Raw genomic sequence first — 112,529 nt, 5'->3', positions numbered from 1 at the left:
CCCGCGGGCAGGCCCCAGAGAAAGCCGATCTTCAGGTCGGAACCGAGCAGCGCCGCCACATAGGCGCCGATGCCGTAGAAGGCGGCATGACCGAGATGGAGCAGGCCGGCGACGCCGGTGACCAGATGCAGCGATACGGCGAGCAGGGCGAAGATCAGCACCAGGTTGGCGATCTGAAAGAAATAACCCTTGCCGAACTGCACCAGCCCGAACGGTATGGCGAGAAACAGGACGACGAGAAGGAGGACCGGAACGAACCAGCCCTTGCTGGAGAGCTCAGACACGTTCCCTCCCCGCTCCGAAGAGCCCCTGCGGAAAGAAGATCAGGGTGACGATCAGGAAGCCGTAGGCGACCATGTCGGCCCAGTTCGACGAGATGAAGGTGGTCGCCAGCCCCTCGGAGAGACCGAGCAGCAGGGCACAGATCACCGCGCCGGGGATGGATGAGAGCCCGCCCATGACCATGGCGACGAAGGCCTTGATGCCGGGGACGAAGCCCATGGCCGGGAAGATCGCGCCGTAATAGAGACCGACGAGGATGCCGGCTCCGGCGCCCATCATCGAACCGATGACGAAGGTGGTGATGATGGTGCGGTCGGTGTCGATGCCGACATATTTCGCCCCGAGCGGATTGGCCGAGACGGCGCGGATCGACAGGCCGATGCGGGTGCGCGTGAGCAGGAACTGCAAGCCGCCCAGCATGATCGCCGCCACCACGAAGATGATGACGTCGCCGGTGACGATGGTCACCGGGCCGAGTTCGATCGGCTTGTTGATGAGATACTCGAAGGGCAGCGTCTGCATCTGCGAGCCGAAAGCCAGTTCCAGCCCTTCGCGGGCGACGATGGAAACGGCGAGCGACGACATCAGCGTCGATTCGCGCATGGCCCGCGACTTCAGCGAGGCCTCGTCGGAGAACCGGCGAAACGGCTTGAAGGCGATGCGCTCCAGGCCGTAACCCATCGCCGCGCCGATCGCCAGCACCACGAAGAGTACGACCAGGAAGGCCGGCGCGAAGGCGGTGATCAGCACGAGGCCGGCGAAGGCGCCGACCGTATAAACCTCGCCATGGGCGAAGTTGACGACGTTCAGCACGCCGAAGATCAGCGTGAAGCCAATGGCCATCAGGGCGTAGGTCACGCCCTGCGACAGCCCGATGGCCAGTTGCTGCAGATAATATGGATCGAACACGGCTACCCCTTTCGTCGTGTCGCGGGCTCGCCCCGCCATGACGGGCGGCAAGGCGAGCATGGGTGGTGGCGGCTGAGCCCCCTCAGCCGCGCCGGGTCAGTCGGTAACGGGTGTGAAGGTGCCGTTGACGATGCGCACCTTGGTCAGTTGCTTGACCGGCTCGCGATCGGGCCCGAAGGTGGTCAGGCCGGTGACACCGGGGAAGTCCTTGGTGGCCGCGAGTGCGTCGCGGACCGATGCGCGCGTGGTTTTCGGATAGGTCTTCACGACCGCGTCGAGCATGATGTTGACGGCATCGAAGGCCTGGGCCGGGAACTGGCCTGGCTCGCCGCCGCGCACCTTGACCCAGGCTTCGACGAAGCTGCGGACTTCCGGTTGCGGGCTGTTGGGCAGGAAGTTCGTGGCCAGGCTCACCCCTTCGGTCGCGGCGCCGGCCAGTTCAATGAGCTTCTGGTTGTGCGCCGCCGAGGTGGAATAGACCGGCACGGTCACGCCGAGCTGCTTCATCTGCTTGAGGAAATTGGCGCCGTCCTCGTAGAAGAAGCCGGTATAGATGGCATCGGGCCGGGCGCGCTGGATCTTGGTGATCACCGAACGGAAGTCCGGCAGCCCGCGATTGAAGAATTCCGAGAAGACGACCGAGCCGCCCTTGGCGACCAGCCGATCGGCGAAATATTTCGAGACGGTCTGGCCCCAGTCGGTCTGCTCGACGATCACCGCGACCTTCTTGGCACCCTTCGAGGCCATCCAGTCGGCGTTGAACGGGCCTTCGCCCGCCTGCGTGGTGATGTTGCGGAACTGCCATTCGGAGATCTTGGAATAGTCGGGATGCGAGGCCGTCTGGGACAGCTGCGGCATGCCGGCTTCCTTGTAGACCTGGGCCGCCGCCATGGAGACGCCCGAGGTGAAGTCGCCGAGAACGCCGACGATGCGGGCGTCGTCGACGAACTTGCGGGCGATGGCGACGCCTTCCTTGGCATCCGACCGGCTGTCCTCGTAGACGATCTCCACCTTCACCGGCAGCTTGCCCGACGCATTGAAGCGCTCGAGCGCGATCTCCGCGGCGGTCTTGAAGTCCTGGCCGTATTGCGCGGTATTGCCGGTCAGCGGCAACTGGTAGCCGAGGCGGACCGGATCGGCCGCCTGGGCGGTGCGGGTCAGGACGAAAGGCGTCGCCACCGCGAGGCCGACAATCGTCCGGCGTGAATAGGTCATGCTTCTCTCCTCATCGCGGGGCCGCGCACGGCCGCAGACACCAGGTGTTTTGTGCGGGACGGGAACCCGGCGCCCAATCAGGCGGCCTCGCCCGGCTCGACGATCAGGCGGCAGCAGCCGGTTTCGCCGGGGACCCAGGTCTCGCCCTTGAAAACGAAGCCCGCCGCCTTGAACAGGCCGCCGTCGATGGCGCCGCCGGCCTTGCAGAGAAGCTCGACATCCTCGTCCGAGCGGCCCATGGCGACCCAGGCGTCCTTGAGCGGGCAGCGATGGAACTTGATCTCCAGCCGGTCGTTGTCGCACTGGCGGACTTCCGGCTGGAACAACACGTCGCCGGCCGGAATGCCGCCGAGGAAGCGATCCTTCAGGCCGGGGAGATCGGCCGGGCCGAGGTCGGCGAATTTGGCGCCCATGGTGACGCCCATGCGGCGGGTGCCCTCGCCGACCAGCTCGACCGCGCGCTCGGCACCGAAGGCCTCGCGCAGCACGTCGAACATGTTGGCATAGGCCGCGGCGCGCATGGTGAAGGCGGCCTGCAGCCATTCGATGGGAACCATGCGGCCGGTTTCGGTTGTCGTGCTCATGGAATGGAGGTCCTCTGTCTTGAAGGGGCTTGAGGGTGAGGTCAGGACGGTTCGCGGCCGTCCTTGAAGCGGTACCAGGCGAGCATCGCCGGAGCGGCGAGCGTCGCCAGCGCGTGCAAGGGCAGCGGCCGGACGTCGGTCAGCGGCACAGGCAGCGCCTTCGGCTCGGCACCGTCGAGCGCTTCCGAGAAGACGCGGCCGAGCGCCACGGAGAGCGCGACGCCACGGCCGTTGCAGGCCAGCCAGGTCCACAGGCCGGGGGCCAGGCGATGGAAGCGCGGCATGCGGTCGGCGGTCATGCCGATGCGGCCGCTCCAGACGAAATCGAAGCGCGGCGCGCCCATCACGGGGAAGATCCTGGCCAGCCGCTCGCCCACCAGGCTGCGCAGGCGATTCTCGCCGTTGTGGGGAAACACCAGCGCACCGCCGGTGACCAGCCGTCCGCGCGCATCCCAGCGGAAGAAGCGCAGATCGCCATGAGTGTCCGACAAGGCCTGCCGGCCGGGCAGCAGCCGGGCGCGAACCGCCTCCGGCTGCGGCTCCGTCGCCATCTGCCAGGAGCGGACCGGGACGAGCGAGCGCGCGACATCGGGTGCCAGCGACGGATGGAACCAATCGCTGTAGCCGTTGGAGGCAAGCATGACCTGATCGGCGAGGACACGGCCTTGCGGGGTGGTGACGACCCATCCGGAAGGACCGCGCTCGATGCGTTCGGCCGGGGTCGATTCGTGGATCTGCCCGCCCTTGGCGGTCACCACGTCGGCGAGGCCGCGCGCCAATGCCAGCGGATTGATATGGCCACCGGAGCTGTTGAGCATGCCGCCATGCCAGTCGTTCGAGCCGATGAGCGCGGCGGCTTCGGCACGATCAAGGAGGCGGACCGGCGCGCCGCGCCGCGCCCATGCCTCGACCCGCGCGGCGGAAAGCTTCATCCGGCCGGGCGAATGAGCGGGCTGGAACCAGCCGGTCTGCTCGGCCTCGCAGGAAATGCCTTCCCGACGGACCAGGTCGAACAGGCCGCCGGCGCTGTCGGCGACCAGCTGGGCGAAACGTTCGCCGGTTTCGCCATGGCTCTTCGCCATGGCATCCGGCTCGGCCCCGGTCATGGTCGGAATGACCTGGCCATTGTTGCGTCCCGAAGCGCCCCAGCCGACCGCGGCCGCCTCGATCAGCACCACCGAACGACCACGTGCGAGGAGATGCAAGGCCGTCGACAGGCCGGTGAAGCCGCCGCCGATCACCGCCACGTCCGCGCGCGCCTCGCCCGCCAGGGCGGGGCGCGGCGCGCGGCTTGGCGTCACGGACGCCCAGAGAGAGGGTGGGAAGGCCGGCGGCATCGAGGCGTCCATCGGTGCGGGCTTGACGAATGACGGACCGGTGCGGGTCGCGGGGGCCGGTCAGGCGGCTTCCAGATGGAGCCGGCCGTCGGAGAAATCGACCGCGGCCTGAGCGTGCAGCTTGGTCGAGTCGAACACCGGCAGATCCGTGTCGGTGGCGCTGATCAGCAGGCCGATCTCGGTGCATCCCAGGATGACCGCGTCGGCGCCGCGCCGGCGGCCCGCCTCGATGATGCGGACATAGCTTTGCCGCGACGTTTCCTCGACCACACCGCAGCAGAGCTCGTCGAAAATGATGTCGTGAACGGCCGCACGGTCCTGCTCTTCGGGCACGATCGCGTCCAGGCCGAAGCGCTCCTGCAGGCGCTCGAGATAGAAGCCCTGCTCCATGGTGTAGCGGGTGGCGAGCAGCAGCGGCCGCTTCACGCCGGCCTCCTTGAGCGCGCGGCCGGTGACGTCGACGATGTGAATCAGCGGCACGCCGGAGTTCCGCGCCACCTCGTCGGCGACAAGATGCATCGTGTTGGTGCAGATCAGGATGCAGCCCGCGCCGGCATTGGCCAGATTGCGGCCGATCGCGGAAAGTCTCTGCTCCGCAAGATCCCAACGCCCGTCCTTCTGCATTCGCACGATTTCTTCGAAATTTACCGAATGCATCAGGATATCCGCAGACACAAGGCCGCCACGGCGAAGGCGCACTATTTCGTTTATCTCTCGATAATAGGTCGCAGTGCTTTCCCAGCTCATACCGCCGATCAGGCCTATGGTTCGAGACACTTCGATACTCCACCGTTCAATTGCGGAGTGCAGCGTATTAGGCGGCTCATGAAATGTACGAGCGTTCTTTGCGGATAGCGCTGGCAATGGCGCGCGAATTTTGCGATCTCTGCCCGATTGGCGCGACTGATTTGATATTCAAGGACATCGCGTGCATCAGGAGTGCAACGTGATGGATGCCCGCGACCGTCGGATCCTGGAGGTCCTGCAGGAGGATGCCTCCGTTCCGGTGACGGAGCTCGCCGATACCGTCGGCCTGTCGGCTTCCGCCTGCTGGCGGCGCATCAAGGGCATGGAAGACGAAGGCCTGATCGCCAAACGGGTCGCGCTGATCGACCGGCGCAAGAGCAATGTCGCCATGACGATCTTCGTCGGCGTCCGCACGTCACGCCATTCGATCGAGTGGCTGGAAGCCTTCCGCAAGGCGATCTCCGACATCCCGGAAATCGTCGAGGCCTATCGACTGACCGGCGAGATGGACTATCTGCTCCGGCTCGTGACGCCGAGCGTCGAGGTCTACGACGCCGTCTACAAGCAGTTGATCACCCGCCTCGACTTCACCGATGTCAGCTCCTTCATCGCCATGGAGGAAATGAAGTTCACCACGGCGATCCCGCTGAAATACGCCTGAGTCCGAGGAAAGGCCGCGTCTACCGTTTGCGGCCGACGAGAAAAGCGGTGATCGCCAGGGCCTGCACGAAGGCGGCCGCGGCAAAGAACAGCGGCGCCGCGCCGGGCGCGGCCTGCAGCGCGGCGGGCGTCAGGTCCCGGACCAGGCCGAAGGCCGCCGGTGCGAAAGCATAGGTCGCCTGGCCGATCGCCACGATCAGCGCGACCACCCGCGGCACGTCCTCCCTCACGAATTCGACCTGGGCGATCAGCGGCGGCAAGGAGGTGGCATTGCCGATGCCGGAACCGAACAGGGTGACGCCGAGCAGCAGCAGCACGATGTTCTCGCCGCCGGCCAGGATGAACACCAGGGAGCCGACGATCTGCACGGCATAGGCCAGGCAGCCGACCAGCCGGCGGTCGGCGTCGGCGGGCATCAGCCAGCCGACCAGCGTGCGTCCGGCAATGGCGCAAAGGGTGGCGAACCCCATGGCGAGCCCGGCATAACGCGCCCCCAGGGCCGGCACCAGCAGTGAGAACAGGTGGGCGATGAGGCCGATCTGGGCGAACAGGCCGAGCGCCATGGCGGCCGACAACGTCACGAAACCGCGGTCGCGCCAGAGCGCCGATCCCGGCAGCCACCGGGCATGAGGCGAGGTCACCGCGGCGCGCGCGGCACCAAGGATGTCGCCGTCCGGCGCGACTCTGAGACTTTCCGGCGTGTGGCGGAACAGAAAGTCGGCGAGGCCCCACATGATCACCACGGTGACGATGCCGATCAACGCGGCGGCCATCGGAAAGCCGAGGCCGGAAATGGCGATGACCCAGAGCGGCGAGAACACCACGCCGCCAATGCTCGCGCCGTTATAGGCCATGGAGAGGGCGGCCGGCCGGCCGCGGACGAACCAGGGCGAGACGATGGCATTGACCGCGGCGGCACCCATGGCGACCCAGCCGGCACCGCTGAAGGCCGTCGCGACCATCAATTGCCAGGGCTCGACGGCGACGGCCCAGCCGCAAACGCCCGCGGCGAGCGACAGCGCCCCGGCCTTGGTCACCAGCGGCACGCCGAAACGCCGGTAGAGCGCCGGCAGGTTGGCGACCACCAGCGCGCCGAAAAGGAAATGCGCGGTGACGGCAACCGAGACCAGGGTCAGCGGCCAGCCGCGCGTTTCACGCACCGCATGCAGGAAGACCGGCGGTCCGTAGAAGCCGAGGCCCCAGCCGAAGATGGCGAGGACGAAGGCACCCCCGACCACGCGCCAACCGAAAAACGGAGCCTGAACTGTCCGGGCGGTCATCTGAAATCCCTCGATCACGATGCCCTGATGATGCCGGGTCCGGTTCGGCCGATGCTTCGGCGCGAGCCGAAGCGTGGTCTCCGCAATGGCCTTTCCGGGACCTGCCGGTCAATCCGGCAGGTTGATCATCGCGGTCATGAAGGTCGTTGCCTGACCGGTCAACAGCACCCGGTCGCCGGCCAGCTCGCACCGGAGATGGCCGCCGCGCCTGGAACACTGCCGGGCCGACAGCCTGGTCTTGCCGAGCTTGCCGGCCCAATAGGGCACCAGGGTCGCATGGATCGAACCGGTCACCGGATCCTCGGGAATGCCTTCGGCCGGCACGAAATAGCGCGAGACGAAATCGTGGGTCTCGCCCTTGGCCGTAATCACCAGGCCGGGCGGATCCAGCGTCGCGATGGTCATCAGGTCGGGGACGAAAGCGCGCAACGCGGCCTCGTCGGCGAGCTCGACGAACAGGTTCTCGAAATTGCGGAAGGTCGCCCGGCGGCGATCACCGAAAATCGCGGCGAGAGCCGGCGGCTCTTCGCCGATCGGCTCCGGCGGCAGGCAGGGCAGGTCGAGCAGATAGGCGCCGTCGCGGCGCGCCACGCGCAATTCGCCGACCCGGGTGGCAAAGGCGAAATCGCCCGGCATGTTCAGTTCGGCAGCCAGGACGTGAGCCGTCGCGAGCGTCGCATGGCCGCAGAAATTGACCTCGGTGGTGGGCGTGAACCAGCGCAGGTCCCAGCCGCCGGCATTGGGCCGCGCGAAGGCGGTCTCGGCCAGGTTGTTCTCCTCGGCGATCGCCTGCATGGTTTCAACCGGCAGCCAGTCGTCGAGGATCAGCACAGCCGCCGGATTGCCGCCGAACACCCGGCTGGCGAAGGCATCGACCTGGTACATCGTGTAAGCTGGCACGCGGGCGCCTTCCTGCCTGAAGCGACGGGCCGGCGGACTATTCCGGCGCCGGCGGCGGTTTGGAAACGCCAATTTGTGATGCGTCCGAGCAAGGATTGAAATCCGTCAAAGCCTCGCTTTCATTGACGCCCCGGCCGCCTCGCCCTATTGCATCGCACCCTTGTCCACGCCCGATCCGTCCGGAACCCGCCCATGCCCGCCGCCGCGCTGACGCTGACGCCCGCTTTGCTGGAGGCCGCCAAGGTCTCGACCGCCTGGCCGTTCGAGGAAGCGAAGAAACTGGTGGCCCGGCTCGCCAGGACGCCGAAGGCCGGCCCCGTCGTGTTCGAGACCGGCTATGGCCCGTCGGGGCTGCCGCATATCGGAACCTTCGGCGAAGTGGCGCGCACCACCATGGTGCGCACCGCCTTCCGCGTGCTGACCGAAGACAAGATCCCGACCCGGCTGATCGCCTTTTCCGACGACCTCGACGGCCTGCGCAAGGTTCCGGACAACGTGCCGAACAAGGAGTTGCTGACCCAGCATCTCGGCCGCTCGCTGACATCGGTGCCGGATCCCTTCGGCACCCACCCCTCGTTCGGCGAGCACAACAATGCCCGCCTGATGGGTTTCCTCGACCAGTTCGGCTTCGACTACGAATTCGTCTCCTCGACCCAGATGTACCGCTCCGGCGCCTTCGATCAGACGCTCATGATCGCGCTCGAACGCTTCGACGCCATCCAGGCGATCATGCTGCCGACGCTCGGCGAGGAGCGCCGCGCCACCTATTCGCCGTTCCTGCCGATCCATCCGGAATCGGGCGTGGTGATGCAGGTGCCGATCGAGGAGCGCCATGTCGCCAAGGGCACCATCGTCTGGCGCGATCCGGTTTCGGGCACGCGCTACGAGACGCCGGTGACCGGCGGCCATGCCAAGCTGCAATGGAAGCCTGACTGGGCGATGCGCTGGACCGCGCTCGGCATCGACTATGAAATGGCCGGCAAGGACCTGATCGACTCGGTCACCCAGTCGAGCAAGATCTGCCGGGCGCTCGGCGGCACGCCGCCGGAAGGGTTCAATTACGAACTGTTCCTCGACGAGAACGGCCAGAAGATCTCAAAGTCCAAGGGCAACGGCCTGACCATCGAGGACTGGCTGGCCTATGCCTCGCCCGAGAGCCTGTCGCTGTTCATGTACCAGCAGCCGAAGAGCGCCAAGCGGCTGTTCTTCGACGTCATCCCGCGCAATGCCGACGACTACCTGACCTTCGTCGAGAAGTACCCGGCGCAGGACGACAAGACGCGGCTCCTGAACCCGGCCTGGCACATCCATTCGGGCAATCCGCCCAAGGTCGACGTGCCGATCTCGTTCTCCATGCTGATGAACCTGGTCTCGGTGTCGAACGCCCACGAGCCGCAGGTGCTGTGGGGCTTCATTCGCCGCTACGCGCCGGATGCGAGCCCGGAGAAGAATCCCAAGCTCGACGAGCTTGCCGGCTACGCGGTGCGCTATTTCCACGATTTCGTGAAGCCGACCAAGGTCTACAAGGAGGCCGACGAGGTCGAACGCCAGGCCCTGCGGGCGCTGTCGGCCGCGCTCGCCGCCCTGCCCGCCGATGTCAGCGCCGAGGATGTCCAGGCCACCGCCTATGATGTCGGCCGCGCCATTCCGCGCTACCAGGACCTGAAGGCCAAGGGCGCCACGCCGGAAAAGCCGGGCGTGTCGTCGGAATGGTTCGCCACCATCTACAAGGTGCTGCTCGGCCAGGAGCGCGGCCCGCGTTTCGGCTCCTTCGCCGTGCTCTACGGCCTCGCCGAGACACGCGCCCTGATCGCCAAGGCGCTGGCCGGCGAGTTCCTGAAAGCCAGCGCCTGAACGGCCGGCGACGGCCTATTGGCTGACCCACATGATACGGGCCATCCACGCGATCTCGCCGACCGCGAAAACGCGGTCGGGATGATCGGCGTTCAACGAGGCGAGCTCGACCGTCTTGTTGGTCTGCCGTTTCAGCTCCTTGGCCATGATCTCGCCCTCGCGGGTCTGGACCACGACCCGGTCGCCACGCCGGACCGGCGCCGAGGGTGAGACCACGATGCGGTCGCCGTCACGATAGGCCGGCAACATGGAATCGCCCTGGATCTCCAGCGCGAACACCGTCTCCTCGCCCAGATCGGGGAAGCTGACCTCGTCCCAGCCCTGGCCCGCGGGAAAGCCATTGGCGTCGAAGAAGCCGCCGGCGCCGGCCTGGGCCAGGCCGAGGATCGGCAGCACCCGGGTCCGCGATCCTGATTTGCCGACCAGGGCGACGAAGTCGCCGAACACGGTATTGGTCGCGTTCAGCACCTTGGCGACCGATTCGGTGGATGGCCAGCGTTCGCGGCCATCGGTCATCACGCGCTTCGATTTGTTGAACGTGGTCGCGTCGAGCCCGGCCCGTTTGGCCAATCCCGACGGGCTGAGCCCATGGCTCTCCGCCAGCTTGTCGATCGCAGCCCAGATATCGGCATGCGAGAACATGCGCTTCTCCCACTTGCGCCCGCCGGTCCAGCGGGCGCGAAAATCATCACCCCAAAGGAAGACCGTCCGTCAATAGGACTGTTCGCCTGCCGCCCGTCAATGGAGCATGGCGATATTCGCGACAGGGCCGCCGCTCTTGTTCTCGCCGTCCGGGCGCGCCATGACCACACGTCGCCATGAGACCGGAGCCCGAGCGATGACCACGACCATTTACAAGATCGCGCAGCGCAGCGCCTGGGAGGAAGCCCGCGCGGCCGGCCGCTTCGCCGGTGCGCCGGTCGACCTTCAGGACGGCTATATCCATTTCTCCACCGCCGGTCAGGTGGCCGAGACGGCCGCCAGGCACTTTGCCGGACAGTCCGACCTGGTGCTCGCGGCGATCGACGCGGAGGCGCTTGGCGACGCCCTGAAATGGGAGCCGTCGCGTGGCGGCCAATTGTTCCCGCATCTTTATGGCGAGCTCGCCATGGACGCGGTGAAATGGAGCAAACCCCTGGCGCTCGATGCCGATGGCCGGCACCGGTTCCCGCCGCTCGAACCCTGAGCCCGCACGGCGAGATGACGCGGCGCGGCCGGCAGCTCGCGCTCCTTGGCCGTTGACAGCACGGCCTCACTTCGCACACTTGGCCCGGCCGGGACTTCTCGCGCGGGCCACGGCCGATGCGGGATCTTCCGGGCTGGGGCTGGGGGCAAGCCCCCCGCTCTGTCGTCGAGGGCTCCCATGTATCGCGCGCTCACGCGTGGCATCCAGATCACGGTCACGCCCCAGTACCTGCCCGAACGGTCGTCGCCGGAGGACAGCCGCTATTTCTGGGCCTATCGCATCGAGATCCTCAATCTGTCGGCCGACCGGGTGCAATTGCGCACGCGCTATTGGCACATCACCGACGAGGCCGGCCAGGTGCAGGAGGTGCGCGGCTCCGGGGTCATCGGCGAGCAGCCGGTGATCGAGCCGGGCGGCGCCTTCGAATATACCTCCGGCTGCCCGCTCAACACGCCGACCGGCATCATGGTCGGCCATTACGTAATGGTGACCGACCGGGAAGAGAGCTTTCAGGCGGAGATCCCGGCCTTCTCGCTCGATAGTCCGAACGCCCGGCGGATCGTGAACTGAAGCAGCAGCGCCGGTCGCCCGGGGCCATCAGCGGTTCGGCGCGGTTTCGACGGGCGGCGCCTGGTGCGGCCTGAACAGGCGGCCGCGCTCGGCAATCAACACCATGACCAGGGCGGCGAGACCGCAGACCGCGAAGCCCAGCGTGTTCGGGACCGCCGTGCCGTCGAAATGCTGGCCGATATAGAAGCCGAGAAGCGCGCCGCCGACCGTGGTGACGAAGCCCTGAACCGATGACGCGGTTCCCGCGACATGGCCGAGCGGATCCATTGCCATGGCGCCGAAATTGGACGCGACCAGGCCGAAGCAGAACATGGTGCAGGCCTGCAGCACGGCGAAGGTCCAGAGCGTCTCGTGATGGGTCATGGCGACGCCGGCATGGATCACCGCGATCGTGATGAAGGCCAGGAGGGCGGCATGCGACACGCGGCGCATGCCGATGCGGCCGACGATCCGCGAATTGAGAAAGGAGGCGAGCGCCATGAAGCCGGCAATGACGGCAAAGACCAGCGGAAACACGGTCGGCGCCTTGAAGACATCGACGAACAGCTGCTGCGCGGCGTTGATGAAACCGAACAGGCCGCCCAGGATGCAGGTCATGGCCAGCATGTAGCCCACCGCGAGGCGGTTGCTCAGGCTCTCGGCAAAGGCGCGGGCGATGGGCTTGAACGCGATCATCACCCGGTCCTCCGGATGCAGCGTCTCGGGCAGGCGCCAGGCCGCCCAGGCCAGCACGACGATGCCGAACAAGGCCAGGCCGGCAAAGATCCAGCGCCAGACGCCGAACAGGATGATCATCTGGCCGATCGAGGGCGCCAGGATCGGCACTGTCAGGAAGACGATGAAGGTGAGCGACATGACCCGCGCCATCTGGCGGCCGGAATAGCAGTCGCGGACGATCGAGACCGCCAGGACGCGGGTTCCGGCCGCCCCGATGCCCTGCAGCACGCGCGCGATCATCATGGTGTCGAAGCTGCTGGCGACCGTCGCCATCAGGCTCGCGGCGACATAGATGGCGAGACCGACCAGCAGCACGACGCGCCGGCCGAACCGATCGGCCAGGGTGCCGTAGACGATCTGGGCGGCGCCGAAACCGAGCAGATAGGAGGTGATGATCCACTGGCGCTCGTTCGGCGAGACGATGCCGAGGGTGTCGCCGATCTCAGGCAGCGCCGGCAGCATCGAATCGATCGCCAGCGCATTGGTCGCCATCAGCGCCGCCATGAGCCCGACGAATTGCGCGAAGCTCAGCCCGCCATGGCGGCTCGGCTCCGGGGATGTGGATCCTGACATGATAAAAACGCCTGCGTGGCCGGCAGGGAGGCCCGGCCGACTGGGTGTGCGAGATGTCGTCGAAGTCGACAGGAATAGGAAACGCGCCGCGGATTGGCCAGCAGGCTTTGCGCGGGGCAGATGGCGGAATTAGGGAGGCGGGTGGGATGACACTCGCCGCGTCGGGCGAAAGGCGCTGATGAATCGACCCTTTCCCGAAGGGAGAGGGCGGCAGCGTCAGCTGCCGGGTGAGGGGCGTGATCGTTGAGAACCAGAATGGTCGATGACGCGCGTCGAGGCACTCACCGGCCAATATATCGCTTCACCCGGAGATGGACGCCCCCTCACCCGGCGCCTGACGGCGCCACCCTCTCCCTCTGGGCTAGCGTTCGCGCACATCTCGGGAATCTACGTCTTTTCAGTGTGTTAGACGACGATTTGCCGTCCTTCGAGGTTCGCGTCGGAACCACCGCCCACACCTCTCCCCGGCGGGGAGAGGTCGACTGCGAGCGTAGCGAACGGTCGGGAGAGGGGGCGAGGCGCGAGACGAGACGTCACCATGCGAAACGCATAAAGTGTTGTTCTGAAACCACAATTCCCCCTCTCCCGGCCTTCGGCCGACCTCTCCCCGCCGGGGAGAGGTGAGGATGGTGGTTCCGGTGCAAGATCTCAAAGGGCGACGCATTCAGGCCCATCTGAAAGATGTGTGCGAACGCTAGCTCCCTCTGGGAGAGGGTTTATTCAGCGCGCCCATTTTGCGACGCGGTCGTCCTTTAAGCCCCTCCCCATTCACTCATCACAATCCATGTCGATCGCCGGCAAGGATCCGCGGCTGCGCCGGGCGGCATCGAGGACGGCGTCGAGCAGGCCGGGGAAGCGCCGGTCGAGATCGTCGCGGCGCAGGCGGATGAAACGCGAGGTGCCCTGCAGCCTGACGCGGGTGATGCCGGCGTCGCGCAGCCGGGTGAAGTGATAGGTCAGGTTCGACGGCGTGCCGAGCTCCTGGAAGCTGCCGCAGCGCGCCTCCAGTTCCTCGTTGTCGGCAAGGCTGAGGCAGATCGCCAGCCGGGTCGGCTCGCTGAGCGCGGCAAATACCGTCGCGGCATCGATCGCTTCGATATCGGGATGGGGCACGGTCTTGATCATCCACGAGATGTAGCGCCCGGGCGGCGCGCCCGCAATCTTCAACGATCATTGAAATTCGTTTGACATTCCTTTGCATGTTCGTAATTTCAATAATTATTGAATTAAGGAAATCGACATGCCCCAGCTCATCTGGCTCGCGCTTGGCGCCTTCGCCATCGGCACCGAGGGTTTCATGATCGCCGGCATCCTGCCGGCCATTTCGACCGATCTCGGCACCACGGTCGAACGCAGCGGCCATCTCGTCACCGCCTTTGCCGCCGCCTATGCGATCAGTTCGCCGATCCTGTCCTCGCTGCTGGCGCAGGTCTCACGCAAGCGGCTGCTGCTCGCCGCCCTCGCCGTCTTCGCGCTCGGCAACCTGGCCGCGGCCGCGACCTCCAGCCTGCCGGTGCTGATGGCCGCCCGGATCGCCATCGGCATGGCTGCCGGCACGTTCATGCCGGCCGCCAATGCGGTGGCGATCAGCCTGGTCGGCCCGGAACGGCGCGGCCGGGCCATCGCGGTGGTCACCGGCGGCCTGACGCTCGCCACCGCGCTCGGCGTGCCGATCGGCACGCTGGTGGCGGCGCTCGGCAACTGGCGCCTGTCCTTCGTCATGGTCGCGGCACTCGCGGTGCTCGGCTTCCTCGGTCTCGCCTTCGGCCTGCCGAAGGAACTGCCGCTCGGCTCCAGCACGCTCGCCGAACGCCTGGCGGTGGCGCGCCAGCCGCGCGTCCTGCTGGCGCTCGCCTCGACGCTGGTCTGGATCACCGGCGCCATGACCATCTACACCTATATCGCACCGTTCCTGGCGGCCCATGCCGGCATTACCGGCCCCGCTCTGAGCGCCGCCCTGGTCGTCTTCGGCGTCGGCGCCGCGATCGGCAACGGGCTCGGCGGCGGACTGTCGGATCGGTTCGGCCCGATGCGCACGGTCCGGCTCGCGGTCACCGGCCTGTTCGCGATCTTCATCGTCACCACGATCGTCGCCATGACCGTTCCGGCCGGCCCGGTCGCGGCATCGCTCTTCTTCGTCCTGATCGCGGTGTGGGGCGCCGTTGGCTGGGGCGGATATCCCGCCCAATCGGCGCGGCTCATCGGCCTCGCGCCCCAGGCCGCGATGGTGACGCTGTCGCTGAATGCCTCGGCGCTCTATTTCGGCATCGCGCTCGGTGCGGCGCTGGGTTCGCTGGTGCTGAGCTATGGCTCGTTGCCGCTGCTCGGGGTCGCCGGCGCGGCCTGCGAGGCGCTGGCCCTGGTTCTGATCGTGATCGCGGCGCGCCTGGACAAGCGCGACCGGCCGGCCGCGCCCCTCGGCCGGCCCGGCGCGGCGCCCGTGTCACGGCAACCGGCGTGAGCATCGCGGCCAAGCTTCGGGCGCGCCGGCGCGCCCGAAGCAGCAAGGCTCAGATCGCCGTCAGGCCGCCGTCGACGACCAGGGCATGGCCGGTCATGAACGAGTTTTCCGGCGAGCAGATCCACAGCATGGCCTGGACGATCTCGTCCGCCGTTCCGGGCCGGCGCATCGGCATGGTCTGGACCAGCTTGGCGATGGTCTCTTCCTTCGCGCCGTCCTTCTGGATGAGCGAGTCGGTCAGCATCGGCGTCTCGGCAAACGCCGGGCAGATGGCGTTGACGCGCACCCCCTTGCGGGCAGTCTCGGCGGCCGCCGTCTTGGTCAGGCCGATCACCGCATGCTTGGCCGCCGCATAGGCGCCGAGCAGGGGCGCGCCGGTGACACCGGCGACCGATGCCGTGTTCAGGATGACGCCGGCTCCCTGTTTTTCCATCACCGGGATCTGGGCCTTCAGGCCGTGGAACACGCCCATCACATTGACGTCGAGCATCCTGCGCATGAGCGCTTCGTCGGTATCCTGGATCTTCACCGTGCCATGGGCGACGCCGGCATTGTTGAGCGCGATGTCGAGCCGGCCGAAGGTCTCCATCGCCGCGCGGACCAGCGCGTCGACCGCGCTCGCGCTGGTGACGTTGGTGATCCGCGTCACCACCTTGGCGCCGGCCTTGCGCGCCATCTCGGCGGTGGCCTCCAAGGCGTGATCCTGGATGTCGCCGAGCACGAGGTGAGCTCCTTCGCCGGCAAATCGTTCCGCCGCGCGCCGGCCGAAACCGCTCGCCGCCCCAGTGATCAGGACGATCTTGTCCTGGAAACGCCTGGCCTCGGTCATCATGCTTCCTTTTCGATCACGTCCAGCGCCATGCGGGCGAGAACCGGGACGTTCTTGCGCGCCTTCATGGCCCGCTCGGGATTCGACGCATTGCCCGACAGGGCGCGCTTCAGCACGCCCTGCAGGATGGCTCCGAGGCGGAAGAAGGCGAAGGCGAGGTGGAACGACCAGTCGGGGATCATACCGATGCCGGTACGCCGGCCGTAGAGCGCGACATAATCCGCTTCCGTCGGAATGCCCGAGGTGGTGCGGTCGACACCGTCGAGGCCACGGAAACTGCCGGCATTGGGCAGGCGCCATTGCATGCACTGATAGGCGAGGTCGGCGAAGGGATGGCCAACCGTCGACAGTTCCCAATCGACAATGGCGAGCAGGCGCGGCGCATCATGGGCGAACAGCATATTGTCGATGCGATAGTCGCCGTGCACCAGGCTGGCGCGGCCGTCATCGGCCGGCAGGGCCTGCTGGAGCCAGGCGATCAGCCGGTCCATCTCAGGGATCGTCTCGGTCTCCGATGCCCGGTAGTTCTCGGTCCAGCGCGCGAGTTGGCGAGCAAAATAGTTACCCGGCTTACCAAAATCCGACAGGCCGACCTTGGCGATGTCGACGAGGTGCAACGCGGCGAGCGCCGCGTTCATCGCGTCATAGACGCCGGCCCGGTCGGCCGGCGTCGCCTCCGGCATGGCCGGGTCCCAGATCACCCGGCCCTCGACATATTGCATCACGAAGAAGGCGGTGCCGATGACCGCGTCGTCCTCGCACAGCACATACATGTCCGGCACCGGCACGTCGGTCGGGCCGAGCGCCTTCATGACCCGGTATTCGCGGTCGACCGCATGCGCCGACTTCAGAAGCTGGCCCGGCGGCTTCTTGCGCAGCACCGCCTTGCCGCCCGCGTGGGTCAGCAGGAAGGTCGGATTCGACTGGCCGCCGGCGAATTTCTCGGCCGTGACCGGGCCCTTGAAGCCCGGCCAATGCGCCTCGAGATAGCGAGCCAGCGACGGCTCGTCGATGGTCATGGCCGGTGCGGTCAAGGCTCAGGCCCCCCGGTTGACGTAGCGCTTCAGCTCGGTCCGGGCGACCTGCCGGCGATGCACGGCGTCGGGGCCGTCGGCGAAGCGCAGCGTGCGCAGGCCTGTCCACATCTTGGCCAGCGGCGTGTCCTGGCTGACGCCGGCGCCGCCATGCATCTGCATGGATTCGTCGATCACCTTGAGCGCCATGCGCGGCGCCACCACCTTGATCTGCGAGATCCAGTGCGCCGCTTCCACCTTGGAGACATTGTCCATCATCCAGGCGGCCTTGAGGCACAGGAGCCGCGCCATCTCGATCTCCATGCGGCATTCCGCGATGATGTCGAAATTGGCGCCGAGATCCATCAGCTTCTTGCCGAAGGCCTCGCGGGTGGCGGCGCGCCGGCACATCAGCTCGAGCGCCCGTTCAGCCTGGCCGATGGCGCGCATGCAGTGATGGATGCGGCCCGGCCCGAGCCGGCCCTGGGCCACCTCGAATCCGCGGCCGCGGCCGAGGATCAGGTTCTCCTTGGGCACCCGGACATTCTCGAAGCGGATATGCATGTGGCCGTGCGGCGCATCGTCATTGCCGAACACCTGCATGGGCCGGAGGATGGTGACGCCCTTGGTGCCGGCGGGCACGAAGATCTGCGAATGGCGCTTGTGCTTGTCGGCATCCGGGTCGGTGACGCACATGGTGATGTAGATCTTGCAGCGCGGATCGCCGGCACCCGACGCCCACCACTTCTCGCCGTTCATCACCCATTCGTCGCCGTCGAGCACCGCCGAGAGCGAGATATTGGTGGCGTCGGAGGAGGCGACCGACGGCTCGGTCATCAGATAGGCCGAGCGAATCTCGCCGGCGAGCAGCGGCTTCAGCCACTTGTCCTTCTGCGCCTGGGTGCCGTAGCGCTCGATCACCTCCATGTTGCCGGTGTCCGGCGCCGAGCAGTTGAAGGTCTCGGCGGCCAGGTGCGAGCGGCCCATTTCCTCGGCCAGATAGGCATATTCGACGGTGGTCAGGCCGTAGCCCTGGTCCGAGCCGGTCAGCCAGAAATTCCACAGCTTCCTGGCCCGGGCCTTGGCCTTCAGGCCTTCGAGGATCTCGATCTGCCGTTTGGTCAGGACGAAGCGGTCGCCGGCCTTGCCGATCTCCGCCTCATATTCATGCTCCAGCGGGATGACCTCGTCGCGGATCATGGCGCGAACTTCCTCGACGAGCGGCTTCACACGATCGGACATACCGAGGAACATGAGCTTTCTCCTTACACTTCTGGACAATCGGGTGGCCTGAACCCCTGGGGGTTCACACCTCGAGCCATTCCTTGCGCACGGCCTCATTGGCCTTGAGGTCGGCGGGCGTGCCTTCGAAGACGATCCGCCCGTGGCCCATGACATAGACGCGGTGCGAGATATCCAGCGCGATCGACAGCTTCTGCTCGACCAGCAGAATGGCGACCCCGCGCCGGGCGATCTCGACGATCAGTTCGCCGACCTGGCGCACGATGAGCGGCGCCAGCCCTTCGGTCGGTTCGTCGATCATGACCAGGTCCGGGTCGCCCATCATGGTCCGGCACATGGTCAGCATCTGCTTTTCGCCGCCCGACAGCACGCCGGCCGGCGCATCGGCGCGGGCGGCGAGATTGGGGAACATGTCGAGCGAGCCCTGGATGGTCCAGCGCCCCTCGGCCTTGGCGTTCTTCATGCCGAGCATCAGGTTCTGGCGCACCGTCAGGTCGGGAAAGATATCGCGGTGCTCGGGCACGTAGCCGATGCCGAGCCGGGCGATGCGGTGGCTCGGCAGGCCGGCGATTTCCTGGCCCTTGAACCGGATCGAGCCGCGGGGCGCGACCTCGCCCATGATCGCCTTGACGGTGGTCGAGCGGCCGACGCCGTTGCGGCCGAGCAGGCTGACCACCTCGCCGCCGCCAATGGCGATGTCGACCCCCTGCAGGATGTGGCTCTTGCCGTAGAAGGCGTGAAGGCGGGAGACCTCGAGCATCAGGCGGCCTCCTCGCCGAGATAGGCTTCCTTGACCTTTTTATCGGCGCGGATCTCGGCCGGCGGTCCCGACGCGATGATCTGGCCGTAGACCAGAACCGAGATCCGGTCGGCCAGGCCGAAGACCACGCTCATGTCGTGTTCGACGATGAGAAGAGTGCGACCTTCGGTGACCTTGCGGATCAGCTCGACCGCCCGCTCGGTCTCATGCGCGCTCATGCCGGCGGTCGGCTCATCCAGCAGGATCACCTTGGCGCCGCCGGCAATGGTGACGCCGATCTCGAGCGCCCGCTGATCGGCATAGGACAGGAGGCCGGCCGGCGAGTTGCGCACGGCGCCAAGCCCGATGAGATCGAGGATCTCCTCCGAGCGCTCGGAGACGTCGCGCAGGCCGGCAATGGAGCGCCAGAAGACGTAGCGATGGCCGAGCGCCCAGAGCGTCGCGCAGCGCAGGTTCTCGTAGACGCTCATGTTGTGGAAGATATTGGTGACCTGGAACGAGCGCGACAGGCCACGCCGGTTGATCTCGAAGGGCGGCGCGCCGGCGACCGGCTGGCCATCGACCAGGATGTCGCCGGAGGACGGCGGAAAGGCCCCCGAGATCAGGTTGAACAGGGTCGACTTGCCGGCCCCGTTCGGCCCGATGATGGCATGGCGTTCGCCGGCCGGAATATCCAGATCGACCGAGCGGATGATCTGCGCCGCGCCGAAATTCTTGGTCACCTTGCTGAGAGACAAGGCCGTCCGGGACGTGGCGCTCATGGTGCGATCTCCCTCAGCCGCAGGGCCGCGCCCAGCGAGCCGCGCCGTCGCCATCTGACCGCAACGACGATGATCGCGATGCCGAGCGCGACCAGGCCAGCGGCAATGGCCCAGCTGGACAGGGCGGTATGTGGGAAGGCGGCACCGAAGACGCTGAAGGGCCGGCCGCCTTCGCGGACCCGGTAGGCCATTTCGATGGTCATGATGCCGCCGCCGAAGGCAATGACGGCGCCGAGCGTGCCCATGAGCCAGCCCGGCAGCTTCTCGGCGAGTTCGCCCTTGCGGATGGCGTTGAGCACCTGCGCCACCATGCCGCCGATGCCATAAGGCGCGAACATCACGACGACGACGAAGAGCAGGCCGAGATAGAGCTGCCAGACCTTGGTGAAGTCCGACAGCATGGATTGCATCAGAGAGATCAGCACGGCGCCGATGATCGGCCCGAAGAACACGGCGGCACCGCCGATATAGGCCATCAGCAGAACCGCGCCGGAATTCAGCGCGCCGAGCTTCTCCGGCGTGATGATCTCGAAATTCACCGCGGAGAGCGAACCGGCGAGGCCCGCGAAGCCGCCCGAGATCAGAAACACCAGGTAGCGCACGCGCTGCGGATCGTAGCCGATGAAGGCGACGCGGTCGGGGTTGTCGCGCACCGCGTTGGCGAGCCGGCCGAGCGGCGTCTTGGTGAAGGCCCACATGGCGAGCGCCGCCACGAAGACCCAGAAGGCGATGAAATAATAGACGTTGATCTGCGGCCCGAGCGAGAAGCCGAACCATTCCGGCCCGGCGGAGCGGTCGCCGGAGACGCCCTCCTCGCCACCGAAGACCGAGACGAACATCAGGCCGGAAGCGGCGATCAATTCGCCGACGCCGAGCGAGATCATGGCGAACGGCGTGCCGGAGCGCCGGCAGGAGAACCAGCCGATGACGGCGCCGGCCGCCATGCCCGCCATGAAGCCGACCAGCGGCAGGGCGGCGACGGGAATGCCGAGGCGTTGCGACTTGATCGCCGCCATCATGTGGATCGCGGCATAACCGCCGAGGCCGAAATAGACGGCATGGCCGAAGGACAGCATGCCGGACTGGCCGAGCAGCATGTTGTAGGCGAGCGCGAACACCACCCAGACGCCAATGATGTTCATCAGGGTGAGCGAGGTGCGCGAGGCGAAGACCATCGGCAGCACGATCAGCAGCAGGGCGAAGGCGAGCCAGATCAACAGGGTCTTGAAGGTCGAGGTGCCGGTCATGACTCGCGAGCTCCCATGAGGCCGCGCGGCCGGAAAATGAGCACCAGGACGAGGATCAGGAAGGGCAGCATCGGCGCCACCTGGGCGAGCGTGATGCGGCCGAGATCGGAACGGTTGGACACCAGGATGCCGAAGCGCGCCAGGAGGTCGGAGAGAGAAGCGTCGACACCGACGGCGAAGGTCTGGATCAGGCCGATCAGGATGGAGGCGACGAAGGCGCCGCCGAGCGAGCCCATGCCGCCGACCACCACTACGACGAAGACGATGGGCCCAAGCGTCAGGGCCATGGCCGGGTCGGTGACCAGAAGCGCGCCGCCGATAACGCCGGCGAGCGCCGCCATGGCGCAGCCGACCGCGAAGACGCCCATGAAGACCAGCGGCACATTGTGCCCGAGATGGCCGACCATATGCGGATTGGACAGCGAGGCCTGGACGATGAGGCCGACACGGGTGCGCTTCAGCAGCGCCCACAAGGCCACGAACATGGCGATGGCAACCACCATCATGAAGATGCGAAACGCCGGATAATGGGTGCCCCACAAGGTGAACAGGGGCTGCTGGAGGATCGCCGGCGGCGTATAGGGCAAGGGGTTCTTGCCCCAGATCAGCTTGACGATCTCCTCGATGAGATAGGCGATGCCGAAGGTGAACAGCAGTTCGGCGACGTGGCCGTTCTTGTGGACATGGCGCAGGCCGAAGCGCTCGACGAAGGCGCCGAACAGGCCGACCAGCAGCGGCGCCAGGACCAGCGCGACCCAGAAGCCGGTAACCGAGCCGAGGGTGAAGGCGACATAGGCGCCGAGCATGTAGAAGCTGGCATGGGCGAAATTGAGCACGCCCATCATCGAGAAGATGAGGGTCAGCCCGCTCGCGAGCATGAAAAGCAAAAGACCGTAGAGCACGCCGTTGAGCGTGGAGAAGACGATTGTCTCCATGCGGAGAGCCTCCGGAACCGGCCAGGGACGGGGCGCGGCGGGCCGGAACAGTCCGGCCCGCCGCGATGGTTCCGATCAGGCGCCGGGGCGGCGCATCTGGCAGGTCGACGCCATGGAGGTCGCCGGCCCGTCGATCTTGATGTCGGTCTTGAAACCGAGCCCGGTATTGTCGACGTCGAACTTGACGTTCTCCGAGAGCGTCGAAATGTAGAGCGGCTGGATCAACTGGTGGTTGTCCTTGCGCATCGAGGCCATGCCGGTCTCGATCTTGATCTCCATGCCCTCGAGCGCCATCGCCACGTCGCGCGGTTCGACCGACTTGGTATCGTTCATCGCCTTGGCCAGCATGTCGAACATCACCTTCACCCGATAATAGTAATAATCGAGGTCACGGTGCTTGGCCTTGAAGCTGCGGACGATGTCGTCCATGCCGATATCGGGGATGTTGGAGTGCCATTCGGTGATCTGGCGCACGAGGCCGACCGCCGACTTGCCCATGCCGGCGACCGCGCCGAGGCCGCCACCGTAATAGGTGAAATAGGGCACGTTGAAGCCGGCATCGGACGAGGCCTTGATGAGCAACTGCATGTCGTTGCCCCAGTTGCCGGTAATCACCGCCTGGGCGCCGGCGGCCCGCATCTTGGTGATATAGGGCGAGAAATCGCGGACCCGGGCGAGCGGGTGCAATTCGTTGCCGACGACCTGGATATCCGGGCGCTTGGCCGCCAGCATCTTGACCGCCGCGTCGGCGACCGCTTTGCCGTGGGAATAGTCCTGGCCGATGATGTAGATGCGCTTCAGGTCCGGCAGGCCCTTGATGTAGTCGGTCAGCGCCGACATCTTCATGTCGGAATCGGCGTCGAAACGGAAATGCCAGAACGAGCATTTGTCGTTGGTGAAGACCGGATCGACCGCGGCATAGTTGAGATACATCACCGCCTGGCGCGGATTGCGGGCGTTGTGCTTCTCGATCGCGTCGACGAGCGCCGAGGCCACCGACGAGCCGTTGCCCTGGGCGATGTAGCGGATGCCCTGGTCGATCGCCTTTTCCAGCTGGACGATCGATTCCTGCGGATTGAGCTTGTTGTCGAGGCCGAGCACTTCGAGCTTGCGGCCGCCGGCCACGCCGCCGGCGGCGTTGATCCGCTCGCATTCGAACTCGAACTGCTTCAGGCCGCCATCGCCGACCGGCGCCATGAAGCCGGACAGCGGGTCGATATAGGCGATGCGCACCGGGCCGGCCTGGGCGGAAGCCGGCAGGCTGGTGAGCGCCGCGGCCGCGAGGCCCGAGCCGACGACCTGGCGGCGGGTGAGATGAGACATGGTTTTCCTCCTCTTGGAGCGGCCTTGGGCCGCCATCGGCGGCTGATGCCGCAACGTTTCCTCTGGTCCACCGGCCGCTTGGCGCGGCTCTCGTTACGGTTGTGAAAGGCGGCCGGAGGCCGCCTTTCCCGTCAGTCAATCAGGTCAGACGACCTCGAACAACCCTGCGGCGCCCATGCCGCCGCCGATGCACATGGTGACCACCACGTGCTTGGCGTTGCGGCGCTTGCCCTCGATCAGCGCATGGCCGACCAGGCGCGCGCCGGAGACGCCATAGGGGTGGCCGACCGCGATGGCGCCGCCGTCGACATTCAGCCGGTCATAGGGAATGCCGAGCTGGTCGCGGCAATAGAGCACCTGCACCGCGAAGGCCTCGTTGAGCTCCCAGAGGTCGATGTCCTCGACCTTCAGGCCGTGGCGTTTCAACAGCTTGGGCACGGCGAAGACCGGGCCGATGCCCATCTCGTCCGGCTCGCAGCCGGCCACCGCGAAACCCTTGAAGATGCCGAGCGGGTTGATGTTGCGCTGCTCGGCCATCTTGCCGTCCATGACGATGGCCATGGAGGCACCGTCGGAGAACTGGCTGGCATTGCCGGCCGAGATGACGCCGCCCTCGATCGCCGGACGGATCTTCGACACGCCTTCATAGGTGGTGTCGGCGCGGATGCCCTCGTCCTCGGTCAGCGTCACCTCCTGCTGCCAGGTGCGCACGACCTCCTTCTTGTCGTTCATCTCCGCCATGGTCATGGTGGTGGTGAACGGCACGATCTCGTCGTCGAACTTGCGGCCCTGGCGGGCGGCCGCGGCGCGGCGCTGGCTCTCGACGCCATATTCGTCCTGCAGGTGGCGCGAGATGTTGTAGCGCTTGGCCACCGTCTCGGCGGTCTGCAGCATCGGCCAGTAGATTTCCGGCTTGTGCTGCTTCAGCCAGGGGTCGATCAGGTTCGAGCGGTTGGCCTGATTCTGCACCAGCGAGATGGATTCGACGCCGCCGGCGGCGAAGATCTCGCCCTCGCCGGCGATCACCCGCTGGGCGGCGGTGGCGATCGTCTGCAGGCCCGACGAGCAGAAGCGGTTGACGGTCAGCCCCGAGACGGTCACCGGGCAGCCGGCCGACAGCGCGATCTGGCGGGCGATGTTGGAACCGGTGGCGCCTTCCGGGTTGGCGCAGCCGACAATGACGTCCTCGACCTCGCCGGGATCGATCTTGGCGCGCTGGATGGCGTGCTTGGTGGCATGGCCGCCTATGGCCGCGCCATGGGTGTTGTTGAGCGCGCCCTTCCAGGACTTGGCAAGGCCCGTGCGGGCGGTGGAGACGATGACGGCTTCACGCATGGCTCTCTCCTCGTGTGTCGCGGCTTCTGGGTCGCGTCAACCGCGCGGCGGCAGGGTGACACCCTTGGCCGCGGCGGCTTTCATGGCGAATTTGGTGGTCTGCTCGAAAGCGCCCTGCAGCGCCTTCTGGCCGGTGGGATTGGAAATATCGTCGAAACGGGCGGCGATCGTCTCCGGCGTGCGCTCGGCCTCGTCGAGATAGATGCCGTCGGTCTCGTAGATCATGGTGCGGGCATAGGCGCCGGCGCCGGCGCACAGGATGACACGCGAGGGCGCCTTGTCGCTGACCAGGAACAGCACGCCGGGCGTGATCGATTCCGGCGTCAGCAGCGCCAACGCCTCGGCCGGCAGGAGATCCGAGGTCATGCGGGTCGCCGCCGTCGGCGCCAGCGTGTTGACCCGGATGTCGTTCTTGGCGCCTTCCATGTGCAGCACGTTCATCAGCCCGACCATGGCGGCCTTGGCCGCACCGTAATTGGACTGGCCGAAATTGCCGTAGAGGCCTGATGACGACGAGGTGAAGACGATGCGGCCATAATTCTGCGTCCGCATGATCTCCCACACCGCCTTGGTGCAATTGACCGTGCCCATGACATGGACGGCCATGACCGCCTCGAAATCGACCAGCTCCATCTTGGCGAAGGTCTTGTCGCGCAGGATGCCGGCATTGTTGATCAGGATGTCGATGCGGCCCCAGCGGGCCATGGTCTTAGCGACCATGTCCTGAACCTGGGCGAAATCGGCGACATTGGCGCCATGGGCCATGGCTTCGCCACCGGCGGCGATGATCTCGGCGACCACCTTGTCGGCGGCCTCCGACGAGCCGCCGGTGCCGTCGCGGGCGCCGCCGAAATCGACGATGACGACCTTGGCGCCACGCGCCGCGAGACCCAGGGCATGAGACCGGCCGAGGCCGTTGCCGGCCCCGGTGACGATGGCGACGCGCCCGTCGAAACGAATGGTCATGGGAAAATCCTCACATCAGATAAGCGAGCGTGACCCAGTCGGCGACGACCGCCGGCTTGTCGCTGCCGTCGATCTCGACGGTCACGCCATAGGTCAGCTGGTGCTGCTTGGGGTTCTTCGAGTCGAGCGCCTTCAGGACGAAACGGCCGCGCACCCTGGCGCCGGCCTTGACCGGCGAGATCATGCGCAGCTTGTCGAAGCCGTAATTGACGCCCATGGCACGGCCGGTGATGCCGGGCAGGGCGTCGATGGCGAAGGCCGACAGCATCGACACGGTCAGGAAGCCATGGGCGATGGTGCCGCCGAACGGCGTCATCTTGGCCTTGGCCGGATCGATATGGATGAACTGGTGGTCGTGGGTCAGGTCGGCAAAGGCGTCGATCGTCGACTGCGGGATGTCGAACCACTTGGACAGGCCGATCTCCTGGCCGACCTGGCCCTTCAGTTCATCGATGGTCACTTCGTTCGCCATGTCAGTCATTCTCCTCCGAACAGCTTATGTCCGCTATCGACGCTGATGCCGCCGTCCACGGGCAGGATCGCACCGGTGGTATAGGCGCCGCCGCGCCCGCACAGAAACAGGAGGCAGCCCATGATGTCGCTCGGCCGGCCGATGCGGCCCATCGGGCTGTCTTCCGCGGCGCGAGCCTGACCTGTCTCGCTGCCGAGCGCAAAGGCGGTCATTCGGCTGATGAAGGGCCCGGGCGCCAGGGCGTTCACGGTGATCTGCCTGTACGCCAGCTCATGCGCCAGGATCTTGGTCAGATGATGCACCGCGGCCTTGGAAGCGGCGTAGGAATAGGCGCCCGCGCCGATCGGCTGGGTGCCCATCACCGAGCCGACATTGACCACCCGCGACGGATCGTCCGGCGTCGCCGCCTTCTCCAAGAGCGGCAGGAGGTCGCGGGTCAAGCTGAACAGGCCGGCGACATTGACCGACATGACGCCGTCCCAGGCCTTGAACGGGAAGCTCTGCAGAGGCTCGCCCCAGGTCTTGCCGGCATTGTTCCAGAGAATGTTCAGACTGTCCGTGCGGGCACGCACCGCGGCGGCGAGATCGCGCACGCCCTGCTCGGTCCCGACATCACCGGCAAAACCCTCGGCCGAGCCGGCGCCGCCGAGCCCGTTCAGTTCGGCGGCGACGGCCTCGCAAGCATCGCCCTTGCGCGAGGCGATCAGCACCCTGGCGCCGGCCATGACCAGGGCCTCGGCGCCCATGCGGCCGATGCCGGAGGCGCCGCCGGTGACCAGCGCGGTCTTGCCCTTGAGGCCGAAGAGATCGTCGAGAAAGGCCATGGCGGCACCTTAAGATCCTGGTCGTCTTGTCCGGCCGCGCCTGAACGCTCGAACCGGTGAAAAAATGCCGGCGGCTTCAGAAGCCGCGCGCCAGCGCCACCCGGTCGGCATGGAAATCGGCGTCGCCGTAAAGCTCGGCCGAGACCTGCATGCGCTTGACGAACAGGCCGATATCGATGGCGTCGGTCATGCCGATGCCACCATGCATCTGGATCGCCTCCTGGGCCGCCAGCCTGGCGACGGCGGCCGCCTTGGCCTTGGCGAGCGACACCGCGAGCGAGGCATCCGCCGGATCCCGGTCGAGCGCCTGAAGGGCTGACAGCACCGCCGAGCGGGCGATCTCGATCTCGCAGAACAGATGGGCCGCGCGGTGCTGCAGCGCCTGGAAGGCGCCAATGGTGCGGCCGAACTGCTTGCGTTCGCGCAGATAGGCGACGGTGCGCCCGAAGGTCTCCTGGGCATTGCCGGCGAGCTCGGCGGCAAGGCCGGCGCGGCCGGCACCGAGCACGACCTCGGCGAGGCCGTAACCCTGGTCGACCTCGCCGACCAGATCGGCGCCGGTGACCTGCACATCGTCGAAAGTGAGGCGCGCGGCACCACGGGAATCGAGCGTGGCGACCCGCTCGGTGGCAAGCCCCTTGGCCTTGGCGTCGACCAGGAACAGGCTGATGCCCCCGGTCTCGCCCGGCGCGCCGGCGGTGCGCGCGGCGACCAGGACGGCGTCGGCGACATGACCGTCCGCGACCTGGATCTTCTCGCCCGACAGCCGGAAGCCGTTGCCCGAGGCCTCGGCCTTCAGCGCGGTCTTGGCCGGATCGTGCTTGCGGCCCTCGTCGACGGCGGTGGCGATGATCGCCTCGCCGGCGACGATCGCCGGCAGCCAGCGCTGCTTCTGGGCCTCGGTGCCGGCCCGCGACAGCGCGGTCGCGGCCATGACGGCGGTCGACAGGAAGGGTGACGCGGTCAGCGTGCGGCCCATTTCCTCGCAGATCAGGCCGGCCCCGACAAAACCGAAACCGAGCCCGCCGGCCTCTTCCGGCACCAGGATGCCGGTCCAGCCCATCCCGGCCATGTCGCGCCAGAGCACCCGGTCGAAGCCGTCGGCATCACGCTCGTCGCGCAGCTTGCGCAGCGCCGCGACGGGCGATTTCTCCTGGACGAAGCCGCGGGCGGCGTCCTGGAGCATGCGCTGGTCTTCACTCAGAACAAGCATGGCGAACTCTGACCCTCAAGCCGACGGCAGATCGAGCAGGCGCTTGGCGACGATGTCGAGCATCACCTCCGACGTGCCGCCCTCGATGGAATTGGCCTTGGTGCGCAGCCAGGCGCGCGGCAGCTCGCCATTGTTCGAGCGGGCCCCTTCCCATTCCAGGCCATCATGGCCGGCGAGCCGCATCATCAGCTCGTAACGGCGCTTGTTCAGTTCGGTGCCGTAATATTTGAGCACCGAGGACTTGTCGCCGACGCCGCGACCGCCGGCGGCCGCCTCGTCCTTGTAGCGCGCCATGGTGAGCGCGAAGGCGAGCGCGTCGACCTCGGCGCGCGCCGCATCCGTGCGCAGGAAGGCGTCGTCGAGCCGGCCATGGGCGTCGAGACCGATTTCGGTCGCCGCGAGCTGGCCGGGCGAACGGCCGCCGAGCAGGCCGCCGGCGCCGCCGCCGATCATCTCGCGCTCATGGGTCAGCAGGTATTTGGCGATGTCCCAGCCACGGTTGAGCGTGCCGACCAGATTGGCCTTGGGCACTTTGACGCCGTCGAAAAAGGTTTCGCAGAACGGCGACTTGCCGGAGATCAGCGTGATCGGCCGGGTCGAGACGCCGGGCCAGGTCATGTCGAACAGGATGAAGGAAATGCCGAGATGCTTGGGCGCCGCGGTATCGGTGCGTACGAGGCAGAAGATCATGTCCGCCTTGTCGGCATAACTCGTCCAGATCTTCGAGCCGGTGACGACGAAATGGTCGCCGCCGTCCTCCGCCTTGGTCTGCAGCGAAGCGAGATCCGAGCCGGCATTGGGCTCGGAATAACCCTGGCACCAGCGGATCTCACCGCGCGCGATCGGCGGCAGGTAGTGCTTTTTTTGCTCCTCGCTGCCGAAGGCGAGCAGCGCCGGGCCGAGCATCCAGATGCCGAAGCTCTCGAGCGGCGAACGCGCGCGGATCGCCGCCATCTCTTCCTTCAGGACCTTGACCTCCTCGTGGCTCAGCCCGCCGCCGCCATAGGCCTTGGGCCAGGCCGGCACGGTCCAGCCGCGCGCCGCCATGCGCTCCATCCAGAGGCGCTGGGCCTCGGACTGGAAGGTCCAGTTGCGGCCGCCCCAGCAGATGTCCTCGTCGCCACGAACCGGCGACCGCATCTCCCGCGGGCAATTGGCCTCGAGCCAGGCACGCGTGTCTCGCCGGAAGGTCTCCAGCGCATCCATCGACGTTCTCCCTGTGCACCGGCCCTTTTTTGCGGCCGACACCGCTTTCGTTCATTGACGGCCCCGCGCGGGCAGGGACATACTCCGGAGTATGTTCGGGCTGAAATGGCTTGTCGAGGGGTTTCGTGCCGCACCTGCGAAACTTTTTGTCGCGCCCTTCGACCAGGGATGAAAAAGCCCGAAGGCCGAATTAAGACTTGATCAAGCGCCCACCAAGGGCGCGATCCACAGGGAGGATGCAGCATGCTGCGCGGTTTGATGATGGACACGCCGCTGAACGTTTCGGCGGCGATCGAATACGGCGCCGAGATGCATCCCGACGCATCGATCGTGTCGGCGACCATCGAAGGCGGGATGCATCGCACCACCTATGGCGAGACCTTGCCGCGGGTGGCCCAGCTCGCCCATGCCCTGAAGGCGCTGGGGGTGAAGGAAGGCGACCGGGTCGCCACGCTCGCCTGGAACGGCTATCGCCATTTCGAGCTTTATTACGCCATCGGCGGCATCGGCGCGGTCACCCACACGATCAATCCGCGGCTGTTTCCCGAACAGCTGGTCTATATCGTCAATCACGCCAAGGACCGGGTGCTGTTCTTCGACATCAACCTGGCGCCGCTGGTCGCCAAGATGCGCGCCCATTGGCCCAAGGACCTGATCTACGTCGCGATGACCGATGCCGCCCACAAGCCGTCAGGCGAAGGGCTCGACGGCATCCTGGTCTATGAGGACCTCCTCGCCGGCCAGCCGACGAGCTTCGCCTGGCCGCGGATCGACGAGAATGCCGGCTGCTCGCTCTGCTACACCTCGGGCACGACGGGCGAACCGAAGGGCGCACTCTACAGCCAGCGCTCGGTCATGCTGCACGGCCTGTTCACGCTCACCTCGGGCATGTCGAGCCTCGGCTCGGGCTCGACCATCCTGCCGGTGGTGCCGCTGTTCCACGTCAATGCCTGGGGCCTGCCCTATACCGCGCCGATCGTCGGCATCAACCTGGTCATGCCGGGCGTCAAGCTCGACGGCCCCAACCTCTACGACCTCCTGGAGAGCGAGAAGGTCACTTCGTCCTGGGGCGTGCCGACGGTGTGGATGGGGCTGCTCGCCGAAATCCAGAAGCGCGGCGCCAAGCCGAGCCACCTCAACGAGGTGATCATCGGCGGCTCGGCGGCGCCGCGCGCCATGATCGAGAGCTTCGAGACCATGGGGGTCGGCATCGTCCACGGCTGGGGCATGACCGAGATGAGCCCGGTCGGCACGCTCGGCGTGCTGGCGATGAAGGACCGCGCCAAGCCGCTGCAGGAGCGCATCGACCTGAAGGCGCGCCAGGGCCGGCGCATGTTCGGCGTCGAACTGAAGATCGTCGACGAGGAAGGCCGCCGCCTGCCCCATGACGGCGAGGCCTCGGGCGAATTGTTCGTGCGTGGCCCCGGCATCATCTCGGGTTACTACGAAAATGCCGAAGCCAGCGCCAAGGCCTTCGACAAGGAAGGCTGGTTCGGCACCGGCGACGTCGCCAAGATCACGCCGGACGGCTATCTGATCATCGTCGACCGCACCAAGGACTTGGTGAAATCGGGCGGCGAGTGGATTTCCTCGATCGACGTCGAAAACGCCGCCATGGGCCATCCCGGCATCGCCGCTTGCGCGGTCATCGGCGTGCCGCATCCCAAATGGCAGGAGCGGCCGCTGATGGTGGTGGTCAAGGCGGCCGGCGCCGATCCGAAGAAGGAAGAGATCATCGCGACGCTGGAGAAGGCCATCGCGAAATGGCAGATGCCCGACGACGTCGTGTTCGTCGAGCAATTGCCGCTGACCGCCACCGGCAAGGTGTCGAAGCTGACATTGCGCAAGCAATTCGCCGAGCATCCGCTGCCGGATGCCGGCTGACGTCGCCGCAATCCACGATCGCCATCGGCCAAGATCACGATGCCCGCCTCCGCCCAAGACATCGCTTCGTCCGATATCGCCCCTCAGGACCGCCGCGAGGAAGTGCTCGCGGCGGCGGCCGAATGTTTCATGCGCCGGGGCTATGAGCAGACCTCGATGGATCATGTGGCGGAGGCGCTCGGCGCCACCAAGGGGCGGGTCTATCACCACTTCCGCTCCAAGCCGGAACTGTTCTTCCAGGTCTACCGGCGCGCCATGGACATCCTGATGCAGGCCTGCGAGCCGGTCGCCGCCCGCGGCGGCACCGGCGAACAGCGGCTGAGCGACATGGCCAAGGCCCATACGCTCTGCATGATGGAGACGCGCACGTTCCAACGCACCCTGACCATGGGCGTCGATCTCTATCGCTTCGGCGGCACCGGCCCCGAGCACAAAACGGTGCTCGAGGAACTGATGGGCCTGCGCTTCGTCTATGAGGACCTGTTCCGCCACACGTTCGAGGCCGGCATCGCCGACGGCACGCTCGCCGTGCCGGATCCCTCGCTCGCCATGCGCACCCTGCTCGGCGCGCTCAACTGGGTGGCGGTCTGGTATTCGCCACGCCCGGGCGAAACCCGCCAGCACCGCGAAAGGCTGGCCGAGGAGATCGTCGAGACCGTGCTCGGCGGTTACCGGGCGAGGGGCTAGGGGCCGCCTCAGCCGGCCGCCTGGCGCGCACGCTCCAGGCCATGGGCGATCAGCCGGTCGATGACGTCGGAATAAGCGATGCCGCTGGCCGCCAGCGCCTTGGCATACATGCTGATGTCGGTGAAGCCGGGGATGGTGTTGATCTCGTTGACCACCGCGCTCATGTCCGGCCGCAGGAAGAAGTCGACGCGCGCCATGGCGTCGCAGCCGAGCGCCTGAAAGGCCTGCCGCGCCATGGTCCTGAGCCGTTCCGCGACCGCCTCCGGCAAATCGGCGGGAATGCCGAGGCGGGCGCCGTCCGCGTCGATATATTTGGCCTCGTAGGTGTAGAAGCCGTGGTGCTCGGCCGGCATGATCTCGCCGGGCACGGACACCACGATCTCGCCGTCGGCATGTTCGAGAACGCTGCATTCGATCTCGCGGCCACGAATGAACTCCTCGACCAGCACCTTGCGGTCGTGCCTGAAGCCCTCAGCCAGGGCGGCCTGGAACGCCTCGGCGGTCGCGGCCTTGCTGACGCCGACCGACGAGCCCTGCCGCGCGGGCTTGACGAAGACCGGCGAGCCGAGCTCCTTCGCCACGTCGTCGAAGGACGGCGCGTCGCCACGCCTGACCGTGATCGACCGCGCGACCGGCAGGCCCGCCTCCCTGAGCAGGCGCTTGGCGATATCCTTGTCGATCGCGGTGGCCGAGCCGAGGATGCCGCAGCCGGCTAAGGGTATGCCGGCGACCTCGGCGAGCCCTTGCACCGATCCGTCCTCGCCATGCGGCCCGTGCAGGACCGGGAACAGGATATCGATCGCCGGAAGCTCGCGGGCGGCGCCGGCGCCGGCCAGGCCGAAGAGCCGGCCGCGGCCGCCCGGCAGCAGGCAGACCTCGGCTCCCGTCTCGGGCATCGGATCCGGCAGAACGCCGTTTTCCAGTTCGACCAGACGCCATCGGCCGTCGCGGGTGATGAGGATCGGTACGACGTCATATTTCGCCGCGTCCATCGCCTTCACCGCGTTGCTGGCCGAGAGGATGGAGACCTCGTGCTCGGCCGACCGGCCGCCCAGGAGAACGGCAACCCGCAATCTGTCCGTCATGGCATGTCTTTCTCGTGCGAGGGGCCCTCGCGAGCCGGTTACGGTGCAACGCCAGCAAGTGGAAGAATGATCGCGGATTTTTTGCGACGGGATTGGAGCCGGGCCGGCATTTCGGTCCCGCCGCGGGGCCGTGGCGCCGACGGCCATCCGGGCCGGGATCACGGGCCGTGATCCAGCCGGGGCCGGACCGTCGACCGGCGTTCGAGACCGCGCGGCCGGCGCGAACTGCGTAGGGCGGAGAACCGATCCCGGCCACCGGCAAGTTCGCCGGGGACCCTTGCGCCAATCGATCGATGCCGCCGGTCGATGCCGCGCTAGAATGGCGTGGCGCCGGACAGGCGGTTCATGAAGGCCTTCGGGCCCTTCGGCATGCGGGAATGATCGATGCGACTGACCAGAGAGGATGCTTTGGACTTGGCCCGCCGGGCGGCTGCCGGCGCCGGCGCCGGCGCGGCGGTGGCGCAATCGCTGGCGGATGCGACCGTCGCCGCGGAACTGGCCGGGCGCGGCGCGGTGGGATTTGCCCATCTCGTCGACTATCTCGCCGGATTTGCCGCCGGCCGCATTCCCGGCGCGGCCCGACCCGATATCAGCTTTCCGGCGGCAGCCCTGATCCGTGCCGACGCCAAGGGCGGTATCGCCCAGCTCGGGTTTGACCTCGCCTTCGAGGAGTTGCGAACCCGGGCCGCCGCCTATGGCATCACCGCCTTCGCCCAGGAGAACAGCTATACCGCCGGTGAGATCGGCTATTACGCACGCCGTCTTGCCGAGGCCGGACTGGTGGCGCTGGCCGCGTCCAATGGGCCCGCTTTGGTGACCGTCGGCGGCAGCGGCGCGGCGGTCTTCGGCACCAATCCCATGGCCTTCGCCGCCCCCCTGCCGGACGGCCCTCCGCTGGTCATCGATCAGGCGTCGAGCGCCACCGCCTTCGTCAATGTCAGGGCAGCCGCGGACAAGGGCGAAACAATTCCCGAAGGCTGGGCCGTCGATGCGGCGGGGCGGCCGACCACCGATGCCCGCGCGGCGGTCAAAGGGGCGCTGATCGCCTTTGGTGGGGCCCGCGGCGCCAATATCGCGCTGATGGTGGAAATCCTCGCCGCTGGCCTGACCGGCGCCAATTGGTCGCTCGATGCGCCATCTTTCGCCGGGGGCAATCAATCGCCCGGTATCGGCCTGTTCGTGGTGGCGCTGAAACCCGACCTGCTGGCACCGGGGTTCGCGGCCCGGCTCGAAGCCCAGGCCGAACGACTGGCCGCCAAGGGCATCCATATCCCGGGACGCCGTCCCCCGACGGAGACCATCGAGCTGCCGGCATCGCTGGCGGCGTCGATCGAGGCCTATTGCGCGCCGGCCGGCGGCCGGCCGTCGTAGGATCGAAGCCAAGAGGCAATCAAGCCCCGGGAGCCCCCGCCATGACCGAACATGCAGATGCGGAACCGACGGGTTCGTCGACCCGGACATCGCGTGTCATCCAGGCCGGGCCCGAGGAACTCTACCAGGCCTTCGTCGATCCCGCCGTCCTGGTCGCCTGGCTGCCGCCGGCCGACATGACCGGCCGGATCCACGCGTTCGACGCCCGGGCCGGCGGCGGCTACCGGATGTCGCTGTTCTATCCCGCGGACGAGGCCGGCTTCGGCAAGACCGCGGACGGGGAGGACATGGTCGAGGTCCGCTTCGTCGAACTGACACCGCCGCTGCGGATCGTCGAAGCGATCCGTTTCGTCACGGCCGATCCGGCCCTGCTCGGCGAGATGACCATGACCGCGACTTTCGAGGCCGCGCCAGGCGGAACCGAGGTCACCCTCTTGTTCACGAACCTGCCACCGGGCCTCGAGCCCGAAGACAACAACACCGGCGCGCGGTCGAGCCTGGAAAAACTGGCGCGCCGCTTTGAATGACCTCAAGTGACTATGACTGCGCCCGCTCGGACGAGAGACACGCGTATCGCTGCACCCGTGATTTTGACCGGTTGATCCTGGTGCAACACTTCGTGGGTGCCCGGGACAAGCTCGGGCATCCACGAATCTATCCACTCGCGGAAATCAAGCCATCATGATCACCGTGCGGCAACACTAGCCGGCCCGGCTCCGCGCCTCGCGCACCATCTGAACCAGCGTCTTGTGCAGGCCCTCGCCCGTCGTGACCCGATGCGGAAACAGCACCCGCGCGGTGCGGTCATTGGCCGCGAGGTCGAAACCTTCCGGGTCGGCGCCGGTCATGCGCCAGGGCCCCGCCTCCTCGCCGGCCAGGACGGTGGCATAGACCGACACCGCATCGGCGTGGTCCTCGTTCATATGGGCGATCGCGCCGGCTTCCGAGCCGATCAGGCCCTCGGCGTCACCGACATCGGTGAGGAGATCCCTGCCGGCCAGATCCGCGGCGCGGGCAAAGCCGCCATTGAGGTGACCGGCGGCGACCTCGAGCCGCCACAGGCTGAAATCCGGAAAATCGGCATAGAGCGCCGATTTCGGATTGCGCGCGACGAAGCGGGCCTTGGCGCGAAGGCGCAAGGCCTCGTCCATGATGCGCTCGAACCGGCCGAGCACGGTCAGCCGCGGGTGGGCCAGGGGATCGCCCTTGCCGCCGCGGGCGAGCAGAACCGAGGCGCGCGGATCGGCCTTCAGATTGGCGGTGTGGCTCGACAGGTTGGAGATCATGATCAGCGGCGCGCCGTCGAAATCGGTCGCCACCGTCACCAGCGTCGTCACGGGATGACCGGTATTGCGGTCGAGCGTGCCGAGCGCGGCGATGCGGATCGAACGCAGCAGATCCTTGGCCCATTCGACCGGCTTGAAATCGGCCGGCTGCGGGGCGTTTTCCGGGATATTGCCGGGCATGGCGCCGGGCTGCGTCTTGATGTCCATGGCGATTCTCCTCAAGCGCGGGACCATGACGACCGCAGGCTCGCCAGGCAAGTCTCCGCGCGCGGGCCTGAGCCATGACCTCGACAGCCCGGACTTGACGCCCGCCGGCCGCTCCCGCATGGCTCCAGGCCTTGAGGATCTTGCCATGCCGCTCCGTCTTTCCACCCGCTCCGCCGATTTCGCCACCCGTTTCGCCGACCTGCTGGCGATGAAGCGCGAGGTCTCCGAAGAGGTCTCCCAGATCGTCAGGACGATCGGCGACGATGTGATCGCGCGCGGCGACGCGGCGGTCATCGCGCTGACCGCGCGCTTCGACAAGCTGACCTTGACGCCCGCCACCCTGCGCGTCTCGGCGGACGAGATCGCCCAGGCGATCGCCGCCTGCGACGCCAGGACGCTGGATGCGCTGAAGCTCGCCGCCGAACGGATCCGCAGCTATCACGCCCGCCAGAAGCCGAAAGACGACCGCTTCACCGACGCGCTCGGTGTCGAGCTCGGTTACCGCTGGACCGCCATCGAGGCGGTCGGCCTCTACGTGCCCGGCGGCACGGCGGCCTATCCGTCCTCGGTGCTGATGAACGCCATTCCGGCCAAGGTCGCCGGTTGCCCGCGCATCGTCATGGTGGTGCCGGCGCCCGGTGGCGTGCTCAACCCGCTGGTGCTGGCGGCCGCCGATCTCGCCGGCGTCGACGAGGTCTATCGCATCGGCGGCGCCCAGGCGGTGTTCGCGCTCGCCCATGGCACCGCGACGATCAAGCCGGTCGCCAAGATCATGGGCCCCGGCAATGCCTTCGTCGCCGCCGCCAAGCGCCAGGTGTTCGGCACTGTCGGCATCGACATGATCGCCGGCCCCTCCGAAGTGCTTGTTATCGCCGACCGGACAGCCAATCCGGACTGGATCGCCGCCGACCTGCTGGCCCAGGCCGAACATGATACCGCGGCCCAGTCGCTGCTGATCACCGACGACCCGACACTTGGCGAGGCGGTGGTCGCGGCGGTCGAGCGACAGCTGACCACCTTGCCGCGCGCCGAGATCGCGGCGCAAAGCTGGCGCGACTATGGTGCGGTGATCGAGGTGGCCAACCTCGACGAGGCCGTGCCGCTGGCCGACCGGCTCGCCGCCGAGCACCTGGAAATCATCACCGCGGATGCCGAAAGCCTGGCCGGCCGGATCCGGAATGCCGGAGCGATCTTCCTCGGCGGCCACACCCCGGAAGCGATCGGCGACTATGTCGGGGGCTCCAACCACGTGCTGCCGACGGCCCGCTCGGCGCGTTTCTCGTCGGGCCTGGGCGTGCTCGATTTCATGAAGCGCACCTCGCTGTTGAAGTGCGGCCCGGAGCAGTTGCGGGCGCTCGGGCCCGCGGCCATCGCGCTGGGTGAGGCCGAGGGCCTCGACGCGCATGCCCGATCGGTGGCCATTCGGATGAACCTCGGCTAGTCGACAGCGGCGACCTCGCCCGCCATTGTCGTCGAACCGGGATGACGGCGACTCGCCGCGCGGACCTGAACGAGGGATGTCGTGACCGATCCGAAGCCCATGCGCCGCCTGGTGGCGGTGACCCTGGATGAAGCCTCGATCGGGCGCTCCTCGCCGGATATCGAGCACGAACGCGCCATCGCCATCTACGACCTGCTCGAAGAAAACTCCTTCGGCCCGGTCGGCGTCGACGGCGGCCCCTATACGCTGGCGGTGTCGCTCGCCGAAGGCAAGCTGGTCTTCGACGTCAAGCACGAGGACGGCAGCCAGGTCATCACCCATGTGCTGTCGATGACGCCGTTCCGGCGGATCGTGAAGGACTATTTCATGATCTGCGACAGCTATTACGACGCCATCCGCCACGCCACCCCGTCGCATATCGAGACCATCGACATGGCCCGGCGCGGGTTGCACAACGAGGGCTCGGAGACGCTGAAGGAGCGGCTGAAGGACAAGCTCGACTTCGACTTCGACACCGCGCGGCGCCTGTTCACGCTGATCTCAGTCCTGCACTGGAAGGGCTGACCTGTTGTCGGTTCGCCGCCGCAACCCCCAGGCCGTCCTGTTCGCCTGCGGCATGAACCAGGTGCGTTCGCCCATGGCCGCGGCGATCATGAAACACTTCTTCGGCAAGACCGTGTTCGTCGAGAGCGCCGGCGTGCGCAAGGGCGAGCACGACCCCTTCGTCGACGCGGTCATGGACGAACTCGGCATCGACACCCAGAAATCCAAGCCGAAGACCATCGAGGAGCTGGAGGAATGGGAGGGCCTGAATTTCGATCTGGTGGTGACGCTGGCGCCGGAGGCGCATCACCGGGCCCTCGACCTGACCCGCACCAACGACATGGACGTGGAATATTGGCCGACACCGGATCCGACCCTTGCCCAGGGCTCGCGCGAACAGCGGCTCGACGCCTATCGGCAAGTCCGCGACATGCTTCTGACCCGCATCCGCCAGCGCTTCAGCCGCAGCACCGGCAATGAGTAAGTGGTGGGATGACGCAGAGCATCTTCGGCTGCCCTCGGCCCGTCCTGCCGTCGCCTCCCGGCGCTACCGAAGCCCGCCGATCCGTTCGGCCGCCTCGGCCATGAGCCGGCGGGTCAGCTCGGCCGCCGGCATGGCGCGGCCAAGCGCTGCCGACTGTCCCGACCAGAGCGACGAGAAGTCGCCGGAACCGGCAGCCTCGGCCTTGGCCTTCAGCGGCGCGAGCGCGCCGCCGGCGGTCGGGAAGGCGGGTGCCGCGGTCGACAGCGGGCCGACCTCGCGCATCAGCCGGTTGACGATGCCGCGCGCCGGCCGGCCGGTGAACAGATTGGTCAGCGCGGTGTCGTCGTCCTTGGCCTCCGCCAGCGCCCGGCGATGCATCGGACTGATCTTCGCTTCCGGACAGAACAGGTAGGCCGTGCCGACCTGGACCGCGGATGCGCCCAGCGCGAAGGCGGCGGCGATGCCGCGCCCGTCGGCAATGCCGCCGGCGGCAATGACCGGCAGGCTCACCGCGTCGACCACCTGCGGCACCAGCGCCATGGTGCCGGCCTGGTTGGCGATCGCATCGGTCAGGAAGATGCCGCGATGGCCGCCGGCTTCGTAGCCTTGGGCGATGATGACGTCGCAGCCGTGATCCTCGAGCCAGCGCGCCTCGTCGGCCGAGGTCGCCGAGGAAACGATCCGGGCGCCGGTGGCCCGGACACGGTCGAGCAGCGGCGCCGCCGGCAGGCCGAAATGGAAACTGACCACCTCCGGCTTGAATTCCTCCATCACCGTGCAGAACGCATCGTCGAACGGCGCGCGAATGCCCGCTGGCGTCGGCATGGCCGGATCGAGGCCGAATTCGCGATAATAGGTTTCGAGCCGCTGCTTCCAACCGGCCTCGCGCGCCGCGTCCGGCACCGGCGGCGTGTGGCAGAAGAAATTGACATTGATCGGTTTGGTCGTCCGCTGGCGGATGATGCCGAGCTCGCCGCGCATCTGCTCGACGGTCAGGAGGGCGCCCGGCAACGAGCCGAGGCCGCCGGCCTCGGAAACGGCGATCACCATCTCCGCCCCCTGAGCGCCGGCCATCGGCGCCTGAATGAGCGGCAACGCGATGCCGAAGAGATCCTGGACACGCCGATCGAGAGCCATGGTGCACGCCTTGCCTGCCACGTCGCGGCGGGCTGGCCTCTTGCGAAGGCCCGCCCCGCGCGCGACACCGATGACGGGACCATCCTGGCCGAGGTCCCGTTCCGCCGGCGATGATAGCGCAAGTCCGGCCAGCGCGGTGAGCGCCTGCGTCAGATCAGCCAGTCCGGCCGATGCCGGGGGTGGCGCCTGCCGGCTCCGCCGGGCCGTCGCCAGGCCGGTTGATGGCCACCGTGCCGACCGCGTCGGCGCCGAACCTCGGCCGCAACCGTGGGCACGCCTGAACTGGTCGTGGCGCGGACCACTGCGAGGTCGGCCGGGCGCCCCGCGTCAGGGCCGCCAGCCGGTCTCGACCGGTTCGATGGCGTCGTCCGGCTTGACCGGCTTCGGCTCGGCGGCACGCGCCGCGTCGATGACCTTGAGCAAGGCGGTGAGCGCTTCGTCGACGCCTTCGCCGGAAGCCGCGGAAAGCGCCAGCGGCGCCTTCTTGGCCGCCCGTTTCAGCCTGGCCAACTGCTCCTTGCGGGTCGCCGGATCGAGGGCGTCGACCTTGGACAGCGCGACGATCTCCGGCTTGTCGGCGAGGCCCGCGCCATAGGCCTCGATCTCGCTGCGCACCAGCTTGTAGGCCTTGCCGGCATGCTCGCAGGTGCCGTCGACGAGATGCAGCAGCACGCGGCAGCGCTCGACATGGCCGAGGAACCGGTCGCCCAGGCCGTGGCCGTCATGGGCACCCTCGATCAGGCCGGGAATATCGGCGAGCACGAATTCGCGGCCGATCGCACGCACCACGCCGAGGCCCGGATGCAGCGTCGTGAAGGGATAGTCGGCGATCTTCGGCTTGGCCGCCGTGGTCGCCGCCAGGAAGGTCGACTTGCCCGCATTGGGCATGCCGACCAGGCCGGCATCGGCGATCAGCTTCAACCGCAGGATGATCCAGGCTTCCTTGGCCGGCTGGCCCGGATTGGCGTGGCGCGGGGCCTGGTTGGTGGCGCTCTTGAAATGGGCATTGCCGAAGCCGCCATTGCCGCCTTCGAACAACACGAAGCGCTGGCCGACGGTCGTGATGTCGGCGATCAGCGTCTCGCCCTCCTCGTCGAACACCTGGGTACCGGCCGGCACTTTCAGCACGACGTCGGCGCCGCGCGCGCCGGCACGGTTGCGGCCCATGCCGTGGACGCCGATCTTGGCCTTGAAATGCTGCTGGTAGCGATAGTCGATGAGCGTGTTGAGGCCCTCGACGCATTCGATCACGACATCGCCGCCGCGGCCGCCGTCGCCGCCGTCAGGTCCACCGAACTCGATGAACTTGGCACGGTAGAACGACACGCAGCCGGCGCCGCCGGCGCCGGATTTCACAAAGACCTTGGCCTGATCGAGAAACTTCATGGTCGATTGCCGCTGTTACTGGAACATTCCCGACCGCGCCCGACACTGGCAGCGAGACGAAAATGCACTGGAACAAGAAAGATGAAAGGAGACCGCCGCAGGAAATGCACCTGACGTCATCCCCGGCCGACTGAACGAAGTGAAGGAGGGGAAGGGGATCCAGGAGTTGCAAGGCAGAGACCTTCGGCCTCTGGACCCCCTTCCCCTCGCTCCGCTCGGCCAAGCAGAAGCCGGAGCTTCTGCTTGAGGGGTGACGTCGTGCACGCCAGCCCCCCGAAGGCCCGGCTCTTTACATGAGAATAGCGGCCAGGGACAGGAAAAAGCGGGATCGCCCTCGATTAGCCGCGCGCCGCATGGGCGATCAGCCTGGCGATGAAGGCATCGGCCTTGGTGAGCTCGGCCCGTTCGATGAATTCGTCGGGCTTGTGCGCCTGCTCGATCGAGCCCGGGCCGACGACGACGGTTGGAATGCCGATTTCCTGGAACAGGCCGGCTTCGGTGCCATAGGCGACCTTGGCATGGTCGTTGCGGCCGGCCAGCGCCTTGGCGAGCACGGTGACCGGCGCGTCCGCCGCGGTATCGAGGCCCGGCACCAGCGACAATTCCTCGAAGGTGAAACCGGCGGCCGCGTCGATCGCCTTCATCGGCGGCTCCAGCACGTCGCGGGCATAGGCCTCGATCTCGGCGACGATGGCATAGGGGTCGTCGCCCGGCACGCAGCGCAGGTCGAAATCGACCACGCATTCGCCGGCGACGATATTGCGCACGGTGCCGCCCCTGATGACGCCGACGCTGGTGGTCGAGAACGGCACCGAGAACAGCATGTCGAGATCGGTCCGCCGGGCCAGCCTCTGGCCGATCTCGTTGATCCTGACGATCAGCTTGGCGGCCTCCTCGATGGCGCTGACGCCATAGGGCCGGAGCGAGGAATGAGCCTCCTTGCCGCGCACCGTGCAGCGCATCGGCCGGCCGGTCTTGTGGGCGGTGACCACTTGCATATTGGTCGGCTCGCCGACGAAACAGGCCTCGGGCTTCAAGGGCCGGTCGTTCAGCACGGCGAGCAGGGTCCGCACGCCGCGGCAGCCGACCTCCTCGTCATAGGAAATGGCGAGATGGATCGGCTTGGCGAGTGGCGCCGCGACCATGGCCGGCACGGCGGCAAGCGCCGCCGCGACGAAGCCCTTCATGTCGCAGGTGCCGCGGCCGTAGAGGCGGTCGTCCTTGGCGGTCAGCGTGAACGGGTCGCTCGCCCAGTTCTGGCCGTCGACCGGCACGACGTCGACATGGCCCGACAGCACATAGCCGGCCACGTCCTTCGGCCCGATGGTCACCCAGAGATTGGCCTTGCTCCCGGTCGCGTCATAGACGCGCTCGCCCGTGACGCCGTAGCGGCTAAGATAATCCTCGACCCAGTCGATCAACGGCAGGTTGGAGTTGCGGCTCGTCGTGTCGAAACCGACAAGCGCGGCGAGAACATCTGACGTGGCGAGGGTGGACATCGCGGCCTCTTCAGGGAATGGCGGTGGAATAGGTATCGTCGATGGGCTGGGCGCGGGCGAAATCGGCGAGCCGGCGCGCCGCCGGGCTGGCCGGCCCTTCGGCCGGAAAAATGAAGGCCGTCTCGTAGACGACTTGCGGATCGAACGGCCGGAAGACGACGCCGCTCGCCGGGCGCAGGGCGACGGGAAACGGATTGAAGACCGAAAGGCCGAGACCGGCCCTGACCAGTTCCAGCGCCGACACGACGGTCGCCGTCTCGCAACGGACCTTGGGTCGGGCGCCGGCTTCGACGAAGATCCGGTCGAGGGTGGCCCGGATGGCCAGACGCCGGGCGAATGAAATGAAGCTCTCGCCGTCGAGATCGGCGGCGGTGACGCGCGGCTGCGCGGCCAGCCGGTGCCCTTCGGGCAGGGCACAGACCGCCGAGGATGCCCTGAACGGCTCGCGCAACAACGCCGGATGCGACACGTAGGAATCGGAAATGCCGATATCCGCCTTGCGGTCGGCGATCGCCGCGAAGACGTCGGGCGACGTGGTGATTTCCAGCGTGACGGTCTCGTCGCCGTGGGCCGCGAGGTAACCGGCGATCAGCCATTGCAGGTAATGGTGGGCGAGAGTGGCGGGCGCGACCACCCGCAGCGGCTCGTGGGACTGGCTCGCCCAGGAAAACCGGTCGAGGCGGGCGAGCGCGTCGAAGATCGGCGTGGTCTCGGCAAACAGCGCCAGGGCGTCGGCGGTCGGCGTCAGGCGGCCACCCTCACGGCGGAACAGGACGCGGCCCGAGCGCTCCTCCAGCATCGCGATGGTGCGGCTGACGGCCGGCTGCGAAATGCCGAGCTGCATGGCGGCGGCGGTCATCTTGCGCGCCACCACCAGCGCCCTGAGCACTTCGAGGTCGCGCAGCGAGGCAAATCCGCGCACCCCCTCGACGAGCGAGGCGGCATCGACCGGCGAAGTGGGGCGCGCTATGGCCACTATAACCTGATGTTATGCTGTTTCAATTGACGATAATCTGTCCGAAAAAGAAGCTGCTGTGAAGAGCATCGCGGCAGGGGCTGTCCAGGCGAGGCCGGCGCGCTATGTCCTATCGGGGTTGCCGAACGGGACTAGCGGGGATCGCCGTTTCGGGGTCTGCTGTAGGCAAAGGCGGCAACAAGTCCGCCGCCGCGATCGATCGAAGCAGGGGAACGACATGCGTCGAATTGGGAATCTTCTGGCAGCCGGCGCCACCGCGCTGGCGCTCACGCTGCCCGCCGCCGCGCAGGAACTGCGCATCGGGCTATCGGCCGAACCGAGTTCGGTCGATCCGCATTTCCACAATCTGACCCCGAACCATCAGCTGCGCTCGCATGTCTTCGAGGGCCTGATGGACCAGGACAAGAACCAGCAACCGATTCCGAAGCTCGCCGAGAGCGTGCGCGCCATCGACCCGACGACCTGGGAGTTCAAGCTGCGCCGGGGCGTCAAGTTCACCGACGGCACGGAATTCACCGCACGCGACGTGATCTTCTCCTATTGCCGCGTGCCGAAGGTGGAGAACTCGCCGTCGTCGCTGGTGGTCAGCATGCGCGCGATCGCCACCATGACCGCGCCCGACCCCTATACGGTGATCGTCACCACGACGGCGCCGCACCCGATCCTCGGCAGCGAATTGTCCAATATCGGCATCATCTCGGCCAAGGCTGCCGGCGCGCCGGAAAATCTCGCCTTCAACCGCGCCGGCTGCACCGGCGTCGATGCCTGGCCGAAGACCGAGGACTTCAACAACCTGAAGCTCGCCGTCGGCACCGGCCCGTTCCGCTTCGTGACCTTTACCCGCGGCGACCGCATCGTGCTGGAGCGCAACGAGACCTATTGGGGCGAAAAGCCGACCTGGCAGCGCGTGACGTTCCGCCCGATCACCCAGGCCGCCTCGCGCGTCGCGGCGCTGCTGGCCGGCGACGTCGACTTCATCGAGAACCCGCCGATCCAGGATCTGCCGCGGATCAAGCAGAACACCAATTTCACCACGGCCGAGGCCCTGTCGAGCCGGATCATCTACCTGCATTTCAACTATCTGACCGAGACCGCGCCGCCCGGCGTGACCGACACGGCTGGCAAGAACCCGTTCCGCGACCGGCGCGTGCGCGAGGCGATCAGCCTGGCGATCGACCGGGACGCCATTGTCGCCCGGATCATGGGCGGCGTCGCCGTCGCCGCGGCCGAGCTGCTGCCGAACCCGCTGCCCGGCACCAATGCCGGCATCAAGCCGGAACGGCCGAATATCGAGCGTGCCAGGAAGCTCCTGGCCGAGGCCGGTTATCCGAACGGCTTCGGGCTGGTGATGGGAAGCCCCAACGACCGTTACATCAATGACGGCCAGATCGCCCAGGCGATCGCCCAGATGCTGACCCGCATCGGCATCAAGACGCAGATCGACGCGATGACCGCCTCGACCTTCTTCGCCCGCCGCAACCGCGCCGAATTCGGCTTCTGGCTGTCCGGCTGGGCCGCCGACACGGCCGAGATGTCGAACCCGCTGAGGGCGCTCGCCGCCACCCCCGACCGCAATCGCGGCATGGGCACGACCAATCCGGGCGGCTATTCCAACCCCACCATGGACGCCAAGCTGTTCGAAGCGCTGACCATCGTCGACGATGCCAAGCGCAACGCCCTGCTGGTGGAGGCTTCGCGCATGGTAATGGCCGATTTCGGCCTGATCCCGCTGCATTTCGAAGTGTCGGTCTGGGCCTTCAGGCGCGGCCTGACCTATACGGCGCAGATGAACCAATATACCCGCGCCGAGCTGATCCTGCAGGCTCCGGCGTCACGCTGACGCGGAAGCCCGGCCGGCCCGTCGCCGGTCCCATGGTGTCGAACGGCCAAACGGCCGTTCGCACCTGACAGCGCATTCCAGACCCTTATCTCGCGCGGAACCTGTCAGCGATGCTCGTCTTCATCCTCCGACGTCTCGGCCAGAGCGCCTTCGTGGTCGCCGCCATGGCGGTGCTGGTGTTTCTCGGCGTCTATGCCATCGGCAACCCGATCGACATCCTGCTGGCGCCGGACGCCGACCAGGCCGAACGTGACGCCGCGATCGCCCGGCTCGGGCTGGACAAGCCGGTCTATGTGCAATTCGCGGTGTTCATCTGGAACCTGCTGCATGGCGATTTCGGCAAGAGCTTCGTCCATGGCGTCGACGCGCTCGGGCTGATCGTCTCGCGCATGCCGGCGACCCTGGAGCTGGCCGTCGTGGCGCTCGGCATGACCGCCCTGATCGGCGTGCCGCTCGGCGTCATCGCCGGCCTGAAACATGACGGCATCGTCGGCCGGACCATCATGACCGGCTCGGTGGTCGGCTTCTCCCTGCCGAATTTCTGGTTCGGCATCATGCTGATCCTGTTCTTCGCGGTGACCCTGCAATGGCTGCCGGCCGGCGGCCGGGGGCCCACCGGCACGCTGTTCGGCGTGGAACTGTCACTGCTCAATCCGGCCGGCTGGCCGAACCTGATCATGCCGGCGCTGACGCTTGCCATCTACAAGACCTCGCTGGTGATCCGGCTCGCTTATGCCGGGACGCGCGAGGCCATGCTGCAGGACTATGTGCGCTTCGCCCGGGCCAAGGGCCTGTCGCCGGCCCGGATCATCGGCGTGCACCTCCTGAAGAACATCCTGATCCCGGTCGTCACCGTGCTCGGCCTGGAGCTCGGCGCGATGATCGCCTTCGCCGTCGTCACCGAGCAGGTGTTCTCCTGGCCGGGCATGGGCAAGCTGCTGATCGACAGCATCTACCGGCTCGATCGACCGGTGATCGTCGCCTATCTGATGATCGTGGTGGTGATGTTCGTGACCATCAACCTGGTGGTCGACATCCTCTATTCCATTCTCGACCCGCGGGTGCGCCTGCAGGACATCGAGAGCTGAGCGGGAGGCCCCAGACATGACCGATGCCGCCCTTCCCGCCCCGACCGCCACGGCCGACCGCGTCGAAACGCCGTTCCGCCGCTTCGTCTCGGAATTCTGCGAAAGCAAGATCGCCGTCGGCGCGCTCGTCCTGGTGATCGTCCTGGCGCTCCTGTCGATCTTCGCGCCCTGGATCACGCCGCAGAACCCCTACGACATGACCCAGATCTCGATCCTGGACAATATGCTGGCGCCCGGCGAACGCTCGCTCGACGGCCGGCTCTATTTGCTCGGCACCGACGACCAGGGCCGCGACATGCTCTCGGCGATGATCTACGGGCTCAGGCTGTCGCTGTTCGTCGCCGCATCCGCCACCGTCATCGCGCTGGCGGTGGGCCTCAGCATCGGGGTTGCCGCCGCCTATTTCGGCGGCCGCATCGACAGCCTGATCATGCGCGTGGTCGACCTGCAGCTGTCCTTCCCGGCGATCCTCATCGCACTGATCCTGCTGGCTTTGCTCGGCACCGGCATCGACAAGGTGATCATCGCGCTGGTGACCACCCAATGGGCCTATTACGCCCGCACCGTGCGCGGCGGCGCGCTGGTCGAGCGGCGGCGCGAATATATCGAGGCGGCGCATTGCTTGGCCCTGCCGAAACACCGGATCATCTTCCGCCACCTGCTGCCGAACTGCCTGCCGCCGCTGATCGTGGTGGCGACCGTCCAGGTCGCGCACGCCATCTCGCTGGAGGCGGTGCTGTCCTATCTCGGCGTCGGCGTGCCGATCACCGAGCCCTCGCTCGGGCTTCTGATCTCCAACGGCTACAAATATATCCTGTCGGGCAAATATTGGGTCAGCGTCTTCCCCGGCGTGGCCCTGCTGATCACCATCCTGCTCATCAACCTGGTCGGCGATCATCTGCGCGACCAGCTGAACCCGCGGCTGAAGAAATGAGCGGCGGTATGATGTTGAATATGGCGCCAGTGATCGATAACTCGCTTCACTCCAACCTCCCAGGCCAGCACCGGACGTCACCCCAAGGCAAAGCAATTGCTTTGCCGGAGGCCGAGGCGAAGCCGAGGGGAAGGGGGTCCAGGAGTTGCAGAGCTGAGACCGCGCCGCTGCGAAAATGCCAAGGCGGGATGTTCCGTGCGGCCGTGGTGTCGCAACCAACGAGGCAGCATGCGTTCGTCCAGGCCGCCCCTGGATCCCCTTCCCCTCGCTTCGCTCGGCCCCGGCAAAGCAATTGCTTTGCCTTGGGGATGACATCGAGAATGTGCCGGCAACCGGTCCCGCGAGGTGCAATTGCGCCCTCGACAAAGACCACGAGGTCCCGGTCATGACCGCTGTGCTCGAAGTCACCGACCTGAAAACCCAGTTCTTCACCCGCGCCGGCGCGGTGAAGGCGGTCGACGGCGTGTCGTTCAAGGTCGCGCGCGGCGAGGTGATGGGCCTGGTCGGCGAATCCGGCTCCGGCAAGTCGATCACCGGCTTTTCCATTCTCGGGCTGATCGACCCGCCCGGACGGATCGTCTCGGGCTCGATCAGGCTGATGGGCGAGGAACTGGTCGGGCTCGGCGAAAAGGCCTGGCGCGACATCCGGGGTCGGCGGATCGCGATGATCTTCCAGGACCCGATGATGACGCTCAACCCGGTGCTGCGCGTCGACACCCAGATGATCGAGACGCTGAAGGCCCATATCGACATTTCCACCGAGGCGGCCCGCGAGCGCTGCCGCGAGGCCCTGGTGCAGGTCGGCATCGCCTCGCCCGACCAAAGGCTGGAAAGCTACCCGCACCAGTTCTCCGGCGGCATGCGCCAGCGCGTGGCGATCGCCATCGCGCTGCTGCACAAGCCCGCCGTGATCATCGCCGACGAGCCGACCACCGCGCTCGACGTCACCATCCAGGCGCAGATCCTCGCCGAGGTGCAGAAGCTCGCCGCCGATACCGGCACGGCGCTGGTCTGGATCACCCATGACCTCGCCATCGTCTCCGGTCTCGCCGACCGGGTGGCCGTCATGTATGCCGGCCGCGTGGTCGAGGAAGGTCCGACCCAGGACGTGCTGGCGCGGCCCTGCCATCCCTATACGCGCGGCCTCCTGGAAAGCCTGCCGAGCCGCAACCCGCGCGGCCGGCCGCTCGCCCAGATCCCGGGCATGACGCCGAACCTGCTGCGCCTGCCGCCAGGGTGCCCCTTCGCGCCCCGCTGCACGGCCGTGCAGGCCGACTGCCGGACCGCCCCGCCACCCGAAACCCGGCCGCTCGCCGACCGGCGCCTTCGCTGTTTCCATCCCGTCCTCGACGAGGTCGCCGCATGACCACGCCGATCATCGAAGTGTCGGGCGTCTCCAAACGCTTCGCCAGGGAACCGGACCTTGCGGCCAAGCTCGCCGGCCTGCTCGGCGCCGGCCCGAAGCGGGAGGTCGTTCACGCACTGGACCATGTCGACCTGGCGGTCCGGCCCGGCGAGGTGCTGGGCCTGGTCGGCGAATCCGGTTCGGGCAAGTCGACGCTCGGCCGCATCGTCTCGGGCATCTGGTCGCAATCGGAAGGATCGGTGAAATTCGAGGGCCGCGACCGGTCGAAACTCACCGGCGCCGAGCGGCGCGCCGCCGAACTCGCCGTGCAGATGGTGTTCCAGGACCCGATGTCCTCGCTCAATCCGCGCATGCGGGTGGAGGACATCATCGCCGAGGCGCCGGTCTATCACGGCATCGTCGACAAGGCCGGGGCGCAGGACTATCTCGCCGACCTGATGCGCAAGGTCGGGCTCGATCCGGCCTATGCCAAACGCTATCCGCATCAGTTCTCCGGCGGCCAGCGGGCGCGCATCGGCATTGCCCGGGCGCTGGCGGTGAAGCCGAAGATGATCGTCGCCGACGAAAGCGTCGCGGCATTGGACGTGTCGATCCAGGCCCAGGTCTTGAACCTGTTCATGCAGCTGCGTGCTGATTTCGGCCTGACCTACCTGTTCATCAGCCATGACCTCGGCGTGGTGCGCCATGTCGCCGACCGGGTGGCGATCCTCTATCTCGGCCGGATCGTCGAACTGGCGCCGGCCGAGGAATTGTTCGCCCAGCCGAACCACCCCTATACCCAGGCGCTGCTTGCAGAGGTGCCGCGGGTGGACACGGGCAAGCGCCAGTTCAAGCCGATCGAAGGCGAGATCCCCTCGCCGCTGAACCCGCCGCCCGGCTGCCATTTCCACCCGCGCTGTCCCTTCGCCATGGCGCGCTGCAAGACCGACGTGCCGGCCTTGCGGGAGGTCGCACCCGGCCGGCTGTCGGCCTGCCACCTCAACGGCTGAGACGGCATTGCATTGAGGTCGGCCGTCCTTCGAGGCTCGCGCAAGGGCGCGAGCACCTCAGGATGAGGGATGTTTGCGTAATGCACTGATGTTGCTCATGAAGCGTTGAGCGCTTCGTGCATTCGGCGCCGTCCGCAGTGCCATTCCCAACGGTCCTCATCCTGAGGTGCTCGCGCCCTTGCGCGAGCCTCGAAGGACGGCAAACCCTGCTGCAGATCGCTTCGACCTGAAACGATCTGCAGCAAATGCTCCCATCTCAGCCCTTGGCGCGGGCCTTCTCGCGGATCTGGTCGATCGTGGTGGTCGGCGTAATCGCCTGCTGGTCCAGGAACAGATGCAGGATCGCCGGCTTGCCGGAAGCCACCGCGCGCTCGAAGGCGGCGGCGAATTCGGCGGTTTCGCGCACCGTCTCGCCATGGCCGCCATAGGCGCGCGCCAGCGCCGCGAAATCCGGGTTCTTCAGCGTGGTCGCCGAGACACGGCCGGGATAGTCGCGTTCCTGGTGCATGCGGATGGTGCCGTACATGCCGTTGTCGACAATGACCACGATGATCGGCAGGTCGTATTGGCAGGCGGTGGCGAATTCCTGGCCGTTCATCATGAAGCAGCCGTCGCCGGCGAAGGCCACGACCATCTTGTCGGGATGCATGCGCTTGGCGCCGACCGCGGCCGGCGTGCCGTAGCCCATCGAGCCCGAGGTCGGGGCGAGCTGCGTGCCATAGCGCTTGAAGCGCAGGAAGCGATGCACCCAGATGGCATAGTTGCCGGCGCCGTTGCAGACGATGGCGTCATCGGGCAGGCGGTCGCGCAGCCAGCTCATGACCTCGCCATATTGCAGTTGGCCGGGCAGACGGGCGGGATTGCCGGTCCAGGCCAGATAGCTCTCATGTGCCTTGGCGGCGGCGCCGGCCCAGGCGATCGTCTGCGGCGGCTGCAGACCCTCGACCGCCGCGGCGAAAGCCGTCGGGCTCGCCTGGATCGGCAAATGGGCCTGATAGACCCGGCCGAGCTCCTCCGGCCCCGGGTGAATGTGGACGAAGGTCTGGCTCGGCTGGGGAATGTCGATCAGCGTGTAGCTCTGCGAGGCGATCTCGGAGAGCCGGCCGCCGAGCGCGATGATCAGGTCGCTGTCCTTGATCAGCTTCAGCATGGCGGGATTGCCGCCGAGACCGAGATCGCCGGCATAATTGGCGTGCTCGTGGTCGAACAGCATCTGGCGGCGGAACTGGCAGATGACCGGCAGCTCGAAGCGCTCGGCGAAGCGGGTGACCGCGTCGACCGCCTTTTCCGACCAGCGCGAACCGCCAAGCAGCAGCACCGGCTTCGTCGCCGCCCAGAGCAGTTTCTGCAGCTTGACCATGTCGTTGTTGCCGGGCCAGGTCTCGGCCGCCTCGACGCGGGGTGCGTCCGGCACCTCGGCGGTCTCGGTCAGCATGTCCTCGGGCAGCACCAGCACCACCGGACCGGGGCGGCCCTGCATGGCGGTGGCATAGGCGCGCGCCACCATTTCCGGGACGCGGTCGGCATCGTCGATCTCGGCGACCCATTTGCAGATGCCGCCGAACAGCTTGCCGTAATCGACCTCCTGGAAGGCGTCGCGGCCGCGCATGCCGCGCTCGATCTGGCCGACGAACAGGATCATCGGGGTCGAATCCTGCTGGGCGATATGGACGCCCGGCGAGGCGTTGGTCGCGCCCGGCCCGCGCGTCACCATGCAGATGCCCGGCCGGCCGGTAAGCTTGCCATAGGCCTCCGCCATCATGGCGGCGCCACCCTCCTGCCGGCAGATGGTGACCTTGGTGTCGGCGTCATGCAACGCGTCGAGCACAGCCAGGTAGCTTTCGCCCGGCACGCAGAAGACGTGATCGGCGCCTTGCACGATCAACTGATCGACGAGGATCTGTCCGCCGGTGCGGCTTGCGTGTTGGGTGGTCATGCCTTGAGCTTCCTCGTCTTGCTGGAACGGATCGGGCCGCGGTCACTGCCGCAGCGTCTCGCGGGCGATGATGAGGCGCTGGACCTCGCTCGTGCCCTCGTAAATACGGGTGATGCGGGCGTCGCGGAAATGCCGCTCGACCGGAAAATCCGCGCAATAGCCGGCGCCGCCATGCAATTGCAGCGCCGTGTCGGTGGCGCGCAGCGCGGCTTCCGAGGCGAACAGCTTGGCCATCGAGGCCTCGCGCCCGAACGGCTCGCCGCGATCCTTCCTGTGCGCGGCGCTCAGGATGAGCAGGCGCGCCGCTTCCAGGTCGGTCTCGCGGTCGGCGATCATCCACTGGATGCCCTGGAACTCGCTGATCGCCTGGCCGAACTGCTGCCGGTCCCGGGCATAGGCCTTGGCGGCATCCATGGCAGCGCGGGCGATGCCGAGCGACAGCGCGGCGATGCCGATGCGGCCGCCGGCGAGCTCACCGACCGCGATACGGAAGCCGTCGTCGAGCTTGCCCATCAGCGCCGAGCCGGCGACCCGGCAACCGTCGAAATGCACGACATTGGTGGCCGAGCCATGCTGGCCGAGCTTCCGTTCGGCCTTGCCGATGGTCAACCCGGGCGTGCCCGCCTCGACCAGGAAACAGGAAATGCCCCGGCCTTTCCTGGCCTCGGGATCGGTGACCGCCCAGACCACGAACAGGCCGGCATATTCGCCGGAGGTGATGTAGAGCTTCTGGCCGTCGAGCACGAAATCGTCGCCGTCGCGCCGGGCGCGGGTCTTCATGCCGGCCGGATCCGAACCGGCGCCGGCTTCGGTCAGGCAGAAGGCGCCGGCCGGATAGGTGCCGTCGGCGAGACGCGGGATATAGAGCCGCTTTTGCGCATCGGAACCGACCGCCTGGATCACCTCGGCGACCATATTGGTCACCGAAGCGGTGACACCGGTCGAGGCGCAGGCATAACCCAGTTCCTCGACGGTCAGCGCGAAGGCGACCGAACCTGCTTCCGTGCCGCCAAATTCGGAGCGGACATTGACCGCCATGAAGCCCGATTCCGCCAGCGCCTTCAGATTGGCCAGGAACTCGGCACGGCCGCCGCCGCGGTCGAGCGTTTCGGCAAGCGGGTGAACCCGGTCGGCGGCGATCTTGCGCGCGGTGTCGCGGATCAGCACTTCTTCTTCGGTGAGTTCGAACAGCATAGGAGCTCCCGGGCGGCCAGGCACGGATCGGTGTGCCCGGATCGGTCCATCGTTTCTAGGAGAGCCGGAGCCGGGCGGCAATCCGTCGGAAATGCATGCCTTGCGGTCCGGGCGTCAGCGCCAGGCGAACAGCGGCTGTTCCAGATCGGCGACCCGCGTGTTCCGCCCCGCCAGGACTTCGCGGAACTGATAGATCAGCGCGGCGGTCGGCGCGTGAATGATGTCACCCGCGATCGCCAGGCGGATCACCTGCCGCCGGCTTTCCGCGATAGTGGTGAAATCGACGATATCCGGCGCCATGATCCCGGCCAGCGGAATGCGGTGAACCGAGGCGACCTCCTCGGGATTGGGCGCGAGTTGCGCGCCGCCGGCGGCCCAGACCACCACTGGCGTCACCAGATAGCCCGACCGTGTCGGATAGTCGTCGAGCAGTCCCAGGACATCGCCATCGCCGAGCTCCAGGCCGATCTCCTCGCGGACTTCGCGCAGCGCCGCCTCAGCCGGCGTCTCGCCGGCGTCGCAGCGGCCGCCCGGCAGCGCCCACTGGCCGCCATGGGAGCGCAGGCCGGCGGCGCGCCGGGTCAGCACGAAGGCCGTTTCATGCGAGGGCGCGTCGGCCGCCAGCAGGACGATCGCCACGGCGGCGCGTTTCAAGGCTTGGCCGGCCTCATCGGCGGGCAAGCGGGCAAAGGCGGCGCACCGGCCTGCCACCACGGCCCGGCAGGCCTGATCGAACGGATAATCCATGGTGATGCCATAGGCCATGCCTCGATCCCTGGGTAGGACCATGCGGAATGGCAGTGTCGCGCCGTGCCGCACCCTTGCCGCGCCCTTGCCGCCGCGCCCGCGACCTGCTTGTTTGACCACCCGTTTCGACAGGCTCGCCCGTGACCGATCTTTCAGACCCCCGCGCCTTCCTGATTTCGCTCGGCCATGCCGCGATCGCCGCCGCGCTGCCCGACCGGATCGCCGACCATTTGCCGCCGGTGCCGACCGGCCGCACCGTCGTGGTCGGCGCCGGCAAGGCCGCCGCCGCCATGGCCGCCGCCTTCGAAAAGGTCTGGCCGGCGCCGCTCACCGGCACGGTGGTCACACGCTACGGCCATGCCGTGCCCTGCAGCCGCATCGAGGTCCTGGAAGCCGCCCATCCGGTGCCGGACGCCGCCGGCCTCGCCGCCAGCGACCGCATCCTGCAGCGGCTGGCCGGTCTTTCCGCCGACGACCTGGTCGTCGCGCTGATCTCGGGCGGCGGCTCGGCTTTGCTGGCGGCCCCCGCCGGCACGCTGACGCTCGACGACCTCAAGGCGGTGAATGCCGCCCTGCTCGCCTCGGGCGCGGATATCGGCGCGATGAACTGCGTGCGCAAACACGTCTCAGCGATTGCCGGCGGGCGGCTCGCCGCCGCGGCCTATCCGGCCAAGGTGGTGACCATCGCGATTTCCGACGTGCCCGGCGACGACCCGGCGGTGATCGCCTCCGGCCCGACGGTGCCGGACCCGACCACCCGCAGGCAAGCGCTCGCCATCGTCGAGCGCTACCGGATGGACCTGCCGGCCAGTGTCATGCGCCATTTGCAGGATCCGGCGAGCGAGAGCCCGAAACCCGACCATCCGGCCTTCGCCCGCGGCATCGATATCAGGCTGATCGCCCGGCCGGTCGAGAGCCTGCGCGCCGCGATGAAGATCGCAGCGGACGCAGGCGTCGCCACCCTGGTGCTCGGCGATACGATCGAAGGCGAGGCGCGCGACGTGGCGCAGGTCCATGCCGCGCTGGCGCGCTCGATCCTGGAGCACGGCCTGCCGGTCAAGCCGCCCTTGCTCATCCTGTCCGGCGGCGAGACCACCGTGACCTTGCCGAAGGACCGGCCGATCGGCCGGGGCGGCCGGAATTCCGAATTCGCCCTGGCGCTGGCGGTCGCCATCCAGGGCTTCGCGCCCGAACATCGCGGCCGCATTCACGCGCTGGCCATCGACACCGACGGCATTGACGGCATCGAGGCCAATGCCGGCGCGGTGGTGACGCCCGCGCTGATAGCGGATGCCGCCGAGCGCGGGCTCAATCCAAGGGCCTTCCTCGACCGCCATGACGGTTTCGGCTTTTTTGCCGCCCTCGACGGCCTGGTCGTCACCGGGCCGACCCATACCAACGTCAATGACTTCCGGGCCATTCTCGTCACCTGACATTCCCGGCCGGCCGTTTCACGCTCGGTTCACGCGGGTCGTGCCCGTCTCGATGGGCTATGATCGAACGCGGCGCCGGTCCGCCGCCCGGAAAGGACATGTCATGGGGTTGTCGCATCGGCTCGCCGGGCTCTGTCTCGGCGCGGCCCTGCTGATCGGCGGGTGGACCGACGTCCAGGCCCAGGGCCGGACGCGGGTGATGATCTATACCGCCAGCGAGACCGAAGAGCTGACCGCGCTGAAGGCCGCGATCGAGACCGACCTGCCCGATATCGAGGTTCAGTGGGTGCGCGATTCGACCGGCGTGATCACCGCCCGCCTGATGGCCGAACGCGACAGTCCGCGCGCCGACATGGTGTTCGGCCTGGTCGCGTCGAGCCTCCTGCTGCTCGAGCGGATGAATTTGCTCGAGACCTATCGGCCTCAAGGCGCCGACGGCCTGAAGCCGGCGTTTCAGGACACCAGCGAACCCTATAGCTGGACCGGCCTCGACGCCTTCGTGGTCGCCCTCTGCTTCAACACCGTGGAAGCCGACAAGGCCAATATTCCGAAGCCGGAAAGCTGGAGCGACCTGACCCATCCGAGCCTGCGCAACCGGCTGGTCATGCCGCATCCGGCATCATCGGGAACCGGTTTCCTGATCGTCTCGAGCTGGATCCAGATCATGGGCGAGGAAGCCGCCTGGCGCTACATGGAGGCGTTGCACCAGAACGTCGCGCTCTATACCCATTCCGGCAGCGCGCCGTGCGTGCAGGCTGCGCGTGGCGAACGGGTGCTCGGCATCAGCTTCGACATGCGTGCGGCGCGCGAACGCAGCCTGGGCGCGCCGATCGACATCATCGTGCCGCGCGACGGGGTCGGCTGGGAAATGGGCGCGCTCGCCATCATGCGCGGCCGCGCCGCGCCCCAGGCCGCCGCAGCCCGCCGGATCGCCGACTGGGCCACCGGCCACAGCGCCCAGGAATTGTTCGCCCGTTTCTACGGCATCGTCGGACGCCAGGGCGTGGTCAGCGTGCCGCCCCATTATCCCGCCGACGCCGAAAGCCGGATGATCCGGCTCGACTATACCTGGATGGCCGACAACCGCGACCGCATCCTGGCGGAATGGTCGAAGCGCTTCGACAGCGGAGCGCCGCAACGGAACTGACCGGCGCTCGCCCGGCGTCACCTCAGGCTGTCGGCCAGAAGCGGGTAGAGCGACAGGACGAGCAGCGCCGCCATCGCCACGTTGAAGATGCGCACCGAACGCGAACTGGTCAGCAGCCGGCGCAACACGACGCCGAAAGCGGCCCAGGCGGCAATGCACGGCGCGTTGACCAGTGCGTAGACGACGGTAACGATGACGATATTGGGAAAGAAGCCGTTCTGCGGCGTATAGGTCGCCACCGCCCCGATCGCCATGATCCAGGCCTTGGGATTGACCCACTGAAAGGCCGCGGCCTGCGCGAAGCTCATCGGCCGGACCGCGTCGGCGCCATCGGACATGGTTCCCGAACGGGCGATCTTCCAGGCGAGATAGATGAGGTAAAGGGCCCCGACATAACGCAGCACGTCATGGAGCACAGGCCAGGCCGTGAACATGCCGCCGAGCCCCAGGCCGACCGAAAGCACCATGGCGGAAAAGCCGAGATTGATCCCCATCAGGTGCGGGATCGTCCGGTGAAAACCGAAATTCACCCCCGAGGCCAACACCATGGTGTTGTTGGGGCCGGGCGTGATCGAGGTCACGAAGGCATAGGTCGCGAAGGTCAGCAGCAGGCTTGGGGTCATGACGGAGGTACCGCGATCGATCGGCCGATGCGGCTGCAATAGACATGTGACACTTCGGGCGATACAATAATAGTGTCACGCGACACTATTATTGGGATGTCCATGCGTCTCGCATCACCCTGGCGGCCTCGGCTCTGCGAGACGAAGGGCCAGGTCTATGAACGGCTGGTCGGCGCGCTGGTGGAAGATATCGCCGCCGGCATCATCGTTGCGGGGGCGCGTCTGCCCCCGCATCGCGACCTCGCCTTTCGGCTCGGGATCGGGCTCGGCACCGTCACCAAGGCCTATGCCGTGCTGGAACGGCGGGGGCTGGTGCAGAGCGAGCGCGGACGGGGCATGTTCGTCGCCGGCACCGTGCTGGGCCGCCGGGACATGATCGACCTCGGCGTCAACACCCCGCCGCAGGTGCTGGGCGACCGGCTGATCGCGGCAACGCTGGCGACGCTGGCCAAGCGGCTCAGCGCCGAAAATTTCGGCCGTTATTGCCCCGCCGCCGGCCGCGACGATCATCGGATGCTGATGGCGCGATGGCTGAGCAGCCACCGTTTCGCGGTGTCGCCCGACAGATTGATGCTCACCAACGGCGCGCAGCACGCGTTGTCCATCGCCTTCACGCTGGCCTGCCGGTCCGGTGGCCTCATATTGACCGAGGCAGTGACCTATCCAGGTGCGATCGCCATCGCGCGCCATGCGGGCTACCCCATGAAGGCGCTCGCGATGGATGCCGAGGGCGTGACGGCCGAGGCGCTGGACACGGCCCTGCGCAACCGGAGCGGCGACGCGCCGGCCACCCTCTATGTAACGCCGACCCTGCAAAACCCGACAGCGGCGACAATGGGCCTGGCCCGCCGCCGGGATCTCGCGCGGCTCTGCCGGGCGCATGACGTGACCATCATCGAGGACGACGTCTATTCGGTGTTCACGCCGCCCGGCCTGCCGGCCCTGGCCGAGCTTGCGCCCGAACGCACGCTTTACGTCAATGGCTTCTCGAAGACCCTCAGTCCGGGCCTGCGCATCGGTGTCCTGGTCACGCCGGCCGACCGGATCGATCATGCGCTGGCCGTGCTCCAGACCACCAGCACCATGGCGTCGCCGCTCTGCTGCCTGATCATGGAGCAATGGCTGACCGACGGAACCGCCGCATCGGTCGGCGCGTCGGTCCGCGCCGAGGCGGCCAGGCGCATGGTGATGGCCAATGCGGCCTTGCCCGGCCGTCTGCGGGTATCGGAGACCAGCGGCTTTCATGCCTGGTTGCCCATGCCCACCATGGCGGCCCAGCGCCTCGCCGAGGCCGCCGCGGCGCTCGGCGTGATGGTTACGCCACCTTCGGCGCTGGCGGTCGACCCGGCCATGGATCCAGGCGGGATCCGGCTCTGCCTGGGCGGCCCGTCACCCGAGGAACTGACGCGCGGCCTTGGCATCGTCAGCAGGCTGCTGGCGCAGGCCACGGCCGGCCTCGACCGCATGCCCACGGTCATTTGAAGACGGCGGCGCCGCGCCCGCGGCTTTCCGCATGTCGACGGCGATATCGTTGCGCCGTCACCGATCAACCAGCCTTTCGGGGAGACGCCACCCATGCCAGACGACCCAAGTCCCGGACCGGATCGCTTCTTCGTCGTCACCGGTGGCCCGGGTTCGGGCAAGACCACCTTGATCGAGGCGCTGAAGGCGACCGGCCTCAAGACCTCGGACGAGGTCGGACGGCGCCTCATCCGGGATCAGCAGGCGATCGGCGGGCGCGCGCTGCCCTGGCTCGACCGTGCGCTGTTCGCCGAGATGATGCTGTGCCTCGAAATGCGCAACCACGGCATGGCGACGGCCGAGACCGGCACGGTCCTGTTCGATCGGGGCGTGCCCGATGTGCTCGGCTATCTCAATCTCATCGGCCTGCCGGTGCCGCACCATATGACCGTCGCCGCCAGGACGCTGCGCTACAACCGGCGCGTCTTCATCGCCCCGCCCTGGCCGGAGATCTACCGGACCGACGGCGAGCGGCGGCAGAACCTGGACGAAGCCGAACGGACCTATACGGCCATGGTCCGGACCTATCGCCAATATGATTATGACCTGGTCGAACTGCCGCGTGCTCCGGTCGAAGCCCGCGTCGGCTTCGTCATCGCGGCGATCCGCGGCCAGAACCGGGCCTCAACGACAACGCCCGGCACGAGGCCGGGCGTCGGTATGGCCTGATCCTAAGATCGGCGGTCAGTTCGTCGCGGTGACGCCGGCCGCCTTGATCACCGGCGTCCACTTGGCGATCTCGGCCTCGAGGAAGCTCTGCAGGCCGGCCGGCGTGGCCTGGACATCGCTCGGCAGATCGGCGCCGAGTTCGGCCAGGCGAGCCCGCACGCCCTGATCGGCGAGCGCCGCGCGCAGCGCCTCGTTCAGCTTGGTGACGATCGGCGCCGGCGTGCCCTTGGGCGCCAGCATGGCGTTCCAGACCACCACCTGATAGGCGGGCAGGCCGGCTTCGGCCGTGGTCGGCACGTTGGGGAGAGCCTGGTTGCGCGTCTGCTGGGCGACCGCGAAGGCCTTGATTGTGCCGGCGCGCACCTGCGGCGCGACATTGACCACCTGGTCGCAGAGATAATCGACCTGGCCGGCGACCAGATCGTTCATCGCCGGGCCGGTGCCGCGATAGGGCACGGTCTGCGGATTGACGCCCAGGATCGAATTCAACAGCAGGCAGGTGGTGTGGCTGACCGAACCGATGCCGGCATGGGCATTGTTGGCGGTGCGCTCATTGGCCTTCACCCAGGCGACGAATTCGGCGAGGTTGTTAGCCGGCAGGGCATTCTTGGCGGTGATCAGGATCGCGTTGGTATTGACCAGGCCGATCGGCGCGAAATCCGTCGCCGGATTGTAGCGCAGGTTCGGGTAGAGCGCGACGGAGGCCGCGTGCGTGCCGGTGTGGCCGATCATGATCGTGTAGCCGTCGGCGGCCTGGGTGGTCAGCCGGGTCGAGCCGGTGGTGCCGCCCGCGCCCGAGACGTTCTCGATGACCACGGCCTGGCCGAGCGACCGGCTCATGCTCTCGGCGACGATGCGCGCAACCACGTCGGTCGGGCCGCCGGCGGCGAACGGGATGATCATGGTGATCGCACGCGACGGGTAGGTCTGCGCGGCGGCCGGCAGGGCGCCGGCGACGAAGGCCACCGCGGCAGCGGCGAGCAAATGACGTTTGTTCATGTCCATCCTCCGGTGAAGACCCACGTTCAGTCGAATTCGAGGGTTCGTATTGTTGCCATACCTAATGCAGACCGTGTTGGATACAAGGCCATTTCGTCGTCCCCAACGCAGCGCGGCCGGCGCGGCCCGCCAAGGATCGGAACATGATCACCGAACTGCCGGTCGCCGACCACATGTTTCCGGGCTTCCGCCTGCTCGACGTCGCAACCGCGAGCACGACGATCCGCCTGCGCACCGGCGGCTCCGGGCCGCCTCTGCTGCTGCTCCATGGCTATCCGCAGACTCACGCCCTCTGGCACAAGATCGCGCCGCGGCTGAGCCGGCGCTTCACCGTCGTGGCCGCCGACCTGCGCGGCTACGGCGACAGCGGCAAGCCTGAGACGACCCACGATCACGCGCCCTATTCCAAGCGCGCCATGGCCCAGGACATGGCGGAGGTGATGACCGCGCTCGGCCATGACAGGTTTCTCGTCTGCGGCCATGACCGCGGCGCGCGCGTGGCGCACCGCCTCGCCCTCGATCACGCGGGCCGCGTCGGGAAGCTCGCGGTGCTCGACATCGCGCCGACGCGGGAAATGTACCGGGACACCACCGATCGCTTCGCCCGGGCCTATTGGCACTGGTTCTTCCTGATCACGCCGGCGCCCTTCCCGGAACGGATGATCGGCGCCGATCCCGACGACTACTGGCTGAAGAAATGCGGTGCGGGGGCCGCCGGCCTGACGCCGTTCGGCCCGGAAGCGCTGGCGGATTATCTCAGATGCTTTCGCGACCCGCGCGCCATCCACGCGAGCTGCGAGGATTATCGCGCCGCCGCGACCATCGACATCGCCCATGACAATGCCGACGGGACGCGGCAGCTCGCCTGTCCGCTGCTGGTGCTCTGGGGCAAGAACGGCGTCATCGAAAGCTGTTTCGACCCCCTCGCCCTCTGGCGCGAGAGAGCCTCGGACGTCCGTGGCCATGCCCTACCCGGTGGTCATTATCTCGCCGAGGAGCTGCCCGAACCGGTCGCCGACGCGCTGGAGCGGTTTTTCTGACGGCGGCGACGGTTTCGGGTGGGGCTTTGCGAGCGCGACGGCGCGGCCGGCCCATTCATCAAGCGGTGAACGGGCCGGCCATTGCCGTGGTTCAATTACCGGCGGTGACGCCGGCCGCCTTGATCACCGGGGTCCATTTGTCGACCTCGGCGCGGACATGAGCACCGAGCGCCTCGGCGGTCTGCCCGGCGGCGTCCGGGATCTCGCAGCCGAGCTCGAGCAGGCGCTTGCGCACGCTCTCGTCGGCGAGCGCCGCCCGGCCGGCGGCATTGAGCCGGTCGATGATGTCGCGCGGCGTGCCCTTCGGCGCGAACATGGCGTTCCAGCCGACCACCTGGAAGGCCGGCAGGCCGGCCTGCGCCGAGGTCGGCACGTCGGGGGCGGCCGGCGACCGCGCCGGAGTGGCGATCACATAGGTGTTCAGGCCGGTCAGCTGCGGGATGATGGTCACCGTCTGATCGCAGACATAATCGAGCTGCTTGCCGAGCAGGGCGGCCAGCGCCGGTCCGGAGCCCCGGAACGGCACATGCTGCACCGGCGCGCCGATCAGGTGATGGAAGAACACGCAGGTCAGGTGCGAGGTCGAGCCGACGCCGCCATGGCCGTAATTGTAACGTGACGGATCGGCCTTCACGAGGGCGATCATCTCGGCCAGCGTCCTGGCCGGGAAGTCCTTGTGCGCGGCGATCATCATCGGCGTTCCCGCCGCATTCATCACCGGCTCGAAATCGGTGCGCGGGTCATAGGCGAGATTGGGATAGAGCCCGACGGAGGCCGAGTGGGTGCCCATATTGCCCATGATCAAGGTGTAGCCGTCGGGCGTCGCGCGGGCGACGCGCAGCGAGCCGGTGGTGCCGCCGGCGCCGGCGACATTCTCGACCACGATCGACTGGCCGAGCGTGCGCGACATGTGCTCGGACATGATCCGCGCGATGATGTCGGTGGTGCCGCCGGCGGCGAAGGGCACGACCATGGTGATCGGCCGGTTCGGGAAAGGCTGGGCCAGGGCCGGCCCGGACAGGATGGCGAGGCCGGCCGCCAGGGCCATGAAAAGTCGTCGCATCATTTCCTCCAACGGTTTCGTGTCCCGTCGCGTTTTCGCGATCTCCAAGTCGCGTCTTCGCGATCTTGCGGAGCCGCGTTTTCGCGGTCTCCCCTTGCCGGCGGCCTGGCCGCCGGATCAGAAATGCTTCAGCCCGAAATCGGCCAGCAGCGGCAGCAGCTCGTCGCGCGCGTGGCTGCGGTGTTGCCGGGCCGCGGCATGGGCGGCCGCGGCATCGCCGCGGCGGATGGCATCGACGATCGCCCGATGCTCGGCGATCGAGGCCGGCAATTGCCGGCGCAGCTTCAAGGTCAGCATGCGCGCGCGGTGCGACTGGTCCTTGACGGTCTGGATGATGCGCTGGATGCGCCGGTTGCCGCAGCGCTCGACCAGGATCTGGTGGAAGGCCTCGTCGGCCCTGCCCCAGTCCGGCAGGCGGCCGGCGGCATGGGCTTCGTCCATGCGCGCCGTCGCGGCCGCGAGATCGTCGGCGACGCCGGAGCGCTCGGCCTCGGGCAGCCCGGCGACCAGTTCGGCGGCGGCCGCCTCGATCGCGATGATGACCTCGTAGATCTCCCTGATGTCGTCGGGCGCCAGCGCGCAGATCAGGATGCCGCGCTTCGGCACGATGCGGACCAGGCCCTCCTCCTGCAACCGGATCGACGCCTCGTGGACCGGCGTGCGGCTCATGCCGAGACGCAGCGCGATCTCCTGCTCGGAGGCCTGGTAGCCGGGCACGAAGGTGCTCTCGCGAATGGCTTCCTTCATCGCCGCGTAAGCGTCGTCGACCAGCGACGGGCGCCGTTCGGCGGCGACGGCCGTGGCCTTGACGGTCCTCGACATCGACATCCTCCCTTGCTCGAACCCTGAATATCATCTTCCATGGAAGCTGCAATGGATTATTGACATGGCGGTGATTTCAAGGCCAATGCAGGGGCCTTGAGCCGGGCGGGCGACAGCGCCGCGGCGGCCGCATGCGAGGACCCCGGAGATGAAAACCTACAGGATCGCCGCCATTCCCGGCGATGGCATCGGCAAGGAAGTCATCGCCGCCGGCATCGAGGTGCTGCAGGCGCTCGCCCGGCGCGAGGGCGGCTTCGCCCTGAGCTTCGATCATTTCGACTGGGGCTCGGACTATTACAAGGCGCACGGCGTGATGATGCCGGAGGACGGCCGCGACCAGATCCGCCATCACGACGCGATCTATTTCGGCGCGGTCGGCGCGCCCGACGTGCCCGACCACATCTCGCTCTGGGGCCTGCGGCTGGCGATCTGCCAGCCGTTCGACCAATATGCCAATGTCCGGCCGACCCGCGTGCTGCCGGGTATTACCAGCCCATTGCGCCATGTCTCCGGTCCCGAGCTCGACTGGGTGATCGTGCGCGAGAATTCCGAGGGCGAATATGCCGGCGTCGGCGGACGGGTGCATCGTGGCCTGCCCGAGGAGGTCGCGACCGACGTCTCGATGATGACCCGCACCGGCGTCGCCAGGATCATCCGTTTCGCCTTCGACATGGCCCGCTCGCGGCCGCGCAAGCTGTTGACCGTGGTGACCAAGTCGAACGCCCAGCGCCATGCCATGGTGATGTGGGACGAGATCGCCGCCGAGGTCGCCCGCGACTATCCCGACGTCACCTGGGACAAGATGCTGGTCGACGCCATGACGATGCGCATGACCATGAAGCCCGAGACGATCGACACGGTGGTGGCGACCAACCTGCACGCCGACATCCTGTCGGACCTGGCGGCGGCGCTGGCCGGCTCGCTCGGCATCGCGCCGACCGCCAACCTCAATCCCGAGCGCCGCTTTCCCTCGATGTTCGAGCCGATCCACGGCTCGGCCTTCGACATAACGGGCAAGGGCATCGCCAATCCGATCGGCACCTTCTGGACCGCCACGATGATGCTGGAACACCTCGGCGAGAAAGCCGGGGCGGACCGGCTGATGCGGGCGATCGAGCGGGTCACCGCCGACCCGAGCCTGCATACGCCCGACCTCGGGGGCAAGGCGACGACCCGCGCGGTCACCGACGCCGTCATCGCATCGATCCTGGCGGACAACGCATGAGGCCCGGCGCCTTGCCCGGAGGTCATGGACGGCATGCCGCCAGACATGGTTGCCGGCGGCGGCGCTCCGGGCTTATCCCAGACACAGCCTGATCAGAGGAGACCATCCATGGCCCGCTCGAACACCTACAAGCTCGCCGTCATTCCCGGCGACGGCATCGGCAAGGAGGTCATGCCGGAGGGCGTGCGCGTGCTCGAGGCGGTGGCCCGGAAATACAAATTCTCGGTCGACCTCGATCATTTCGACTTCTCGTCCTACGACTATTACGAGAAGCACGGCCGGATGATGCCGGAGGACTGGAAGGCCAGGATCGGCGGTCACGACGCGATCTTCTTCGGTGCCGTCGGCCTGCCGGAGAAAATTCCGGACCACATCTCGCTGTGGGGCTCGCTGCTGCTGATGCGGCGCGAATTCGACCAATATGTCAATTTGCGACCGGTCAAGCTGATGCCCGGCGTGCCGGCGCCGCTGGCCAACCGCAAGCCCGGCGACATCGACTTCTTCGTGGTGCGCGAAAACACCGAGGGCGAATATTCCTCGATCGGCGGACGCATGTTCCCCGGTACCGAGCGCGAATTCGTGGTGCAGGAAACCGTGATGACCCGCATCGGTGTCGACCGGATCCTGAAATACGCCTTCGAGCTCGCCATGCGGCGGCCGCGCAAGAAACTGACCAGCGCGACCAAGTCCAACGGCATCGCGATCACCATGCCCTATTGGGACGAGCGGGTGGCCGAGATGAAGAAGGCCTATCCGGCGGTCAGCGTCGACCAGTACCATATCGACATCCTGACGGCCCATTTCGTGCTCAATCCGGACCGGTTCGACGTGGTCGTCGCCTCCAACCTGTTCGGCGACATCCTGTCGGACCTGGGCCCGGCCTGCACCGGCACCATCGGCATCGCGCCGTCAGGCAATATCAATCCGGACCGCAAGTTCCCGTCGCTGTTCGAGCCGGTGCACGGTTCGGCGCCCGACATCGCCGGCAAGGGCATCGCCAACCCGGTGGGACAGATCTGGTCGGCGGCCATGATGCTCGATCATCTCGGCGAAACCGAAGCGGCCGCGGCCATCGTCAGCGCCATCGAAGAGGTGCTGGCCAAGGCCGAATACCGCACCGGCGACCTCGGCGGCAAAGCCGACACGGTGGCCTGCGGCAAGGCGATCGCCGACGCCATCGGCTGAGCCTTCCGGGACGACGGCCGCGGCCCGGCCGTCGTCCTATGAGAAACTACGCATATTACGCAAAACCACTAATATCGGCACTATCCCGCGAACCTTAGGGTGCGCGCCGAAATTCCCGGCAAAAACGCTCGCAAAAACACTCTAAGCAAACCCAAGGGCCGCACCGCGATGGACTTCAGCTCGCTGAGCCTTGTCGGCATCATCCAGGTCATCTGGATCAACATCATCCTGTCCGGCGACAACGCTGTGGTCATCGCGCTGGCCTGCCGGGCGCTGCCGGAACGCCAGCGGCTGATCGGCATGGTGCTGGGTGCGGGCGTCGCCATCCTGCTGCGCGTCATCTTCACGCTGTTCGTCGCGACCCTGCTCGACATGCCGTTCCTGCGGTTGGTCGGCGGGCTGCTGCTGCTTTGGATCGCGGTGAAACTGATCACCGACGACAGCCATGGCGACGACGAGATCCAGGCTTCCGACCAGCTTTGGTACGCGGTCAGGACGGTCGCCATTGCCGATGCGGTGATGAGCCTCGACAACGTGCTGGCGATCGCCGCGGTCGCCAAGGACAATACGACCATGCTGATCGCCGGCCTGGTCATCTCGATCCCGCTGATCGTCGCGGGCGCCTCGATCATCATGAAGCTTCTGGAAAAACTGCCGATCCTGGTCTGGGCCGGCGCCGCGCTGCTCGGTTGGCTCGCCGGCGACATGATCCTGCATGACCCGATGACCATCAAGTTCCTGGGCAGCGAATTCGCCCATCGGCTCGAGCTGCCGGCCGAGATCGTCGGAGCGGTCCTGGTGGTCGCCATCGCCTATCTGTTGAAGCGTCGGGAGGCTCAGGCTGCGGCCTGAGCGCAACGCCCGGTAAAAATCGACATCGCCCCCCTGGCGTAAGTCCAACTACGTACTATGTCGCCGTTTCGATTGATGCGCTGCATGATGAGCCGCGCCGGTAGCAACGGGACCCGCAATGGACAGCAATTTCTGGATCGGCCTTCTCCAGATCATCTGGATCGACCTCCTTCTGTCCGGCGACAATGCCGTGGTCATCGCACTGGCCTGCCGGGGCCTGCCGGAAAAACAGCGCAAGATGGGCATCCTGCTGGGCGCCGGCGCGGCGGTCGGCCTGCGCATCGTCTTCGCGCTGATCATCACCTACCTGCTGGCCATCCCGCTCCTGAAGCTGGTCGGCGGCCTGCTGCTGCTGTGGGTCGCGATCAAGCTTGCCTCCGATGACGGCAGCGGCGCCCATGGCGAGGTCGAGGAAACCGACAACCTCTGGAAAGCGGTCCGCACCGTGGCCATCGCCGACGCGGTGATGAGCCTCGACAACGTTCTGGCCATCGCGGCCGCCTCGCACGGCAATGTCTGGCTGTTCGTTTTCGGCCTCGCCCTGACCATTCCGCTGATCATCGCGGGTTCGGGCATGGTGCTGGCCATCATCGAGCGCTTCCCGATCGTCGTCTGGGCCGGTGCCGCCCTGCTCGGCTGGATCGCCGGCGACATGATCGTCAACGACCCGCTGGTCCTGAAGCAGCTCGCGGCCTGGGGCCCGAACCTGGTCCAGCTCGACCCGAACCCGGCGATCGGCCTGAAAGCGGGCAGCCTGCCGCATTACATCGCGGCGATCGGCGGCGCGGTCGGCGTGGTTCTGCTCGCCGCCTTCCTGCGCCGGCCCAAGGCCGGCGCCAAGGCCGCCTGAGGCTCACGCCCGGGGGCCGTTCGAAGGCTCACGCCCGGGCGTGCGAAAGGCTTACGCCCGGGCGATCGTCCCGGGCGTCACGGCGAACAGATCGGCGCGGCTCCGCAAGGCTTCGAAAGCCATGGGATCGGCGCCGGTCATCCAGACCTGGGCCCCGAGCTTCTCGAGCGCGTCGTAGAGCGCCGACCGCCGCTCCGGGTCGAGATGGGCCGCCACTTCGTCCAGCAACACGATCGGCGTGAAGCCCGCCATCTCGGCGACGAGGCGGGCATGGGCCAGCACCAGCCCGACGAGCAGGGCCTTCTGCTGGCCGGTCGAACAGCGTTCGGCCGGCGCGCCCGACGGGCCGTGGACCGCCAGAAGATCGGTCAGGTGCGGCCCCTGGGTGGTGCGGCCGGCAGCCCGGTCGCGTGACCTGATGTCGCGCAGCACCACGCGATAATCATCCTCGACCTCGACCGCCGGGCGGCTCAGGACGGCGGCTTCGAGCGCGCCGTCCAGCGCCAGCGCCGCCCAGGGGAAAGGTGAGGCCGGATCCTTGGTCGCCTCGATCAGGCCGGCGAGCCTATGCACCGTCTCGGCCCGGGCGGCGGCCACCGCCACCGCCAATTCGGCGGTCTCATGTTCCACCGCGTCGAGCCAGGCCGGATCCGGCGCCGTGTCCTCGAGCAGGCGGTTGCGCGCGCGCAGCGAGCGCTCCAGCGCATTGACGCGGCTGCCATGCTCGGCATCGACCGCCAGGACCAGCCGGTCGAGGAAACGCCGGCGCTCGCCGCCGGAGCCGAGGAACAGCCCGTCCATGGCCGGCGTCAGCCAGACCACCCGGACATGCTCGGCAAAGGCCGCCGCCGAACCGACCGGCACGCGGTCGATGCGGCAGAGCCGCGAGCGGACTTCGGCGTCACCGGCTTCGATGCCGGTGCCCAGCACCGCCTCGCCATAGGCGCCCTCGACGGTGGCGCTGACCGCCCAGCCGCCATCGCCCTGGTCGAAGGCAACCTCGCCCAGCGTCGCCCGCCGCAGGCCCCGGCCCGGGGTCAGGAGCGACAAGGCCTCCAGCACATTGGTCTTGCCGGCGCCGTTCGGGCCGACCAGGCCGACCAGCGCCGCGTCGGGGGCGATCTGGGCCGCGGCATAGCTACGGAACCGCGACAGCCCGATCCGCGTCACACGGCCCTGGACCGGCGCGGATTGATCGACGAAACGGGGAATCGCAGCAGGCATGCGCTCCTTATAGCGGCTCGATGGCGTCTTGGCGCGGGCCGCGGGGTCGGCGTAAATTTCTCCGGGGCACGGACGGTCCGTAGCACCTGATTCTCCGGCGCCTGGTTTCCCGGGCCCCCGATTTCCGAGGGACACCTCTCATGGCCACCACGCTCTCCGAGCTCTCCGTGCCGATCTTCGTGCAGATGCTGACCAGCCTGTCGGGCCTGCTCGACAAGGCGGTCGCCTTTGCCGAGGCGAAAAAGGTCGATCCGAAAGTGCTGCTCGACAGCCGGCTCGCGCCCGACATGTTCCCGCTCGTCCGCCAGGTCCAGCTCGCCACCGATTTCGCCAAGGGCCCGTGTTCGCGCCTCGTCGGCATCGAGGCGCCGAAATTCCCCGATGTCGAAGCGACTGTTTCCGAGCTGAAGGAACGGATCGCCAAGACCATCACCTTCGTCACCGGTCTCGACAAGGCGGCGATCGACGCGGCCGCCGACAAGGACCTGACCATCACCATTGCCGGCCAGCCGATGACCTTCACGGGCAAGGCCTATCTGGCCCATATGGCGCTGCCGAACTTCTATTTCCACGTCACCATGGCCTATGCCATCCTGCGCGAGAACGGCGTGGAGATCGGCAAGCGCGACTATGTCGGCAAGCTGCCGGCGTGATCAGCCGGGCTTGCTGTCCTCATAGTGGAAGCGGAAATCGCAGTGGCTGGCGCCCTGCATGATGGTCTGGCTGCGGTCGAGCTTGAGCTTCTTGTCATAGCCTTCGCAGAAGGTGCCGTCGCGCTGGCATGACAGGAGGTGGCCGATCTCGCCGAGGCCCATGTCCTTGTACATTTCCGAATAGCGGCAGCGCGTAACATTGAAAGAATAGGTGTCGGGCGTCTGCCCGACGACCTCGATCTCCAGCGCGCCGCCCTGGGTCCACAGCGACTGCATGTCGATGAAAGCCTGCAGCGAAGTGCCCCCGGGCGACTGGGCGGCGAAGCGCTCGGCCTGTTCCACCGCCGAGCGGCGGACGGCCTCGCCAATGGTCCGCTTGGCCACTTCGACGCCCTGGCTCGCCGTCAGCTCGTCATAGACGTGCTTGAGGATTTCCGCCTCGATCCGGCGCTTCTCGATCATCGAGAGGCCCTGGGGATGGGCGGCGGAGGGCGCGGCAGCGGGTTTGGTATCGGCCATCGGGGCATTCCTTAGAACGACTATAAAGTCCAAGGAAAGCATGTTCTCAGGTCGGAGCAAAGCCCGGCGACGCATGCGGGCCGCGCAAGGATGTCGCGGCTCGTGCGCCGACCGCCATGCGCTGAACACGACGGGCTGATTTTTGGTGGAGACAAGTCGTGGATGCCCGGGACAAGCCCGGGCAGGAGTTGGACTGGCCAGGGCTCGCGCCTGTCCGATCAGACACTCATCGTTGCTGTACAGCCGCGATAACCCGGATTTCGCACGTGGGCCCGGCAAGCGCCCGACCGCCTCAGGCGATATTGGCGGCTTCCGGCATCTTGCGGATGCGCAGCCGCGGCTCGACCACCAGCTTGCGCGGCTCCGGTCCATAATAGCCGTCGAGATGCACCATCGGCCGGGGCCGGGCGATGATCGAGACGATGCGCTCGAGCAGCGCCTTGCCGGAAATCGGCTTGGCGACGAATTCGTGCACGCCGAGCCGGTTCGCCTCCACCACGCGCCAGCGCTCGAGATGCGAGGTCAGCATGATGATCGGCACGTCGGGCATCGGGAAGGTCGCCGGATTGCGCACGATGCGCAGCATCTCGGCGCCGTTCAGCATCGGCATTTCCCAGTCGAGGATGACGATGTCGGGGGCATGGAGCCGGATATATTCCAGCCCCGCCAGCCCGTCGGCCGCCTCGTGCACCGTCTTGATGCCGATATTGTTGAGAATGTTGCGCACGACCTTGCGCATGAACTGGTTGTCGTCGACCACCAGGACATCGACGCTCGACAGGAGCTGTTCGACCTTCTTCGACATAAGACCGTTCATCCTGCTCGCCCCAATGCTTGCACTCAGCACGGGCACCATAGGCGGGCAACTTTGAATGCCGTTTAAGCGGATAGATTCAATTTGAATGATTACCGTTGCGTGCACGGATCGCGGTCGAGGACAGCGGCGATTTCAGTCCATGCAGGAAAATCCAGGCCGGAGGCCGGGCGAAAGGCAGAAGCAGCCCGTCGGTTTCGTTCATCCGGTAGCGGCCGAGCGCGGTCGCGGCGACGCCGGCCGCGGCACGCAGGCCGGCGCCCGGCCGGTCGACCACGGCGATCGGCAGGAGCCCGGCAATGCCGCGCCAGTTCTGCCAGAGGTGAAACTGCCTGAGATTGTCGGCGCCCATGATCCAGACGAACCGGACGCCCGGGCAACGGGCCCGCAGCGCGGCGATGGTGTCGAAGGTGAAACGGGTGCCGAGCCCCGCTTCGATGCCGCTGACATGGATCGCCGGATGCGCCGCCAGTTGCCGGGCCGCCGCGATGCGCTCGGCGAGCGGCGCCAGGCCGTTCTTGGCCTTGAGCGGATTTCCGGGTGTCACCAGCCACCAGACCGCGTCCAGCCCTAGGCGCTTCAAGGCCGTCAGCGCGACCAGGCGGTGCGCCTCGTGCGGCGGATTGAAGGAGCCGCCGAACAGGCCGATGCGCATGCCCGCCGCGTGCGGCGGCAGGACCAGGCGAGCCTCGCCGCGCCTGAGGCGCGGCGCGATGCGGGCCCCCAGTGGCCTCACGGACGCAGCTGTCCGCTGCCGCGCACGCGATATTTGAACGAGGTCAGCTGCTCGACGCCGACCGGGCCGCGCGCGTGCATCTTGCCGGTGGCAATGCCGATCTCGGCGCCGAAGCCGAATTCGCCGCCATCGGCGAACTGGGTCGAGGCGTTGTGCAGCACGATCGCGCTGTCGACCTCGGCCATGAAGCGTTCGGCCGCCGCGCCATCGGCGGTGACGATGGCGTCGGTGTGATGCGAGCCGTAGCGCTCGATATGAGCGATGGCGTCGTCCAGGCCGGCGACCACCTTGACGGCAATGACGGCGTCGAGGAATTCCGTGCCCCAGTCCTCTTCCGTCGCGGCGGTGACGCGCGGGTCGACCAGCCGCGCCAGACTGTCGCCGCGCACCGCGCAGCCGGCCTCCAGCAGCGCCGTCACCAGCGGTTTCAGATGGCTGCCGGCAACCGTCTCGTCGACCAGCAGCGTTTCGGCCGCGCCGCAGACGCCGGTCCTCCGCATCTTGGCGTTGACCAGGATCGCCTCGGCCATGGCGAGATCGGCATTGGCATGGACATAGACATGACAATTGCCGTCGAGATGGGCGAAGACCGGCACGCGCGCCTCGCTCTGCACGCGCGCGACCAGGCTCTTGCCGCCGCGCGGCACGATGACGTCGACGGTTCCGCCCAGGCCCTGCAGCATCAGGCCGACGGCCGAACGATCACGGGTCGGCACCAGCGAGACGGCCGCGGCCGGCAGGCCGGCTGTCTCCAGTCCGGCGACGATCGCGGCATGAATGGCGCGCGACGACCGAAAACTGTCCGAGCCGCCGCGCAGGATCACCGCATTGCCGGCTTTCAGGCACAAAACGCCGGCATCGACCGTGACGTTGGGGCGGCTCTCATAGATCACGCCGATGACGCCGAGCGGCGCACGCACCCGCTCGAAATGCAGGCCGTTCGGCCGGTCCCATTCGGCCATCACCGCGCCGACCGGGTCGGCCAGGTCGCGCACCACCTCGACGCCTGCCGCCATCGCCTCGATGCGGGCGGGCGTCAGCGTCAGCCGGTCGATGAAGGAAGCGGCCAGGCCCTCCCGGCGCGCGTCGGCGAGGTCGTCGGCATTGGCGGCGAGGATCTGATCGGCCTGTTCCCGGATCGCCCTGGCGATGGCGTCCAGCGCAGCGTTCTTGCGCGCGGTCGAGGCCAGCGCCAGCAGCCGCGCGGCGGCCTTGGCCTCGGCGCCGATCGCCAGCATGACCTGGTCGATTCCCGGCACCGCATCGACGGCATTGAGCGACGGGGAAGCCTGAATCGGCAAGGTCTGGGTCGGCGTCGTCTGGATCGGCACTGGGGCAGCCTCCGGGGGCGCTTTGCCTAGCACGACGCAAGCCGCGCGCAAAATGTCGTCGGCGAGACGTGACCCGCGCGCATTGAACAGCTTTGGTTAACCGGCGCTTAAGAGTTCCGGCCCGATGTAGATGTGGCGGCGACCCGTTTCCCGCAAGCCGGCGCGCCATGACCGATGACCTCAATGCCCCCCTCGGGGTCGAGACCAAAGCCGAGACCAAACGGCGGCGTTTGCCGCCGCTGATGCCGGTTGCCGCCGGCCTGGTCGGCGCGGCGGTGCTGGCCATCGCCAGCACGGTGCTGCTCATCCGCAATCCGCTCGGCGGCGAACCGCGCGCGATCGCCGCCATCGCCGCGCCGGCGCCGAGGGTCGCCGAACGAACCGAGGCACAGCCGGCCCCGACGCCGCCGGCGGCATCGGGCGAGGCCGCCGCCGACGGCGGCACCACCATCAACATCATCGACGGCATGTCCGGCGCCAGGCGCGAAGTCCGGGTCGCGGCGGCGCCGGCCTCCGACCGCTCCGCCGGGCTCGACCCGCGCCTCAGCGAGCGCAGCGCCCAGGGTCCGCTGCCGCGGATCGCCAGTGACGGCCGCAAGCCCTCGGAAGCCTATGCACGCAGCTTCCAGGTTCCGAACAGCCAGCAATCCGGCCTGCCGCGGGTGGCGATCCTGATCGGCGGGCTCGGCATCGGCCAGAGCAGCACCGCCGAGGCCATCAGCAAACTGCCCGGCGCCGTATCGCTCGCCTTCGCCCCTTACGGCGCCGACCTGGAGCGTGTCGTCATGCGCGCCCGCTCGGAGGGCCACGAGGTGTTCCTCCAGGTGCCGATGGAGCCGTTCGACTTCCCCGACAACGATCCCGGGCCGCAGACGCTTCTGACCACGCTGTCGAGCGAGCGCAATACCGAACGGCTGCATTGGGCGATGAGCCGCTTCCAGGGTTATGCCGGCATCGTCAACTATATGGGCGCCAAGTTCACCGCCTCCGAAGCCGCGCTGACGCCGATCCTGCGGGAAACCGCCAAGCGCGGCCTGATGGCGATCGACGACGGCACCAGCCCGCGCAGCCTGGTGCAGCAAATCGCCGGCACGCTGCAGCAGCCGACCTTGCGCGGCGACGTCCAGCTCGATCGCGTGCCGACGCCCGCCGAGCTCGACGCGCAGCTGGCACGGCTGGAAGCGCGGGCGCGCGAGCGCGGTTTCGCGCTCGGCGTCGGCTCGGCCTTGCCCGTCACCATCGACCGCGTGACCCAATGGGCACGCGCGCTGGAAAGCCGCGGGCTCCTGCTGGTTCCGGTCACCGCGGGCGTGGCGCGCCGGGCGCCGGCTGGTTAATGTTTCCTTGACGTCACCGCCGTTCCCGGACCGCACCATGACCCGCTTCGAAGACCTGCCTTACCGCCCCTGCGTCGGCGTGGTGCTGATCAACCGCGACGGCCTCGTCTTCGCCGGCAAACGCAAGGGGCCGGCGCCCGAACATGTCGATGCCAGCCATTCCTGGCAGATGCCGCAGGGCGGCATCGATCCGGGCGAGGAGCCGCTGGCCGCGGCCCGGCGCGAGCTTCACGAGGAAACCAATGTCCGCTCGGCGACCTTGCTCGCCGAGGCGCCGGAATGGTTCGCCTATGATCTGCCGCAAGTGGTGGCCGGCCAGGCCTGGCGCGGCCGCTATCGCGGCCAGACCCAGAAATGGTTCGCCTTCCGCTTCGACGGGCCGGACAGCGAGATCGACGTCGCGCATCCCGGCGGCGGCCACAAGCCGGAATTCGAGAGCTGGCGCTGGGAGCGCCTGACCGCCATGCCGGACCTGATCATCCCGTTCAAGCGCGGCGTCTACGAACGCGTGGTACAGACCTTCGCGCCGTTCACGCGTTGACCGGCAAGAGAGATCGCCGCGGGCCTTTCCGGCCCGGCGCGCGGCGTCGCATCGGTCATTCGGGGCCGGGTCATCGGCCGCACGTTCGGCAGCCGACGGCCCACTTCCACTGACCGTGGCGATCAGGCGCCGAGATAGGCGGCCTGAACCTTGGCATCGCCGAGCAGGTCGGCGGCAGCGCCCTGCAGCACGATCTCGCCCTGCTGGAGCACATAGGCATAGTCGACCGAGCGCAGGCTGAGCTGGATGTTCTGCTCGACCAGCAGCAGGCTCATGCCGGTGCCGGTCAGGCTGCCGAGCACCTCGAAGATCTCGGCGACGATCCGCGGCGCGAGCCCGATGGAAGGCTCGTCGAGAATCAGGAGACGCGGCCGCGTCATCAGGGCCCGACCGATGGCGACCATTTGCTGCTCACCTCCCGACAGCGTGCCGGCCTGCTGCGCGGCGCGCTCCTTGAGCCGCGGAAACAGTGCGAACACCTTGTCGAGGCTTTGTTCGCGATGCACCTTCGCGTCGCCGTAGCTGGTCGCGGCACAGAGATTTTCGAGCACCGTGCAGGTCGGGAACAGCAGCCGGCCTTCGGGCACCGTCGCGATGCCGGCCCGGGTCCGATGCGAGGCGCGCATGGCGCCGATCGGGCTGCCGTCCCATGCGATGCTGCCGCCGCCGAGCGGCAACAGGCCGTTGATCGCCTTGACGATCGTGCTCTTGCCGGCGCCGTTCGAGCCGACCAGCGCGATCCGCCGGCCGGCCGCAATCTCGAGGTCGATGCCCCTGATGACATTGACCTTGCCGTAGCCGGCCGAGACCTTCTGCACCGACAGCGTGCTCATGCTTCCGCCTTGCCGAGATAGGCTTCCTGGACCCTGGGATCGGCGATGACGTCCCGCGTCGGGCCTTCGACGAGGACCTGGCCGAAGGTGATGACCACCGCCCGGCCGCACAGGCTGCTGACGACCGGAATGGAGTGCTCGACGACGATCACCGCGATGCCCTGCTCCGGCAGCCGGCGAATGATGTCGCACATGACGACCGTCTCGGTGGCGGTCAGGCCGGCGAGCGCCTCGTCGAGCAACAGCATTTTCGGTTCGGTCGCGAGCGCTCGCGCAATCTCGAGCCGGCGCAGCTGGGCGACGTTGAGCTCGTCGGCATCGACATCGGCAAGCTCCGCCATGTCCAGCCGGTCGATCACGCCGCGGGCGAGCGTCTCGGCGGCACGCGCCGAGGGATGGCGGGCAAAGGCCGCGACCTTGACGTTTTCCAGCACCGTCATGCCGCGGAACGGCTTGACGATCTGGAACGTGCGGACGAGGCCCAGGCCGCAGATCTCATGCGGCCGCCGGCCGTCGATGCGCCGGCCGGCGAAGCGGATCGTGCCGGCGGACGGCGGGATCGCGCCCGAGATACAGTTGAACAGGGTCGTCTTGCCCGCGCCGTTGGGACCGATGATCGCGAAGATCTCGTCCGCCTCGACGCTGAAACCGACATCGCGCAGGGCATGCAGGCCGCCAAAGGACTTGCTGACCCCCTCGAGGGTGAGAAGCGCCGTCATGACCCTGCCTCCGGCCTGGCCGCGGACAGGTCGACGCGGGGCGGAACGGCCTGGCGGCGCAGCGCGCGCGACCGGCGCCAGCGGCCGGCGAACCAGCCGGCGATGCCCTGCGGCAGGATCAGCGCCAGCACGATCAGCAGGATGGCGTAGACGATGATGTCGCTGCCCTGGATCGAGGTGAAGCCGCGCAGGAAGATGCTGAACGGCACCAGGATGGCGGCGCCGACCAGCGGCCCCCACAGCAGCGACATGCCGCCGATGATCGAATAGACCAGCATCTGGATCGACAGGTCGATGCCGAGCACCGAGCGCGGATCGACGAAGGCAACGTAATTGGCGTAGAAGGCGCCGCACAGGCTGGAAATGCCGGCGCTGATGATGAAGCAGCGCAGTTTCAGGGTGCGGGCATTGATGCCGAGGGCCTCGGCCGCCTCCTCATTGTCGCGCAGCGCACGCCAATAGTAGCCGGTGCGCGACTTCATCAGCAGTTCGCCGGCTATCAGCGTTCCGATCAGCACAGTGCCGATGATCAGCCCATAGGGCCATTTCTCGAAGAACTGCAGCCGGGCCAGCGAGTCCTCCGAGGAGATCGGCAGGATGATGCCGTCGGAACGGCCGAGCGTGATGCTGCCCGAGACCATGAAGAAGGCGACCTCGTTGAAGGCGAGCGTCGCGATGGCGAAGAAGTAGCCGCGCAGGCCATAGCGGAAGCAGAGCAGGCCGATGACGGTGGCGGCCGCCACCGACAGCGCGATGCCCAGCGGCCAGGTGACGATCGGCGGCCAGCCATGGACCGAGGCGCCCCAGGCGACGCTATAGGCGCCGATGCCGACGAACAGGGCATGGCCGAGCGACATCAGCCCGGTCAGGCCGGCCATCAGGTTCCACGACACGGCGAGCGTGCCGTAGAAACAGGTGAGGATGAAGATATCCATGTAATAGCGGTCGCCGCTGGCGGCGAAGAAGGCGGCCGCGACCAGGCCGGTGATGACGAGGATGTTGCGCAGGCTGGCCATCAGCGGGCACTCCGGAACATCAGGCCCTCGGGGCGCACCAGCAGGATCAGGATCAGGATCGCGAAGGGGACCGCGGCGGCGACGGAGGCGGAAAACCAGGCCCCGGCGATGCTCTCGGCAAGTCCCACCACCATGGCGCCGAGAAGGGCCCCGCCGAAGCTGCCGAGGCCGCCGACGATGACGATGACGAAGGCCTTCAGCGTGAACAGCGCGCCGACATGGGGATTGGCATAGAGAATGGAGACCAGGAGCGGGCCGGTGACGCCGAGCGTGCCGACGCCGACCGCCATGGCCCACTTATAGACCGAGGCGATATCGATGCCCGACAGCGCCGCGCCGTCGCGCGATTGCGAAACGGCGCGCATGACCAGGCCGAAATCCGTCCGCTTCATGAACAGATAGAGCAAGCCCAGCAGGGTCAGCGAGGCGCCGCAGGCGATCAGCTGGTTGATCTGCACGACGACCGGGCCCATCACGATGCCCGCGGTCGAGCGCGGCTGCGTCACCAGCATGTTGTCGCCGGTGAACAGGACCAGCGCCAGGTGCTGGAGCAGCAGCGACAGCCCGAGCGTCACCGCCATCTGGTTGATTTCGGGCACGTTGAGCGCGAAGCGGACGAGGGTGCCGTAGAGCAGGACGCCCACCAGCATCAGCACCGGCGTGACGATCAGGATGGACAGGAGCGGATCGATGCCCAAGAGGGCCCAGCTGAAATAGCCGGCATACATGGCGATCATCAGGAATTCGCCATGGGCGAAGTTGATGATCCGCATGACGCCGAAGACGAGCGTGAGACCGACCGCGATCAACGCGTAGATCGCGCCATTGGCGAGCCCGCTGACGACGGCTTGCAGAAATATCCCGAAGGACATGAGCATCTTTCCAGGCTGGAGCGGCCGGGCCCGGCCGCGCGGTGCGGGGCCGGGCTTCGGGAGACGGTCAGCGCGACGGCAGCTTGATCGGCTTGCTGGCGACGGCTTCCGGCCAGACGGTGACGAATTGCCCGTCGATCACCTGCGACATGACGTTGCCGACCATGTTCTGGCCGTTCTCGTCGAAGGCCAGCGCATCATTGGGCAGCAGGGCCGCCGGACCGTCCGAAAGCCGGAGCTTGCGCAGGGCGTCGCGGATCGCGATGGGGTTGCGGTTGCGCGCGGCATCCGCGGCCAGCGCCACCGCCCAGGTCGCGGCATAGGCCTGCGCCGCATTGCTCAGCGGGCTCTCGTTGTTATAGGCCGCGCGATAGGCCTTCACGAAGGCTTCGGTCGCCGGCTTCTTGATGTCGGGCATCCACTCGACGATGCCGAAGGCGCCCTCGACCAGCGGCCCGAGCTGGAGCAAGGTCGGATGGACATGGCCACCGCCATAGCCGAGCACCAGGGGCTTGTATTGCTGGGCGGCGAGCGCCCGGAGCAGCACGGTTTCATCGTCGACGTAACAGACGATGAGCACGAGATCGGCGCCGCTCGCCTTGAGCTTGGCGGCCTGGGTGGACAGGTCGGCGGAACCGGTGCGGAAGGTCTCCTCCGCGACCAGCTGAATGCCCTGTTCCGGCAGGAAGGCCTTGTAGCCCTTCGAAACCGTCTGGCCGAAGGGACCGTCCTCGTAAGCCAGCGCGACCTTGTTGACCGCCGCCCCCTTGGCACGCAGGTGGCCGATGAAATTGACCACGTCCTTGGCCGCCCAGCTGCCCTTGGGCGACACCCGGAAGACGAACTGCAATTTCTGCTCGGTGATCGAATCGGTGACGGCGCTGGTCACGATGAAGGGCGTGCGATAGCGCTCGGCCACCTGCATGGACGGGATGGTGACGGCCGAGGCCCAGGCCCCGAGCAAGGCGCTGACGCCGTTGCGCGAGATCAGCCGCTCGGCCTCGCTGCGCCCGACCTCGGGCCGGGACTGGGTGTCGGCGACGACCAGTTCGATCTTGGCGCCGCCGAGACCGGCAAGACCGCTGGCATTGATCTCCTTGGCCGCGAGCTCATGGGCCTTCAGCAGGCGCGCGCCGTCGGAGGCGGTCGCCCCGGTCAGCGGCGCCAGGACGCCGATCTTGAGCGGATCGGCTGCGTGAGCCGGGGTGACGCCGGCCGCGACCGCGGTCGCGGTAAGCTGCAGCAGCGTGCGTTTGCTGACGGTGGTCATGTGCAATCCCTCCCGAGGATCATGAGATGTCGTGACGAGAACGGGCCGGCGATGGGGCCTCTTGCGGGCCGCTTGCCGGATCAGCGTGCGGTAAATCCGCCGTCGACCGGCAGCGCGACCCCGGTCACGAAGGACGCGTCGTCGGAGGCGAGCCAGAGCACGGCATGGGCGACCTCCTCGGGCCGGCAGACCCGGCCCATCGGGACCAAAGCCAGCAGACGCTCCTGGTTGGCCGCCGCCTCGACCGGATCGCCCGAGCGCGCGGTGAAACCCAGCTTCATCGGTGTTTCGGTCAGGCCCGGGCAGACGACATTGACCCGCACGCCATCGGCGGCGAAGCGCTGGGCGAGCGACTTGGTCAGGCCGACAATGGCGAATTTGCCCGCCGAGTAGACCGGGCTGAACATGGAGCCGACGAGGCCCGACACCGAGGCGGTGAAGATCAGCGAGCCGCCGCCGCGCTTGCGCATATGGGCGACCACCTCGCCGGCGGCGAGCACGGCCGAGGTGACGTTCAGCGCCATGGCTTTTTCATATTGCGCCAGGTCGAGGTTCTCGACGCCGGCGGGCCCGGGAATGCCGGCATGGGCCCACAGCACGTCGACGCCGCCGAGCCTGGCCGCGGCCTCGTTGATCGATTGTCTGGCCGCCTCGGACTGGGACAGATCGGCCTGGACCGTTTCGATCGCATGGCCCTTGGCCTTCATGTCGGCGGCCAGACGATCGAGCGCCCCGGCGTCGATGTCGACCGCGGCGACCTTGGCGCCTTCCCTGAGGAAGAGTTCGACACCGGCCCGGCCCATTCCCGACGCGGCGGCCGTGACGACCGCGAGTTTGCCCGCAAGACGCATGAGCTTCATGTCCTCTGCTTGATGATCACTGAGCGTAGATGTCGGGGAACTGCCCGGACGTGCTGACGATGGTGGTGCGGGTGTCGAGATAGCTGTCGAGCGCCTCGATGCCGTTCTCGCGGCCCCAGCCGCTTGCCTTCATGCCGCCATAGGGCGTCGACCAGCGGATGTAGCGATAGGTGTTGACCCAGACCATGCCGGCATCGATGCGGGCTGCGACCCGATGGGCGCGGGCGCTGTCGCGGCTCCACAGGCCGGCGGTGAGGCCGTAGCGGGTGTCGTTGGCGATGGCGACGGCCTCGTCCTCGTCCTCGAACGGAATGAGCGAGGCCACCGGGCCGAAAATCTCCTCCCGGGCGATGCGCATCTGGTTGTTCACGCCGGCGAAGACGGTCGGCTGGACGAAAAAGCCGGCGCCGAATTCGCCGGTCTCGATGCGCCTGCCGCCGGCCACCAATTGGGCGCCCTCGGCCTGGCCGATCGCGACATAGGACAAGGTCTTGGTAAGCTGCTCGCCATGGGCCTGCGGGCCCATATGGGTCGCTTCGTCGAGCGGCATGCCGACGCGGACACGGGCGGCCCGGCGCATGAATTCGTCGACCACCCGGTCATAGATCGAGCGCTGGACCAGCACACGCGAGCCGAGCGCGCAGCTCTGGCCGCAGACCACCCAGGCCGACGAGGTCGCGGCGTTCAGCGCCTGCTCGATATCGGCATCCTCGAAGATGATGTGGGGCGACTTGCCGCCGAGCTCGAAGGAGAAGCGTTTCAGCGTCGCGGCACCGGTGCGCAGGATGTCCTGGGCGGTGCGGCCTTCACCGGTGAAGCCGATCTTGTCGACGCCGGGATGGGCCACCAGATGGGCGCCGACCGTATGGCCATAACCCGGCACGACATTGAGCACGCCCGGCGGCAGGCCGGCGGCCTCGGCGATCGCCGCCAGCTCGTAGGCCGTGACCGGCGTATGCTCGGCGGGCTTCAGCACCACCGTGCAGCCGGCCGCCAGCGCCGGCCCGACCTTCCAGGCGGTGGTGAGCATCGGCGCGTTCCACGGGGTGATCGCGCCGACGACGCCGACCGGGCGCCGCTCGGTATAGGCGTGCACCGCCGGCTCCATGGGAATGGTGCGGCCGTCGATCTTGTCGGCGAGCGAAGCGAACCAGTGATACCAGCGGTGATGGGCGCCGAGATCCGGGCGAGTCTCGCGGATCGGACGGCCGGTGTCGCGCGATTCCAGCACCGCCATCTCGGCCGCGCGCTGTTCGTAGAGATCGGCGAAGCGGCGCAGCAGCACCGCGCGCTCATAACCCGGCATGCGCCGCCACGGCCCCTCGAAGGCCTCGCGCGCGGCCGCCACGGCGCGGTCCATGTCCTTGACGCCGCCGAAGGCGACCCGCGCCCATGGCCTGCCGGTGGAAGGATCGATGGTCTCGACGATCTCGCCGTCGAGGGGCGCCACCCATTGTCCGCCGATGAACAGTTTTCCGTATTCCGCCAGCGCCACCGCCATCCCCCACGCATGCACTGCCGCGCTCCATGGGCGGCATCAATAATTCATATACTGGAATTATTGATGCCCATACCTGCATCACACTGTCAACGCATTGCTCACCCGCATCGCCTGGGCGATGCTATTCGGCAGAGGCCGAACTGTGCGATGCAGCGAAATATTGATCTTATGGCCCAACACGATACCGCAACGCACACGCCAAAGCGTGAGCAGCGGGCCATCCGCCGAATGGATGATATCGATTGGATTTGTCGCGTTATTCACGATCGTGGATTATGTTGCCTACGATCGTGAATTATCTTAAGCCCATTGGCGACGATGTCGGGAACCGACCCGACCGCGCCACATCAGGACGGGAAAAATCGAATGGGTCCGATCGCCGGGCTAAAGATCGTCGACATGACCTCGGTCCTCATGGGCCCCTATGCCAGCCAGATGCTGGCGGACATGGGCGCCGACGTGATCAAGGTCGAGGCCCCCGAGGGTGACGTTACCCGCCAGATCGGCCCGTGGCGCAATGCCGGCATGGGACCGATCTACCTCAATGCCAACAGGAACAAGCGCAGCGTCTGCCTCGACCTGAAACGGCCCGAGGGACTGGAAGCGCTGAAGCGCCTGGTCAGCGACGCCGACGTCCTGATGTACAATGTCCGGCCCAAAGCGATGGCCCGGCTCGGGCTCGACTATGAATCGGTCGCGGCGGTCAATCCACGCATCGTCTATGCCGGCGTCTTCGGCTTCGGCCAGGACGGCCCTTATGCCGACGACCCCGCCTATGACGACCTGATCCAGGGCGGCTCGACCATGTCGTCGCTGATCGCCATGTCGGGCGACGGCACCCCGCGCTACGTGCCGAGCGCCATAGCCGATCGCATCGTCGGACTGACGGCGGTCGGCGCCATTTGCGCGACGCTGGTGCGCCGCGAGCGCAGCGGCCGCGGCCAGAAGGTCGACATCCCCATGTTCGAGACCATGGTCGGCTTCGTGCTCGGCGATCATCTCGGCGGGCTGACCTTCGATCCGCCGCTCGACCGCGGCGGCTACTCGCGCCAGCTCTCGCCGCAGCGCCGGCCCTACAAGACGCAGGACGGCTATGTCTGCGCGCTGGTCTATAACGACAAGCACTGGAAGAACTTCCTCGCCGAGCTCGGCATGTCGGACCTGCCGGAGCGCGACCCGCGCTTTGCCGGCTTCGCCAACCGGATGACCCATATCGATTTCGTCTATGGCGAGCTGGCGCGGCTGTTCGAGACCCGGACGACGGCGGAATGGCTGGCCTTGCTCAAGCGGGCCGACGTGCCGGCCATGCCGATGCACGACTTCGAGAGCGTGCTCGACGATCCGCACCTGGTCGCCACCGCGTTCTTCCAGATGGTGGACCACCCGACCGAAGGCCGCGTGCGCAGCATGCGGATGCCGGCGCAATGGTCGGAAACGCCGGCCGAGATCCGCAGCCTCGCTCCGCGGCAGGGCGAGCACGGCGCCGAGATCCTCGCCGAGGCCGGCTACGATGCGGCGACCATCGCCCGGATGATCGATGACGGCATCGTCAAGACGCCACCCCCGGTTTCATCTTCCACACCCTGACGGCACAGGACCAAACGGAGTTTTCCCCGATGGATTTCGCGCTCTCGCGCGAGCAGCAGGCGATTCGCGACGCGGTCGCCGGCATCTGCTCCCGGTTCAACGACGACTACTGGCTGAAGCTCGACAAGCATGGCGGCTTCCCCAACGACTTCTTCCAGGCGCTGGCGGCGGATGGCTGGCTCGGCATCTGCATTCCCGAGGCCTATGGCGGTTCGGGCCTGGGCGTCGCCGAAGCCGCTGTCATGATGCAGGCCATCGCCGAATCGGGAGCCGGCATGTCCGGCGCCTCGGCGGTCCACATCAACGTCTTCGGCCTGAACCCGGTGGTCGTGTTCGGCACCGAGGAGCAGAAGCGGCGCATCCTGCCGCCGATGGTGCAGGGCAAGGAAAAGACCTGTTTCGCCGTGACCGAGCCGAATACCGGGCTCAACACGACCCAGCTCAAGACCCGCGCTGTGCGCAAGGGCGACCGCTATGTCGTCGACGGCCAGAAGGTCTGGATCTCGACCGCCCAGGTCGCCGACCGCATGCTGCTGCTCGCCCGCACCACGCCGCTCGAAGAGGTGACCAAGCCGACCTTCGGCCTGTCGCTGTTCTGCACGACCTTCGACCGATCGAAGATCAGGGTGCATGAGATCGACAAGATGGGCCGCAAGGCGATCGATTCCAACGAGCTGTTCATCGAAGGTCTGGAAGTGCCGGTCGAGGATCGCATCGGCGAGGAAGGCCGCGGCTTCGAATATATCCTGCACGGCATGAACCCCGAGCGCATCCTGATCGCCGCCGAGGCGGTGGGCTTGGGCCGGCTCGCCCTGGAGCGGGCGACCGCCTATGCCAAGGAGCGCATCGTCTTCAACCGGCCGATCGGCCAGAACCAGGCGATCCAGCATCCGCTCGCCAAGAACTGGATGGAGCTGGAGGCGGCCCGCCTGATGATCATGAAGGCGGCCTGGGAATATGACACCGGCCAGCCCTGCGGTGCTTCCGCCAATGCGGCGAAATATCTTGCCGGCGAGGCAGGCTTCGACGCCTGCCAGCAGGCGATCATGACCCATGGCGGCTTCGGCTATGCCAAGGAGTTCCACGTCGAGCGCTACCTGCGCGAGGTGATGATCCCGCGGATCGCGCCGATCAGCCCGCAACTGGTCCTGAGCTTCATCGCCGAGCGGGTTCTCGGCCTGCCGAAATCCTACTGACACGAGGCCCGGGCGGCGCGACCGCCGCCCGAACCGGAGGAGATCCGCCGTGACCGATCGACGGGGCGGCCCGCTCGCGGGCCTGAAAGTGGTCGAGTTCGCCGGCATCGGCCCCTTGCCGATGTGCGCCATGATGCTGGCCGACCAGGGCGCCGACGTCATTCGTATCGACCGGCCGGAGCCGAGCGGCCTCGGGATCGCCAGGCCGACGCGTTACGACTTTACCAATCGCGGCCGCGCGTCGGTGGCGATCGACCTGAAGAGCGAAGCCGGCATCACCTGCGCGCTCGACCTGATCGCCGGCGCCGATGCCTTGATCGAAGGTTTCCGGCCGGGAACCATGGAGCGGCTGGGCCTCGGCCCCGAGGCGAGCTTCGCCCGCAATCAGCGGCTGGTCTATGGCCGGCTCAGCGGCTGGGGCCAGTCCGGGCCGCTCGCCGCCGCCGCCGGCCACGACCTCAACTATATCGCCATCGCGGGCGTGCTCGGCGCCGTCGGCCGGGCCGGCGCTCCGCCGACGCCGCCGCTCAACCTGGTCGGCGATTTCGGCGGCGGTGCGATGATGCTCGCCTTCGGCGTGGTCGCGGCGCTGCTCGAAGCACGCGGTTCCGGCCGCGGCCAGGTGGTCGACGCCGCGGTCAGCGACGGCGCGGCGACGTTGCTGACCAGCCTCTACGGCCTGGCCGCCGCCGGCCTGCACGGCGCGCCGCGCGGCGGCAACCTGCTTGATTCCGGCGCGCCGCATTACGAGGTCTATCAATGCGCCGATGGCGGCTGGGTCTCGATCGCGCCGATCGAGCCGAAATTCCGCACCGAACTGCTCCAGCGCATCGGCCTCGATCCTGGAACCTTCCCGGATGTCGCCCGGCCCGGCAACTGGCCGGCGGCCCGGCAGCTCCTCGCCGAGACCTTCAAGGCCAGGAACCGAGCCGATTGGTGCACCCTGCTCGAGGGCACGGACGCCTGTTTCGCGCCGGTCCTGTCGATGGCGGAAGCCAAGGCCCATCCGCACAACCAGGCCCGCGACACTTTCATCACGGTCGGTGGCATCAGCCAGCCGGCCCCCGCGCCACGCTTCGAACGGACGCCCGCGCCACTGCCGGCACCGCCGGAAGCGCCCGGGCAAAGCAGCCGTTCGGCGCTCGCCCGTTGGGGCATCGACCAGACCCGCATCGACAGCCTGGTGGCATCAGGAGTGGTCCGCGAGGCCGCCCCCGGCACGCCACCGCAGAAGGAGACATGAGATGGCCGGACTTTACTTCGAGCAGTTCGAGGTGGGCGCCACCTTCGATCACGCGCTGACCCGCACCGTCACCGAGATGGACAACACGCTGTTCAGCCTGTTGTCGATGAACCCGCAGCCACTGCATATCGACGCGCATTTTTCCGCCAAGACCGAGTTCGGCCAGCGCATCTTCAACTCGCTGTTCACGCTCGGCATCATGATTGGCATGACCGTCCATGACCTGACGCTCGGCACGACGGTCGCCAATCTCGGCATGAACGACGTCAACTTTCCGCGCCCGGTGTTCCACGGCGACACGCTGAAGGCCCATACCAAGGTGCTGTCGACGCGGCCGAGCAAATCGCGGCCGGATGTCGGCCTGGTCGAATTCGAACATACCTGCACCAACCAGAACAACGAGATCGTCGCGAGCTGCCGGCGCATGGCGATGATGCACCGCCAGAAGGCGGCGGCCTGATGCGTTCGCTGCTCTTCGTCCCCGGCGACAGCGCGCGCAAGTTCGCGCGGGCACGCCAGACCGCCGCCGACGCGCTGATCATCGACCTCGAGGATTCCGTCGGCCTCGACGGCAAGGAGGCCGCGCGCGGCATCGCCCGCACCATGCTGGAGGCCGATCGCGATCGCCAGCAGCTCTATGTGCGCGTCAATGCGCTCGACACCGGCCTGACGCTCGCCGATCTCGCGGCGGTGATGCCGGCGCGGCCCGACGGCATCGTGCTGCCGAAATGCGCGGCGGGTGACGACGTCAGGCGCCTGTCGCACTATCTCGACGCCTTCGAGGCGGCATCCGGCCGGGCCGTCGGCGCCACCCGCATCCTCGGCATCGTCACGGAAACAGCGGCGTCACTGTTCGGCCTCGGTTCCTATCGCGAAGGCTTTCCCCGGCTCGCCGGCCTGATGTGGGGAGCGGAGGACCTCGCGGCCTCGGTGGGCGCGACCGAGAACGGCGATGCCGGCGGCTATCACGCGCCCTTCCAGATGGCGCGCAATCTGTGCCTGATGGCGGCGGCCGCCGCCGGCACCGTCGCAGTCGATACGGTCTCGACCGATATCGGCGACATCGGCCGGGTGGAGACGGAGGCGCGGATGGCCCGGCGCGACGGCTTCCTGGCCAAGGCGGTGATCCATCCGGCCCATGTCGACGCCGTCAACGGGGCGTTCTCGCCGGGCCCGGCCGAGCTCGCCTGGGCCAAACGGATCATCGACGCCTTTGCCGTCGCGCCCGGCTCCGGGGTACTCAGAATCGACGGAAAGATGATAGACAGGCCGCATTTGCGCGCTGCCGAGCGGCTCGTGTCGTCGGAACGGAGGCCATGATGCCGCCCACCGTTTCCGCGTCATCGTGAAGGGCTGAGACTGCCATGTTCGTCAGACAAGCGGCCAATGTGCTGGAGATCCTGGAATATTTCGCCAAGCGAAAGAAGCCGGCGACCTTGTCCGAGGTCGCCGACGATCTCGGCTGGCCGCGCTCGAGCACGTTCAACCTGCTGGGCACCCTGACCGACAAGGGCTTTCTCTACGAGCCGGCGAGCCGCGGCCGCTATTACCCGAGCCCGCGCTGGCTGGCGCTGGCCCAGACGATTGCGGCGGCCGAACCCCTGCCGGAGGCGGTTCACACGCTGATGGCCGAGGTCGCCGCCGAGACCGGCGAGACGACCGCCATCGGCGCCCCCGCCGGGATCTCGGCCGTGTTCATCGATGTCGAGGAATCGGCATCACCCATCCGCTATTTCGCGACCGTCGGCCACCGGCTGCCGATCCATGCGAGCTCGACCGGCCGGGCCATCCTGGCGCAATATTCCCGGGAGGAACGCGATCAGGTCTATCGCAAGATCGTGTTCCAGCAATATTCGCCGACCACTCCAACCGGCATCGAGGCGGTCGAGGCCGAGTTGCGGCGCTCCGCCGAGCGCGGCTGGCACCAGAGCCTTGCCGATTACAGCCCCGACCTCGCCGGCGTCGCGGTGCCGCTGCCCTTGCCGGCGCGGCGCCTGTCGCTCGTGGTCGCCGGTCCGATGTTCCGCTGCCGCGACCGCATCCCGGAAATCGCGGCGATCCTGCAGAGCGCGCTGAGACGGTTCAGCGGCATCCTGCCCTTCGTCGACGTCGAACGGCCCTAAACTTCAATCCGGCGCATTTCACGGCGGGATCATGCCGGCAGGGTCGGGCTCGAATCGCCCCCGTCTAAGGGTTCCTCCGCATCGCGCCGTCGGACAGGAGGATTAGCCTTCCGGACTTCACCAGGCGATGCCGGGAGGTCATCATGGACAGGCCATTCGCGATCGACCGCCGGGCCATCATCGCCGGCGCGACGCTTCTGACCGCGGCCGGGGTGACCCGGCCTTCGAAAGCGCAGGAGAAGCCCGTGATCGACGCCCTGACCGCGCTCATCGTCGTCGATGTGCAGAACGACTTCTGTCCGGGCGGCAAGCTCGCCGTGCAGAAGGGCGACGAGGTCGTCCCGATCATCAACGCCCTGGGCGCGAAGTTCCAGAATGTCGTGATGACCCAGGACTGGCATCCGGCCGGGCATTCATCCTTTGCCTCGAGCCACCCGGGTAAACAGCCCTTCGAGGTGATCCAGATGCCTTACGGGCCACAGGTCCTGTGGCCCGACCACTGCATCTGGAACACCGAGGGCGCCGAGTTCCACGACGACCTCGACCTGCCCCATGCCCAGACCATCGTGCGCAAGGGCTATCGCCGCGAGGTCGACAGCTATTCCGGCTTCCAGGAGGCGGATCGCAAGACCGTCACCGGGCTCGGCGGCTACCTGAGGGAGCGCGGCATCACGCGCGCCGTGGTGGTCGGCCTGGCCACCGATTTCTGCGTCAGCTGGACCGCCCAGGATGCCGCCAGGGCCGGCCTGCAGACCTTCGTCGTCGATGAGGCCTGCCGGGCGATCGACCTCAACGGCTCGCTCGCCAAGGCGTGGACCGACATGACATCGGCCGGCGTGAAGCGGATCAAGGCAGGCGAGCTGCCGGGCTAAAGCATCGCGTTTCCAATCGAAACGGTCGCTCCGCCCGGTGCGCCCGACCGTGACGCAGATCTCCGATGGACTGCGAGGCGTGCCCGACTCACAACCCGCATCATATCGCCGCTCACGAAAAAGGCCGCCCCCCGGGGCGGCCTTTTCCAGATCCGTTTGGGTCGACAGCCGATCAGTGGGTCGACTTGGCCGTGGCGAGCACCGCCTTGACGCTGTTCAGCTGGTCGAGCTTCTCGGCCGCCTTGGCGCGCGCGGCGTCATCCTTGGCGTCGGTCAGGTCTTCCTGGGCTTCCTTGATCTCGGCGTCGATCTGATCGGCGCGCAGATCCTCGACCGCGGTGGCGGTCTCGGCCAGCACGGTCAGGGTGCCGTCGGCGACTTCGGCGAAACCGCCGCGCACATAGAGGCGCTTCGGCTGGCCGTCGCCGTGGATCGTCAGGATGCCCGGACGCAGCGACGAGACGAAGGGCGCGTGGTGGGCCAGCACGCCGAATTCGCCGTCCGAGCCCGGCACGACGACCTGCTCGACCGCGCCTGAGAAGAGCTGCCGCTCAGGGCTGACCAGTTCGAATGTGAAGGTCGTCATGAACGCGGTTCCCTTGGATTGCCTGATCAGGCCGCTTCCGCGGCGAGCTTGCGGCCCTTCTCGACCGCCTCTTCGATGGTGCCGACCATGTAGAAGGCGGCTTCCGGCAGGTAGTCGTACTTGCCGTCGCAGAGATCGCCGAAGCCCTTGATGGTGTCCTTCAGGTCGACGAACTTGCCCGGCGCGCCGGTGAACACTTCGGCGACGTGGAACGGCTGCGACAGGAAGCGCTCGACCTTGCGGGCGCGGGCCACCGTCAGCTTGTCCTCTTCCGACAGCTCGTCCATGCCGAGGATCGCGATGATGTCCTGCAGCGACTTGTAGCGCTGCAGGGTCTGCTGAACCTTACGGGCGACCTGGTAGTGCTCCTCGCCGATGACGCGGGCGTCGAGCATGCGCGAGGTCGAGTCGAGCGGATCGACCGCCGGATAGATGCCCTTTTCCGCGATCGAGCGGTTGAGCACGGTGGTCGCGTCCAAGTGAGCGAAGGAGGTGGCGGGCGCCGGATCGGTCAAGTCGTCGGCCGGCACGTAGATCGCCTGCACCGAGGTGATCGAGCCCTTCTGGGTGGTGGTGATGCGCTCCTGCAGCGCGCCCATGTCGGTGGCGAGCGTCGGCTGATAGCCCACCGCCGAAGGGATACGGCCGAGCAGAGCCGACACTTCCGAACCCGCCTGGGTGAAGCGGAAGATGTTGTCGACGAAGAACAGCACGTCCTGGCCCTGGTCGCGGAAGTCTTCGGCGATGGTCAAGCCGGAGAGCGCGACGCGGGCGCGGGCGCCCGGAGGCTCGTTCATCTGGCCGAACACCAGGGCGCACTTGGAGCCTTCGCCGCCGCCCTTCTTGTTCACGCCGGATTCGATGAACTCGTGATAGAGATCGTTGCCTTCACGGGTGCGCTCGCCGACGCCGGCGAACACCGAATAGCCGCCGTGGGCCTTGGCGACGTTGTTGATCAGTTCCTGGATGAGCACGGTCTTGCCCACGCCGGCGCCGCCGAACAGGCCGATCTTGCCGCCCTTGGCATAGGGAGCCAGGAGGTCGACGACCTTGATGCCGGTGACGAGGATTTCCGCTTCGGTCGACTGCTCGGCGAAGGACGGAGCCGGCTGGTGGATGGCGCGGGTGCGCGTCGTCTTGACCGGGCCGGCCTCATCGATCGGCTCGCCGATGACGTTGAGAATGCGGCCGAGCGTCTCGGCGCCGACCGGCACGGCGATCGGCAGACCGGTGTCGGTCACTTCCTGGCCGCGCACCAGACCCTCGGACGTGTCCATGGCGATGCAGCGCACGGTGTTCTCACCGAGGTGCTGGGCCACTTCCAGCACCATGCGGTTGCCGTTGTTGGTGGTTTCCAGCGCGTTCAGGATCTGCGGCAGATTGTCGTCGAACTGAACGTCGACAACGGCGCCGATGACCTGGGTGATCCGGCCCACACTGCCTGCCGCCTGAGCGGCCTTCGCGCTCGTCGCTTTCTTCGCCATGATACGGTCCTCGATCTAATGGGGCTTCAGAGCGCCTCGGCGCCCGAGATGATTTCAATGAGTTCCTTGGTGATCATCGCCTGACGCGCACGGTTGTACTTGAGCGTCTGCTTCTTGATCATCTCGCCGGCGTTGCGGGTCGCGCTGTCCATCGAGGACATGCGGGCACCCTGCTCGGACGCGGCGTTTTCCAGGATGGCCTTGAAGATCTGCACCGTGATGTTGCGCGGCAGCAGGTCGGCCAGGATCTCGCCCTCGCCGGGCTCGAACTCGTAAGGCGTCTTGGCACCGCCGGCATCGCCCGACACCTGCGCCGGGATGAGCTGGCTGGCGGTCGGGATCTGCGAAATCACCGACTTGAACTTGGAGAAGAACAGGGTCGCGACGTCGAACTCGCCGGCTTCGAACAGCTTGAGCAGTTCGCGGCCGACCTGCTCGGCCTGGGCGTAGGACAACTGCTTGATCGCGCGGAATTCGATGAAGCCGACGATCTGCTTCTCGAACTGGCGGCGGATCAGGTCGTAACCCTTGCGGCCGACGCAGAGGAACTTGACGGTCTTGCCCTCGGCCTGCAGCGCCAGTGCCTTTTCACGGGCGAGACGCACGATCGAGGAGTTGAAGGCGCCGCACAGGCCGCGCTCGGCGGTGCAGACCAGCAGCAGATGCACGTCCGCCTTGCCGGTGCCGGTCAACAGCAGCGGCGCGTCGGCGCCGGCCACCGAACCGGTCAGGTTGGCGAGAACCGCTTCCATCTTCTCGGCATAGGGGCGGGCCGCCTCAGCCGCGTTCTGCGCACGCTTCAGCTTCGCCGCGGCCACCATCTGCATGGCCTTGGTGATCTTCTGCGTCGCCTTGACCGAGGCGATGCGGTTTCTCAGATCCTTCAAGCTCGGCATCAGCCGACGTCCCTTCTGGCTTCGATGGCCTGCTCCACCTTGCGGCGGAAGGTCAGCGGATCAGCAATTCTTTTGATGGGCGTGGCATTGATGCCCGTGCCGTGAATCGTCACGTGCCCGAAATTCAGGATGCGGCCCCAGAAGGTCTGATCGACCGAAATCGAATCGACCTTCTCGAGCCGCTGTTCGATGGTGGACCGGGCGATGAGGCCCCATTTCGCCACCACCTTGCGCGAAGTCACCGCCAGTTCCGTCGAGCGGGTCAGGATCCAGGCGCCGAGCAGCCAGACGGCTCCCAGCGCCAGGACCACCGCCCCGTAGGGCGGCAGCAGAATGGCGGCGCCAAGGCCCGCGAGCACGGTCACCCCCGGCCAGAAATAGGCGATCCAGTGGATCGTGGCTTCGTGCACGACCGTCTCGCCTGGTCCCAGACTGTTGGTGATGTAGCTCATGGGCCCCTGGTCAGGCGAAGGAAGCCGCGAAACCCTCGACCAGCGACTTCAGCTTGCCGGCCGTGTCGTCCGAGAGATCCTTGGAGGTGCGGATCGCTTCGAGAATGGCGCCGTCGGCGTGCAGCTTGGCCAGCAGGCCGTCCTCGAAAGCCTTGACGCGGTTGAGCGGCAGCTTGTCGAGATAGCCGTTGGTGCCGGCCCAGATCACGCAGACCTGCTCTTCCATCTTCAGCGGCGAATACTGGCTCTGCTTCAGGAGCTCGGTCAGACGCGCGCCGCGGTTCAGGAGGCGCTGGGTGGTGGCGTCGAGATCCGAGCCGAACTGGGCGAAGGCGGCCATTTCGCGATACTGGGCGAGCTCGCCCTTGATCTTGCCGGCGACCTTCTTCATCGCCTTGGTCTGCGCCGAGGAACCGACGCGCGACACCGACAGGCCGACGTTCACCGCCGGGCGGATGCCCTGGAAGAACAGGTCGGTCTCGAGGAAGATCTGGCCGTCGGTGATCGAGATCACGTTGGTCGGGATATAGGCCGACACGTCGTTGGCCTGGGTTTCGATGATCGGCAGCGCCGTCAGCGAGCCCTTGCCGGCGTCGTCGCCCATCTTGGCGGCGCGCTCGAGCAGGCGGGAGTGGAGATAGAACACGTCGCCCGGATAGGCTTCGCGGCCCGGCGGGCGGCGCAGCAGCAGCGACATCTGGCGATAGGACACGGCCTGCTTCGACAGATCGTCATAGATGATGACGGCGTGCATGCCGTTGTCGCGGAAGAACTCGCCCATGGCGCAGCCGGAGAACGGTGCCAGGAACTGCATCGGGGCCGGGTCGGAAGCGGTGGCGGCGATGACGATCGAATATTCGAGCGCGCCGTTCTCTTCGAGAGCCTTGACGAACTGGGCGACCGTGGAGCGCTTCTGGCCGACGGCGACATAGACGCAATAGAGCTTGGCGCTCTCGTCCGTGCCCTGGTTCAGCGGCTTCTGGTTGAGGATGGTGTCGAGCGCGATCGCGGTCTTGCCGGTCTGACGGTCGCCGATGATCAGCTCGCGCTGGCCGCGGCCGATCGGGATCAGCGCGTCGATCGACTTCAGGCCGGTCGCCATCGGCTCGTGCACCGACTTGCGCGGGATGATGCCGGGCGCCTTGACGTCGACGCGGGCGCGCTTGTCGGCGACGATCGGACCCTTGCCGTCGATCGGGTTGCCCAGCGCGTCGACGACGCGGCCGAGCAGGCCCTTGCCGACGGGAACGTCGACGATGGCGCCGGTCCGCTTGACCGTGTCGCCTTCCTTGATGTCACGGTCGTTGCCGAACAGCACGATGCCGACATTGTCGACCTCGAGGTTCAGCGCCATGCCGCGAATGCCGTTGTCGAACTCGACCATTTCGCCGGCCTGGACGTTGTCGAGGCCGTAGACGCGGGCGATACCGTCACCGACGGACAGCACCTGGCCGACTTCGGAGACTTCCGCCTCTTGGCCGAAGTTCTTGATCTGGTCCTTGAGGATCGCAGAAATCTCAGCGGCGCGGATGTCCATCAGCCGACCTCTTTCATGGCGTTTTTAATGGTGTTGAGCTTGGTGCGGAGCGAGGTGTCGATCATCCGCGAACCGACCTTGACGATCAGCCCGCCGAGGATGGCCGGGTCCACTTTCACTTCGATCTTGGGTTCTTTGCCGAGAACGTCCTTGAGCGCTTCGGTGAGCGTCTTGGCGTTGGCGGCGGAGAGGTCTTCTGCGACCGTCACTTCGGCGGTCACTTCGCCGCGGGCCTGGGCGACCAGCGCGGAAAAGCCGCGAATGATGCCTTCGACGGCGAACAGGCGCCGGTTGGCGGCGACCACCTTGACGAGATTGCCGGCGAGGCCGCCGATCTTGGCCTGGTCGAGAATGGCGGTGACCGCCTTGACCTGGTCTTCGGCCGAGAAGACCGGGCTCTTGACCAGCCGGCTCAGGTCGTCCGAGCCGTCCAGGAGCGCCTTGAAGCGGGCGAGATCGGCGGCAACCGCATCGATCTGACCTGCCTCGGTCGCCAATTCAAAAAGGGCGGAGGCGTAACGCCCTGCCATGCCCGAAACGGTCTTATCTTCGACGGCCACCGCGTGTCTCTCGCGCTCGGCGTCGAGCCATTTCGTTCAGACCTTCGGCCGCACTCGCGTGTGACAGCCGCAAACCCTTGGCTCGACTGGGGAATTGATACCTGGAGAGAATGCACTGACGCGCCTGCCCCCCGAAGTCGCGTGTCCGTTAGCACACGTATTCTTGTGGTGCAACGGCGGCAGGGGGCAGATCCGCTGCGCCAAAAGGCCCGGGCCTGTGCAAAACTGTCACAGCGGACGGGCAGATGGTCCTCGGCGACCGCGACGCCGGTCCTGAAGGCACCGGCCGGCATGCCTGGACGCCCGAGGCCAGGGACCATCGTCCGGTTGAGCGCCTCCGGTCCCTGCAACGGAGCGAGGGGCCCGGCACCGGTCCCGTTACGGCCGAGGATCCGCTCTCGCTCCGATCAGGGGCGCGTGGAGGACCGTCAGGCGAACAGGCCCGCCCGTGGGAGCCGACAATCGTCTTTTCCTGTTGCCGGCTTCTTATTGCCGCGTAACCCGCACCTTGTCGCCGTCGGCGATTCCGTCGGGCGGGCTGTCGACCACGCGCTCGCCCGCGGTGATGCCGGTGCCGATTTCGACCTCCCGGCCATGGTCGCGGGCGATGGTGACCGGCTTCAGGCTGATCCGCTCGTCCGCGCCGACGACGGCGATGCGCAAGCCGTCCTGACCGAAGATCAAGGCGCTTGCCGGAACCGAAAGTGTCGTTTCGGGCTGCGGCAGGATAAGCCGCACATTGGCGAAGGCGCCTGTCATCAGCTCGTTGCGGCCGTTCTCGACCACGAGCTGCATGCGCGTCGTGCCGGATGCGCCGTCGACGGCCTGGCTCGAGGCCTCGACGGTCGCGGTAAAGGTGCGGGCCGGGTATTCCGGCATCCTGATCTCGGCCTTGGTGCCGATCTGGATGCTCGGGACATAGTTCTGCGGCACGTTGACATAGACACGCAGCTTCGAGGTGTCCGAGAGGACGAACAGCGCCGGCCCGGCGCCGGAGCCCGCATTGATGAGCGCGCCGACATCGGTGGTGCGGGATGTGACGATGCCGTCGAACGGAGCGGTGATCTGCTTGTACTTCTCCAGCACGCGCAGACGATCGAGATTGGCCTGGGCCGACCGGACCAGGCCCCGCCTGTTGGAGAAATCAGCCTGCCGCTGCTCCAGGGTCTGCTGCGCGACGGCACCGGACCTGATGAGCGACTGGGCGCGCTCCAGCGTCGTGCGGGCCAGCTCGACATTGGCCTCGGCGCTCGCCAGATCGGCAACCGCCTGCATGATCTGCTGGTCGAGATCGGGCGCGTCGATCTCGGCGAGCAATTGCCCTGCCTTCACCGAGGCTCCCATGTCGACATGGCGGTCCTTCAGATAGCCGCTGACGCGCGCGAAGAGCTGCGCCTGGGAATAGGCTTCCAGCCGCCCCGGCAGATCGATCGAGATGCGCCGGACCTTGGCGTCCGGTGCAATCACCGAGACATAGGGAACGGCCTGGCTCTCCGTCCAGGCGTTCAGCCGCGCATCGGCGGTCTTGCGCGTGTTGATCCCTAGCCCGACGGCGGCGGCGGCCAATCCCGCGATCAGCAGCGCGGAAAGGCGCAACATCCGTCGCGACAGGACCGGGGCGGCGGCTTCGGCCGGGGCGCGCGTAGCGTGCGGCATGTCAGGTTGCGACATGCAAGTCTCCAACTGTGCCAGCGGACTGCCGCCGATCCTGAGCGTGAACCATGCTGAATACCACGGGAACGAAAATGAGAGTTGCCACGGTGGCGAAGACCAGGCCGCCGATGACGGCCCGCCCGAGCGGCGCGTTCTGCTCGCCGCCGTCGCCCATGCCCAACGCCATCGGCGCCATGCCGATGATCATGGCCAGGGCGGTCATCAGCACCGGCCGGAAGCGGACGAAGCCGGCATCGAGCGCGGCGGCCGTGGCATCGCCCAGCTCCTCCAGCCTTTCCCGCGCGAAACTGATCACCAGCACGCTGTTGGCGGTGGCGACGCCCATGCACATGATGGCGCCGGTCAGGGCCGGCACGGACAGCGTCGTCTCGGTCGCGAACAGCATCCAGACGATGCCGGCAAGGGCAGCGGGAAGCGCGGAAATGATGACGAACGGATCGCTCCAGGATTGGAAATTGACCACGATCAGCAGGTAGATCAGCACGACCGCGCCGAGCAGCCCGAAGAGCAGGCCGGAAAAGGCGCTGTCCATGGATTTCACCTGGCCGAGCAGATAGACCTGCGCGCCGCGCGGCCGGCCCGCGGCCGTCTCGTCGATCACCTTCTGCACGTCGGCCGCCACCGCCCCGAGATCCCGGCCCTGGGTGGTGGCGAAGATCTGGATCATCGGCTGGATATTGTATTGCGATACCACGGCGGCGCGCGCGGAGCGGCTGATGTCGGCGATCGCGCCCAGCGTCTGCGGGGTGGTGACCCCCGGGGCGGTGATCGGCATGCTCCTGAGCGCGTTCAGCGAATCCAGCTGGTATTGCGGCGTCTGCATCACGATCGGATAGGAGACGTTGTTGTCCAGGTTGAGCCAGAAGGTCGGCGCCACCTGGCTCGATCCGGCAAGGCTGACGACCATGGAATTGGTCACGTCACGCGTCGTCAGCCCGACATATTGGGCCCGCGTGCGATCGACATCGACATTGAAGCTCGGCCCCGCCAGCGATTGCTGGATGCGGGCGTCGACAAGGCCGGGGACGTATCGCAGCTTGCGCAGGATGTCCTGCGCATGGGCGAAGTTGGCGGCGAGGTTGGGCCCGCGGATCTGAACGTCGATCGGCGCGGGCGCGCCGAAATTCAGGATCTGGCTGATGATGTCGGCGGGCAGGAAGGCGAAGGTGACGCTGGGAAAGCGCTTCGGCAGTTCCTCGCGCAGCAGCCGGACATGGTCGGCGGTCGGCCGATGGCCTTCGCTGAGCTTGATCTGGATGGAGCCGTCCTGCGAACCGATGGCACCCGTGCTGCTATAGGCGAGATTGATGCCCGACACCGGCAGCCCGACATTGTCGACCATCGCGGCGATCTCGGACGGCGGGATCAACCGGCGGATTTCCTTCTGGATATCGGCGAACTGGTTGGCGCTTTCTTCGATCCGCGTGCCGACCTTGGTGCGCGCCGTCATCAGGATCTGGCCGGCGTCGACGGTCGGGAAGAAGTCGCGGCCGAGATAAGGTACGAGCGCGAACGAGCCGAGCACGAACAGCAGGAACAGGCTCACGAATGTCCGGCGATGCGCCAGCGCGCCGACGAGCAGTTCACGATAGCCGAGCCGGATCCGCTCGAACCGCGCCTCGAAGCCGCGCTGGAAGCGAACCAGCGGATTGCGCGAGCGCGGCAGCGGCCCATCGAGCCCGTGCATGTCGGTGTGGGGCGCATGCGGGCGCAGCAGATATTTCGCCATGGTCGGCACGAGCGTGCGCGACAGGACGAAAGAGCAGACCATCGCCGAGATGACCGCCAGCGCCATCGGCACGAACAGGAAGCGCGCCACGCCCTCCAGGAAGAACATCGGCACGAAGACGATGCAGATGCACAAGAGAGAGACGAAGGCCGGCGTCACGATCTGGGCCGCGCCGTCCATGATGGCCGGCTCGACCTCCTTGCCCTGTTCGAGATGCCAGTTGATGTTCTCGATGGTGACGGTCGCATCATCGACCAGAATGCCGATGGCGAGCGCCAGCCCGCCCAGCGTCATGATGTTGAGGGTTTCGCCCAGCGCCGACAGGATCGCGATGGATCCCAGGATGGACAGCGGGATCGACACCGCGATGATCACGGTGGAGCGCCAGCTGCCGAGAAAGATGAGGATCATCAGGCTGGTCAGGGCCGCGGCGATGATGCCTTCGTGGATCACGCCGGAGATGGCGCCCTTCACGAACAGGGACTGATCGCCGATCAGGGCGATGTCCAGGTTAGGCGGCAGCACCGCCCGCATTTCGGCGAGCTTTGTCTTGATGCCGTCGATGATGTCGAGCGTCGAAACGCTGCCGTTCTTCAGCACCTGCATGAGCACCGAGCGGCTGCCCTCGACATGCACGACGTTCTGCTGCGGCGGATTGCCGTCACGCACCTGCGCCACGTCGCGGACATAGACCATCGCGCCGTTGACGCTCTTGATCGGCAGGTCGCCCAGCGCCTCGAAGGCCGTCGGCGCGTTGTTGAGCTGGATCGCGTATTCGAGCCCGCCGATCTTCTGCGACCCGACCGGCGTGATCAGGTTCTGCGCCGCCAGCGCATTGGCGACGTCCTGGCCGGACAATCCGCGCGCCTGCATCGCCGATGGGTCGAGATCGATCTGGATCTGGCGCGTCTTGCCGCCATAGGGGAACGGAATGGCGGCGCCCGGAACCGTGACCAGGGGCGTGCGGATGACATTGACGCCGAGATCGGCGAGCGCCTGTTCCGACAGGCCGCTGCCCGACAGCGCGATCTGAAGGATCGGCACGGTCGAGGCATTGTAGACCATCACCAGAGGCGGCCCGGTGTTCGGCGGCAACTGGCGCAGCAGCGTCTGCGAGATCGCCGTCACCTGCGCATTGGCGATGCGAATGTCGACATTGCTCTGGAAGAACACCTTGACGATGCTGAGCCCGTTATAGGAGGTCGCCTCCATGTGCTCGATGTCGTTGACGGTGGTGGTCAGCGCGCGCTGGAACTGCGTCGCCACGCGCGACGACATCTGGTCGGGCGGCAGGCCGGTATAGGACCAGATCACCGCGATGACCGGGATGCGGATCTCGGGAAAGATGTCGACCGGCGTCCGCTTCGCCGCCAGAGGGCCGAGGAGCAGGATCAGCAGAGCCAAGACGACAAAAGTATAGGGCCGCCGCAGGGCGATCCTGACGATCCCGATCACGCCTTTGCTCTCCCCCCGGAAGGACGTCGCCGTCCGACAACGCTCAAGACGCCGGCGCCGGAGCATGCTCCCTCACCGCGACGGCGCGCGAGACTGCCGCTTTCTGGTGATGCCGTCCACCTACAATCGATATTATCCTGTGTTTCGAGGAAACGCCCCGCTCATCGCCCATGCCCCGGCCCGCGCGGCGGATCGGACCCTGGCGATATCGGAAACGAAAACGGGCGGCCCGAGGGCCGCCCGCTTCCGATATCCGAGTGCCGGCCCGAGCCTCAGGCCGCCGCCTTCTTCTGCGCCATGCGGCCGTAGAAGGTCTCGCCGCTCGCCGCCATTTCGCGCAGGAGCTTGTTCGGCGCGAAGCGGTCGCCGAACTTCGCGGCCAGCGCGTCGCATTTGGCGACGAAGGCCTTGGTGCCGGTCATGTCGATATAGGACAGGGTGCCGCCCGACCATGGCGCGAAGCCGAAACCGAGGATCGAACCGACATCGGCCTCGCGCGGATCGGTGACCACGCCCTCTTCGACGCAGCGCGCGGCTTCGAGCGCGGTTGTCACCAGCAGCCGGTCAATGACCTCCTGGCGGTCGACGTCCTCGGCGGCGATCTGCTTGCCGACGAACTCCTTCAGGCCCGGCCAGATGCTCTTCTTGCCGGTGTCCGGATAGTCGTAGAAGCCCTTCTTGGCCTTCTTGCCGACACGGCCCTGGCTCTCGACCAGGAAGGTCAGGAGCTTTTCCTGTTGCGGATCGACCGCCTGGGCACCGACCTGGATCTTGGTGGCCTTGAGGATCTTCAGGCCGAGATCGATGGCGACCTCGTCATTGAGGGTGAGCGGCCCGACCGGCATGCCCGCCTGCTTGGCGAGATTGTCGATCATGGCCGGCGGCACGCCTTCCATCAGCAGGAGGTGGGCCTCCTTGATGTAATTGCCGACGCAGCGGTTGACGTAGAAGCCGCGCGTGTCGTTGACCACGATCGGCGTCTTCTTGATCGCCTTGACGTAGTCGAGCGCGGTGGCGAGCGCCCGGTCGCCGGTCTTCTCGGCCATGATCGTCTCGACCAGCATCATCTTGTCGACCGGCGAGAAGAAATGAATGCCGATGAACTGGTCCGGGCGGACCGAGTTCTTGGCGAGCCCGGTGATCGGCAAGGTCGAGGTGTTGGAGGCGAAGATACAGTCCGGGCGGATCGCGGCTTCCGCCTTCTTGATCACGTCGGCCTTGACCGCCGGATCCTCGAACACCGCCTCGACGATCAGGTCGCAACCGGCGAGATCGGCATAGTCGGCGGTCGGCTTGATCTTGGCGAGCAGCGCCTCGCGCGCGGCGGACGTCGAGCGGCCCTTGTTGATCTGGTCGGTGACCAGCTTGTGCGAATGGGCCTTGCCCTTCTCGGCGCTTTCCACGTCGCGGTCGAGCAGGACGACGTCCATGCCGGCGAGCGCGGTCACATAAGCGATGCTGGCGCCCATGAAGCCGGCGCCGAGCACGCCGACCGTGCCGAGCTTGGCCGGCGGCAGACCTTGCGGCCGGCGCAGGCCTTTGCCGAGCGCGCCCATCGAGACGAACAGCGAGCGGATCATCGCCTGGGCCTGCGGCGAGCGCAGGACATGGGCGAAGTGGCGCGATTCGATGCGCAGCGCGGTGTCCATCGGCACCTGCAGGCCTTCATAGACCACCTGCATGATGGCGCGGGCGCCGGGGAAATTGTCATAGGTCTCGCGCCGGTAGATGGCATTGGCCGGCGGCCAGGTCATCATGCCGGCGGCCGAGTAGACCGGACCGGAGGGCAGGCGGAACTTCGGCTTGTCCCAGGGCTTCTGCGGGTCGACGCCGGCCTTCAGCCGGGCCTTGGCGGCCTCAACCAGGGTGGCGGCGGGAACGATATCGTCGATCAGGCCCATGGCCTTGGCCCGGTCGGCCTTCAGCTGGTCGCCCTTCAGCAGCATCTGCAGGGCATCCTGGGTCGCGGTCATGCGCGGCACGCGCTGGGTGCCGCCGGCGCCCGGGAACAGGCCGACCTTCACTTCCGGCAGGCCGACGCGCAGCTTCGGATTGTCCGAGGCGATGCGGGCATGGCTCGCCAGCGCGATCTCGAAGGCGCCGCCGAGGCACATGCCGTTGATCGCCGCCACGAAGGGCTTGCCGCAGGTCTCCAGCTTGCGCAGGATCAGCGACAGCGAGCGGCTGTCCTCGAAGAACGCGACCATGGCCGCCTCTTCGCCCTTGGCCTTCACATTGGCCGCATAGGCCTTACCCGAGCGCTCGAGCATGGTCAGGTCGGCGCCGGCCGAGAAGCTGTCCTTGCCCGAGGTGATGACGCAGCCCTTGATCGCGGGGTCGGCGACCACCGCGTCGATGGCGGCGTTGAGATCCTGGCCGACCGACTCGTCGATGACATTCATCGACTTGTCCTTCATGTCCCAGGTGAGGAGCGCGATGCCGTCGGCGTCGACCGACCAGGTGAAATTCTTGAGGTCCATGGTCTCAATCTCCTCTCAGACGCGCTCGATGATCGTCGCCGTGCCCATGCCGGCGCCGATGCACAGCGTCACCAGGGCGGTCGACTTGCCGGTCCGCTCGAGCTCGTCGAGCACGGTGCCGAGGATCATGGCGCCGGTGGCGCCGAGCGGGTGGCCCATGGCGATGGCGCCGCCGCAGACGTTGATCTTGTCGTGGGCAATGTCGAAATGCTGCATGTAGCGCAGCACGACGGAAGCGAAGGCCTCGTTCAGCTCGAACAGGTCGATGTCGCCGATCGTCATCCCCGCCTTCTTCAGCAGCTTCTCGGTGACGTCGATCGGGCCGGTCAGCATGATCGCCGGTTCCGAGCCCATATTGGCGAAGGCGCGGATGCGGGCGCGCGGCTTCAGGCCGGCGGCGGTGCCGGCGTCCTTGTTGCCGAGCAGGATGGCGGCGGCGCCGTCGACGATGCCGGAGGAATTGCCGGCATGGTGGACATGGGTGACGCCCTCGATCTCCGGATAGGCCTGGACCGCGACCGCATCGAAGCCGCCGGCCTCGCCCATCATGACGAAGGAGGCATTGAGGCTGGCCAGCGACTGCATGGTGGTCGACGGCCGCATGTGCTCGTCATGGGCCAGGATGGTGATGCCGTTGATGTCCTTGACCGGAACGACCGAGTTCTTGAACCGGCCCTCTTCCCAGGACCGGGCGGCACGCTTCTGGCTCTCCACCGCATAGGCGTCGACATCGGCGCGCGAGAAGCCGTATTTGGTGGCGATCAGGTCGGCCGAGACGCCCTGCGGCAGGAAATAGCTCTTCACCGCGATGGACGGGTCGGCCGGCCAGGCGCCGCCCGAGGCGCCCATGCCGACACGCGACATGCTCTCGACACCGCCGGCGACCGTCATGTCGTGCTGGCCGGCCATGACCTGGGCGGCGGCGAAATTGACCGCGTCGAGGCCGGAGGCGCAGAAGCGGTTGATCTGAATGCCCGGGACCTCCTGGCCGTAATCGGCCTTGAGCGCGGCGATGCGGGCAATGTCGCCGCCGGCCTCGCCGACCGGATCGACGCAGCCGAGCACGACATCGTCGACCAGGCGCCTGGTATCGAGATTGTTGCGCGTCTTGATGGCGCGCAGCGCCTGGGTCGCCAGTTCGAGCGCTGTCACCTCGTGCAGGGACCCGTCGGCCTTGCCCTTGCCGCGCGGCGTGCGGACGTGGTCGTAGACGAAAACATCGGTCATGGCGGGTTCCTTTCCCGTATCGAGCCTTCGGGCGCGACGCCTCAGAGCGTGCGCGAAATCAAGAGCTTCATGATCTCGTTGGTGCCGCCATAGATGCGCTGGATGCGCGCATCGCGGTACATGCGCGAGATCGGATATTCGTCCATGAAGCCGTAGCCGCCGAACAGCTGGAGGCAGCGGTCGACAATGGTGTTCTGCAAGTCGGAGAGCTTGTACTTCGCCATGGAGGCCATGGCGGTGTCGCATTTGCCTTCGATATGCAGGCCGACGCAGTACTCGTAGAAGACCTTGGCCATGGTCGCCTGGGTCTTCATGTCGGCCAGTTCGAACTGGGTGTTCTGGAAGTCGAGGATGCGCTTGCCGAAAGCCTTGCGCTCCTTGACGTAGTCGATGGTCAGGGTCAGCGCCCGCTCGATCATGGCGACGGCACCGCCGGCAATGGTCAGGCGCTCCTGCGGCAGCGATTTCATCATCTGGTAGAAGCCCTGGTTCGGCTCGGACCCCAGCAGGGCCTCAGCCGGCAGCTTCATGTCGTCGAAGAACAGTTCCGAGGTGTCGGCCCAGTCGAGGCCGAGCTTCTTCAGCTTGCGGCCGCGCCGGAAGCCCGGCGCGTTGTCGGTCTCGACCACGAACAGCGAGACGCCCTTGGCGCCCTGGCTCGGGTCGGTCTTGGCCGCCACCACGATCATGTTGGCGTGCTGGCCGTTGGTGATGAAGGTCTTCGAGCCGTTCAGCACCCAGCCATTGCCCGAACGCTCGGCCTTGGTGCGAATGCCCTGGACGTCGGAACCGGCGCCCGGCTCCGTCATGGCGAGCGCCGCGACCAGCTCGCCGGTCGCCATCCTGGTCAGCCAGTGCTTCTTCTGCTCGTCGGTGCCGTAGTGGAAGATATAGGGTGCGACGATAGGGCCGTGGATCGCCCAGCCCCAGCTGTCGGCGCCGGCAAGGCCGATCTCGTGGGCGATGATCGCCTCATGGCTGTAATTGCCGCCGGAGCCGCCATATTCCTCAGGGATCGAGGCCGACAGCAGGCCGGCTTCGCCCGCCTTGGTCCAGGCGTCGCGGTCCATCACGCCGGCCTCGGTCCAGCGGTCGATATTCGGCACGAATTCCTTGGCGAGGAAGGCCTTGGCGCTGTCGGCGAGCATCTGGTGCTCCTCGGTGTGCCAGGCTGGCTTCGGCAGGTTGAGCGCGCTCATCGAGAAACTCCCAAAGGCTCTTTTTCAAGCGACTGTCGCAGTTCGAAGTGCTGTTACACCATCGAATGCGCGGCCGCCTCCATTGGTCATTCGGGAGAGCCCGCCGGTCGCGGCGGGCCCTCCGATCACAGCCTTCAGAAGGCGTCGGCCGACAGCGCCATCATCGAATCCGCGCCGGCGGTGATGCGCGCCAGATGCGCGCCGCTTTCCGGCATCATCTGCTCGAAGAAGAAGCGCGCGACGCCGAGCTTGGCGTTCATCCGCTCCTCCGCGCCGTTGGCGCCTGCGGCAAGCTTCTGGTTGGCCGCCTTGGCCATCCTCGCCCACATATAACCCATCGCGACCAGGCCGAAGAGATGCATGTAGGGCGTCGAGCCGGCGCCGGCATTGTCCGGCTTGGCGAGTGCGTTCTGCATGAACCACATGGTGGCGGCCTGCAGATCCTTCAGGCCCTTCGACAGCGAGCCGACGAAAGCGCCGAGCGCCGGATCGTCCTTGTTCTGCGCGCAGAAGGTGCCGACCTCGTTGAAGAAGCTCATCACCGCGCGGCCGCCATTGGCGCCGAGCTTGCGGCCGACCAGGTCGAGCGCCTGGATGCCGTTGGCGCCCTCGTAGATCATGGTGATGCGAGCGTCGCGGACGAACTGGGCCATGCCCCATTCGTTGATATAGCCATGGCCGCCATAGAGCTGCTGCGCCTTGACGGCATTGTCGAAGCCGAGATCGGTCAGCACGCCTTTGACCACCGGGGTCATCAGGCCCATGTGGTCGTCGGCCTTCTGCCTTTCGGCGGCATCCTCGGAACGATGATGCACGTCGGCCTGCAGCGCGGTCCACAGCACCAGGGCGCGGCCGGCCTCGTTGACGGCGCGCATGGTCATCAGGGTGCGGCGCACGTCCGGGTGCACGATGATCGGGTCGGCCGGCTTGTCGGGCGCCTTCGGGCCGGACAGCGAACGGCCCTGCAGGCGGTCCTTGGCATAGGTGACGGCGTTCTGATAGGCGACTTCCGACTGCGACAGGCCCTGCAGGCCGACCGACAGGCGCGCCTCGTTCATCATCACGAACATGGCCGGCAGGCCCTTGTTCTCCTGGCCGACCAGCCAGCCGGTCGCCTCGTCATAATTCATGACGCAGGTCGAGTTGCCGTGAATGCCCATCTTCTCCTCGATCTTGCCGCAGGAGACGGGATTGCGGACGCCCGGCTCGCCGGCGCCGTCGGGCAGGAATTTCGGCACCACGAACAGCGAGATGCCCTTGGTGCCGGCCGGCGCGCCCTCGATGCGGGCGAGCACCAGGTGCACGATATTGTCGGACATGTCGTGCTCGCCGGCCGAGATGAAGATCTTCTGGCCGGAGATCTTGTAGGAGCCGTCGCCCTGCGGCACCGCCTTGGTGCGCAGCAGCCCGAGATCCGTGCCGCAATGCGGCTCGGTCAGGTTCATCGTGCCGGTCCAGGCACCCGAGGCCATCTTGGGCAGATAGGTGCGCTTGATCTCGTCATTGGCATGGACGTGCAGGGCCGCCATGGCGCCCTGGGTGAGGCCGGGATACATCGCCCAGGCGAGGTTCGACGACGACAGATATTCGCCGATCACCGCATTGATCACGACCGGCAGGCCCTGGCCGCCATATTCGGGGTCGGCGGACAGCGCCAGCCAGCCGCCCTCGCGATATTGTTCATAGGCCGCCTTGAAGCCCGGCGGGGTGGTGACCGAACCGTCGTCGTTGCGATGGCAGCCGACCGTGTCGCCGACCACGTTGAGCGGCTGCAGCACCTCTTCGCAGAGCTTGGCGCCTTCGTTGATCACGGCCTCGACCAGATCGCGCGGCGCGTCCGAGAAGCCCGGCAGGTTGCCGTAATTGTCCATGTTCAGCACATCGTACAGAACGAACAGAGTGTCCTCGACAGGGGCCTTGTAGACCGGCATGGCTCTTCTCCCTCAAGACCTCCCGCACCTCTTGGCCGTGCGGGGGATTGGCTTGGACCGGCCGACGGGCGGCCGGCATGACGTCAGTCGGCCGCGGGCGCGGCGCCCGTGGTGGCGTTTGCGGTGCCGTTCTTGGCCGCGAGCCTCTGGTCGATGACCGTGATGGCCCGCTCGAGTTCGTTGATGGCGGCGTCGATGTCGCGCTTCTGGCCGCGCAGACGGGCGACCTGCTCGCGATATTTGCCGCGCGCCACCTTCATCTGTGTGACGCCGCCGTCGCCCAGGTCGTAGAGGTCGAGCATGGCCCTGACCTCCTCCAGCGAGAACCCGACGCATTTGCCCATCAGGACCAGCCGAAGCCGGCCGCGATCGCGGCGCGAGTAGAGCCGGTCCTGGCCATTGCGCACCGGCGCGATCAGCTCTTTCTCTTCGTAGAAGCGCAACGCGCGGGCGGTCACGCCGAATTCGCGGGTCATTTCGCGGATGGTCAGGAAATCCTTGGTCGCGGCCGGCGAACCGCCGCCGGCCCCCGCCACGAGATCGGCGAGCGTCGCGGCCGAACCGCGTCCCTGGGCATCAAGGATCAGCGCTTGCGTCATCCCGAGAGAGCCTCGATCGTCAGGCGCGGCAGGGTCTTGCCACGATCGCGGTGATCTAGCGTACGTTTACGTAAACGTCAACATATTTGATTCCGTCGCGGCCGTGCACGCCGGTTCGCAGCGGGGGCCCGCCGCCCCGAAACCTCGCCGCATCGCCATCTTCGCGCCGCCGAAAAACGGTGCTACCTCTGGCCCCAGCACGGCGGCGCCGCGCCGTTCCATCCGCACCGGCCGTAACGTTTGGGCGTTGCGTCGCGAAGAAGGGCAATGGGTCCGAGGTGAGAGATCGCGACGACGAGTGGCGCGCGCTGATGCGCGCAGGCCTGGCCGGCGACGAGGCAGCCTATGGGCGGCTGCTCCGCGAGCTTGCGCCATTCTTGCGGATGATCGCCCGGAGCGGCCTCGCGCGCGCCGGACGATCGACCGCGGAAGCGGAGGATATCGTGCAGGAAGTGCTGATCGCCATTCATACCAAGCGCTCCAGCTGGATCGCCACCGAACCGCTGCTGCCCTGGATCCGCGCGATCCTCCGGCACAAGCTGATCGACGCGCTGCGCCGTCGCGGCTCGACCGGCGAGGTCGATATCGACGCGCTGGCCGAGGTGATTCCGACCCCCTCGAACGAACCCGAGATCGCCACACGCGACGTGGTCAAGCTCGCCGAGAACCTTCCCGGCGGTCAGAAGGCGGTGATCCGCGCGATGTTCGTCGACGGCCACAATACGGCGGAGACGGCAAGCGCCCTGTCGATGAGCGAGGGCGCGGTCCGCGTGGCGCTGCACCGGGGCCTCAGCGGCCTTGCCAAGATGTTGCGCGGGAGCCTGTGACGCACGATGAAGACCGATGACCTGATCGCCGCGCTGTCGCGCGATGCCGCACTGACCGGGGCGCCCGCCGCGCGCCGGCTGACGCTGGCGCTGGCCTTCTCGGCCGTGATCGCCTTCGCGCTGCTGATGCTGGCGGTCAAGCCCCGCCCCGATCTCGCCAGCGCCGCGACATCGATGCTGTTCGACCTGAAGATGGTCTATGCCGCGACCCTGGCGGTCAGCGCGATCGCGCTGCTTCGGGCGGTGTCGCGCCCCGAGGGCGTGCTGTCGCCGGTGGTGCTGGTGGTGCCGGCCGCACTGATGCTGTTCGGCCTCGGCCATGAGCTGGCGACCCAGGCACCGGCGGTCTACGGCACACGCCTGATCGGCCGCAACTGGGCCCTGTGCCTGGTTACCATCCCCTTCCTGGCGGCCGCGCCGCTGGCCGCCATTTTGATCGCCATGAATGCCGCCGCCCCGGCCGACCCGGCACGGGCCGGCGCCATTGCCGGCTTCGCCGCCGGCGCCATTGCCGCGCTGTTCTACGGCATGCATTGCGTCGACGACTCGCCGCTGTTCGTCGCGACCTGGTACACCATCGCCATCGGCGCCATGACCATTGCCGGCGCCGCCATCGGCCGGCGCGTGCTGGCCTGGTAGCGCGCCGGGCCGGAGACCGGCGCGGCCCGGCCGGCCGCCGGTCGACATCGAACACCAGCAGACAAGAAGCTGAGAACCGCCGATCGCAGGGCCAGCATGTGCTCGCCTTCGGCGCGCGGCGCCACCTTCGAAAACCTGACGGGCGATGGCCACGGCCCGGCCCGGACCGAGCCGTGCCGTCCTGCTGACGCGAATGCCCGAAAGCGGACCCCGCCGCCACGAGGTGAAGTCGCAGCGGCCGGGATGGAGCGCTCGCCCGGCCTCGGCGCGCAACCGACCCGCGACCATCTATCGCTCCGCCATTCGGCCTATCCCGGCTGACGCGCGGCACCGAGAAAGCCCCTTGCGCCGGGCCTCGCCGCATGCTTGACTGATCGAACAGTCAGTCACGCTGCCACGGCCACTCATGTCCCAACCGCTTGCGAAAATCCGCGCCAAGCCGACGTCGAAGGAAGAGATCCTCGACGCGGCCGAGCGGCTTTTCGCAAGATGTGGATTCGACGGCGCCAGCATGCGCGAGATCGCCCAGTCGGCGGGCGTCGCCCAAGCCCTGCTGCATTATCACTTCCGCACCAAGGAAGGCCTGTTCGAGGCCATGTTCGCGCGCCGCTCGGGCGCCATCAACCGCATCCGGCTGGCCCGCCTCGACACCATGATCGCGCGTGGCGGCCTGACGGTGGAGGAGATCGTCGACTCGCTGCTCAGGCCGACCGTGGAGGCCGGCTACGATCCGACGCGCGGCGGCCACTATTTCGCGAACCTGATCCTGACCACCGGCGCCTCCAACAATCCCTGGTCCCAGGGGCTGATCGCGGCGAGCTACGACGCCATGGCCAAGCGCTATATCGAGGCGCTGCGCATGGCGCTGCCCGACCTGACGCTCGCCGACGCGACCTGGGGCTATCTGTTCATCATCGGCTCGGCGCTGACCCAGATGGCGCCGACCGGACGCGCTGACCGGCTTTCCGACGGCGCGACATCCGACCGCGACACCGAAGCCCTGCTGTCGCGCGCGGTGGTTTTCGCGGCCGCCGGCCTGCGCGCCTTCGCGGCGACCCGTCCGGCCCCGGCCAGGCCGGAGGCCGAGCCGCCCACCCCTTAACCTTCCATCGTCAACAGCAACCGGGCAACCAAGATCCGGACCCGAACACGCTCGTCTAGGAGGACATTGTCCATGACCAAACTGACCCGCCGCTCGTTCACGGGCGGCCTTGCCGCCGGCACCGCGCTCGCCGGCCTTCCGGCCAACGCCCAGGCCCCGACCAAGGTGCTGCTCGGCTATACCGCCGTTGCCGATTTCACCTCCGCCTTCGTCGCCCAGGAGCAGGGCTATTTCCGCTCGCGCGGCCTCGATGTCGGCTTCCAGCTGATCGCGCTCAATTCCAACATCCCCGCCGCCATGCAGGCCGACAGCGTGCAGATCGGCGGCCCGACGCCCTCGGTCATGCTGCAGGCCAATGACGGCGGCCTCGACCTGGTGGCGGTCGCCGGCGGCTCGGTGACGTCGAAGGACGTCGCCAATTACGGCTTCGTCGAAAAGGTCGGCGCCGGCATCACCGACGCCAAGTCGGCCGAGGGCAAGCGCATCGGCGTGCCCGGCCTCGGCGCCTTCCTGCACGTGCTGTTCCGCAAGTGGATGACCGAGAAGGGCGCCGACTGGAAGAAGGTCACCTTCGTCGAGACGCCGTTCCCGCAAATGGCCGACATCCTGCGCGGCGGCTCGGTCGACGGCCTGATCACCGGCTCGCCGATCATGGAACGCATCGTCCAGGGCAATATCGGCCGCGTCGTGTCCTATTTCCACACCGAGCTGCCGGCCGGCCTGCCGGCGATCCTCTATTCGACCACGCGGGCCTGGGCGACCAAGAACCCGCAATTGATCAAGGCGTTCCGCGACGGCCTGACCGAGGGTTCGGCCTTCGTCGCCGACAAGGCCAATGACGCCAAGGTCCGCGCCATCATCGGCAAATATATCGCGCTGCCGCCGGCGGTGCTGGCCACCGCGATCATCTCGGCGCAGAAGCCGTCGATCTCGGTCGCCGAGATCGACTACTGGATCAAGATCATGCGCGAGCAGGAAATGCTGCGCGGCCAGCCGGTCGCGGCCAACGTCGTCCTGCCGTGAGCAAGCCCGAGATGCTCGCCAGGTCGCCAGCGAACGACGCCGCCATCGCTTTCGCCGGGCTCCGTGTGGAGCTCGGCGGCAAGCCTATCCTGGAAAACGTCACGCTCGACGTGAAGCCGGGCGAGTTCATCTGCGTGATGGGCCCGTCCGGTTGCGGCAAGACCACGCTGCTGCGCGTGGTGGCGGGGCTCGTCGCCGCCACCGCCGGCAGCGTCACCTCGTTCGGCCGGCCGATTACGGGACCGAGCCGCGAGGTCTCCGTGGTGTTCCAGGATTATGGCCGCGCGCTGCTGCCCTGGCGCGACGCCAAGGGCAATGTCGCGCTGGCGCTGGAGGCGGCCGGCATGCCGCGCGCCGAGCAGGGCCCGCTGATCGAGACCCTGCTGGCCAAGGTCGGCCTGAAGGATCACGCCCAGAAATTTCCCTCGCAAATGTCGGGCGGCATGCAGCAGCGCCTGCAGATCGCCCGCTGCCTGGCGCAGGAACCCAAGGTCCTGCTGATGGACGAGCCGTTCGGCGCGCTCGATGCGATGACGCGCCAGCAATTGCAGGACGAGGTGCTGGCGCTCGCCGCCGAGCGCAACACCACCGTGTTCTTCGTCACCCACGACCTGGAAGAAGCGCTCTATCTCGGCGACCGCGTCGTGGCGCTGCTGCCGCATCCCGGCCGCATCGCCCGCATCGTCGATGTGCCTCTGGCGCGCCCGCGCAACCAGCTGACCACCCGCGAGCACCCGGACTTCCTCAGGCTCCGGCGCGACCTGTTCGACATGATGCAAGAGGGCCACTGATGTCGGGCTCGCTGATGTCAGGCTCTTCGACACGCTGGGCCAAGGCGATCGCCCTGCCGCTTGCCGCGCTGGTGGCGGCCGAGATCTGGTTCCGCGGCCCGGGCGCCGCTTCCGAAAGCCTGGCGCCGCCGACCCTGGTCGCCAAGGCCTGGGTGGAGGCGCTGGCCGACGGTACGCTGGCGCTCGCCACCTTGCAGACGCTGGTCGGCGCCGTTGGCGGACTGGTGCTCGGCGCCTTCAGCGGTCTTGTCCTCGGCTTCCTCATCGGCCTGTCGCGCACGGCGATCGCGCTGACCACGCCCTCGGTCGAGCTGTTCCGGCCGATCCCGTCGGTCGCGCTCATCCCGCTGGCGCTGCTGGTCTTCGGCTTCGGCTACCGGATCGAAATGGCGATCGTCGGTTTCGCGACGTTCTGGCCCTGCCTGATCCTGGCGCAGGCCGCCGCCTCGCAGATCGAGCCGCGCCTGCTCGAAGTGTCCAAGGTGATCGGGCTGACGCCCACGCAGCGGCTGTGGAAGATCGTGCTGCCGGCCGCCATGCCGCGCATCTTCGTGGCGCTGCGCCTTGCCGCCGGCTTTGCCCTGGTGGTCGCCGTCACCGTCGAGATCGCCGCCAACCCGCAGGGGCTCGGCTATATGCTGATGATCGCCCAGCAGACGCTGCGGCCGGAACTGATGCTCGCCGCGCTGTTCTGGATCGGCTTCATCGGCTGGGCCGTCAATGCCGGCCTCAATGTCCTGCAGGGACGGCTGTTCCGCCACCAGCGGATCGCCGCGGAGGCCCGGACGTGAAAACCCGCGATATCCTGTTGTTTGCCGGCTCGCTCGCCGTCGTCGCGGCGATCCTGTTCCTGTGGTGGCTCGCCGCCGTCACCGGCACGGTGTCGCGCGCTTTCGTGCCCAACCCGTTCGATGCCTGGGCCGCGCTGATCGACGGCTTCCGGCGCGGCGACCTCCTGAGCCAGACCATCGGCACGGTCGGCCGCATGCTGCAGGGCTGGCTGCTCGCCGGCCTGATCGGCGTGGTGCTCGGCGCCGCCATCGGCCTGTCCAGGACCGCCCGCGACTACCTGCAGCCGACGCTCGAATTCCTGCGGCCGCTGCCGGCCTCGGCGATCATTCCGGTGGCCATCGCCCTGATGGGCCTGTCGCCGGCCATGGCTCTGACCGTCGTCGCCTTCGGCTCGCTCTGGCCGACCCTGCTCGGCACCATTCACGGTTTCGCCGAGGTCGAGCCGCGGCTGAAGGAAGTGGCGCGCTGCCTGCAGATGTCGGGGCCGGCCTTCGCCTGGAAGATGGGCTTGCCCAATGCCATGCCCGACATCCTGGCCGGCATGCGCCTGTCGATGACAGTGGCGCTGATCCTGGCGATCATTTGCGAGATGCTGGCGTCGCAAGCCGGCCTCGGCACGGCGATCCTGCTCGCCGCCCGGTCGTTCCAGTCGGCCGACCTGTTCGCCGGCATCGCGCTGCTCGGCGCGATCGGCCTCGTTTCCAACCTGGCTCTGCGTGCGGTCGAAAAGCACACGCTGCGCTGGCAAACACAGCACTGACGGAGGAAATACCATGGCGCGCCGGATCATCGATCTGTCCGTGTCGCTGCGAGCCGACATCGCGTCGGACCCGCCGGGCACGACCCCCTCCATTACCTATGTCGACCACAAGGCCTCGGTGCAGCAGATCCTGCAGTTCTTCCCGGGCCTGACCCAGGACGACCTGCCCGGCGGCGACGGTTGGGCCGTCGAGATGCTCGCCTGCTCGACCCATAACGGCACGCATCTCGATGCGCCCTATCATTTCCACTCGACCACCGACGGCGGCAAGCCGGCCTGGACCATCGACGAAATGCCGCTCGACTGGTGCCTGCAGCGCGGCGTCAAGCTCGACTTCCGCCATTTCCCCGACGGCTATGTGGCGACCGCCGCCGATGTCGAGGCCGAGCTGAAGCGCACCGGCGTGACGCTCCAGCCGCTCGACATCGTGGTGGTCAATACGGCGGCGGGTGCCCGCTACGGCCAGCCCGACTATGTCGGCCGCGGCTGCGGCATGGGCCGCGAGGCGACCCTCTACCTGACCGAGCGCGGCGTCCGGATCACCGGCACCGATGCCTGGAGCTGGGACGCGCCTTTCACCATCACCGCCAAGAAATATGCCGAGACCGGCGATGCCGGCCTGATCTGGG

At 67.3% G+C, this 112,529-nt stretch carries 106 protein-coding genes and 2 pseudogenes (2 of these 108 running past the window's edge); 44 read left to right on the top strand and 64 right to left on the bottom strand.

Annotation, left to right across the window (positions count from 1 at the left end):
- The 6 genes from AC07WJ_RS14115 to AC07WJ_RS14090 all read right to left on the bottom strand — a co-directional run.
- On the bottom strand, positions 1–284 hold the beginning of the coding sequence (locus tag AC07WJ_RS14115; RefSeq protein ID WP_494935219.1) for a branched-chain amino acid ABC transporter permease. The gene continues 727 nt to the left of window position 1, outside the view; the window shows 284 of its 1,011 coding nt (coding positions 1–284); the start codon lies at positions 282–284; its stop codon lies beyond the left edge, outside the window.
- Positions 277–1,191 (bottom strand): branched-chain amino acid ABC transporter permease, encoded by a 915-nt coding sequence (locus AC07WJ_RS14110; protein ID WP_494935218.1) that lies wholly within the window; start codon positions 1,189–1,191, stop codon positions 277–279. Before AC07WJ_RS14110 ends, AC07WJ_RS14115 begins: the two co-directional genes overlap by 8 nt.
- Positions 1,192–1,287: 96 nt before the next feature.
- Complete coding sequence (locus AC07WJ_RS14105; protein ID WP_494935217.1) at positions 1,288–2,406, bottom strand: ABC transporter substrate-binding protein; 1,119 nt, start codon at positions 2,404–2,406, stop codon at positions 1,288–1,290.
- Between the two features lie 77 nt (positions 2,407–2,483).
- The gene (locus AC07WJ_RS14100) at positions 2,484–2,990 is read right to left on the bottom strand and encodes an L-2-amino-thiazoline-4-carboxylic acid hydrolase (RefSeq protein WP_494935216.1); all 507 of its coding nucleotides are present in this window, start codon (positions 2,988–2,990) and stop codon (positions 2,484–2,486) included.
- Between the two features lie 41 nt (positions 2,991–3,031).
- Positions 3,032–4,327 carry an NAD(P)/FAD-dependent oxidoreductase gene (locus tag AC07WJ_RS14095; protein WP_494935215.1) on the bottom strand — a complete coding sequence of 432 codons (1,296 nt, stop codon included), beginning with the start codon at positions 4,325–4,327 and terminating at the stop codon, positions 3,032–3,034.
- A 60-nt stretch (positions 4,328–4,387) separates the two neighbouring features.
- Positions 4,388–5,104 carry an aspartate/glutamate racemase family protein gene (locus tag AC07WJ_RS14090; RefSeq protein WP_494935596.1) on the bottom strand — a complete coding sequence of 239 codons (717 nt, stop codon included), beginning with the start codon at positions 5,102–5,104 and terminating at the stop codon, positions 4,388–4,390.
- A gap of 172 nt (positions 5,105–5,276) precedes the next feature.
- Between AC07WJ_RS14090 and AC07WJ_RS14085 the strand changes: the two genes are divergently transcribed.
- Positions 5,277–5,735 (top strand): Lrp/AsnC family transcriptional regulator, encoded by a 459-nt coding sequence (locus AC07WJ_RS14085; protein ID WP_494935595.1) that lies wholly within the window; start codon positions 5,277–5,279, stop codon positions 5,733–5,735.
- A gap of 19 nt (positions 5,736–5,754) precedes the next feature.
- Here AC07WJ_RS14085 and AC07WJ_RS14080 read toward each other — a convergent pair whose 3' ends face one another.
- Both AC07WJ_RS14080 and AC07WJ_RS14075 read right to left on the bottom strand, forming a co-directional pair.
- Positions 5,755–7,014: an MFS transporter gene (locus AC07WJ_RS14080; protein WP_494935214.1), complete on the bottom strand. Its 1,260-nt coding sequence runs from the start codon at positions 7,012–7,014 to the stop codon at positions 5,755–5,757.
- A gap of 108 nt (positions 7,015–7,122) precedes the next feature.
- On the bottom strand, positions 7,123–7,914 hold the full coding sequence (locus AC07WJ_RS14075; RefSeq protein WP_494935213.1) for a PhzF family phenazine biosynthesis protein: 792 nt from the start codon (positions 7,912–7,914) through the stop codon (positions 7,123–7,125).
- 192 nt (positions 7,915–8,106) lie between these two features.
- Between AC07WJ_RS14075 and AC07WJ_RS14070 the strand changes: the two genes are divergently transcribed.
- Positions 8,107–9,768 (top strand): lysine--tRNA ligase, encoded by a 1,662-nt coding sequence (locus tag AC07WJ_RS14070; protein WP_494935212.1) that lies wholly within the window; start codon positions 8,107–8,109, stop codon positions 9,766–9,768.
- A 15-nt stretch (positions 9,769–9,783) separates the two neighbouring features.
- On the opposite strand, the gene AC07WJ_RS14065 is transcribed toward AC07WJ_RS14070, so the two are convergent.
- Complete coding sequence (locus AC07WJ_RS14065) at positions 9,784–10,410, bottom strand: S24 family peptidase (protein WP_494935211.1); 627 nt, start codon at positions 10,408–10,410, stop codon at positions 9,784–9,786.
- 196 nt (positions 10,411–10,606) lie between these two features.
- Between AC07WJ_RS14065 and AC07WJ_RS14060 the strand changes: the two genes are divergently transcribed.
- Together AC07WJ_RS14060 and apaG are read left to right on the top strand one after the other, a co-directional pair.
- On the top strand, positions 10,607–10,954 hold the full coding sequence (locus AC07WJ_RS14060) for a DUF952 domain-containing protein (RefSeq protein WP_494935210.1): 348 nt from the start codon (positions 10,607–10,609) through the stop codon (positions 10,952–10,954).
- Between the two features lie 177 nt (positions 10,955–11,131).
- Positions 11,132–11,524 carry a Co2+/Mg2+ efflux facilitator ApaG/CorD gene (gene apaG, locus AC07WJ_RS14055; protein WP_494935209.1) on the top strand — a complete coding sequence of 131 codons (393 nt, stop codon included), beginning with the start codon at positions 11,132–11,134 and terminating at the stop codon, positions 11,522–11,524.
- Positions 11,525–11,551: 27 nt separating this feature from the next.
- On the opposite strand, the gene AC07WJ_RS14050 is transcribed toward apaG, so the two are convergent.
- On the bottom strand, positions 11,552–12,814 hold the full coding sequence (locus AC07WJ_RS14050) for a multidrug effflux MFS transporter (RefSeq protein WP_494935208.1): 1,263 nt from the start codon (positions 12,812–12,814) through the stop codon (positions 11,552–11,554).
- 768 nt (positions 12,815–13,582) lie between these two features.
- On the bottom strand, positions 13,583–13,981 hold the full coding sequence (locus tag AC07WJ_RS14045; protein WP_494935207.1) for an ArsR/SmtB family transcription factor: 399 nt from the start codon (positions 13,979–13,981) through the stop codon (positions 13,583–13,585).
- A 73-nt stretch (positions 13,982–14,054) separates the two neighbouring features.
- Here AC07WJ_RS14045 and AC07WJ_RS14040 point away from each other — a divergent pair, with 73 nt between their 5' ends.
- Positions 14,055–15,275, top strand: coding sequence for an MFS transporter (locus AC07WJ_RS14040; protein ID WP_494935206.1), 1,221 nt, complete (start codon positions 14,055–14,057; stop codon positions 15,273–15,275).
- Positions 15,276–15,324: 49 nt separating this feature from the next.
- Here AC07WJ_RS14040 and AC07WJ_RS14035 read toward each other — a convergent pair whose 3' ends face one another.
- The 14 genes from AC07WJ_RS14035 to AC07WJ_RS13970 all read right to left on the bottom strand — a co-directional run bounded on the left by AC07WJ_RS14035 (position 15,325) and on the right by AC07WJ_RS13970 (position 29,401).
- The gene (locus AC07WJ_RS14035) at positions 15,325–16,104 is read right to left on the bottom strand and encodes an SDR family NAD(P)-dependent oxidoreductase (protein WP_494935205.1); all 780 of its coding nucleotides are present in this window, start codon (positions 16,102–16,104) and stop codon (positions 15,325–15,327) included.
- Positions 16,104–17,123: a phosphotransferase family protein gene (locus tag AC07WJ_RS14030; RefSeq protein ID WP_494935594.1), complete on the bottom strand. Its 1,020-nt coding sequence runs from the start codon at positions 17,121–17,123 to the stop codon at positions 16,104–16,106. The genes AC07WJ_RS14035 and AC07WJ_RS14030 overlap by 1 nt, the downstream gene beginning before the upstream one ends.
- Before the next feature lie 18 nt (positions 17,124–17,141).
- Positions 17,142–18,371 (bottom strand): acyl-CoA dehydrogenase family protein, encoded by a 1,230-nt coding sequence (locus AC07WJ_RS14025; protein WP_494935204.1) that lies wholly within the window; start codon positions 18,369–18,371, stop codon positions 17,142–17,144.
- Positions 18,372–18,423: 52 nt separating this feature from the next.
- Positions 18,424–19,119, bottom strand: coding sequence for an ABC transporter ATP-binding protein (locus AC07WJ_RS14020; RefSeq protein WP_494935203.1), 696 nt, complete (start codon positions 19,117–19,119; stop codon positions 18,424–18,426).
- Complete coding sequence (locus AC07WJ_RS14015; protein WP_494935202.1) at positions 19,119–19,880, bottom strand: ABC transporter ATP-binding protein; 762 nt, start codon at positions 19,878–19,880, stop codon at positions 19,119–19,121. Before AC07WJ_RS14015 ends, AC07WJ_RS14020 begins: the two co-directional genes overlap by 1 nt.
- Positions 19,877–21,127, bottom strand: coding sequence for a branched-chain amino acid ABC transporter permease (locus AC07WJ_RS14010; RefSeq protein WP_494935201.1), 1,251 nt, complete (start codon positions 21,125–21,127; stop codon positions 19,877–19,879). Before AC07WJ_RS14010 ends, AC07WJ_RS14015 begins: the two co-directional genes overlap by 4 nt.
- Positions 21,124–22,062, bottom strand: coding sequence for a branched-chain amino acid ABC transporter permease (locus tag AC07WJ_RS14005; protein ID WP_494935200.1), 939 nt, complete (start codon positions 22,060–22,062; stop codon positions 21,124–21,126). The genes AC07WJ_RS14010 and AC07WJ_RS14005 overlap by 4 nt, the downstream gene beginning before the upstream one ends.
- Positions 22,063–22,137: 75 nt before the next feature.
- A complete protein-coding gene (locus AC07WJ_RS14000; RefSeq protein WP_494935199.1) occupies positions 22,138–23,385 on the bottom strand; it encodes a branched-chain amino acid ABC transporter substrate-binding protein in 1,248 nt (415 codons plus the stop codon).
- Positions 23,386–23,529: 144 nt separating this feature from the next.
- Positions 23,530–24,720: an acetyl-CoA C-acyltransferase gene (locus AC07WJ_RS13995; protein WP_494935198.1), complete on the bottom strand. Its 1,191-nt coding sequence runs from the start codon at positions 24,718–24,720 to the stop codon at positions 23,530–23,532.
- A gap of 36 nt (positions 24,721–24,756) precedes the next feature.
- Complete coding sequence (locus AC07WJ_RS13990) at positions 24,757–25,686, bottom strand: SDR family NAD(P)-dependent oxidoreductase (protein ID WP_494935197.1); 930 nt, start codon at positions 25,684–25,686, stop codon at positions 24,757–24,759.
- Between the two features lie 10 nt (positions 25,687–25,696).
- Positions 25,697–26,158, bottom strand: a complete 462-nt coding sequence (locus tag AC07WJ_RS13985; RefSeq protein WP_494935196.1) for a MaoC family dehydratase — start codon at positions 26,156–26,158, stop codon at positions 25,697–25,699.
- Positions 26,159–26,163: 5 nt separating this feature from the next.
- Positions 26,164–26,982 (bottom strand): SDR family NAD(P)-dependent oxidoreductase, encoded by an 819-nt coding sequence (locus tag AC07WJ_RS13980; RefSeq protein ID WP_494935195.1) that lies wholly within the window; start codon positions 26,980–26,982, stop codon positions 26,164–26,166.
- Between the two features lie 76 nt (positions 26,983–27,058).
- The gene (locus AC07WJ_RS13975) at positions 27,059–28,195 is read right to left on the bottom strand and encodes an acyl-CoA dehydrogenase family protein (RefSeq protein ID WP_494935194.1); all 1,137 of its coding nucleotides are present in this window, start codon (positions 28,193–28,195) and stop codon (positions 27,059–27,061) included.
- Between the two features lie 15 nt (positions 28,196–28,210).
- A complete protein-coding gene (locus tag AC07WJ_RS13970) occupies positions 28,211–29,401 on the bottom strand; it encodes an acyl-CoA dehydrogenase family protein (protein WP_494935193.1) in 1,191 nt (396 codons plus the stop codon).
- 243 nt (positions 29,402–29,644) lie between these two features.
- Here AC07WJ_RS13970 and AC07WJ_RS13965 point away from each other — a divergent pair, with 243 nt between their 5' ends.
- On the top strand, positions 29,645–31,285 hold the full coding sequence (locus tag AC07WJ_RS13965; RefSeq protein WP_494935192.1) for a long-chain-fatty-acid--CoA ligase: 1,641 nt from the start codon (positions 29,645–29,647) through the stop codon (positions 31,283–31,285).
- 39 nt (positions 31,286–31,324) lie between these two features.
- On the top strand, positions 31,325–31,972 hold the full coding sequence (locus tag AC07WJ_RS13960; protein WP_494935191.1) for a TetR/AcrR family transcriptional regulator: 648 nt from the start codon (positions 31,325–31,327) through the stop codon (positions 31,970–31,972).
- A gap of 8 nt (positions 31,973–31,980) precedes the next feature.
- Here the strand turns inward: AC07WJ_RS13960 and AC07WJ_RS13955 are convergent, their stop codons facing one another.
- Entirely contained in the window at positions 31,981–33,057 is a 1,077-nt protein-coding gene (locus tag AC07WJ_RS13955; RefSeq protein WP_494935190.1) for a D-alanine--D-alanine ligase family protein, read from the bottom strand.
- A 384-nt stretch (positions 33,058–33,441) separates the two neighbouring features.
- On the opposite strand from AC07WJ_RS13955, the gene AC07WJ_RS13950 reads away from it, so the two are divergent.
- Entirely contained in the window at positions 33,442–34,428 is a 987-nt protein-coding gene (locus AC07WJ_RS13950; protein WP_494935189.1) for an Ldh family oxidoreductase, read from the top strand.
- A gap of 41 nt (positions 34,429–34,469) precedes the next feature.
- Positions 34,470–34,955 (top strand): SRPBCC domain-containing protein, encoded by a 486-nt coding sequence (locus AC07WJ_RS13945; RefSeq protein ID WP_494935188.1) that lies wholly within the window; start codon positions 34,470–34,472, stop codon positions 34,953–34,955.
- A gap of 174 nt (positions 34,956–35,129) precedes the next feature.
- Here AC07WJ_RS13945 and AC07WJ_RS13940 read toward each other — a convergent pair whose 3' ends face one another.
- Positions 35,130–35,921 carry a HugZ family pyridoxamine 5'-phosphate oxidase gene (locus AC07WJ_RS13940; RefSeq protein WP_494935187.1) on the bottom strand — a complete coding sequence of 264 codons (792 nt, stop codon included), beginning with the start codon at positions 35,919–35,921 and terminating at the stop codon, positions 35,130–35,132.
- Positions 35,922–36,066: 145 nt separating this feature from the next.
- On the opposite strand from AC07WJ_RS13940, the gene hisD reads away from it, so the two are divergent.
- The 3 genes from hisD to AC07WJ_RS13925 all read left to right on the top strand — a co-directional run bounded on the left by hisD (position 36,067) and on the right by AC07WJ_RS13925 (position 38,389).
- Positions 36,067–37,362, top strand: coding sequence for a histidinol dehydrogenase (gene hisD / locus AC07WJ_RS13935; protein WP_494935186.1), 1,296 nt, complete (start codon positions 36,067–36,069; stop codon positions 37,360–37,362).
- 81 nt (positions 37,363–37,443) lie between these two features.
- Positions 37,444–37,926 (top strand): UPF0262 family protein, encoded by a 483-nt coding sequence (locus AC07WJ_RS13930; RefSeq protein ID WP_494935185.1) that lies wholly within the window; start codon positions 37,444–37,446, stop codon positions 37,924–37,926.
- A 1-nt stretch (position 37,927) separates the two neighbouring features.
- Positions 37,928–38,389: an arsenate-mycothiol transferase ArsC gene (locus tag AC07WJ_RS13925; protein WP_494935593.1), complete on the top strand. Its 462-nt coding sequence runs from the start codon at positions 37,928–37,930 to the stop codon at positions 38,387–38,389.
- 63 nt (positions 38,390–38,452) lie between these two features.
- On the opposite strand, the gene AC07WJ_RS13920 is transcribed toward AC07WJ_RS13925, so the two are convergent.
- From AC07WJ_RS13920 to AC07WJ_RS13905, 4 genes are all read right to left on the bottom strand, one after another.
- Positions 38,453–39,526 (bottom strand): NAD(P)H-dependent flavin oxidoreductase, encoded by a 1,074-nt coding sequence (locus AC07WJ_RS13920; protein ID WP_494935184.1) that lies wholly within the window; start codon positions 39,524–39,526, stop codon positions 38,453–38,455.
- Positions 39,527–39,853: 327 nt separating this feature from the next.
- Complete coding sequence (gene obgE / locus AC07WJ_RS13915; RefSeq protein ID WP_494935183.1) at positions 39,854–40,912, bottom strand: GTPase ObgE; 1,059 nt, start codon at positions 40,910–40,912, stop codon at positions 39,854–39,856.
- A gap of 338 nt (positions 40,913–41,250) precedes the next feature.
- Entirely contained in the window at positions 41,251–42,411 is a 1,161-nt protein-coding gene (argE, locus tag AC07WJ_RS13910) for an acetylornithine deacetylase (RefSeq protein WP_494935182.1), read from the bottom strand.
- Between the two features lie 10 nt (positions 42,412–42,421).
- Positions 42,422–43,387: a LysR family transcriptional regulator gene (locus tag AC07WJ_RS13905; RefSeq protein ID WP_494935181.1), complete on the bottom strand. Its 966-nt coding sequence runs from the start codon at positions 43,385–43,387 to the stop codon at positions 42,422–42,424.
- A gap of 217 nt (positions 43,388–43,604) precedes the next feature.
- Here AC07WJ_RS13905 and AC07WJ_RS13900 point away from each other — a divergent pair, with 217 nt between their 5' ends.
- From AC07WJ_RS13900 to AC07WJ_RS13880, 5 genes are all read left to right on the top strand, one after another.
- On the top strand, positions 43,605–45,227 hold the full coding sequence (locus AC07WJ_RS13900) for an ABC transporter substrate-binding protein (RefSeq protein ID WP_494935180.1): 1,623 nt from the start codon (positions 43,605–43,607) through the stop codon (positions 45,225–45,227).
- 110 nt (positions 45,228–45,337) lie between these two features.
- Positions 45,338–46,315, top strand: coding sequence for an ABC transporter permease (locus AC07WJ_RS13895; protein WP_494935179.1), 978 nt, complete (start codon positions 45,338–45,340; stop codon positions 46,313–46,315).
- Positions 46,316–46,331: 16 nt separating this feature from the next.
- Complete coding sequence (locus AC07WJ_RS13890; protein WP_494935178.1) at positions 46,332–47,249, top strand: ABC transporter permease; 918 nt, start codon at positions 46,332–46,334, stop codon at positions 47,247–47,249.
- Positions 47,250–47,634: 385 nt separating this feature from the next.
- Entirely contained in the window at positions 47,635–48,615 is a 981-nt protein-coding gene (locus tag AC07WJ_RS13885) for an ABC transporter ATP-binding protein (RefSeq protein ID WP_494935177.1), read from the top strand.
- Positions 48,612–49,604: an ABC transporter ATP-binding protein gene (locus AC07WJ_RS13880; RefSeq protein WP_494935176.1), complete on the top strand. Its 993-nt coding sequence runs from the start codon at positions 48,612–48,614 to the stop codon at positions 49,602–49,604. Before AC07WJ_RS13885 ends, AC07WJ_RS13880 begins: the two co-directional genes overlap by 4 nt.
- 256 nt (positions 49,605–49,860) lie before the next feature.
- Here the strand turns inward: AC07WJ_RS13880 and AC07WJ_RS13875 are convergent, their stop codons facing one another.
- The 3 genes from AC07WJ_RS13875 to AC07WJ_RS13865 all read right to left on the bottom strand — a co-directional run bounded on the left by AC07WJ_RS13875 (position 49,861) and on the right by AC07WJ_RS13865 (position 53,481).
- A complete protein-coding gene (locus AC07WJ_RS13875) occupies positions 49,861–51,540 on the bottom strand; it encodes a thiamine pyrophosphate-binding protein (RefSeq protein ID WP_494935175.1) in 1,680 nt (559 codons plus the stop codon).
- Positions 51,541–51,582: 42 nt separating this feature from the next.
- The gene (locus tag AC07WJ_RS13870; protein WP_494935174.1) at positions 51,583–52,734 is read right to left on the bottom strand and encodes an acyl-CoA dehydrogenase family protein; all 1,152 of its coding nucleotides are present in this window, start codon (positions 52,732–52,734) and stop codon (positions 51,583–51,585) included.
- A gap of 114 nt (positions 52,735–52,848) precedes the next feature.
- Entirely contained in the window at positions 52,849–53,481 is a 633-nt protein-coding gene (locus AC07WJ_RS13865; RefSeq protein ID WP_494935592.1) for an NUDIX hydrolase, read from the bottom strand.
- Between the two features lie 140 nt (positions 53,482–53,621).
- On the opposite strand from AC07WJ_RS13865, the gene AC07WJ_RS13860 reads away from it, so the two are divergent.
- The gene (locus AC07WJ_RS13860; protein WP_494935173.1) at positions 53,622–54,914 is read left to right on the top strand and encodes a glycerate kinase type-2 family protein; all 1,293 of its coding nucleotides are present in this window, start codon (positions 53,622–53,624) and stop codon (positions 54,912–54,914) included.
- 103 nt (positions 54,915–55,017) lie between these two features.
- A complete protein-coding gene (locus AC07WJ_RS13855) occupies positions 55,018–56,061 on the top strand; it encodes a putative 2-aminoethylphosphonate ABC transporter substrate-binding protein (RefSeq protein WP_494935172.1) in 1,044 nt (347 codons plus the stop codon).
- Between the two features lie 17 nt (positions 56,062–56,078).
- Here AC07WJ_RS13855 and AC07WJ_RS13850 read toward each other — a convergent pair whose 3' ends face one another.
- Entirely contained in the window at positions 56,079–56,684 is a 606-nt protein-coding gene (locus tag AC07WJ_RS13850) for a LysE family translocator (protein WP_494935171.1), read from the bottom strand.
- Positions 56,685–56,786: 102 nt separating this feature from the next.
- Here AC07WJ_RS13850 and AC07WJ_RS13845 point away from each other — a divergent pair, with 102 nt between their 5' ends.
- Complete coding sequence (locus AC07WJ_RS13845) at positions 56,787–58,166, top strand: aminotransferase-like domain-containing protein (protein ID WP_494935170.1); 1,380 nt, start codon at positions 56,787–56,789, stop codon at positions 58,164–58,166.
- Positions 58,167–58,259: 93 nt separating this feature from the next.
- Entirely contained in the window at positions 58,260–58,874 is a 615-nt protein-coding gene (locus AC07WJ_RS13840) for an AAA family ATPase (RefSeq protein WP_494935169.1), read from the top strand.
- A gap of 15 nt (positions 58,875–58,889) precedes the next feature.
- On the opposite strand, the gene AC07WJ_RS13835 is transcribed toward AC07WJ_RS13840, so the two are convergent.
- Positions 58,890–59,879, bottom strand: a complete 990-nt coding sequence (locus AC07WJ_RS13835) for a tripartite tricarboxylate transporter substrate-binding protein (protein WP_494935168.1) — start codon at positions 59,877–59,879, stop codon at positions 58,890–58,892.
- Between the two features lie 137 nt (positions 59,880–60,016).
- Between AC07WJ_RS13835 and AC07WJ_RS13830 the strand changes: the two genes are divergently transcribed.
- Positions 60,017–60,913 (top strand): alpha/beta fold hydrolase, encoded by an 897-nt coding sequence (locus AC07WJ_RS13830; protein ID WP_494935167.1) that lies wholly within the window; start codon positions 60,017–60,019, stop codon positions 60,911–60,913.
- Positions 60,914–61,004: 91 nt separating this feature from the next.
- Here AC07WJ_RS13830 and AC07WJ_RS13825 read toward each other — a convergent pair whose 3' ends face one another.
- Together AC07WJ_RS13825 and AC07WJ_RS13820 are read right to left on the bottom strand one after the other, a co-directional pair.
- Positions 61,005–61,976 (bottom strand): tripartite tricarboxylate transporter substrate-binding protein, encoded by a 972-nt coding sequence (locus AC07WJ_RS13825; RefSeq protein ID WP_494935166.1) that lies wholly within the window; start codon positions 61,974–61,976, stop codon positions 61,005–61,007.
- A gap of 117 nt (positions 61,977–62,093) precedes the next feature.
- Positions 62,094–62,798, bottom strand: coding sequence for a GntR family transcriptional regulator (locus AC07WJ_RS13820; protein ID WP_494935165.1), 705 nt, complete (start codon positions 62,796–62,798; stop codon positions 62,094–62,096).
- Positions 62,799–62,946: 148 nt separating this feature from the next.
- On the opposite strand from AC07WJ_RS13820, the gene AC07WJ_RS13815 reads away from it, so the two are divergent.
- The 4 genes from AC07WJ_RS13815 (at position 62,947) to AC07WJ_RS13800 (ending at position 66,910) form a co-directional block, all read left to right on the top strand.
- Positions 62,947–64,023: a tartrate dehydrogenase gene (locus AC07WJ_RS13815; RefSeq protein WP_494935164.1), complete on the top strand. Its 1,077-nt coding sequence runs from the start codon at positions 62,947–62,949 to the stop codon at positions 64,021–64,023.
- Between the two features lie 108 nt (positions 64,024–64,131).
- Positions 64,132–65,208: a tartrate dehydrogenase gene (locus AC07WJ_RS13810; RefSeq protein ID WP_494935163.1), complete on the top strand. Its 1,077-nt coding sequence runs from the start codon at positions 64,132–64,134 to the stop codon at positions 65,206–65,208.
- A gap of 168 nt (positions 65,209–65,376) precedes the next feature.
- Positions 65,377–66,060 carry a TerC family protein gene (locus AC07WJ_RS13805; protein ID WP_494935162.1) on the top strand — a complete coding sequence of 228 codons (684 nt, stop codon included), beginning with the start codon at positions 65,377–65,379 and terminating at the stop codon, positions 66,058–66,060.
- Positions 66,061–66,178: 118 nt separating this feature from the next.
- Positions 66,179–66,910, top strand: coding sequence for a TerC family protein (locus AC07WJ_RS13800; protein ID WP_494935161.1), 732 nt, complete (start codon positions 66,179–66,181; stop codon positions 66,908–66,910).
- Between the two features lie 51 nt (positions 66,911–66,961).
- Here the strand turns inward: AC07WJ_RS13800 and recF are convergent, their stop codons facing one another.
- Positions 66,962–68,134: a DNA replication/repair protein RecF gene (gene recF, locus AC07WJ_RS13795; protein ID WP_494935160.1), complete on the bottom strand. Its 1,173-nt coding sequence runs from the start codon at positions 68,132–68,134 to the stop codon at positions 66,962–66,964.
- Positions 68,135–68,274: 140 nt separating this feature from the next.
- Here recF and AC07WJ_RS13790 point away from each other — a divergent pair, with 140 nt between their 5' ends.
- Positions 68,275–68,787, top strand: a complete 513-nt coding sequence (locus AC07WJ_RS13790; protein WP_494935159.1) for a DUF1993 domain-containing protein — start codon at positions 68,275–68,277, stop codon at positions 68,785–68,787.
- Here AC07WJ_RS13790 and AC07WJ_RS13785 read toward each other — a convergent pair whose 3' ends face one another.
- The 4 genes from AC07WJ_RS13785 to AC07WJ_RS13770 all read right to left on the bottom strand — a co-directional run bounded on the left by AC07WJ_RS13785 (position 68,788) and on the right by AC07WJ_RS13770 (position 72,094).
- Complete coding sequence (locus AC07WJ_RS13785) at positions 68,788–69,306, bottom strand: L-2-amino-thiazoline-4-carboxylic acid hydrolase (protein WP_494935158.1); 519 nt, start codon at positions 69,304–69,306, stop codon at positions 68,788–68,790. It lies immediately after the preceding gene.
- A 292-nt stretch (positions 69,307–69,598) separates the two neighbouring features.
- A complete protein-coding gene (locus AC07WJ_RS13780; RefSeq protein WP_494935157.1) occupies positions 69,599–70,111 on the bottom strand; it encodes a response regulator in 513 nt (170 codons plus the stop codon).
- Positions 70,112–70,199: 88 nt separating this feature from the next.
- Positions 70,200–70,856 (bottom strand): nicotinate-nucleotide adenylyltransferase, encoded by a 657-nt coding sequence (locus AC07WJ_RS13775; protein WP_494935156.1) that lies wholly within the window; start codon positions 70,854–70,856, stop codon positions 70,200–70,202.
- Positions 70,853–72,094, bottom strand: coding sequence for a glutamate-5-semialdehyde dehydrogenase (locus tag AC07WJ_RS13770; RefSeq protein ID WP_494935591.1), 1,242 nt, complete (start codon positions 72,092–72,094; stop codon positions 70,853–70,855). Before AC07WJ_RS13770 ends, AC07WJ_RS13775 begins: the two co-directional genes overlap by 4 nt.
- 260 nt (positions 72,095–72,354) lie before the next feature.
- Between AC07WJ_RS13770 and AC07WJ_RS13765 the strand changes: the two genes are divergently transcribed.
- Both AC07WJ_RS13765 and AC07WJ_RS13760 read left to right on the top strand, forming a co-directional pair.
- The gene (locus AC07WJ_RS13765; protein WP_494935155.1) at positions 72,355–73,524 is read left to right on the top strand and encodes a divergent polysaccharide deacetylase family protein; all 1,170 of its coding nucleotides are present in this window, start codon (positions 72,355–72,357) and stop codon (positions 73,522–73,524) included.
- Between the two features lie 37 nt (positions 73,525–73,561).
- The gene (locus AC07WJ_RS13760) at positions 73,562–74,065 is read left to right on the top strand and encodes an RNA pyrophosphohydrolase (protein WP_494935154.1); all 504 of its coding nucleotides are present in this window, start codon (positions 73,562–73,564) and stop codon (positions 74,063–74,065) included.
- Between the two features lie 122 nt (positions 74,066–74,187).
- Here the strand turns inward: AC07WJ_RS13760 and AC07WJ_RS13755 are convergent, their stop codons facing one another.
- The 8 genes and pseudogenes from AC07WJ_RS13755 to AC07WJ_RS13720 all read right to left on the bottom strand — a co-directional run bounded on the left by AC07WJ_RS13755 (position 74,188) and on the right by AC07WJ_RS13720 (position 81,151).
- Complete coding sequence (locus AC07WJ_RS13755; RefSeq protein ID WP_494935153.1) at positions 74,188–74,898, bottom strand: ABC transporter ATP-binding protein; 711 nt, start codon at positions 74,896–74,898, stop codon at positions 74,188–74,190.
- Positions 74,895–74,966, bottom strand: a pseudogene (locus tag AC07WJ_RS13750) (ABC transporter ATP-binding protein C-terminal domain-containing protein); the annotation flags it as partial. The gene AC07WJ_RS13755 and the pseudogene AC07WJ_RS13750, both read right to left, overlap by 4 nt.
- Positions 74,967–75,182: 216 nt before the next feature.
- Positions 75,183–75,588, bottom strand: a pseudogene (locus tag AC07WJ_RS13745) (ATP-binding cassette domain-containing protein); the annotation flags it as partial.
- A 25-nt stretch (positions 75,589–75,613) separates the two neighbouring features.
- Positions 75,614–76,633, bottom strand: a complete 1,020-nt coding sequence (locus tag AC07WJ_RS13740; RefSeq protein ID WP_494935152.1) for a branched-chain amino acid ABC transporter permease — start codon at positions 76,631–76,633, stop codon at positions 75,614–75,616.
- Positions 76,633–77,505, bottom strand: coding sequence for a branched-chain amino acid ABC transporter permease (locus AC07WJ_RS13735; protein ID WP_494935151.1), 873 nt, complete (start codon positions 77,503–77,505; stop codon positions 76,633–76,635). The genes AC07WJ_RS13740 and AC07WJ_RS13735 overlap by 1 nt, the downstream gene beginning before the upstream one ends.
- Before the next feature lie 67 nt (positions 77,506–77,572).
- On the bottom strand, positions 77,573–78,775 hold the full coding sequence (locus AC07WJ_RS13730; protein WP_494935150.1) for an ABC transporter substrate-binding protein: 1,203 nt from the start codon (positions 78,773–78,775) through the stop codon (positions 77,573–77,575).
- An 80-nt stretch (positions 78,776–78,855) separates the two neighbouring features.
- Entirely contained in the window at positions 78,856–79,626 is a 771-nt protein-coding gene (locus AC07WJ_RS13725) for an SDR family NAD(P)-dependent oxidoreductase (RefSeq protein WP_494935149.1), read from the bottom strand.
- A gap of 25 nt (positions 79,627–79,651) precedes the next feature.
- Entirely contained in the window at positions 79,652–81,151 is a 1,500-nt protein-coding gene (locus AC07WJ_RS13720; protein ID WP_494935148.1) for an aldehyde dehydrogenase, read from the bottom strand.
- Between the two features lie 351 nt (positions 81,152–81,502).
- Between AC07WJ_RS13720 and AC07WJ_RS13715 the strand changes: the two genes are divergently transcribed.
- The 7 genes from AC07WJ_RS13715 to pncA all read left to right on the top strand — a co-directional run bounded on the left by AC07WJ_RS13715 (position 81,503) and on the right by pncA (position 88,157).
- A complete protein-coding gene (locus AC07WJ_RS13715; protein WP_494935147.1) occupies positions 81,503–82,723 on the top strand; it encodes a CaiB/BaiF CoA transferase family protein in 1,221 nt (406 codons plus the stop codon).
- Positions 82,724–82,752: 29 nt separating this feature from the next.
- Entirely contained in the window at positions 82,753–83,919 is a 1,167-nt protein-coding gene (locus tag AC07WJ_RS13710) for an acyl-CoA dehydrogenase family protein (RefSeq protein WP_494935146.1), read from the top strand.
- A 49-nt stretch (positions 83,920–83,968) separates the two neighbouring features.
- A complete protein-coding gene (locus tag AC07WJ_RS13705) occupies positions 83,969–85,162 on the top strand; it encodes a CaiB/BaiF CoA transferase family protein (RefSeq protein WP_494935145.1) in 1,194 nt (397 codons plus the stop codon).
- 1 nt (position 85,163) lies between these two features.
- Positions 85,164–85,622, top strand: a complete 459-nt coding sequence (locus tag AC07WJ_RS13700) for a MaoC family dehydratase (protein WP_494935144.1) — start codon at positions 85,164–85,166, stop codon at positions 85,620–85,622.
- Complete coding sequence (locus tag AC07WJ_RS13695) at positions 85,622–86,482, top strand: HpcH/HpaI aldolase/citrate lyase family protein (RefSeq protein ID WP_494935143.1); 861 nt, start codon at positions 85,622–85,624, stop codon at positions 86,480–86,482. The genes AC07WJ_RS13700 and AC07WJ_RS13695 overlap by 1 nt, the downstream gene beginning before the upstream one ends.
- Positions 86,483–86,526: 44 nt before the next feature.
- Complete coding sequence (locus AC07WJ_RS13690; protein WP_494935142.1) at positions 86,527–87,285, top strand: IclR family transcriptional regulator; 759 nt, start codon at positions 86,527–86,529, stop codon at positions 87,283–87,285.
- A 143-nt stretch (positions 87,286–87,428) separates the two neighbouring features.
- The gene (pncA, locus tag AC07WJ_RS13685) at positions 87,429–88,157 is read left to right on the top strand and encodes a bifunctional nicotinamidase/pyrazinamidase (RefSeq protein WP_494935141.1); all 729 of its coding nucleotides are present in this window, start codon (positions 87,429–87,431) and stop codon (positions 88,155–88,157) included.
- Between the two features lie 172 nt (positions 88,158–88,329).
- Here pncA and AC07WJ_RS13680 read toward each other — a convergent pair whose 3' ends face one another.
- The 13 genes from AC07WJ_RS13680 to AC07WJ_RS13620 form a co-directional block, all read right to left on the bottom strand.
- On the bottom strand, positions 88,330–88,743 hold the full coding sequence (locus AC07WJ_RS13680) for a F0F1 ATP synthase subunit epsilon (protein ID WP_494935140.1): 414 nt from the start codon (positions 88,741–88,743) through the stop codon (positions 88,330–88,332).
- Between the two features lie 26 nt (positions 88,744–88,769).
- Entirely contained in the window at positions 88,770–90,227 is a 1,458-nt protein-coding gene (gene atpD, locus AC07WJ_RS13675; RefSeq protein ID WP_494935139.1) for a F0F1 ATP synthase subunit beta, read from the bottom strand.
- 26 nt (positions 90,228–90,253) lie between these two features.
- Positions 90,254–91,123, bottom strand: a complete 870-nt coding sequence (locus AC07WJ_RS13670; protein WP_494935138.1) for a F0F1 ATP synthase subunit gamma — start codon at positions 91,121–91,123, stop codon at positions 90,254–90,256.
- Complete coding sequence (locus AC07WJ_RS13665) at positions 91,123–91,575, bottom strand: PH domain-containing protein (protein ID WP_136960869.1); 453 nt, start codon at positions 91,573–91,575, stop codon at positions 91,123–91,125. The genes AC07WJ_RS13670 and AC07WJ_RS13665 overlap by 1 nt, the downstream gene beginning before the upstream one ends.
- A 10-nt stretch (positions 91,576–91,585) precedes the next feature.
- Positions 91,586–93,112: a F0F1 ATP synthase subunit alpha gene (atpA, locus tag AC07WJ_RS13660; RefSeq protein WP_494935137.1), complete on the bottom strand. Its 1,527-nt coding sequence runs from the start codon at positions 93,110–93,112 to the stop codon at positions 91,586–91,588.
- Complete coding sequence (locus tag AC07WJ_RS13655) at positions 93,112–93,672, bottom strand: F0F1 ATP synthase subunit delta (RefSeq protein WP_494935136.1); 561 nt, start codon at positions 93,670–93,672, stop codon at positions 93,112–93,114. Before AC07WJ_RS13655 ends, atpA begins: the two co-directional genes overlap by 1 nt.
- A gap of 486 nt (positions 93,673–94,158) precedes the next feature.
- The gene (locus tag AC07WJ_RS13650) at positions 94,159–95,343 is read right to left on the bottom strand and encodes an efflux RND transporter periplasmic adaptor subunit (protein WP_494935135.1); all 1,185 of its coding nucleotides are present in this window, start codon (positions 95,341–95,343) and stop codon (positions 94,159–94,161) included.
- Complete coding sequence (locus AC07WJ_RS13645) at positions 95,330–98,530, bottom strand: efflux RND transporter permease subunit (RefSeq protein WP_494935134.1); 3,201 nt, start codon at positions 98,528–98,530, stop codon at positions 95,330–95,332. Before AC07WJ_RS13645 ends, AC07WJ_RS13650 begins: the two co-directional genes overlap by 14 nt.
- 272 nt (positions 98,531–98,802) lie before the next feature.
- Complete coding sequence (locus tag AC07WJ_RS13640) at positions 98,803–101,010, bottom strand: 3-hydroxyacyl-CoA dehydrogenase NAD-binding domain-containing protein (RefSeq protein ID WP_494935133.1); 2,208 nt, start codon at positions 101,008–101,010, stop codon at positions 98,803–98,805.
- Between the two features lie 15 nt (positions 101,011–101,025).
- Complete coding sequence (locus AC07WJ_RS13635; protein WP_494935132.1) at positions 101,026–102,237, bottom strand: acetyl-CoA C-acetyltransferase; 1,212 nt, start codon at positions 102,235–102,237, stop codon at positions 101,026–101,028.
- A gap of 41 nt (positions 102,238–102,278) precedes the next feature.
- On the bottom strand, positions 102,279–103,436 hold the full coding sequence (locus tag AC07WJ_RS13630; protein ID WP_494935131.1) for an acyl-CoA dehydrogenase family protein: 1,158 nt from the start codon (positions 103,434–103,436) through the stop codon (positions 102,279–102,281).
- Positions 103,437–103,570: 134 nt separating this feature from the next.
- Positions 103,571–105,367 carry an acyl-CoA dehydrogenase C-terminal domain-containing protein gene (locus tag AC07WJ_RS13625; RefSeq protein WP_494935130.1) on the bottom strand — a complete coding sequence of 599 codons (1,797 nt, stop codon included), beginning with the start codon at positions 105,365–105,367 and terminating at the stop codon, positions 103,571–103,573.
- Positions 105,368–105,450: 83 nt separating this feature from the next.
- Complete coding sequence (locus AC07WJ_RS13620) at positions 105,451–105,966, bottom strand: MerR family transcriptional regulator (protein ID WP_494935129.1); 516 nt, start codon at positions 105,964–105,966, stop codon at positions 105,451–105,453.
- 278 nt (positions 105,967–106,244) lie between these two features.
- Here AC07WJ_RS13620 and AC07WJ_RS13615 point away from each other — a divergent pair, with 278 nt between their 5' ends.
- The 8 genes from AC07WJ_RS13615 to AC07WJ_RS13580 all read left to right on the top strand — a co-directional run.
- A complete protein-coding gene (locus tag AC07WJ_RS13615) occupies positions 106,245–106,793 on the top strand; it encodes a sigma-70 family RNA polymerase sigma factor (protein WP_494935128.1) in 549 nt (182 codons plus the stop codon).
- Positions 106,794–106,799: 6 nt separating this feature from the next.
- On the top strand, positions 106,800–107,432 hold the full coding sequence (locus AC07WJ_RS13610) for an NrsF family protein (RefSeq protein WP_494935127.1): 633 nt from the start codon (positions 106,800–106,802) through the stop codon (positions 107,430–107,432).
- A gap of 406 nt (positions 107,433–107,838) precedes the next feature.
- Positions 107,839–108,534, top strand: coding sequence for a TetR/AcrR family transcriptional regulator (locus tag AC07WJ_RS13605; protein ID WP_494935126.1), 696 nt, complete (start codon positions 107,839–107,841; stop codon positions 108,532–108,534).
- Positions 108,535–108,606: 72 nt separating this feature from the next.
- The gene (locus tag AC07WJ_RS13600) at positions 108,607–109,557 is read left to right on the top strand and encodes an ABC transporter substrate-binding protein (RefSeq protein WP_494935125.1); all 951 of its coding nucleotides are present in this window, start codon (positions 108,607–108,609) and stop codon (positions 109,555–109,557) included.
- Positions 109,554–110,348, top strand: a complete 795-nt coding sequence (locus tag AC07WJ_RS13595; protein WP_494935124.1) for an ABC transporter ATP-binding protein — start codon at positions 109,554–109,556, stop codon at positions 110,346–110,348. Before AC07WJ_RS13600 ends, AC07WJ_RS13595 begins: the two co-directional genes overlap by 4 nt.
- A complete protein-coding gene (locus AC07WJ_RS13590) occupies positions 110,348–111,139 on the top strand; it encodes an ABC transporter permease (RefSeq protein WP_494935123.1) in 792 nt (263 codons plus the stop codon). The genes AC07WJ_RS13595 and AC07WJ_RS13590 overlap by 1 nt, the downstream gene beginning before the upstream one ends.
- Positions 111,136–111,900 carry an ABC transporter permease gene (locus AC07WJ_RS13585; RefSeq protein WP_494935122.1) on the top strand — a complete coding sequence of 255 codons (765 nt, stop codon included), beginning with the start codon at positions 111,136–111,138 and terminating at the stop codon, positions 111,898–111,900. Before AC07WJ_RS13590 ends, AC07WJ_RS13585 begins: the two co-directional genes overlap by 4 nt.
- A 13-nt stretch (positions 111,901–111,913) precedes the next feature.
- Positions 111,914–112,529, top strand: partial view of a cyclase family protein gene (locus AC07WJ_RS13580; RefSeq protein WP_494935121.1) — the 5' portion only. It continues 161 nt past the right edge of the window; 616 of the gene's 777 nt are visible here — the first part of the coding sequence; its start codon is at positions 111,914–111,916; its stop codon lies beyond the right edge, outside the window.

This window comes from Phreatobacter sp. GW821-FHT04C01, from assembly GCF_059420385.1.
Note: the sequence above shows the minus strand (reverse complement) of the source record. Positions and strands in the feature narration are given on the sequence as shown.

What these genes read in the sequence shown, in the direction of transcription:
- argE (WP_494935182.1), bottom strand. Translation starts at nt 42,411, where the DNA reads ATGTCCACCCTCGCCACGTCAGATGTTCTCGCCGCGCTTGTCGGTTTC.
- AC07WJ_RS13610 (WP_494935127.1), top strand. Translation starts at nt 106,800, where the DNA reads ATGAAGACCGATGACCTGATCGCCGCGCTGTCGCGCGATGCCGCACTG.
- AC07WJ_RS13715 (WP_494935147.1), top strand. Translation starts at nt 81,503, where the DNA reads ATGGGTCCGATCGCCGGGCTAAAGATCGTCGACATGACCTCGGTCCTC.
- AC07WJ_RS13770 (WP_494935591.1), bottom strand. Translation starts at nt 72,094, where the DNA reads ATGCTGGCGATCGGCGCCGAGGCCAAGGCCGCCGCGCGGCTGCTGGCG.
- AC07WJ_RS13955 (WP_494935190.1), bottom strand. Translation starts at nt 33,057, where the DNA reads ATGACGGACAGATTGCGGGTTGCCGTTCTCCTGGGCGGCCGGTCGGCC.
- AC07WJ_RS13840 (WP_494935169.1), top strand. Translation starts at nt 58,260, where the DNA reads ATGCCAGACGACCCAAGTCCCGGACCGGATCGCTTCTTCGTCGTCACC.
- AC07WJ_RS13845 (WP_494935170.1), top strand. Translation starts at nt 56,787, where the DNA reads ATGCGTCTCGCATCACCCTGGCGGCCTCGGCTCTGCGAGACGAAGGGC.
- AC07WJ_RS13895 (WP_494935179.1), top strand. Translation starts at nt 45,338, where the DNA reads ATGCTCGTCTTCATCCTCCGACGTCTCGGCCAGAGCGCCTTCGTGGTC.
- AC07WJ_RS14065 (WP_494935211.1), bottom strand. Translation starts at nt 10,410, where the DNA reads ATGTTCTCGCATGCCGATATCTGGGCTGCGATCGACAAGCTGGCGGAG.
- AC07WJ_RS13980 (WP_494935195.1), bottom strand. Translation starts at nt 26,982, where the DNA reads ATGGCCTTTCTCGACGATCTCTTCGGCCTCAAGGGCAAGACCGCGCTG.
- AC07WJ_RS13990 (WP_494935197.1), bottom strand. Translation starts at nt 25,686, where the DNA reads ATGACCATTCGTTTCGACGGGCGCGTCGCCATCGTCACCGGGGCCGGC.
- AC07WJ_RS14105 (WP_494935217.1), bottom strand. Translation starts at nt 2,406, where the DNA reads ATGACCTATTCACGCCGGACGATTGTCGGCCTCGCGGTGGCGACGCCT.
- apaG (WP_494935209.1), top strand. Translation starts at nt 11,132, where the DNA reads ATGTATCGCGCGCTCACGCGTGGCATCCAGATCACGGTCACGCCCCAG.
- pncA (WP_494935141.1), top strand. Translation starts at nt 87,429, where the DNA reads ATGGACAGGCCATTCGCGATCGACCGCCGGGCCATCATCGCCGGCGCG.
- AC07WJ_RS13640 (WP_494935133.1), bottom strand. Translation starts at nt 101,010, where the DNA reads ATGGACCTCAAGAATTTCACCTGGTCGGTCGACGCCGACGGCATCGCG.
- AC07WJ_RS13625 (WP_494935130.1), bottom strand. Translation starts at nt 105,367, where the DNA reads ATGCCGGTCTACAAGGCCCCTGTCGAGGACACTCTGTTCGTTCTGTAC.
- AC07WJ_RS13805 (WP_494935162.1), top strand. Translation starts at nt 65,377, where the DNA reads ATGGACTTCAGCTCGCTGAGCCTTGTCGGCATCATCCAGGTCATCTGG.
- AC07WJ_RS14100 (WP_494935216.1), bottom strand. Translation starts at nt 2,990, where the DNA reads ATGAGCACGACAACCGAAACCGGCCGCATGGTTCCCATCGAATGGCTG.
- AC07WJ_RS13755 (WP_494935153.1), bottom strand. Translation starts at nt 74,898, where the DNA reads ATGAGCACGCTGTCGGTGCAGAAGGTCTCGGCCGGCTACGGCAAGGTC.
- AC07WJ_RS13785 (WP_494935158.1), bottom strand. Translation starts at nt 69,306, where the DNA reads ATGGCCGATACCAAACCCGCTGCCGCGCCCTCCGCCGCCCATCCCCAG.
- AC07WJ_RS14060 (WP_494935210.1), top strand. Translation starts at nt 10,607, where the DNA reads ATGACCACGACCATTTACAAGATCGCGCAGCGCAGCGCCTGGGAGGAA.
- AC07WJ_RS14085 (WP_494935595.1), top strand. Translation starts at nt 5,277, where the DNA reads ATGGATGCCCGCGACCGTCGGATCCTGGAGGTCCTGCAGGAGGATGCC.
- AC07WJ_RS13725 (WP_494935149.1), bottom strand. Translation starts at nt 79,626, where the DNA reads ATGCGTCTTGCGGGCAAACTCGCGGTCGTCACGGCCGCCGCGTCGGGA.
- AC07WJ_RS13850 (WP_494935171.1), bottom strand. Translation starts at nt 56,684, where the DNA reads ATGACCCCAAGCCTGCTGCTGACCTTCGCGACCTATGCCTTCGTGACC.
- AC07WJ_RS13620 (WP_494935129.1), bottom strand. Translation starts at nt 105,966, where the DNA reads ATGACGCAAGCGCTGATCCTTGATGCCCAGGGACGCGGTTCGGCCGCG.
- AC07WJ_RS13670 (WP_494935138.1), bottom strand. Translation starts at nt 91,123, where the DNA reads ATGCCGAGCTTGAAGGATCTGAGAAACCGCATCGCCTCGGTCAAGGCG.
- AC07WJ_RS14035 (WP_494935205.1), bottom strand. Translation starts at nt 16,104, where the DNA reads ATGACCGAGGCCAGGCGTTTCCAGGACAAGATCGTCCTGATCACTGGG.
- AC07WJ_RS13995 (WP_494935198.1), bottom strand. Translation starts at nt 24,720, where the DNA reads ATGCGTGAAGCCGTCATCGTCTCCACCGCCCGCACGGGCCTTGCCAAG.
- AC07WJ_RS13900 (WP_494935180.1), top strand. Translation starts at nt 43,605, where the DNA reads ATGCGTCGAATTGGGAATCTTCTGGCAGCCGGCGCCACCGCGCTGGCG.
- AC07WJ_RS13590 (WP_494935123.1), top strand. Translation starts at nt 110,348, where the DNA reads ATGTCGGGCTCGCTGATGTCAGGCTCTTCGACACGCTGGGCCAAGGCG.
- AC07WJ_RS13780 (WP_494935157.1), bottom strand. Translation starts at nt 70,111, where the DNA reads ATGTCGAAGAAGGTCGAACAGCTCCTGTCGAGCGTCGATGTCCTGGTG.
- AC07WJ_RS13975 (WP_494935194.1), bottom strand. Translation starts at nt 28,195, where the DNA reads ATGCTTGTTCTGAGTGAAGACCAGCGCATGCTCCAGGACGCCGCCCGC.
- AC07WJ_RS14050 (WP_494935208.1), bottom strand. Translation starts at nt 12,814, where the DNA reads ATGTCAGGATCCACATCCCCGGAGCCGAGCCGCCATGGCGGGCTGAGC.
- AC07WJ_RS13970 (WP_494935193.1), bottom strand. Translation starts at nt 29,401, where the DNA reads ATGGATGCGCTGGAGACCTTCCGGCGAGACACGCGTGCCTGGCTCGAG.
- AC07WJ_RS13940 (WP_494935187.1), bottom strand. Translation starts at nt 35,921, where the DNA reads ATGGACATCAAGACGCAGCCCGGCGCCATGCCCGGCAATATCCCGGAA.
- AC07WJ_RS13810 (WP_494935163.1), top strand. Translation starts at nt 64,132, where the DNA reads ATGGCCCGCTCGAACACCTACAAGCTCGCCGTCATTCCCGGCGACGGC.
- recF (WP_494935160.1), bottom strand. Translation starts at nt 68,134, where the DNA reads ATGCCTGCTGCGATTCCCCGTTTCGTCGATCAATCCGCGCCGGTCCAG.
- AC07WJ_RS14015 (WP_494935202.1), bottom strand. Translation starts at nt 19,880, where the DNA reads ATGAGCGCCACGTCCCGGACGGCCTTGTCTCTCAGCAAGGTGACCAAG.
- AC07WJ_RS13875 (WP_494935175.1), bottom strand. Translation starts at nt 51,540, where the DNA reads ATGACCACCCAACACGCAAGCCGCACCGGCGGACAGATCCTCGTCGAT.
- AC07WJ_RS13800 (WP_494935161.1), top strand. Translation starts at nt 66,179, where the DNA reads ATGGACAGCAATTTCTGGATCGGCCTTCTCCAGATCATCTGGATCGAC.
- AC07WJ_RS14020 (WP_494935203.1), bottom strand. Translation starts at nt 19,119, where the DNA reads ATGCTCGAGGTCTCCCGCCTTCACGCCTTCTACGGCAAGAGCCACATC.
- AC07WJ_RS13880 (WP_494935176.1), top strand. Translation starts at nt 48,612, where the DNA reads ATGACCACGCCGATCATCGAAGTGTCGGGCGTCTCCAAACGCTTCGCC.
- AC07WJ_RS13855 (WP_494935172.1), top strand. Translation starts at nt 55,018, where the DNA reads ATGGGGTTGTCGCATCGGCTCGCCGGGCTCTGTCTCGGCGCGGCCCTG.
- AC07WJ_RS13960 (WP_494935191.1), top strand. Translation starts at nt 31,325, where the DNA reads ATGCCCGCCTCCGCCCAAGACATCGCTTCGTCCGATATCGCCCCTCAG.
- AC07WJ_RS13630 (WP_494935131.1), bottom strand. Translation starts at nt 103,436, where the DNA reads ATGAGCGCGCTCAACCTGCCGAAGCCAGCCTGGCACACCGAGGAGCAC.
- AC07WJ_RS13735 (WP_494935151.1), bottom strand. Translation starts at nt 77,505, where the DNA reads ATGTCCTTCGGGATATTTCTGCAAGCCGTCGTCAGCGGGCTCGCCAAT.
- AC07WJ_RS13825 (WP_494935166.1), bottom strand. Translation starts at nt 61,976, where the DNA reads ATGCGACGACTTTTCATGGCCCTGGCGGCCGGCCTCGCCATCCTGTCC.
- AC07WJ_RS13885 (WP_494935177.1), top strand. Translation starts at nt 47,635, where the DNA reads ATGACCGCTGTGCTCGAAGTCACCGACCTGAAAACCCAGTTCTTCACC.
- hisD (WP_494935186.1), top strand. Translation starts at nt 36,067, where the DNA reads ATGCCGCTCCGTCTTTCCACCCGCTCCGCCGATTTCGCCACCCGTTTC.
- AC07WJ_RS13820 (WP_494935165.1), bottom strand. Translation starts at nt 62,798, where the DNA reads ATGTCGAGGACCGTCAAGGCCACGGCCGTCGCCGCCGAACGGCGCCCG.
- AC07WJ_RS13815 (WP_494935164.1), top strand. Translation starts at nt 62,947, where the DNA reads ATGAAAACCTACAGGATCGCCGCCATTCCCGGCGATGGCATCGGCAAG.
- AC07WJ_RS14095 (WP_494935215.1), bottom strand. Translation starts at nt 4,327, where the DNA reads ATGCCGCCGGCCTTCCCACCCTCTCTCTGGGCGTCCGTGACGCCAAGC.
- AC07WJ_RS13870 (WP_494935174.1), bottom strand. Translation starts at nt 52,734, where the DNA reads ATGCTGTTCGAACTCACCGAAGAAGAAGTGCTGATCCGCGACACCGCG.
- AC07WJ_RS14070 (WP_494935212.1), top strand. Translation starts at nt 8,107, where the DNA reads ATGCCCGCCGCCGCGCTGACGCTGACGCCCGCTTTGCTGGAGGCCGCC.
- AC07WJ_RS13920 (WP_494935184.1), bottom strand. Translation starts at nt 39,526, where the DNA reads ATGGCTCTCGATCGGCGTGTCCAGGATCTCTTCGGCATCGCGTTGCCG.
- AC07WJ_RS13950 (WP_494935189.1), top strand. Translation starts at nt 33,442, where the DNA reads ATGCGACTGACCAGAGAGGATGCTTTGGACTTGGCCCGCCGGGCGGCT.
- AC07WJ_RS13605 (WP_494935126.1), top strand. Translation starts at nt 107,839, where the DNA reads ATGTCCCAACCGCTTGCGAAAATCCGCGCCAAGCCGACGTCGAAGGAA.
- AC07WJ_RS13985 (WP_494935196.1), bottom strand. Translation starts at nt 26,158, where the DNA reads ATGGCGAACGAAGTGACCATCGATGAACTGAAGGGCCAGGTCGGCCAG.
- AC07WJ_RS13600 (WP_494935125.1), top strand. Translation starts at nt 108,607, where the DNA reads ATGACCAAACTGACCCGCCGCTCGTTCACGGGCGGCCTTGCCGCCGGC.
- AC07WJ_RS13760 (WP_494935154.1), top strand. Translation starts at nt 73,562, where the DNA reads ATGACCCGCTTCGAAGACCTGCCTTACCGCCCCTGCGTCGGCGTGGTG.
- AC07WJ_RS13830 (WP_494935167.1), top strand. Translation starts at nt 60,017, where the DNA reads ATGATCACCGAACTGCCGGTCGCCGACCACATGTTTCCGGGCTTCCGC.
- AC07WJ_RS14025 (WP_494935204.1), bottom strand. Translation starts at nt 18,371, where the DNA reads ATGTTCCTCGGTATGTCCGATCGTGTGAAGCCGCTCGTCGAGGAAGTT.
- AC07WJ_RS14010 (WP_494935201.1), bottom strand. Translation starts at nt 21,127, where the DNA reads ATGACCGGCACCTCGACCTTCAAGACCCTGTTGATCTGGCTCGCCTTC.
- atpD (WP_494935139.1), bottom strand. Translation starts at nt 90,227, where the DNA reads ATGGCGAAGAAAGCGACGAGCGCGAAGGCCGCTCAGGCGGCAGGCAGT.
- atpA (WP_494935137.1), bottom strand. Translation starts at nt 93,112, where the DNA reads ATGGACATCCGCGCCGCTGAGATTTCTGCGATCCTCAAGGACCAGATC.
- AC07WJ_RS13635 (WP_494935132.1), bottom strand. Translation starts at nt 102,237, where the DNA reads ATGACCGATGTTTTCGTCTACGACCACGTCCGCACGCCGCGCGGCAAG.
- obgE (WP_494935183.1), bottom strand. Translation starts at nt 40,912, where the DNA reads ATGAAGTTTCTCGATCAGGCCAAGGTCTTTGTGAAATCCGGCGCCGGC.
- AC07WJ_RS13740 (WP_494935152.1), bottom strand. Translation starts at nt 76,633, where the DNA reads ATGGCCAGCCTGCGCAACATCCTCGTCATCACCGGCCTGGTCGCGGCC.
- AC07WJ_RS13695 (WP_494935143.1), top strand. Translation starts at nt 85,622, where the DNA reads ATGCGTTCGCTGCTCTTCGTCCCCGGCGACAGCGCGCGCAAGTTCGCG.
- AC07WJ_RS13890 (WP_494935178.1), top strand. Translation starts at nt 46,332, where the DNA reads ATGACCGATGCCGCCCTTCCCGCCCCGACCGCCACGGCCGACCGCGTC.
- AC07WJ_RS14040 (WP_494935206.1), top strand. Translation starts at nt 14,055, where the DNA reads ATGCCCCAGCTCATCTGGCTCGCGCTTGGCGCCTTCGCCATCGGCACC.
- AC07WJ_RS13665 (WP_136960869.1), bottom strand. Translation starts at nt 91,575, where the DNA reads ATGAGCTACATCACCAACAGTCTGGGACCAGGCGAGACGGTCGTGCAC.
- AC07WJ_RS13690 (WP_494935142.1), top strand. Translation starts at nt 86,527, where the DNA reads ATGTTCGTCAGACAAGCGGCCAATGTGCTGGAGATCCTGGAATATTTC.
- AC07WJ_RS13765 (WP_494935155.1), top strand. Translation starts at nt 72,355, where the DNA reads ATGACCGATGACCTCAATGCCCCCCTCGGGGTCGAGACCAAAGCCGAG.
- AC07WJ_RS13945 (WP_494935188.1), top strand. Translation starts at nt 34,470, where the DNA reads ATGACCGAACATGCAGATGCGGAACCGACGGGTTCGTCGACCCGGACA.
- AC07WJ_RS14005 (WP_494935200.1), bottom strand. Translation starts at nt 22,062, where the DNA reads ATGGAGACAATCGTCTTCTCCACGCTCAACGGCGTGCTCTACGGTCTT.
- AC07WJ_RS13710 (WP_494935146.1), top strand. Translation starts at nt 82,753, where the DNA reads ATGGATTTCGCGCTCTCGCGCGAGCAGCAGGCGATTCGCGACGCGGTC.
- AC07WJ_RS13835 (WP_494935168.1), bottom strand. Translation starts at nt 59,879, where the DNA reads ATGGACATGAACAAACGTCATTTGCTCGCCGCTGCCGCGGTGGCCTTC.
- AC07WJ_RS14080 (WP_494935214.1), bottom strand. Translation starts at nt 7,014, where the DNA reads ATGACCGCCCGGACAGTTCAGGCTCCGTTTTTCGGTTGGCGCGTGGTC.
- AC07WJ_RS13680 (WP_494935140.1), bottom strand. Translation starts at nt 88,743, where the DNA reads ATGACGACCTTCACATTCGAACTGGTCAGCCCTGAGCGGCAGCTCTTC.
- AC07WJ_RS13965 (WP_494935192.1), top strand. Translation starts at nt 29,645, where the DNA reads ATGCTGCGCGGTTTGATGATGGACACGCCGCTGAACGTTTCGGCGGCG.
- AC07WJ_RS13730 (WP_494935150.1), bottom strand. Translation starts at nt 78,775, where the DNA reads ATGACCACCGTCAGCAAACGCACGCTGCTGCAGCTTACCGCGACCGCG.
- AC07WJ_RS13700 (WP_494935144.1), top strand. Translation starts at nt 85,164, where the DNA reads ATGGCCGGACTTTACTTCGAGCAGTTCGAGGTGGGCGCCACCTTCGAT.
- AC07WJ_RS13650 (WP_494935135.1), bottom strand. Translation starts at nt 95,343, where the DNA reads ATGTCGCAACCTGACATGCCGCACGCTACGCGCGCCCCGGCCGAAGCC.
- AC07WJ_RS14000 (WP_494935199.1), bottom strand. Translation starts at nt 23,385, where the DNA reads ATGTCTCATCTCACCCGCCGCCAGGTCGTCGGCTCGGGCCTCGCGGCC.
- AC07WJ_RS13865 (WP_494935592.1), bottom strand. Translation starts at nt 53,481, where the DNA reads ATGGATTATCCGTTCGATCAGGCCTGCCGGGCCGTGGTGGCAGGCCGG.
- AC07WJ_RS13790 (WP_494935159.1), top strand. Translation starts at nt 68,275, where the DNA reads ATGGCCACCACGCTCTCCGAGCTCTCCGTGCCGATCTTCGTGCAGATG.
- AC07WJ_RS14030 (WP_494935594.1), bottom strand. Translation starts at nt 17,123, where the DNA reads ATGACCATCGACGAGCCGTCGCTGGCTCGCTATCTCGAGGCGCATTGG.